Source organism: Amycolatopsis sp. NPDC051045, from assembly GCF_040682955.1.
Lineage (GTDB): Bacteria > Actinomycetota > Actinomycetes > Mycobacteriales > Pseudonocardiaceae > Amycolatopsis.
The window spans coordinates 172873-288215 of record NZ_JBFBCC010000011.1 but is presented as its reverse complement, the minus strand read 5'-3'; the positions used below and the strand labels follow the sequence as shown (position 1 = coordinate 288215).

Sequence of the window (115343 nt, the reverse complement as noted above, 5' to 3'; positions counted from 1 at the left end):
CCGACTGCCCCGCCAGCACGTTCTGCCTGTACCAGATCCACGACCACCAGGACGGCGAGTACCGCTACGCGCCGACCACGACGTGCACCGACCTCGGGTCCGGCATCACCGACAACGCCGATTCCATGAGCAACTACCGCAACCACCAGGTCCGGCTGTGGGATCTCCCCGGCTGCGGCGGCTCCCTCGCCTACACCGCGCAGGCATTCTCCTACGACTCGGACTTCGGCAACAACGGCTTCTCGAACAAGGCCAGTTCCCTCAAACCCATCTGACCGTCGCGGAAAACGCGCGTGCGGCCGGGGGTTCGCTACCGGCGACGCCCCGGATCGTGCTGGCCACCGACATCCACGGCCTCAGCGGCGGATCCGGCGATCCACGGCCAGCCAATTCGTTTCCCACGTCATCCCGCCGTCGGCCGAGAACGCCTGCTCGAACCTCGCCTCGTCCGGACTCGGCCGGGAGATGAGGAACCGCACCTTGATCGGGCGGCCGCCGAGCTGGTCGTCGCCGGAGAACTCGCCCACGCCGTTGCGGAAGCCGCCGTACACCGCCGGGGTGAGCAACCCGTCGCGGATGTTGACGAACGTCAGGCTCCAGCGCTGGGCCTGCGGCTCGTACAGCCGCATGTTGAGCGCGTCGATGCGCCCGTCCGGGCCCGAGACCTCGAACTCGACCACGTTCGCCCGCCCGTCCAGAAGCGGCCGCACCGTGCTGGTCCCCGCGAACTGCAGCCAGGTGTCCGCGGACGCCGACAGCGGCTCGGCGAGCACCCGCACCGTGCTGCGCCAACTGCCGGTCTCCCACGCGAAGTCTTGCCGGCCATCGGAAGTCGCCGTCGACGCGTCGCCCGACGCGGCCGTCGAAATCAGCAGGAGGGCCGAAAGGCCGGCGATCAGGATTCGTTTGTATGGCACGGTCATGGTTCGACTATCCGAGTGGAGCACCGCCGTGGACAAGAAGGCACCTGCAGGTAACCCCGCACGCCCCAACCCGTTGCCCGGCTGTCCGATGGCCGCCGCGTTCGCCGCGATCGGCGGGAAGTGGAAGCTGACCCTGCTCTACTGGCTCGCCCACGGCGAGTGCCACTTCGCCGGTCTCCGCCGCCGAGGCACGCCGATCACGTCCAAGGTGCTGGCCGAACAGCTGCGCGAACTCGAAGCCGACGGACTCGTCGAACGCGTGGTGACCGGACCGGTCCCGGCGCGCGTCATCTACCGGCTCACTCCCTATGGGACAACCCTCCTGCCCGTCGTCGAAGAAGTCAGACTCTGGGGCGAAGCTCACCTTCGGCGCACCCGAGGTGAGGCAGCACCGGACGCGGCGATGAGCTGCACCCACGCGGTCCTTCAGGCCGAGCTCGACCAGTGTGCCGACGGCCACAAACCTGGCGGTTTTAGGTAAGGCTTCCCTTATTGTTCTCGCGTGTCCGTCGTCCCCCACCACGCCGAGAGCGCTGTCCACGCGCGTGAGATCGATGTCGCCTACGGCCAGGACATCGTCGTGCGCGCCGCGTCCATTTCCCTGCACGCGGGCACGGTGACCGCGCTCATCGGCCCCAACGGAAGCGGGAAGTCGACGCTGCTGCGCGCACTGGCGCGGCTGCACCCGCCCCTGGCCGGCTCGGTCACCTTCGCCGACGGCGCCGACCTGCGCGCACTGTCCGGAAAGGACATCGCCAAGCGGATCACGTTGCTGTCCCAGCAGCGAACCGCCCCGGGCGGCGTGAGCGTCCGGGAGCTCGTCGAGTTCGGCAGGCACCCGCACCGCTCCCGCTGGGGCGGCCGCGACCCCGAGGGCCCCGCGGCCGTCGAGCGCGCCCTGGCGCTGACCGGCCTGTCCACCCTCGCCGACCGGCCGGTGCAGGCCCTGTCCGGCGGGCAGGCGCAGCGGGTGTGGCTCGCCGGCTGCCTGGCCCAGGACACCGCGCTGCTGCTGCTCGACGAACCCACGACCTTCCTCGACCTGCGGTACCAGGTGGAGATCCTCGACGTCATCCGCGACCTCGCCGACCAGCACGGCGTCGGGGTCGGCGTGGTGCTGCACGATCTCGACCAGGCCGCGGCGGTCGCCGACCGGGTGCTCCTGCTGGAGGGCGGCCGGGTCACCGAGGCCGGCACCCCCGCCGACGTGCTGACGTCGGCCAACCTCAGCCGCGCGTACGGCATCCGCGTGGACGTCGTGCTCGATCCGGCCGACGGACGGATCCACACCCGCGCCGTCGGCCGCTTCAACGACACGAAAGCGCGCACCGCGTCGGTCTGACCGGTCCGCCGTCATCAAAGAAACAGGAGAACCATGCGCAGCACCCGGACCTTCCTCGGCCTGGCCGCGGCCGCCACGTTCTTCGTGGCCGCCTGCGGCACCACCGAGGAGCCCACGAGCAGCACCCCCGCCGCGGGCGGCGCCGGCCCGATCACGGTCGTCGACTCGCGCGGCAAGGAAGTGAAGCTGCCCCGCCCGGCCAAGCGCGTCGCCGCGACCGAATGGAACGGCGTCGAGCACCTCGTCTCGCTCGGCGTCATGCCGGTCGGGGTGTCCGACATCAAGGGCTACGGCCAGTGGGTGAGCGCCGCGCCGCTCGACGCCACCCCGAAGGACATCGGCACTCGCGGTGAGCCGAGCCTCGACACGCTCGGCTCGCTGGGGCCGGATCTGGTGATCGTCACCGACAGCGTCACCGAAGGCGCGCTCCAGCAGATCGAGGCGAAGGTGCCGGTGATCGTCCTCAACGGCGGCAACGCCAAGGACCCGATCGCCGGGATGTACGCCAACCTGGACACCATCGCGAAGGCCACCGGCACCGAAGCCAAGGCGGCGCAGCTGAAATCCGAGTTCGAGCAGAAGCTCACCACCGGCAAGGCCGAAGCAGAGAAACTCGGCGCCGGCGGGCAGAAGGTCGCCTTCTCCGACGCCTACGTCGCTTCCGGCTCGGTCAGCATCCGGCCCTACACCAAGGGGGCGCTGGTGTCCGCGGTGTTCGGCCGGCTCGGCCTCGAGACGGCCTGGCCGATGGAGGGCGACGCGACCTACGGGCTCGCCCAGGCCGACGTCGAGGGCCTGACCCAGCTGCCCGACGTGCGGTTCTGGTACATCGCCAACAACGCCGACGGCGACCCGTACCAGCAGCAGCTGGCCGGCAACGCGATCTGGAAGAACCTTCCGTTCGTCAAGAGCGGCAAGGTGCACCGCTTCCCGGACTCGCTGTGGATGTTCGGCGGGCCGAAGTCCATGGAGCAGTTCGTCGACGCGGCCCTCGCCGCGCTCAAGGGATAGCACCGGAGTGGAAACCCTGACCGAGCCGCGGCCGCCGGCCGTCACTGTCCGGCGAGGCGGCCGGTTGACGCTGCTGGGCTTCGGGCTCGCCGCCCTGATCCTGCTGGGTTCGGCCGTGCACCTGACGCAAGGCACCGCGAACCTGGACGCCCTCGACGTGCTGCGGCCGGCGTTCGGCACCGGCACCGGCGACACGACCGCGGTGGTCGTCGAGTCGCGGCTCCCGCGATTGCTCGCGGCGCTGGTCGTCGGGGCCGCGCTCGGCGTGGCCGGTGCCGTGCTGCAGTCGGTGTCCCGCAACGTCTTGGCGTCGCCGGACACCCTCGCCGTCAACGCCGGTGCGCACCTGGCGGTCGTCGCGGTCGCGGCGTTCGGTGTCTCGCTGCCCCTGCTCGGCGCCACCGGTGTCGCCTTCGCCGGCGGACTGGGCGCGGCCGTGTTCGTGCTCGCGCTGGCCGGTACCGGGGGCACCGGGATCGTGCGGCTGGTGCTGGCGGGCACCGCGATCGCGCTGGCCCTGATCTCCGTGACCCAGGTCCTGCTGCTGCTCTACGCCCAGGAAACCCGCGGCCTGTTCGCGTGGGGCGAAGGATCGCTGGAGCAGAACGGGCTCGCCGGTGTCCGCACCCTCGGCCCCCTCGTCGGCCTGGCGCTGGCCGCGTTGCTCGGCATGGCCCGGCGACTGGACCTGATCCACGTCGGCGACGACCACGCCCGGACGCTGGGGGTCCACGTCGGACGGCTCCGCTTCGCCGCGATCGCGCTGGCCGTGCTGCTGGCCGCGGCGGCGGTGACCCTGGCGGGCCCGATCGGGTTCGTCGGCCTGGCCGCACCGGCCCTGGCCCGGCTGCTCGCGTCCGTGGTCCCGGGCCTGCACCGGCACGCCGCGCTGCTCCCGTTCTCCGCGGCGCTGGGCGCGGCGCTCCTGCTGGGCGCCGACGTGCTGCTCCGCGCGATCATCAGCCCGCAACGAGCCCTGGAAGTGCCGACGGGAGTCGTGACGACGATCCTCGGCGCGCTCTTCCTCGTGGTACTGGCCCGCACCGCCAGGATCACCTCCGCGACCGCCGAGCCGCCCGCGGCCGGCGCCCGAGCCGGCGTGAGCGCCGTCCGGTACCGGGTGCTCCTGGGCGTGCTGGTGTTCGCGATCGCCGGCGTCGCCGTGGGGGCAGTGCTGCTCGGGGACGCGAAACTGCTGCTGGGCGACGTCGTCAACTGGGTGACCGGCCAAGCGGGCCCGATCGTCACCGGCGTGCTGGACACCCGCGTCCCCCGCGTGGTGGCCGCGCTGCTGGCGGGCGCGGCGCTGGCGCTGGGCGGTGCGCTCACCCAGGCGGTCGCCCGCAACCCGCTGGCCGAACCGGGGATGATCGGGGTCGTCGGCGGCGCGGGCCTCGGCGCGGTCACCGTGCTCACTCTCGGGTCCGGGGTCGGCTTCTGGACCTTGACCGGCTCCGCGGGCCTGGGTGCCGCCCTGGCGATGGCCGTGGTCTTCGCCGTGGCCGCTCGAGGCGGCTTCGCCAGTGAACGCCTGGTGCTGATCGGCTTCGGCGTGCACGCGGCGGCGCAGGCACTGGTGACGCTGCTGATCACCCTGTCCGACCCGTGGAACGAGACCAAGGCGCTGACCTGGCTGGGTGGCTCGACCTACGGCCGGACCTTCACCCACCTCGTGCCGATGGCGCTGGTTCTCCTGCTGGTGGCGCCCGTGCTGATCCGCATGCGGCGCGAGCTCGACCTGCTGGCGCTGGACGACGAGACGCCCCGGGTGCTGGGCGTGCCCGTCGCCCGGTCGCGGTTGCTGCTGCTGTCGTGCGCCGTGCTGCTGACCGGCGCGGCGGTCGCGGGGATCGGGGTGCTCACGTTCGTCGGGCTGGTCGCTCCGCACGCGGCCCGCGCGATCGTGGGCAGCCGGCACTCCCGCCTCCTGCCCGCGGCGGCGCTGCTGGGCGCGATTTTGGTCTGTGCGGCCGACACCGCCGGCCGCACGGTCATCGCCCCCGGCCAGCTCCCGGCCGGCTTGATGACCGCGATCATCGGGGCGCCCTACTTCGTGTGGCTCCTGTACCGGCACCGGAGACGGTGACGGGCGTCAGCGAGCCGGCAGCTCCGGCGGCACGCCGCCCGGGAACTGATCGGCGGTGACGCGCGGCTCCCGCGCGAAGGTGACCCCGCGGAACTCCGCCTTCCTGCGGAACATCGCGTCGCGCAGGCCGAGCGTGCCGTCGAAGACCGCGCCGGAGAAGCTCGCGTCGCGGGTGAAGTCGGCTTCCCGGAAGCTGACCTCGTGCCGGAACGCGGCGCCGGGGAAGTTGGCGTTGCCGGCGAAGGTGGTTCCGACGAACCTCGCGTTGCCGGCGAAGACCGCGCCGCGGAACTCGGCGTCGGCGGCGAAGCGCGCCGAGGCGAAGTCGGCGCCGTGGGCGAAGACGGTCTTGGTGAACCACGCGCGGCGGGCGAACCTCGTCCCGGAAAACCCGGCGTCGGCGGTGAAGGACGTGCCTTCGAACCGGGCGCCGCGCAGGAACTTCGTCTCGGTGAAGTCGGCTCCCCCGGTGAACGTCATGCCGCGGAACAGCGCGCGTCCGGTGAACGCCGCCTGGCCGAAGTGGGCTTCGCCGGTGAAGGTGGTGTGCTCGAAGGCCGCGTCCTCGGTGAAGGTCGTCCCGGTGAAGCGGGCACTGCCGGAGAACGTGACGCCGTCCAGCCGCAGGGCGTGCACTTGACAGCCGCCGAAGTCGGCGTCGAGCAGGACCGCGCCGGTCAGGTCGAGCTCCAGGTCCGGCCAGAACGTGGCCGCCCGGCCCGGGCGCAGGTGGGCGGCGAGGATGCGCTGGGCGGTGAGCCGGACTTCGCGCTCCCGCCGCACGCTCGGGTCGTCGGCCGGGTCGATCGGCATCCGCAGGTAGGCGCACACCACGTTGACGATGGTCTGCCGCTGCCCCGGGTTGTCCTGGGCCAGCCGTTCCAGCGCGTAGAGCCCGCCCAGGCGAACCGGGGCCTCGCCGGCCCCGAGGTGCTCGACGGCCTTGGTGAACAGCTCGGTGATGCGCCGGGCCGCCGCGTCGGCTTCGGTGGCCGCGGCGACGCGCTCCTGCAGGGCGTACGCGCGGGCGACGTCAGCCTGGTCACGCTCCTTCTGGAGCAGGGCGAACTCCGTGGACCGCTGCCGTCGCCACGCCATGTACAGCGCGAACAGGCCGCCGCCGCCCAGACCGAGGCTCAACCCGATCCGGAGCACCTCCAGCCGGGCGGTCACCCGGGCCGGGTCGGCCCCGTCCGTGGCGAGGCCGAGCCAGAGACCGGCACCGCCGCGGCCACGACGAGCACGGTCCCGACGGCCGCGGCCAGCACCGCCCGGCCCGACAACGGGGTCACCACCGGCTTCGACGGCGGGGCGGGCGAGGAGCCTGAAGCGGAATCGATCACGACCCCATCATGACGGGCGCCGTCGTTCCGGCCGTCCCCGGCCGAACGGGGGCGAAGTCTGAGCATCCCACCAGTCTTCGCGCCCGGCGCTGGGCCCGGCCCGCCCGCGCGCGATTCACTGGCCTCCCCGCGCGAGCGGGCGGAGAAGGGGAGAACCAGGCGCGATGCGGATGGCTGAGCTCAGCGCGGATTCGGGTGTTCCGGTCGCGACGATCAAGTACTACCTGCGCGAGGGCCTGCTGCCCGCGGGCCGCCGGATCGGCCCCAACCAGGCGGAGTACACCCCCGAGCACGTCAAGCGGCTGCGGCTCGTCTGCGCCCTGCGCGAGATCGGGGGGCTGTCGCTGGCCGAGGTGGCCGACGTGCTCGCGGCCCTCGACGCCGGCCGCGCGGCGCGGGTCGTGCTCGGCGTGGCGCAGGACGGCCGGGTCACCGTCCGCCCGGTCCCCGCGCCGGCCCGGGCCTGGGCCCTCGGCCGCGTCGCCGAGCTGCTCGGCGAGCCGGCGGACGACACCGGCCCGGCCGTGGCCAACCTGGTCACCGTGCTGGCCGTCTGCCACGGCCTGGGTCATGACGGGATTTCCGGCCGGCTCGCCGAGTACGCCGCCCTCGCCCGCGAGGTCGCCGCGGTCGACGCCGCCCTGATCGACGACATCGGCCCGGCCCGGCGCCCCGCGGAGACCGCGCTCATCACCACCCTGCTCGGCGAACGGCTGTTCGCCGAGCTCCGCCACCTGGCCCTCGTCGACGTCCTGACCGCGGCATCTGCCGAAGCCTGACGCCGGGGCCCGCCGGCCCCGGCGCCGGATTCCGTCAGCGCTTCCGGTTCAGCGGCGCCCGGCCCGCGTACTCCGCCGCCGTCCCCAGGTCCTCCTCGATCCGCAGCAGCTGGTTGTACTTCGCCGTGCGGTCGGCCCGCGACAGCGAACCGGTCTTGATCTGGCCGCAGTCCACGGCGACCGCCAGGTCGGCGATCGTCGTGTCCTCGGTCTCCCCCGACCGGTGCGACAGCACCACGCCGTACCCCGCGCGCGAAGCCACCTCGACCGCGTCGAGCGTCTCGGTGAGCGTGCCGATCTGGTTGACCTTGACCAGGATCGCGTTGGCCACGCCCTGTTCGATGCCCTCCGACAGCAGCGCCACGTTCGTGCAGAAGACGTCGTCGCCGACGAGCTGCACCTGCTCGCCCAGCGCCCGGGTCACCAGCTGCCAGCCGCCGATGTCGTCCTGGGCCATGGCGTCCTCGATCGACGCGATCGGGTACCGGGCGACCAGGTCGCGCAGGTACCCGGCGTGCTCGGACGCCGACCGCTTCACGCCTTCGCCGCGGTAGTGGTAGATCCCGTCCTCGGAGAACTCCGAGGCCGCCAGGTCCAGCATCAGCACCACGTCGTCCCCGGGCACGTACCCGGCCCGCTCGATCGCGCGCACCACGAAGTCCAGCGCCTGGTCGGCCGTGTCGAGCTGGGGCGCGAACCCACCCTCGTCGCCGACGTTCGTGTTGTGCCCGGCGTCGCGGAGGATCCCGCGCAGCGTGTGGAACACCTCGGCGCCGACCCGGACCGCCTCCGCGAAGCTGGACGCGCCGACCGGCGCGATCATGAACTCCTGGAAGTCGATGCCGTTGTCGGCGTGCACGCCGCCGTTGACGATGTTCATCATCGGCGTCGGGAGCAGGTGCGCGTCGTCCCCGCCGAGGTGGCGGTAGAGCGGCAGCACCTGTGCCTGCGCGGCGGCCTTCGCCACCGCCAGCGACACCCCGAGGATGGCGTTCGCGCCCAGGCGCGCCTTGTTCGGCGTGCCGTCCAGCTCGATCATCACGCGGTCCACAGTGGCCTGTGACCGCGAGTCGAGGCCCACGACCGCGCCGGCCAGCTCGCCGTTGACCGCGGCGACGGCCTTCGAGACCCCCTTGCCGAGGAACCGGCGCGGGTCGCCGTCGCGCAGCTCGACGGCTTCGCGCGTGCCCGTCGACGCGCCCGACGGCACCGCCGCCCGCCCGAACGACCCGTCGGCCAGCTCGACGTCGACCTCGACGGTCGGGTTGCCGCGGCTGTCCAGGATCTCCCGGCCGGTGACTTGGGCGATGGCAGTCATTTCTCTCCTCAGCGCACGACCGGGGTCGCACCTCGGGGTTCGGGGAAGGTCCGGCGGGACGAACACGGCACGGGGCGGGACGACGTCGTCACCGGCCACCGGCCGGACCGGTACCACCGTTCTACCGGGCCGGGACTGGGGAAAACCCCAGGATCACCCCGCGCGGGCATTCCCGGCCAGGCGCCGGGGAGCCCGGTACCGCGCGCGTCCGGCCGATGGGCCAGGCTGGGCGCGCCGGCCGGACCCCCGGCCGGCGATCGCGCGCAGACGGGAGAGACGTGGCCGTTCGGAGTGGGGTGCGGGGATCCCGCCGGTCGGAACTGGCGGGCCGGGACTGGGAACTGCGGGTGCTCGCCGAACGCGCCCGCACCACCGCGCTCGGCGAAGGGCAGGCGGTGCTGCTGCGCGGGGCCGCCGGGATCGGGAAGACCAAGCTGCTGTCCGTCGCGCTCGACGAGCTGGCCGGGACCGCCGCCACCGTGCTCGCCGCGACCTGCGCCGACACCGGCGCCGCGGCCTATGAAGCAGTCCGCGCGCTGTTCGGTCCACTGTGGCCGCGCGGGGACGCCGAGGAGGCCGCTCTGCTCACCGGCAGCGCCCGGCTCGCGCTGCCCGCCCTCGCCCCCGAACGCGGCGACGGCTCCGTCGACACCTACTCGGTCATGCACGGCCTCTCCTGGCTGGTGGCCGGCCTCGCGGCCCGGGGTCCCGTCGTCCTGGCGGTCGACGACGCCCAGTGGTGCGACGAGACCTCCCTGCGCTGGCTGGGCTTCCTCCTGCGCCGGGCCGAGGACCTGCCGGTGCTGGTGCTGCTGACCCAGCGCACCGGCCCGGACGAGCCCGGCCCGGAGGCGCTGGCCGAGCTCGGTACGGCCGCGAACTGCCTGGCGGTCGACCTCGCGCCGCTGGCCGCCGCCGCGGTCGCCGACGTCCTGGCCACCGGGTTCGGCGCGACCCCGGACCCGGAGTTCGTCCGCCGCGCCGTCGCCGTCACCGGCGGCAACCCCTTCCTGCTCGACCGCGTGATCGGCGCGCTGCGCGACCGCGTGCCCCCGGACGCCGGGCACGCCGGCGTGCTCGACGAGCTCGGCCGGGAAGCGGTCGTCCGCCCGCTGCTGGACCGGCTGTCCCCCGGCGCCCTGTCCGTCGCGCGCGCGATCGCGGTGCTGGGCGGTGAGGAGCTGGAGACGATCGCCGCGCTCGCCGGCACCCGGCCCGGCCCGGCGGGCCACGCCGTGCAGGCCCTGCGCGACGGCGAGCTGCTCGAACCGGACCGCTTGGTCTACGCCCACGACCTCATCCGCACGGCCGCGCTGAACACCGCGGACCCGGCCGAGCTGGCCCGGCTGCGCGCACGCGCGGCCATGCTGCTCAACGACAGCGGCCGCTCGAGCGAAGAGGTCGCGGTGCACCTGCTGGTGCTCGACGGGCCACCGCAGCCGTGGATGGTCACGGTGCTGCGGGAGGCGGCCGCGGCCGCCGAAAGCCGGGGTGCCCCCGCGGCGGCCGCGCGGTACCTCGCGCAGGTGCTGCGGGCCGGCGAGGACGACGTCCCCGTGCTCGTGCACCTGTCCCGGGTACTCGGGCAGATCGACCCGGCGGCGTCGCTGCGGCACCTCGAACGCGCGCTCCGGCTGGTGGACGACCCGCGCCGGCGGGTGCCGATCGCCATGCAGTACGTCATGGTGTCGCTGAGCGCGCAGAACGCCCAGCGGTCCTACTCGCTGGCGACGGAGGTGTCCGACGCGCTCGAAGCGGTGCTCGGGGCCGACCCCTCCCCCGCCGACCGGGCGCTGCGCATGGTCAGCCAGTCGGCGCTGCTGCTGTCCGGGCTGGACGAGAAGGCCACCGTCGCCCAGGTCGGCGCGAGGTTCCGCGACGTCGTCCCGCCGCCGGGCGACACCGCCGAGGAGCGCGAGCTGCTCGGCATGCTCTCGTCGCTGGGCACCCTGCAGGGCCGCCCCGCCGCCGAAGTCGTCGCCCAGGCCGTCCAGGTGCTGCGCATCGGCGACGTCGCCCCGGGTGGGTGGGCGGTGCTGGGCGCCGTGCTCACCCTCTTCCTCGCCGATCGGCCCGAGCCCGCGCTCGCGGCGATCACCGGCGTGCTCGACCACGCGCAGCGCCGCGGCGAAGCGTGGACCTACGTCCTCGGGGCGACCGTCCGCGCGCTGATCCACCAGTTCTGCGGCAACCTCACCGACGCGCTGGCAGACGCGCAGTACTCCTTCGACGTCATCACCCAGGAGCGCTGGGCGCCCGGCATCGCGATGCCGCAGGCCGTGCTGGGGTCGCTGCTCGTGCGGCAAGGCGACCCGGCCGGCGCGGAGCGGGCGCTGGCCGCGATCGTCCGGCCCCGGCTGGAAGACTTCACGCTCGAGTACCACTGGTACCTGCTCGCGAAGGCCCGCGCGCGGGCCGCCCTGGGCGACGTCGACGGCGCGCTCGCCGTGCTGCGCACCTGCGGGGAAAGCCTGGCCGGCAGCGGGATCGGCAACCCCGTGCTGGCGCCGTGGTGGTACGAGTCGGCCGAGCTGCTGGCCGGGCTCGGCCGGACCACCGAGGGCGAGGCCGTGCTCGACGGCGTCGAGGCCGCGGTCCGTCGCTGGGGCACCCAGCGGGCACTGGGCATGCTCGAGACCTCGCGCGGGGTGCTCGCGACCGGGGACGCGGCGATCGAGCGGCTGCGGCACGCGGCCGAGCTCCTGGCGGATTCGCCGGCGAAGGTGGAGCAGGCGAAGGCCGAGTACCTGCTCGGCAGGCGGCTGCTGGCACGCGGGGACGCCGAAGGCGCGCGAGAACGGCTGCGCCGCTCGATCGACCTTTCCGTGCTCAGCCGGGACAAGCAGCAGCTCGGGCTCGCGCTGCCGGCGCTGGCCGAAGCGGGCGGGCGGATGCGGCACGGCACCGGCTCGCCGTCGGACGCGCTGAGCGGCAGCGAGCGGCGGGTCGCCCAGCGGGCCGCCGAGGGCGCGACCAACCGGGAGATCGCCGAGTCGTTGTTCATCACCCAGCGCACGGTCGAGGTCCACCTGACGAGCGTCTACCGCAAGCTCGGCATCACCGGGCGCGCCGAACTGGCGGCAGCCTTGCGCGACCGCTGAGTCACGGTCGGTCGCGGATTGCCCGGCTGTGCCCGGGAAATCTGGCCGCGCGGGCAGAGCTCCCGCCCCCGGCGCGCGGCCCGGTGCCGCGGCCCGGGCGCCCGCTTAGGCTGCCCTCGGCCCGGGTCGACGTCGACCCGCCGGTGGAGGTGGTCGTTCCGTGCGCGAGTCGCGTCTCGTCGGCCGGGAGCGCGCAGTGAGCGTGCTCGGCGACTTGGTCGCGGGCTTGGCGGACGGCCGCGCGGCCACGGCGGCGATTTCGGGGGCGGCGGGCACGGGCCGGACGGCGCTGCTGGAGTGGGTGCTCGCGGCCGCGCCGGGCGCGCCGGCCTCGTGCGTCCCGGACGGGATCCCGTTCGGCGCGGTGACGCAGCTGGCCGGGGCGCTGCTGCCCCCCTCCGCGTACGCCGACCTGGTGACTGCGTGCCTCGACGACCGCGAGCGCGCGGCCGGCCGGCTGTGCGACGCGTTCGCGAGCCTCGCCGCCGAGGGGCCGCTGGTGCTGGCCGTCGACGACCTGCAGTGGGCGGACGAGTGGTCGCGGTGGTGGTTCGAGGAGATGGCCGCCCGCACCGGCGACGCTCCGGTGTTGCTGCTCGCCACTTCGCACGAGCCGCTGGCGGTGGGTCATGGGATTGCGTTGTCCCCGTTGACGACCGCCGAGACGACGACGCTGGCGCACCGGGTGCTGGGCGAGCTGCCGCGAGAGGTGCTGGCGGCCGCGCTGGACGTGGTCCGCGGGCGACCGGCGGTGCTGGAGGAGTTGGCGGAGCGGTGGAAGGCGGGCTCGGAGGCGGGGGCAGCCGAGCCCTGGTCGGCCGCGCTCGACCTCGCCCGCGACCGGCCGGTGGGCCTGGCGCCGCACCGAGACCCGGCGGCGCCCGCACGGTTCGCGGGTCTGGCCGCGCACCGAGACCCGGCCCAGTTCGCACCCGCAGCGGGTTTGGCCTCGCACTGGAACCCGGCCCGGGTGGCGGCGGCCGGGCGGGCGGTGACATCGGCGCGGGCGGCGCGGGTCCGGCGCGGCCTGCCACCGGACGCGCTGGCCCTGCTGCGGGCGATGGCGGTTTCGGAGCGCCTCGACGTCGTGGCGGCGGTCGGCCTGGCCGGGCTGTCTTCGGCGGCCGCGCCCAAGGCGCTGAGCGCGCTGGAGGCGAGCGGATTGGTGACGGACGGGCGTCTGGCGGAGCCGCACCTGGCGGCGGACGCGCTGGCCGAGCTGGCTGAATCCGAGCGGGACGAGCTGTACCGCCGGGGCGCGGAGCTGGCCCACCGGACCGGAGCGGGTGCCCTGGTCGCGGCCGAGCTGCTGCGCGCGGCGCCCCCGGTCGGCGAGCCGTGGGCGCGGACGGTGCTCGTGGAGGCGGCGGAGCAGTGGTCGGCGCAGGGCAACCCCGTGGCGGCGGCCGAAGCCCTGCGGCGCGCGTTGGCCGAGCCGGCCCGTCCGGCCGATCGGGCGGTCCTGCTGATCCGACTGGCCTCGGCCGTGGTCCGCCGCGAACCCGACCACGCGGACCGGCGGCTGGTCCAGGTGCTGACGGAACCGGACCTGGCCGAGCACCCGGCCGCCGCCACGGCCGCGGACCTCCTCCTGGCCCGCGGCGACGCGGAGACGGTGCACCGGCTGGTGGCGGAGCTGGGTTCCCCGGAACCGGGCCGTTCGTCCACTGTGGATCCGGCGTTGGTGGCGCTGGGTGTGCTGGCACGGGAGGAAGCGGCGGTCGATCCGGAGATGCCGGTGCCCGCACTGCCCGGCCCGGACGTCTTGGACACGGAGGCACCGGCCGGCGAGGCACGCCCGAGCACGCCCGGCGGGGAATCCGCAGCATCCCCCGCAAGGACCCCGGCGCACCCCGGCCACGCCACCTCAAGCCTCCACCGGCCGCCACCCACTGTCCCCCGCGATCCCGCCGCAGCCGGGGTCGCCGCCTTCCGGCTCGCCGTTCGCGGGGAACAGCGCACCACCGTTCTCGCTCTCGCCGATCGGGCGCTCGTCGTGCGGGAAGAGGCGCCGCTCATGCCGCGCCTCGCCGCCTGCCGGGCCTTGCTCTGTGCCGGGGTTGCCGGTGCGGCCGTCGATGCGCTGACCGCCGTCGTCGCGGCCGCCCGGCGACGGGATGCGCGGGCCGCCGCCGCACGGGCGCTCGTCCTGCGGGCCGACGTCGCGCTGCGCGGTGATCGGCCGGACGATGCCCTGCGGGATCTCGCCGCCGCCGATCGGGAACTGCCCGCGCGCTGCTGGCATCCCGCCGCCCTCCCGGCCCGGTCCGCCGTCGAGATCGCCGTTCACCTGCGCCTCGGGCGGCTCGAGCACGCCCGCAACCTCGCCGCCGAGCCGCGGCCGCGCGGGGGTGGCCACTCCGCGGCCGCCGCGTTCCTGCTGCACGCCGAGGCGGAACTCGCCCTGGCCGGGGCCGACCCGGGAACGGCGCTCTCCGCGGCCCTCGAGTGCGGCCGCGTCCTGCGCTCGCGCGGCTGGGTCAACCCGATGCTCACCCCCTGGCGCACCACCGCGAGTCTTGCGCTGCGCCGCCTCGGCCACCGCGAAGCCGCCGCCACCCTGGCGGCCGAAGAACTGAGCCTCGCCGAACGTTGGGGCACCGCCGCGGCCCTCGAGGCCCTGCGCGACCGGGTCGCCGCCGGGCATCGCGCGGTGCCCGCGCCGCGGCGGCCCGCCGATCCGCCGCCCGCGCTGCGGTTCCCGCCCGCGCGGCCCGACGCCCTCTCCCCCGCCGAACGCGAAGTCGCCGAGCTCGCCGCGCGCGGGCTCGCCAACCGGGAGATCGCCCGGGAGCTGTCGATCGCGCTGCGGACCGTCGAACTGCGGCTGACCAAGGTCTACCGCAAGCTCGGTCTCCAAGGCCGGGGAGCGCTCGCGGACCACTGGCCCACCCGGACGCCGGGCGGCTGAGGCGGTGCTGTTCGAACGCGAAACCCAGGACGCCGTCCTGGCCGCAGCGCTGCGGGGTACCGGCGGGGTCGTCGTGGTGCGCGGGGAAGCCGGGACCGGCCGTTCGGCGCTGCTGCGGCAGCTCGGCCGCCTCGCCGTGGGCCGGGGCGCGCGGGTTCTGCGGGCCGGCGGGGCCCCCGCCGAACGGGACTTCCGCTTCGGTGTCGTGCGGCAGCTCGTCCTGCCGCTGCTCGGCGACCCGTGCGAAGCCGCGCTGCCCCCGCTCGCCGGGAAGCTGATCCGGTCGCCGGCCCCGGACGGCGACGACGTCCCGCTGCTCTACGGCCTGCACGTCCTGCTGGCCGCCCTCGCCGAGTCCGGGCCGGTCGTGGCGCTGGTCGACGACCTGCGTTGGGTCGACGCACCTTCGCTGCGCGCCTTGGCTTTCCTCGCCGGACGGCTGCGCGGGACGCGGGTGACCCTCGGCGTCGTGCTGCCCGGCAGCTCCCGTGCGCCGGTGCTGCGGGAGATCGCCCGGACGGCGGAGCACGAGGTCGTGGCCCGGCCGCTGTCCCCCGCCGGCACCCACGAGCTGGTCGCCGCCCGGATCGGGACCAGGCCCGAGCCGGCGTTCGCGGCGGCCTGCCACGACCTCACCGGCGGCCGGCCGAAGGACCTCGACGAACTCCTGTCCCGCGCGTTCGCCCACCGGCTGGGTGGAACGGCCACCGCCTGCGAGCCACTGCGCGAACTCGGCGCCGCCGTGCGGCGGGAGCGGCTGCGGTTGCTGGTCCGGCGGGAACCGGAGGTCGAAGCGTTCGCGCGGGCGGTCGTGACGCTCGGGCGGCACGCGGAACCCGAACTGGTCGCCCGCTTGGCCGGGCTGGACGAAGCGGCGTGCGCCGAAGCGCGCGCCCTGCTCGGCGACGCCTGGCTGAGCACCGCCGTCGACGGACGGCTGGTCCCCGAGCCCGCGCTGGTGCGGGTGGTCGAGGAGACGCGGACCGCCGCCGACACCGCGGCCGCCCACCGGGCCGCGGCGGCTTTGCTGACCGCACAAGGGTTTCCGCCCGAGCACGTCGCCGCGCAGCTGCTGAGCGTCGACACCCTGCGCGGGCGGGAGGAGGTCGCGACCCTGCGGGCGGCGGCCGTCGCGGCGCACCGCCGGGGCGCCCGGGACCTGGCGGCGCGCTACCTGCGGCGGGCCCTGCTGGACGCGCCGCCCGGGCAGCCGGGCCGGGCCCGGCTGCTCACCGAACTGGCCGCCGCCGAACCCGATCCGCAGGCGGCCGTGCGGTACCTCGTGCAAGCCGCGCCGCTGCTGCCCGCGGGCCGCGAACGGGCCGAAGCGGTCGCGCGGATCCCGCTCACCGCCGCCGCGCGCGGACCGCTGGTGACGGAGCTGGTCCGGTCGGTCACCGGCCCGGACGACCCCCGGCACCTACGGGTCCCGGACCGAGCCGGAACCGGCACCCGGACCGCACCCCCACCACCGGCGAGCGAACTCACCCGCACGGTCATCGGCTGGGAAGACCCCCAACCCACCCACCGCAACACCGCACCACCGACGACCGAACTCACCCGCACGACCACCAGCCCGGACGACCCCCAGCCCACCGGAACCCGCGCCCACACCACCGCACCGCCCACGACCGAACTCACCGGCCCGTGCGACCCCGAGCTCGCCCGGCGCCTGGAAGCCCGCGACTGGTTCGCCGCACTCGAGGAGCCGGGCCGGCCGGCCGCGGCCGCCGCCCGGCTGCGGCAGCTTCCCGAGCGGCCGCGGGGCCCCGGCGAGCGGGAACTGCGCGCCGTGCTGTTGCTGGCCGCCACGCTCGGCGGGCGCGTCACCGCCGACGAAGCGGCCCGGCACGCCACCGTCCTGCTGGACCACGAGCCGGCGCGGACCGTCCGGGCCGGGACCGCGCTGCGGATCGTCCCGCTCGTGCTGACCGCCGCGGGCCGCCCGGACGCTGTCACGTCGTGGCTGGCGTCGGCGGGCGGGCCGCGGGCCACCACCGCGACGCGGGTGCTCGTCGACGTCCACCACGCGCTGGCGCTGCTGTCGCGCGGCCGGTTCGCCGAGGCCGGGGAGCCGGCCGAGCGGGCGTTCCGCGCGGCCGAGCCGGGGAGCTACGACGTGCTGGCGTTGCCGGCCACGACCCTCGCCCTGGCCGCGGACGCGGCGCGCCGCCGGGATCTGGCCCGGCAGGTGCTCGACGGCCTCCCCCGCTCCGACGACCTCGCGGTGTTCGCGGTCGGCCGCGGCCTGCGGGGCATGCTGGCCGCCCGTGAAGACCCGGACGCGGCGCTGGCGCAGTTCCTCGACCGCGGCCGCCTGCTGGACCGGGCGGGCTGGCACAACCCCGCGATCTACCCGTGGCGCGGGTCGGCGGCGCTGCTGGCCCTGCGGCTCGGCCGGGCCGAGCAGGCCCGGCAGCTGGCCGGCGAACACCACCGCCTCTCCGTCGCGTGGGGTGCGCCCGCGATCGTCGGGCGGTCGCTGCGGGTGCTCGCCGCACTGGCCGACCGGCGGCACGCGGTCGAGCTGCTGCGGGAAGCGGTGGCACTGCTGGACGACGCGCCGGACGAGCTCGAAGCCGCCAAGGCCTGCGCCGACCTGGGCACCCGCCTGCGCACGACGGAACCGGAGACGGCACGGCGGTTGCTGGCCCGCGCGCGGCAACTGGCCGAAAGCTGCGGCGCGGGCCGGCTCGAAGGGCACGAAGACGGCACCTTCGGCCACGCGGAGCTGCCGCGGCCCACGGCGGAGCTGACCGCGGGCGAGGCGACCGTCGCGCGCCTGGCAGCGAGCGGGCGGACCAACACCGAAATCGCCGACGAGCTGAGCATCAGCCGCCGGGCCGTCGAGAAGCACCTGACCAGCCTGTACCGGAAGCTGAAGATCGACGGCCGCGCCCAGCTGGCCCGGGCGCTCGGCGCACGCTCCACAGTGGACTAGTCACCGGCCCCCAGCTTTTCGTCCAGCAGCGCGAACATCTCGTCGTCGCTGGCCTCGGCGAAGTCGAAGCCGTCGCCGGCCACGTCGTCACGGGCGGTCCAGACGCCGCGCACCTGCTCCAGGCGCGCGGTGATCTCCTCGTGCGCGCCGGGGTCGATCGCCGGGTCCCGCAACGCCTTCTCCAGCCGGGCCAGATCGGCCAGGATCGCCTGCTCCGGTTTCTCGTCCGGGGCGAGCAGCTCCGCGAGGTGCCGGGCGAGGTCGCGCGGGGTCGGCTGGTCGAACGCCAGTGTCGCGGGCAGCGCCAGGCCCGTCACCGCCGTCAGGCGCCGGCGCAGCTCGACCGCCGTCAGCGAGTCGAAGCCCAGCTCCGTGAACGCCTGGTCGGGTCCGACGCTGTCCTGGTCGCCGTGCTCCAGCACCACCGCCACGGCGTCGGCGACCACCTCCAGCAGCAGCTCGGTCCGCTCCGCCGCGCCGAGCCCGGCCAGCCGGGGCGCGAGGTCCGGCCCGGCCGCCGCGGGCCGGGCCGCGGGCCGCCGGGGCGGGACGAGCGTGCGCAGCGCCGGCGGGACGTCGCCGAGGGCGCGCAGCGCGGGCAGATCGAGGTGCACCGGCACCACGACGGGGTCGGCACCCGCGCGGACGGCGTCGAACGCGGCCAGGCCGTCCGCCGGGGCGAGGAGCCCGACACCCGCGCGGGCCAGCCGCCGGATCTCCGCTTCGGGCAGGGCCGCCGTCATGCCGGTTTCGGCCGTCCACGGGCCCCACGCCAGCGACACCGCGGGCAGCCCGCGGCGCTGCCGGTGGACGGCGAGGGCGTCGAGGACCGCGTTCGCCGCCGCGTAGTTCGCCTGGCCCGCACCGCCGAACGTGCCCGCGAGCGACGAGAAGAGCACGAACCCGGCGAGGTCGTGCCCGGCCGTCAGCTCGTGCAGGTGCCGGGCGCCGTCGGCCTTGGGGCGCAGCACGGTGTCGAAGCGCTCCGGCGAAAGCGAGCCGACGACGCCGTCGTCCAGCACGCCCGCCGCGTGCACGACCGCGGTGAGGTCGAGGCCCGCCAGCACGTCCGCGACCGCGGCGCGGTCCCCGACGTCGCAGGCCCGCACCTCCGCCCGGGCGCCCAGCTCCGCGAGCTCGTCGAGGAGCCCGGGCTCGGCGGTGCCGGACCGGCTGACCAGGACCAGGTGCCGGTGCCCACCGGCGGCGAGGTGCCGGGCGACCAGCGCGCCGAGGCCGCCCGTGCCGCCGGTGATGAGCACCGCGCGGTCGCGGTCCCACTCGGTGACGGCGTCCCCGGGCGTGGCCCGTTCGACCCGCGCGGCCGCGACCACGCCGTCCTGGATGGACAGTTCCGGTTCCCCGGACCCGAGGAAGTCGCCCACGGCCAGGGATCCGTCGGAATCGACCAGGACGAACCGGCCCGGGTTCTCCTGCTGCGCGGACCGCACCAGCCCCCAGACGGCGGCCGCCGCGAAGTCCTCGCCGTCGAGCGCACCGGCGGTCCGCACGACCAGCTTCGCGGTTTCGAAGCGCGAGTCGGCGAGCCACGCCTGGACCAGCGCCAGCACCTCGGCCGTGCCGGTGCGGAGGTCGGCGCCCGCGGGAACGGCCACCTCGACGAACTCGGGCACCGCGACCAGTTCGGCCAGGGCCCGCGCCGGATCCGTGAGGGCGTACGCGGGGACCGTGACGACGTCGGCGGACGCGGCGGCGATCGGCGTCCAGCCGAGCCGGTAGAGGTGCGTGGGGCGCAGCTGAGCGGCCTCGCGGACGGTGAGCCCGTCGACCGACGCGACCGGAGCGCCGGAGGCGTCGGCGATCGCGAGGCTGATCGTGTCCGGGCCCGCCGGGGCCAGCCGGACCCGCAGGTCCGCCGCCCCGGGCCGGTGCACGGACACCCCGCGCCAGGTGAACGGCAGCGCGGGCGGGCCGTCGGGCTCGGCGACCAGCGTGGCGTGCAGGACGGCGTCGAGCAGCGCCGGGTGCAGGCCGAAGCCGTCGGCGTCGTCGACGCGGACTTCGGCGAACAGCTCGGCACCGCGCCGCCACAGCGCCTTCAGGCCCTGGAACGCCGGGCCGTAGGCGAACCCGCGGTCGGCCAGGTCCTCGTAGGCGCCGGCCAAGCCGACCGGCACCGCCTCGTCCGGTGGCCATTCCGCGGTGGCGAAGTCCGCCGGCGCCGCATCCGGGGCGACGACGCCGGTCGCGTGCCGGGTCCACGAGCCGTCGTCGCCCGCGGAGTGGATCTCCACCGGGCGGTGCCCGGCCGCGTCGGGCGCGCCGAGGGAAACCTGGACGGTCACGGTCCCGGTCAGGACCAACGGCGTCAGCAGGGTCAGGTCGTCGACGCGCGCGCAGCCCGCTTGGGCGCCGAGGTGCCGCGCCAGCTCCAGCAGCGCCGTGCCGGGCACGAGGGTCGTGCCGAAGACGACGTGGTCGGCGAGCCACGGCTGCGCGGACGTCGACAGGCGTCCGGTGGCGACGACCGTGCCGGTGCCCGCCACTTCGACGGCCGCGCCGAGCACGGGGTGCCCACCGCCGCGCGGAGCGTCGGCCGGGCGGGCCGGCGGCCAGAACCGCCGGTGTTCGAACGGGTAGGCGGGCAGGTCGGCCCGCGGCCCGTCGGTGGCCCAGTCGACGTCGAGCCCGGAGACGTGCAGCCGGGCCAGCGCGCCGAGGAACGTCCGGTCCTCGGCGCGGTCGCGGCGGGCAACCGGGACGACGAGCGCGTCCGGCACGTCGACCAGACCGGACAGCACCGCATCCGGGCCGACCTCGACGAACCGCGTCACGCCGGCCGCGGTGAGCCGCTCGAGCGCGTCGGCGAAGCGCACGGCGTCGCGCACCTGCCGCACCCAGTGCGCCGGGTCGGTGACGTCGCCGGCGGCGATGAGCGGGATCCGGGGTTCGGCGAAGGTCAGGCCGGCGACGACGTCGCCGAACTCCGCCAGCATCGGGTCCATCAGCAGCGAGTGGAACGCGTGCGAGACGCGCAGGCGCCGCTGTTTGCCGAACTGGTCCGCGACGGCACTGACGGCGTCCTCCAGCCCGGACAGCACGACCGACGCGGGCCCGTTGACGGCGGCCAGGTCGACCCCCTCGCCCAGCAACGGGCGAACGTCCGCTTCGGACGCCTGGACGGCGATCATCACGCCGCCTTCGGGCAGCGCGCCCATGAGCCGGGCTCGGGCCGACACCAGCGTGCAGGCGTCGTCGAGGGTCAGCACGCCGGCGACGTGCGCGGCCGCGATCTCCCCGACCGAATGCCCGGTGACGAAGTCCGGGCGCACGCCCCACGACCCGAGCAGCCGCGCCGCGGCGACCTCGAACGCGAACAGCCCCGGCTGGGTGTACTCGGTGCGGTGCACCCGGTCGTCGTCCACCGCGGACCGGAGGGCCGGGTCGAGCCGGTCGAGGACCTCGTCGAACGCGGCCGCGAACACCGGGAAGCGCGCGGCCAGCGCGCGGCCCATGCCCGGCCGCTGCGCGCCCTGGCCGGAGAACAGGAACGCGGCCGGCCCGGCCGTCACCACGCCTTCGACGACGGCGGAAGACTGCTCACCGGCGGCGAACGCGGCCAGCGCGCCGGCGGGCCGGTCGGAGACGACGACGGCCCGGTGCGCGAACTTCGGACGCCGGGCCAGCGCCCGCCCCACGTCGGCCGCGGGCCACTCGTCCACTGCGGACGAAAGGCGGATCGCGTGGGTTCGCAAAGCCGCGGCCGAGCGAGCGGACAGCGGCCAAACCGACGGCCCTTCCGGAACTTCGGCCGGAGCGGGCACCTCGGGTCCTTGCTCGATGATCACGTGGGCGTTGGTGCCGCTGATGCCGAACGACGAGATTCCGGCCCGCCGCGGCCGCGCCACCGACGGCCAGACGCGGGCTTCGCCGACGACCTCCACGGCGCCCGCGGTCCAGTCCACGTGGGACGACGGGGTGCCGGTGTGCAGGCTGGCCGGGACGACGCCGTGGCGCATCGCCTGGATCATCTTGATGATGCCCGCGACGCCGGCCGCGGCCTGCGTGTGGCCGATGTTCGACTTCACCGAGCCGAGCAGCAGCGGGGTTTCCCGGTCCTGGCCGTAGGTCGCCAGCAGCGCCTGCGCCTCGATCGGGTCGCCGAGCATGGTGCCCGTGCCGTGCGCCTCGACGACGTCGACGTCCGAAGTGGACAGTCCGGCGCCGTCGAGCGCCGCGCGGATCACCCGCTGCTGGGACGGGCCGTTCGGCGCGGTGAGGCCGTTGGACGCGCCGTCGGAGTTGACCGCGGAACCCCGGACCACGGCCAGGATCCGGTGGCCGTTGCGGACCGCGTCGGACTGCCGTTCCAGGACCAGCAGGCCGACGCCTTCGGACCAGCCGGTGCCGTCGGCGTCGTCGGAGAACGCCTTGCACCGCCCGTCGGGGGACAGCCCGCGCTGGCGGGCGAACTCGACGAACGTCGCGGGGGTCGCCATCACCGTGACCCCGCCGGCCAGCGCCAGGGAGCACTCCCCCGACCGCAGCGCCTGGCTCGCCCAGTGCAGCGCCACCAGTGACGACGAGCACGCCGTGTCGACCGTGACCGCCGGGCCTTCCAGCCCGAGCGCGTAGGCGACGCGGCCGGACGCGACGCTCGGCGCGCTGCCGTTGCCCTGCTGGCCTTCGTAGTCGCTGCCGGCGAGCAGGCTGCCGTAGTCGCTGTACATCACGCCGGCGAACACCCCGGTCGCGCTGCCGCGCAGGGTCGCCGGGTCGATGCCCGCGTGTTCCAGGGCCTCCCACGAGGTTTCGAGCAGCAGCCGCTGCTGGACGTCGGTCGCGACGGCCTCACGCGGGCTCATGCCGAAGAACGCGGCGTCGAAGCCGGCGGCGCCGTGCAGGAACCCGCCCGCCCGCGCGTAGGTCGTGCCCGGGTGGTCGGGGTCGGGGTCGTAGAGCGCGGCCAGGTCCCAGCCGCGGTCGGCGGGGAACGGGCCGATCGCGTCGCGGCCGGCGGCGACCAGGTCCCAGAACTCGTCCGGCGATCCCGCGCCACCCGGGTAGCGGCAGCCCATGCCGACCACGACGATCGGGTCGTCGTCACGGGCGCGAGCCGGACGGACCTCGGCGACCGGTGCGTCGGCGCCGGTCAGCTCGGCCAGCAGGAACGCCGTGAGCGCCGCGCTGTTCGGGTGGTCGAACACCAGCGTCGTCGGGAGCCGCAGCCCGGTCGCGGCGGCGAGCCGGTTGCGCAGCTCGACGCCGGTGAGCGAGTCGAAGCCCAGCGCGGAGAACGCGCGGGACGGCTCGACGGCCGACCGGCCGGCGTGCCCGAGCACCGCCGCGACCTGCGTGGTGACCAGGTCGGCGACGACGTCGTGGCGCTCGGCTTCCGGCAGGCCGGTCAGCCGCGAGGCGAGTTCCCCCGCGGCGGCGGCCCGCCGCGTGATCGCGCGGACCAGCCCGCGCAGCGGCGCGGCGACCTCGCCGGACGCCGTCGCGGCCAGCCGGACCGGCACCAGCGCCGGTGTCCCGGCGCCGACGGCGGCGTCGAACAGCGCGAGGCCGTCTTCGGCGGTCAGCGCGGCGATCCCGGCCCGCGCCATCCGCGCGACCTCGGCGCCGCTGAGCTCCGCGGTCATGCCGCCGACCCCGGCCCACGGGCCCCAGGCGAGCGAGACCGCGGGCAGGCCGAGCGCGGCGCGGTGCTCGGCGAGCGCGTCGAGGTAGGCGTTGGCGGCGGCGTAGTTGGCCTGTCCCGCGCCGCCGATCGTGCCCGCGATCGACGAGAACAGCACGAATCCGTCGACGTTGCCGGCCAGCTCGTGCAGCAGCCACGCGGCTTCGGCCTTCGGGCGCCAGACGCGGTCGAGCTGCTCGCCGGTCATCGTCTCGACGGTGCCGTCTTCCAGGACACCGGCCGCGTGCACCACCGCGGTCAGGCGGTGGCCTTCGAGGACCGCGGAAAGCGCGGCGCGATCGGTGACGTCACAGGCGGCGACGGTCACCTCGGCCCCGGCGTCGGTCAGCTCGGTGACGTCGGCCCGGCCGCTGCGGCTGAGCAGCAGCAGGCGGCGCATGCCGTGCGCGGTCACCAGGTGCTTCGCCAGCAGGCGGCCGAGCCCGCCGGTGCCGCCGGTGATCAGGACGGTCCCGTCGGGGTCCCAGCCGAGCGGGGCGGGCTCGGCGGGCACCTTCGCGAGCCGCGGGACCTCGGCGACGCCGTCACGCACGCGGACCTGGGGCTCGCCGGTGGCCAGTCCGGCGTCGGCCGGATCGACGCTGTCGACGAGCGCGAACCGGCCCGGGTGCTCGGACTGGGCCGCCCGGACCAGCCCCCACACGGCGGCCGCGTCGAGGTCGGTACCGTCGGTGGCGCCGGTGGTGTGGAAGACGAGTTCCGCGTCGCGGGGTTCGGCGAGCCAGTCGCGGACCAGCTCCAAGGCCCGCGCGGGGCCGTCGGCCGTGACGACGACCCGGTCCCGCGTCTGCTGCCGGGTCGTTTCGGCCGGCACCCAGTCCAGCCGGTACAGCGCGTCGTGGGCGCGGGTGCGGGCGGCGGTCGCGGGCCGGAACGTCACCGCTTCGACGTCCGCGACCGGCTCGCCTTCGGCGTCCACGAAGGACAGGGAGACCGCGTTGTCCCCGGCCGGGGTGATCCGGACGCGCAGGAACGACGCGCCCGTGGCGTGCAGCCGGACGCCGCGCCAGCTGAACGGCACGTGCGGCCGGTCGTGCCCGGCGGTGAGCGCGACGGCGTGCAGGGCGGCGTCGAGCAGCGCCGGGTGCACCCCGAAGGCCGTGGCCGGTTCGTCGCCGAGGCTCAGCTCGGCGAAGACGTCGTCGCCGTGGCGCCAGGCGCGGCGCAGGCACTGGAACGCGGGCCCGTAGCCGAGGCCGAGCGCGGCCAGCCGGTCGTAGGCGTCGCCGAGGTCGAGGAGCTCGGCATCGTCCGGGATGGTCACTCCCCGGTTCGCCACCGGGGTTTCCGCTTCGAGGACGCCGGTCGCGTGGCGGGTCCAGCTCCCGTCGTCGCCCTCGGCGCGCGAGAACACGTCCAGCTCGCGCAGCCCGTCCCCGGCCGGGGCGGTCACGCGGACCTGCAGGTGGACGGCACCGTCCGCCGGGACGACGAGCGGCTCGACGACGGTCAGCTCGCGCACGCCCGCCGTACCGACGCTCAGCGCCAGTTCGGTGAAGGCCGCGCCGGGTAGCACGATCGTGCCCAGGACCGTGTGATCCGCCAGCCAGGGTTGCGCCGCCAGGGAGAGCCGGCCGGTGTGCAGCCGGCCGGCGCCGTCGGCGAGGTCGACCGTGCCGCCGAGCAGCGGGTGGGTGGCCGCGCCGAGCCCGAGCCCGGCGGGGTCGCCGGTGCTCCGGCGGGCCGGAGGCCAGAACCGTTCGTGCTGGAAGGCGTAGCCGGGCAGCGGGACCGCGCGGCCGTCGGCGAGGCCGTCCCACTCCACCGGCAGGCCGGCCGCGAAGAGGCGGGCGAGCGCGGTGCGGAAGGTGCGGGGCTCGTCGCGGTCGCGGCGCAGCACCGGGACGACGACGGCGTCATCGCTCGCCGCGAGTCCGGCGAGGACCGCGTCCGGGCCGACTTCGACGAACTTGTCGACGTGCCACGCCCGCAGCGCGCGCAGGGCGTCGGCGAAGCGGACGGTGTCGCGGACCTGCCGCACCCAGTACGCCGGGTCGGTGACGCTTCCGTTCGCCACCACGGGAATGGCGGGCTCGTGGTAGGTCAGGCTCGCGGCGACCGCGCCGAACTCGGCGAGCATCGGGTCCATCAGCGACGAGTGGAAGGCGTGCGAGACCGCGAGTCGTTTGGCGTCGCCGAAGTGCGCGGCGACGGCGGCGACGGCGGCGTCCGGGCCGGAGATGACGACCGAGCGCGGCCCGTTGACGGCCGCGAGGCCGGCCCCGTCGGCCAGCAGCGGCCGGACGTCGTCTTCGGCGGCCCGGAGGGCGACCATCGCCCCGCCGGGCGGCAGGGCCTGCATGAGCCGGCCCCGGGCGGTGACCAGCCGGGCCGCGTCGGCCAGGGAGAACACCCCGGCGACGTGCGCGGCGGCGAGCTCGCCGATCGAATGGCCGGCGAGGTAGTCCGGGCGGACTCCGCGCGCGGTCAGCGTGTGGAACAGCGCGACTTCGACGGCGAACAACGCTGCCTGGGCGTACTCGGTCCGTTCGAGCGCGGCGGCGTCGTCGCCCCACATGACCTCCCGGACCGCCGGGTCGAGCTCGGCGAGCGCGGTGTCGAGTGCGGCGGCGAAGACCGGGTCCGCGGCCAGCTCGCGGCCCATGCCGAGACGCTGGGAACCCTGGCCGGTGAACAGGAACGCGGTCCGGCCGGGCGCGGGTCCGCCGAGGACGACGTCCGGGTGCTCGGTGCCGTCGGCGAGCGCGGCCAACGCGCTCTCGCCGAACACGACGGCTCGCTCGTCGAAGCGGGCGCGGCCGTTCGCCAGCGTCCACGCGACGTCACGGGCATCGTGTGGTCCGATGTGGACGCTCAAGCGGCGCGCTTGCTCCCGCAGGGCGGCGGGGGTCTTGGCGCTGACCAGCCACGGCACGTCGGGCGGGGCCGGCCGCTCTGGCCCGGGGTGCGGGTGGGGTTGTTCCAGGATGACGTGGGCGTTGGTACCGCTGATGCCGAAGGACGACACACCGGCCCGGCGGGGACGGCCCGCCTCGGGCCACGGTGTCTCCCCGGTGGCCAGCGCGACGGCACCCGCGGTCCAGTCGACGTGCCCGGACGGTTCGGTGACGTGCAGGGTCCGCGGCACCACACCGTGGCGCATCGCCTGCACCACCTTGATGATCCCGGCCACGCCGGAGGCGGCTTGGGTGTGCCCGAGGTTGGATTTCACCGACCCGAGCAGCAGCGGCGTCTCGCGGTCCTGTCCGTAGGTCGCGAGCAGGGCCTGCGCCTCGATCGGGTCGCCCAGTGTCGTGCCGGTGCCGTGCGCTTCGACGACGTCGACGTCCTGAGTGGACAGACCGGCGTTGGCCAGCGCGGCGCGGATCACGCGTTGCTGGGACGGGCCGTTCGGGGCGGTGAGGCCGTTCGAAGCGCCGTCGGAGTTGACCGCGGATCCCTTGACCACGGCGAGGACCTCGTGACCGCGGCGTTCGGCGTCGGACCGCCGTTCCAGGACCAGCATGCCGACGCCCTCGGACCAGCCGACGCCGTCGGCGCTGCCGGAGAAGGGCTTGCAGCGGCCGTCGGGGGCGAGGCCGCGCTGGCGGGAGAACTCGACGAAGGCCGTCGGGGTCGCCATCACCGTGACGCCGCCGGCGAGGGCGAGGTCGCAGTCGCCGGCGCGCAGGGCCTGCGCGGCCCAGTGCAACGCCACCAGCGACGACGAGCACGCCGTGTCCACGGTGACCGCGGGACCTTCGAGACCGAGCACGTAGGCCACCCGGCCGGACGCGACGCTGCCCGCGCTGCCGCTGGTCTGGTAGCCCTCGACGTCTTCGCCGCCGTCGAGCAGCCGGCTGTAGTCGCCGTACATCACGCCGGCGAACACCCCGGTGGCGCTGCCGCGCAGTGACGAGGGGTCGACGCCCGCGCTTTCGACCGCGGCCCAGGACGTCTCGAGCAGGAGGCGCTGCTGGACGTCGGTCGCGACGGCTTCGCGCGGGCTCATGCCGAAGAACCCGGCGTCGAAGCCGGCGGCGTCGTGCAGGAAACCGCCGTGGCGGGTGTAGGACGTGCCGGGGTGGGCCGGGTCGGGGTCGTAGAGCGCGTCGAGGTCCCAGCCGCGGTTCGCCGGGAACCCGGTGATGGCGTCGCCGCCGGTTTCGACCAGCCGCCAGAGGTCTTCGGGCGAGCCGACGCCGCCGGGGTAGCGGCAGGCCATGCCGACGATGACGATCGGATCGCCGTCGACCGCCTTCACCGCGGGGGCCGCTTCGGCCGGGGCCTCGCCGGCGATGTGGTCGACCAGGGCACCGACGGTCGGGTAGTCGAAGACGAGCGTCGCCGTCAGCTTCAGCCCGGTGGCGGCGGCGAGCCGGTTGCGCAGCTCGACGGCGGTGAGCGAGTCGAAGCCGAGCTCGGAGAACGACTTGGCGGGGGTGATCCGCTCGGTGCCGCGGTGGCCGAGGACGTGCGCGACCTCGTTGGCGACCACGGCCCCGGCCTCGGCCCGCCCGCGCGGCCGCCCGGCCACCGCGGCGGTCCGCCGGGCGGGGGCGCGGACCAGACCGCGCAGGGGGTACGGGAGATCATCGCGGCGGCGCAGGACGACCCGGTCCAGCCGGACGGGCAGCACGACGGGCGCGCCGGAACCGAGGGCGGCGTCGAAGAGCGCGGTGCCCTGCTCGACGGTGAGCGGCGGGAACCCGGCGCGCGCGAGCCGTTCGACGCCGGTGTCCCCGAGGTCGGCGGTCATACCGGCGGCCGGGACCCACGGACCCCAGGCGAGGCTCACGGCGGGCAGGCCGCGGGTGTGGCGGTGGGCGGCGAGGGCGTCGAGGAAGGCGTTGGCGGCCCCGTAGTTGCCCTGGCCGGGGAGGCCGAGGGTGCCGGAGACGGAGGAGAAGAGGATCAGGTCGGTGTCGTCGGCGGTGAGTTCGTGCAGCAGCCAGGCGGCCTCGGCCTTCGGGCGTTGGACGGCCGCGAGGCGCTCGGGGGTCAGGTCGGCGAGGAGGGCGTCGTCGAGGACTCCGGCGGCGTGGACGACCGTGGCGATCTCACGGCCGTCGAGCAGCTGCTGGAGCGCCGCTCGCTGGGTGACGTCACACGCGGCGACGGTGACGTCGGCGCCGGCTGCGGTGAGTTCGGCGACGAGGGCGGCGGCCCCGGGGCTGTCGGCACCGCGACGGCTGACGAGCAGCAGGCGGCGGGTGCCGGCGGTGGTGACGAGGTGCCGGGCGATGATCGCGCCGAGGCCGCCGGTGCCGCCGGTGATGAGGACGGTGCCATCGGGGTCCCAGGCACGGGTGGTGCCCGGCGGGGCGGGGGTGAAGCGGGCGGCGAGGAGGGTGCTGTCGCGGACGGCGAGCTGGGGTTCGTCGCTCGCCAGGGCGGAGAGGAGGAGTTCGGCGGCGACCGGCCGCGGCTCGGCGGCCCGCGCCGGCAGGTCCACCAAGCCGAAGCGGCCCGGGTGTTCCGCCTGTGCCGCGCGGATCAAGCCCCACACCGCCGCCGCCGGGAGGTCTGCTCCCTCGGTTGCGCCGCGGGTCAGGAACACCAGCTTGCCCGTCGCCGCCTCGGTGATCCAGCGCTGAGCCAGCTCCAACGCCCGGCAGCTCAAGTCGTGCGCCGAAGCCGGGATGTCCGTTGCGGCTCCGGCCAGGCACGTCACCACCAGTGGCGCACCGGTGAGGTCGTCCACGCTCGGCAGGGCGAGGCCGAACGGATCGTCGCCCCAGAGCACTGCCGCCGAGGCCGGGGCCGGCGTGGGCACGGGGGTCCACCCGAGCGTGAACAGCGCGTCGTTGCGCTGGGTGGCTGGGCGGTGTTCGCGCAGGTCGAGGGCGTCGATTGTCGCCACCGGCGTGCCGTCGGGGGCGAACAGCTCCACCCCGTCCCCGCCGACCTGGACCCGCAGCGCCACCGCACCCGCCGCGTGCAGCGACACCCCCCGCCACGAGAACGGCAGCACCCGCGCCGGCGTGTCCGGGCGCAACGTCAGCGCGTGCAGGGCCGCGTCCAGCAGGGCCGGGTGCAGGCCGAACTCCGCCGCCTCCGCGTGGTGCTGCTCGTCGAGGGCCACCTCGGCGAACACCTCGCCGCCGCGGCGCCAGGCCGCGCGCAGGCCGCGGAAGCGGGGGCCGTATTCGAAGCCGTCCGCCGCGAAGTCCGCGTAGAAGTCATCCAGGGCGATCGGCGAGGCGTCCGCGGGCGGCCACACCTCGGCGTCACCGGCGGGAGAAGGCAACGCCGCACCCAGGGTGCCGGTGGCGTGTTCGGTCCAGCCGTCCTCTTCGGACTGACGCGAGTGGATGGCGATCGGCCGGGTGCCGCGCTCCCCCGGCTCGCCCACCCGCACCTGCACCGAAGCGGGCACCACCAGCGGGACGGCCATGGTCAGCTCATCGATCCGCGGGCAACCGCACTCGTCGCCCGCGCGGATCGCCAGCTCGGCCAGCGCCGTGCCCGGCAGGAGCGTCGCCCCCGCCACGACGTGCTCCGCCAGCCACGGCTGCGCGGCCACCGACAGCCGCCCGGTCAGCACGATCTCGTCCGAGCCGGCCAGGGCGACCGCGTCCTCGAGCAGCGGGTGCGCCACCGTTCCCGCCGCGCGGGCCGGTCGCGGTGCGGGCCAGAAGCGCTCGCGCTGGAACGGGTAGGTAGGCAGGTCCACCCGCCGTCCGCCGGTCAGGGCGGGGCGCCAATCGACGTCCACCCCGGCCACGAACAGCCGCGCCGCGGCCTCGACGAACGCGGCTTCTTCACCGCGGTCGCGCCGCATCAACGGCACCGCGAGCGCCTCCGGCACCAGCGCGGACAGCACGCCGTCCGGCCCGGCTTCGACGAACCGCGTCACCCCGGCCCCGGTCAGCGTCGTCACGGCGTCGGCGAACCGGACCGCCTCCCGCGCGTGCCGCACCCAGTAGCCCGGCGTGGCCGGATCGCCATCCGCGACCACAGTGGACACGAACGGCAAGCGCGGTGCGGCGAACGTCAGTCCACTCAGGACTGCGGCGAATTCCGCGAGCATCGGCTCCATCAACGGCGAGTGGAACGCGTGCGACACCGTGAGCCGCCGCGTCTTCTCGAACCGCGCGGCCACCTCGGCGACCGCCTCCGCCGTTCCGGAAAGGACGATCGAGCGCGGCCCGTTCACCGCGGCGATCGCGACGTCCGGGCCCAGCAGCGGCCGGACCTCGTCCTCGGCGGCCACGACCGCGACCATCGCACCGCCGTCGGGCAGGACCTGCATCAGCGCGCCACGGGCGACGACCAAGCGGCACGCGTCGGCCAGGGAAAACACCCCGGCGGCGTGCGCGGCGGCGATCTCGCCGATCGAGTGCCCGGCGACGAAATCGGGCGTGACACCCCACGATCCGGCCAGCCGCAGCTGCGCGACCTGCAGGGCGAACAACGCGGGCTGCGCGAATTCCGTGCGGTCCAGGCGCGCCTGGTCATCGCCGCGCAAAACGGCCACGACCTCGGGACCGAACTCCGCGAGGACGGCGTCATAGGCTTCGGCGAACACCGGGAACCGCCGCGCCAGTTCACGCCCCATGCCCGCGCGCTGGCCGCCCTGGCCGCTGAACACGAACGCGGTCCGGCCGGGCACGGCGGCACCGGTCACGGCGGCCGGGTGGTCGAGAGCGGCCAAGGCGTCCCGGGTGGTTCCCGGGTCGGTGGCGAGCACGACGGCCCGGTGCGCGAACCGCGACCGGCCGGCGAGGGTGTGCCCGACGTCGAGCGGGTCGCCGGCGAACGCGGCCAGGCTCGCCGCCTGCTCGTGCAGTGCGGTCTCGGACTTGGCCGACAGCGGCCACGGCACGACCGCGGGCACCGGCGCGGCAGGCGCCTCCGGGGTGGCCGGGGGCTGCTCGAGGATCGCGTGGGCGTTCGTGCCGCTGATCCCGAACGACGAAACCGCCGCCCGGCGCGGCCGGCCGCTCTCGGGCCACTCGATCGGCGAGCCGAGCAGCGCGACACCGCCGTCTGCCCAGTCGATGCGCGACGACGGCGGGTCCGCGTGCAGGGTCCGCGGCAGTACGCCGTGGCGCATCGCGAGGACCATTTTGAGCACGCTCGCCACCCCTGCGGCGGCCTGCGTGTGCCCGAGGTTCGACTTGACGGAACCCAGCAGCAGCGGGGTTTCGCGGTCCCGGCCGTAGGTCGCGATGAGCGCCTGCGCCTCGATCGGGTCGCCCAGCGAGGTGCCGGTTCCGTGGCCGTCCACCGCGTCGACGTCCGAAGGGGACAGACCGGCGTTCGCGAGCGCGGCTCGGATGACGCGTTGCTGCGACGGGCCGTTCGGCGCGGTGAGACCGTTGGACGCGCCGTCGGAGTTGAGCGCGCTCCCCCGGACCACGGCCAGGACCGGGTGGCCGTTCCGGCGAGCGTCGGAAAGCCGTTCCAGCAGCAGCATTCCGGCACCTTCGGCCCAGCCGGTGCCGTCCGCGCCGTCGCCGAAGGAGCGGCAGCGGCCGTCCGCGGACAGGCCGCGTTGCCGGGAGAACTCGATGAACGTCGACGGCGTCGCCATCACCGTGACACCCCCGGCGAGGGCGAAGTCGCACTCCCCCGACCGCAAGGCCTGCGCGGCCAGGTGCAGCGAGACGAGCGACGACGAGCACGCCGTGTCCACGGTGACCGCCGGGCCTTCCAGTCCGAGCACGTAGGCCACCCGACCGGACGCGACACTGCCCGCGCTGCCGCTGGTCAGGTAGCCCTCGGCATCTTCGCTGCCGCCGAGCAGCCGGCTGTAGTCGTGGTACATCACCCCGGCGAACACGCCGGTCGCGGTGCCGCGCAGCGCCAGCGGGTCGATGCCCGCGCGCTCGACTGCCTCCCACGACGTTTCGAGCAGCAGCCGCTGCTGGGCGTCGGTGGCGAGGGCTTCGCGCGGGCTCATGCCGAAGAACTCGGCGTCGAATTCCGCCGCGTCGTGCAGGAATCCGCCGTGGCGGGTGGAGGACGTGCCGGGGTGGTCGGGGTCGGGGTCGTAGAGCGCGTCGAGGTCCCAGCCGCGGTCGGCGGGGAACTCCGAGACGGCGTCGCGGCCGTCGCGGACCAGGTTCCAGAGCTGCTCGGGGGTGCGGACACCACCCGGGTAGCGGCAGGCCATGCCGACGATGACGATCGGGTCGTCGGTGGTCGCGGACGCGCGGCGGACCCCGGCGACCGGGGCGGCGGCGTCGAAGAGCTCGGCCAGCAGGTGCGCGGCCAGCGCGGTGACGGTCGGGTGGTCGAACACCAGCGTGCTGGGCAGCCGCAGCCCGGTGGCGGCGGCGAGCCGGTTGCGCAGCTCGACGCCGCTGAGCGAGTCGAAGCCGAGGTCGGAGAACGCGCGGGCGGGATCGACCGCCGCGGCGTCGGCGTGGCCGAGCGCGAGGGCGACGTGCGTGGCGACCAGCCCGGCGAGCGCCTCCGCGCGTTCGGCGGCGGGCAGCGGCGTGAGGGTGCGGACCAGGTCTCCGGCCGGCGCGGACCCGGTGGCGGCGCGGCGGCGGCCGGGCCGGACCAGGCCGCGCAGGACGTGCGGGATCGCCGGCTGCCGTCGCACCGCGGCGAGGTCGAGCGGCAGCGGGAGGAGGGCCGGCTCCCCGGCGCCGCGGGCCGCGTCGAACAGGGCGAGGCCGGCTTCGACGGTGACCGGCGGCATCCCGGCTTCGGCCAGGCGGCGCAGGTCCACCGCGGACAGCGTCGACGTCATGCCGCTGCCGGACTCCCACGGGCCCCAGCCGAGGGACACCGCGTGCGGGCGGTGACGGGCGAGGGCGTCCAGGAACGCGTTCGCCGCGGCGTAGTTCGCCTGCCCAGCACCGCCGAACGTGCCGACGACCGAGGAGAAGAAGAGCAGTTCGGTGCCGGGCGCGGTGAGTTCGTGGAGGTACCACGCGCTGTCGGCCTTGGCGCGCAGGACGTTCTCGAAGCGCTCCGGGGTGAGGGCGGCGAGCATGCCGTCGTCGAGGACGCCGGCGGCGTGGACGACGGTGGTGATCTCACGGCCGTCAAGGAGCTGTTCGAGGGCGGCTCGGTCCCCGACGTCGCAGGCGGCCACCTCGACGCGGGCGCCGAGCGCGGCGAGGTCGTCGAGGAGGGCGGGGGCGGCGTTGCCGGAGCGGCTGACGAGCAGCAGGTCGCGCCGGCCGCGGGCAGCGAGGTGCCGGGCGACCGCGCTGCCGAGGCCACCGGTGCCGCCGGTGATGAGGACGGTGCCGTCACGTTCGGCGGGCTCGGCCGGGGGTGCGGTGACGCGGGCGAGCCGGGCGGCGTAGAGGCGGCCGCCGTCGATCTTGAGGACGGGTTCGCCGCCGGCTTCGGCCGGGTCGAGGGAGCCGTCGGTTTCGACGAGCACGAAGCGGCCCGGGTGTTCCGCCTGGGCGGCGCGGACCAGCCCCGCGGCGGCGGCCGCGACCGGGTCGGCGGCGGGCGTGACGACGACCAGGGTGCGGTCGTGGGTGAGGGTCTCCTGGAGCTTGGCCAGGACCTGGGCGGTGACCTCGCGCAGGGACCGCGGGACGTCGTTCAGGTCGCCGGTGACGGTGAGGAGGTCGCCTCGAAGGGCCTGGGGAGTGACGGGGATCCAGTCGAGACGCAGGAGCGGTTGCGGGGCCTTGGCCGCGCCGGGGCGGCGCAGGACGAGGCGCTCGACCGAGACGACGGGGGTGCCGGCGGGATCGGTGGCGGTGAGCCGGACGCCGCCGTCGGCCGGGGTGAGCCGGACACGGAGGGCGGTGGCGCCGGTGGCGTGCAGGGTGACGCCGTGCCAGGAGAACGGGACGGTGCCGGTGAGGTCCGGGTCGAGGAGGGAGACGAGCCGGAGGGTCGCGTCGAAGAGGGCGGGGTGGAGTCCGTAGGCGGAGGCGCCGGGGCGCTGCGGTTCGGCCAAGGCGACTTCGGCGAAGATGTCGTGGTCCCGGCGCCAGGCGATGGTCGGGCCGGGGAAGGCGGGGCCGTAGCCGAGGCCGTCCGCGGCGAGGCGGTCGGTGAGGCCGGTGAGGTCGAGGGCTTCGGCGCCGGCCGGGGGCCAGGTGCCGGCGAGGCCCGCCGGCTCGGTCGCGGCCGAGCCGAATTGTGTGGCCACACCGGCGGTGGAAGTGTCCGCCGCCGAAGGGAGGCCCTCGGCCGGCGCGCTCTCCGGCGTCAGCCGGCCGGTCGCGTGGCGCTGCCAAGGCTCGTCCGTGCCGTCCACCCGCGAGGACACCGCGACCTCGCGCGCGCCTTCGTCGTCGGCGGCGCCCACCCGCACCTGCAGGTGGCGGTCCACGGTCAGGTCGAGGGGCGCCTCGATCGTCAGCTCGTCCACGCCGAGGTCCACGCCCGCCGCGAGGGCCAGCTCCACGAACGCCGTGCCCGGGAGGACCGGGGTTGCGTGCACCGTGTGGTCGGCCAGCCACGGCTGGGTCGCCGTCGTGAGGAGGCCGGTCAGGACCATGCCGCCGTCGGTCAGGTCCAGGGCCGTGCCCAGCAGCGGATGCCCCGGGGCCGACGGCCAGAAGCGCCGGTGCTGGAACGCGTACGTCGGCAAGTCCGCCACTCGCGCGCCCGAACCGGCGAACCACGCGGGCCAGTCCACAGCGGACCCGGCGACGTGCAAGCGCCCCAAAGCTTCGAGGATCGCGACCGGCTCCGGGCGGTCGCGGCGCAGGACCGGCGTCACCACCGCGGACGGCTCGTCGACCAGCCCGGCCAGCACCGCGTCCGGGCCGACCTCGACGAACGTCGTCACGCCCGCTGCACCCAGCGAGCCGAGCGCGTCGGCGAAGCGGACCGTCGCGCGCACGTGCTGGACCCAGTACTCCGGGGCCGTCACGTCGCCGGCCGCGACCACCGGGATCTCCGGCGGCGCGAACGACAGCTCCGCCACGACCGCGCGGAACTCGTCGAGCATCGGCTCCATCAGGGGCGAGTGGAACGCGTGCGACACCGCGAGCCGCTTGGACTTCCCGAAGCGGGACGCCACCTCCAGCACCGCGTCCTCGACGCCGGAGACCACCACGGACCGCGGTCCGTTCACCGCCGCGAGGTCGGCGCCGTCGACCAGCGCCGCGCGGACGTCCTCTTCGGACGCTTCGATCGCCACCATCGCGCCGCCGCGCGGCAGCGCCTGCATCAGGCGGCCGCGCGCCGACACCAGGGTGCACGCGTCCTCGAGAGTCAGCACGCCGGCCACGTGCGCGGCCGCGATCTCCCCCACCGAGTGCCCGGTGACGAAGTCCGGGCGGACGCCCCACGACGCCAGCAGCCGCGCCAGCGCCACCTCGACCGCGAACAACGCCGGCTGCGCGAAGCCGGTCTCGGCCAGCGCGTCGGCGGCGGAACCCCACACCACCGGACGCAGTGAGGGATCGAACGACGCCAGGACCTCGTCGAAGGCCGCCGCGAACACCGGGTACGCCGCGGCCAGCTCCCGGCCCATCCCGACCCGCTGGGCGCCCTGCCCGGTGAACAGGAACGCCAGCGGACCCGGCGACGCGACGCCCCGGGCGACCTCGCGCACGCCGCCGGCCTCGGCGAGCAGGACCGCGCGGTGGGCGAACCGGGCCCGGGCGGTCGCCAAGGTGTATCCGGCGTCGAGCGGCGCAGGAGAAGCGTCGGTGAGCCGCGTGATCTGCTCGGCCAGTGCCTCCTCGGACCGCGCCGAAACGACCCACGGCACGACCGGACGCTCGGCAACCCGAGCCGGCGCGACCACCGGAGCTTCGATGACGACGTGGGCGTTGGTGCCGCTGATCCCGAACGACGAGACGCCGGCCCGCCGCGGCCGGTCCGCGACCGGCCACTCCCGCGGTTCGGCGAGCAGCTCGACGGCACCGGACTCCCAGTCCACGTGGGACGAGGGCGTGCCGGCCCACAGGGACTTCGGGACCACGCCGTGGCGCATGGCCAGGATCATCTTGATGATCCCGGCGACCCCCGCCGCGGCCTGGGTGTGCCCGATGTTCGACTTCACCGAGCCCAGCAGCAACGGCGTTTCGCGGTCCTGGCCGTAGGTCGCCAGCAGGGCTTGCGCCTCGATCGGGTCACCCAGCGTCGTGCCGGTGCCGTGTGCCTCGACGACGTCGACCTCCGAAGTGGACAGTCCGGCGGCAGCGAGCGCGGAACGGATGACCCGTTGCTGCGACGGACCGTTCGGTGCGGTGAGCCCGTTCGACGCACCATCCTGGTTGACCGCGGAACCCCGCACCACCGCGAGGATCCGGTGACCGTTGCGGACGGCGTCGGACTGCCGCTCCAGCACCACCAGACCGACGCCTTCGGACCACCCGGTGCCGTCCGCTTCGTCCGCAAAGGACTTGCAGCGGCCGTCGCCGGCCAGGCCGCCCTGGCGCGCGAAGTCGAGGAACGTCGCCGGCGTGGACATGACCGTGACCCCGCCGGCCAGCGCCAGCGAGCACTCCCCCGAGCGCAGCGCCTGGGCCGCCCAGTGCAATGCCACCAGCGACGACGAGCACGCCGTGTCCACCGTGACCGCCGGGCCCTCCAGCCCGAGCGCGTACGCGACCCGCCCGGACGCGATGCTGCCCGCGGTGCCGTTGACGTCGAAGCCGCGTGTCTCGGGATCCTGCGCGATCGCCGCGTAGTCGTGGTACATCACCCCGGCGAACACGCCGGTGTCGGAGCCCTTGAGCGACGTCGGATCGATGCCGGCCCGCTCGAACGCCTCCCACGAGACCTCCAGGAGCAGCCGCTGCTGCGGGTCGGCACTGAGCGCGTCGCGGGGTGAGATGCCGAAGAAGTCGGCGTCGAACCCGGTGGCTTCGTGCAGGAAGCCGCCCTCGAAGCCGGCGCCGGGGACGTGCCAGCCGCGGTCGGCGGGGAACGGCGTGATGCCGTCCCGGCCTTCGGTCAGCAGTTCCCAGAAGTCCTCCGGCGACGCCACGCCGCCCGGGTACCGGCAGGCCATGCCGACGATCACCACGGGGTCGTCGTCGCGCGCCACCACCCGCGCCGGGCGGGAGGACGGTGCCTCCCCGGACGCCAGGAACTCCGTGACGGCGTCGGGCGTCGGGTGGTCGAAGACGAGCGTCGCGGGCAGCCGCCGCCCGCTCGCTTCGGCGAGCCGGTTGCGCAGCTCGACCGACGTCAGGGAGTCCAAGCCCAGTTCGCGGAACGTCAGCGACGAGTCGACCGACGCCGCGGACGCGTGCCCGAGGACGTTCGCCACCGTCGACACGACGAGCGCGCCGAAGTCGGCCGCCGCGGCGGCCCGGCGCGGGCGCGGCGGGGCCAGGCGGTGGAACACCGGCGGCACGACGTCCAGGGCGCGCAAGGCGGTCCGGTCGACGTGCGCGGCGACCACCGCGGGTTCGGTCCCGGCGAGTGCCGCGTCGAACCAGGCCAGGCCCTCCTCGACCGAGTGCGTCGGCAGCCCGGCGCGGGCCATCCGCCGGAGGGCGGCCTCGGCCAGCGTGCCGGTCATGCCGCTTTCACGCGCCCACGGGCCCCACGCGATCGCGCGGGCCGGGAGCCCGGCGGCGGCGCGGACGCGGACGAGGTCGTCCAGGGCGGCGTTGGCCGCGGTGTAGGCGCACTGGCCGCCGTTGCCGAGCACGCCGAACACCGACGTGAACACCACGAACGCGGACAGGTCCGGCGCCAGTTCGTGCAGGTGCCAGGCCGCGTCCACCTTCGGGGCGAGGACGCGGGCGAGGCGGTCGGGGGTCAAGGCGTCGAGCACGCCGTCGTCGAGGACGCCGGCGGCGTGCACCACGCCGGTGATGTGGTGGGCGGCGAGCAACCCGGCGACGGCCTCGCGGTCGGAGACGTCGCAGGCGACGAGGGCCACCTCGGCGCCGAGGGCGGTCAGTTCGCCGGCCAGGTCGCGGGCCCCCGGGGCATCGGCACCCCGGCGGCCGGCCAGGACCAGCCGCGGCACGCCGTGGGTGGTCACCAGGTGCCGGGCGAGGTGACCGCCGAGCCCGCCGGTGCCGCCGGTGATCAGGACGGCACCGTCGCCCCAGCCGGCCGTCCCGGGTTCGGCGGCGGGCACCGGGGCGAGGCGCGGCACCTCGACCCGGCCGTCGCGGACGCGGACTTCGGTCTCCCCGGACGTCGGCAACGCGGCCAGCTCGTCGGCCGAAGGCACGCCGGACAGCAGGAAGAACCGGCCCGGCCGTTCCGCCTGGGCCGAGCGCACGAGACCTTCGGCCGCGGCGGCGACCGGGCCACCGCGGGTGACGAACACCAGCCGGGTGTCGTCCTCGAGGTGCCCACGCAGGTGGCTCAGCACGGTCGAGGTCACCAGCCGGACACCGGCCGGGACGGGCAAGCCCACGGGATCCGGGATCGGCACGAGCAGGACGTCGGCCGACGACGGGACCGCGTGGCGGCCGGTCAGCAGCGCGCCGAGACCGTGGTCGTCCGCACCGACGACGGCCCAGGTCAGGTCGGCCGGGGCACCGAGGTCCTTGGGCGTCCACTCGACGCGCAGCAGCGGCGGCGCCACCGGGCTCGCGTCGGCCGGGGGCCGCAGCACCAGGGATCCGACGGTGGCGACCGGGGCGCCCTCGGGGTCGGTCACCGACAGGGTCACGGTGTCCGGGCCGAGGCGGCGGATCCGCAGCCGCAGCGTGGACGCGCCGACCGCGTGCAGGCCGACGTCCGACCAGACGAACGGCAGCCGGGCGCGCGGGCGCGGGTCGAGCCCGAGGAACGGCACCAGGTGCAGGGCGGCGTCGAACAGGGCCGGGTGCAGCAGGTAGCCCGCGGGATCGCCGGCCTCCTGGGGCAGGACGAGGTCCGCGCACAGGTCGTCGCCCTCGTGCCAGGCCGCGCGGACGCCGCGGAAGGCGGGCCCGTAGTCCAGTCCGGCCGCGGCCAGGGTCGGGTACAGCTCGTCGACGTCGAGGGGCTCGCCGCGGCCGGGAGGCTCCGGGAGCACCGGGGCCGGGACGCCCGCCACGAGCCGGCCGGTGGCGTGCTCGGTCCAGGTGCCGTCGGCGGCGCGGGAGTGGACGGTGACCGGGCGGCCGCCGTCGTCGGCGCCGACGCGGACCTGCACGGTGACGCCGTCGCTCGCCAGCGGCAGCGGCGCGGTGAGGGTCAGCTCGGCGAGCGCGCCGCACCCGGCCTCCGCACCGGCGCGCAGCGCGAGTTCGACGAAACCGGTGCCCGGGAACAGGATCCGGTCCTCGACGACGTGGTCGGCGGGCCACGGCAGCGCGTCCGGGGAGACGTGGCCGGTCAGCACGAAGCCGTCTTCGCCGGGCAGCTCGACGGCCGGGCCGAGCAGCGGGTGGTCCGAGCGGTCGAAGGGGCGCGCCGCGGGGCGGGCGGTGGCCCAGAAGCGTTCGTGCTGGAAGGCGTACGTCGGCAGGGCGACCCGGCGGGCGCCGGTGCCCGCGTAGAACGCCGTCCAGTCGAGCTCGGCGCCGAGCACGTGCAGGCGGCCGAGGGCGGTCGCGAACGCGGCCTCTTCGGGGCGGTCCGAGCGCAGCAACGGCACCGGCGACGCGTCCGGCAGCGTGCGCGCGACCAGGCCGGAAAGGGTGCTGTCCGCGCCGATCTCGACGAACGTCCCGATCCCGTCGTTCCGCAACGACTCCAGCGCGTCGGCGAAGCGCACGGTCGCGACGACCTGGCTCACCCAGTAGCCGGGATCGGTCAGCTCGCCGGGCTCGGCGAGACGGCCGGTGACCGTCGAGACGACCGGCAACGAGGGCTCGTGGAACGTCAATCCCTCGGCCACGCGGCGGAAGCCGTCGAGCATCGGTGCCATCAGCGGCGAGTGGAAGGCGTGCGACACCGAGAGCCGCCGGGCTTCCTCGAACGACGCCGCCAGCCGCAGCAGCGCAGCCTCCTCGCCGGAGATGACCAGCGACTCGGGGGCGTTGACGGCGGCGATCGCGACGCCGTCGGTGAGCAGCGGCCGGACCTCGTCCTCGGTGGCCTGCAAAGCGATCATCGCGCCGCCTTCGGGCAGCGCCTCCATCAGGCGGCCGCGCGCGACGACGAGCGCGCACGCGTCCGGCAGGTCGAGCACCCCGGCCACGTGCGCGGCGGCCAGCTCACCGATCGAGTGCCCGGCCACCCGGTCCGCGCGCACGCCGAGCGACTCGGCGAGCCGGAACAGGGCGACCTCGAGGGCGAACAGGGCGGGCTGGGCGACGCCGGTGCGGTCCAGCACGGCCGGGTCTTCGGTGGCGAGGGCCGCCGTGACGTCGGCCGGGAAGTGGGCGCAGACGTCGGCGTACGCGGCCGCGAAAGCGGGGAACCGCGCGGCCAGCTCGCGGCCCATGCCCGGGCGCTGGGTGCCCTGCCCGGCGAACACCGCGGCGACCGCGGGTTCGACCGCGGGCGCGGTGCCGGTCACGATCTCGGCCCCGCCCAGCAGCACGGCCCGGCGGTCGAACGAAGTGCGCGTGGTGACGAGGGAATGGCCGATATCGACCGGATCGGCGTCCACCGTCCGGAGCCGGTCGACGGCCGCGCGCAGAGCCGCTTCGGACTGGGCCGAGACGATCCACGGGACGGCCGTCACGGCGACCTCGCGCGCGGGTGCGGCGACCGCGTCCGCCGGGGCCTGCTCCAGGATCAGGTGGGCGTTCGTGCCGCTGATGCCGAACGACGAGACGGCCGCGCGGCGCGGACGGCCGGCGTCCGGCCAGCCGCGGGCCGCGGTGACCAGGTCGATCGCCCCCGCCGTCCAGTCCACGTGGGACGACGGCGCGTCGGCGTGCAGCGTGCGGGGCACCACCCCGTGCCGCATCGCTTCGATCATCTTGATGACGCCCGCGATGCCGGCCGCGGCCTGCGTGTGCCCGATGTTCGACTTGATCGATCCGAGCAGCAGCGGCGTCGGCCGGTCCGGCCCGTAGACGGCGAGCGCGGCGCGCGCTTCGATCGGGTCGCCGAGCCGGGTGCCGGTGCCGTGCGCTTCGAGGACGTCGACGTCGGCGGGCGTCAGACCCGCGTCACCGAGGGCTTCGCGGATCACGCGCTGCTGCGCCGGGCCGCTGGGCGCGGTGAGGCCGTTGGACGCGCCGTCGGAGTTGACCGCGGAGCCGCGCACGATCGCGAGGACGTCGTGGCCGAGTTCGCGGGCGCGCGAGAGCCGTTCGACGACGACCATGCCGACGCCTTCGGCCCAGCCGGTGCCGTCCGCGCCGTCGCCGAACGCCTTGCAGCGCCCGTCTTCGGACAGGCCGCCCTGCTTCGCGAACTCGACGAAGATGCCGGGCTCGGCCATCACCGTGACGCCGCCGGCGATGGCCAGCGAGGTCTCCCCCGAGCGCACCGACCGCACCGCCAGGTGCAGCGCGACCAGCGACGACGAGCACGCCGTGTCCACGGTGACGGCCGGGCCGCCGGTGCCGAGCACGTAGGCGACCCGGCCGGAGACCAGGCTCGGCGAGGTGCCGGTGAGCACGTACCCCTCGGCGTCGCCGGTGCCTTCGGCCAGCCGCGGGCCGTAGTCCTGCGCGGTGGCGCCGACGAACACGCCGGTCCGGGTGCCGCGCAGCGAGGACGGGGCGATCCCGGCGCGTTCGAGGGTCTCCCACACGACTTCGAGTACCAGCCGCTGCTGCGGCTCCATCGCCTGCGCTTCCCGCGGCGAGATGCCGAACAGGCCGGCGTCGAACCCGGCGACGTCGGCGAGGAACCCGCCGGGCCGCCCGGTGCCGAGCACGGACGCGGGCCAGCCGCGGTCGGCGGGCATCGCGGTGATCGCGTCCACTTCGGACTCGACGAGCCGCCAGAGTTCCTCGGGCGAACCGGCTCCGCCCGGGTAGCGGCAGCCGAGGCCGACGATGACGACCGGATCGGCGTCGCCGGAAGCGGCGATCGCGGGTGCCGTCTTCGGCGCGGCGCCGGCGAGGTGCTCGGCGAGCGCGCGGGCGGTGGGGTGGTCGAACAGCTCCGTCGTGGCCAGGGTGCGGCCGGTGGCGGCGCCCAGCCGGACGGCGAGATCGACGTTCATCGCCGAGTCGAAGCCCAGCTCGCGGAAGGACGTCCCCGGGTCGACCTCGGCCCCGAGGACCGCGGCGGCCTCCGCGCGCACGAGCTTGAGCAGGTCGCGATCGACGGGCGCCGCGGAGGGAGCGAGCTCGGGCGCGTCGAACCAGTGGCGTTCGCGGTCGAAGGCGTAGGTCGGCAGGTCGAGCGGCCGGCCCCCGGCGGTGAGCGCCGTCCAGTCGACGTCGATGCCCCCCACGTACAGCTCGGCCAGCGCGGCGAGGGCACCGACGGCTTCCGGGCGCCGGGACCGCGAAGACCGCACGGTCACCGGGTCGTTCCCCAGGTTGGCACGGACGAGCGAGGTGAGCGTGCCGTCCGGGCCCAGCTCGAGGAACGCCGTGCTGCCCTGCTGGGACAACGTGGTGACGGCGTCGGCGAACCGGACGGTGTCGCGCGCCTGGCGGACCCAGTACTCGGGCGAGCACAGCTGGGCCTGGCGGATGACGCGGCCGGTCACCGTCGACACCATCGGCAGCCGCGGCGGGCGCAGGTCGAGCTGCTCGACGACCCGGCGGTACTCGGCCAGCATCGGGTCCATCAGCGGCGAGTGGAACGCGTGCGAGACGGCCAGGCGCGTCACCTTGCGGCCGTCGGCCGCGAACCGGGCGGCCAGCGCCAGCACCGGCTCTTCGGGGCCGGCGAGCACGACCGAAGCGGGGCCGTTGACCGCGGCGAGCACGACATCGTCGCCCAGCAGGGGTTCGACCTCGGCGGCGGAGGCGCGGACGGAGACCATCGCGCCGCCCGGCGGCAGCGAACCCATCAGCCGGCCGCGGGCGGTGACCAGCACGCAGGCGTCGTCGAGGGAAAGCACGCCGGCGACGTGGGCGGCGGCGATCTCGCCGACCGAGTGCCCGGCGACGTGCTCCGGTTCGATCCCCCACGAGGAGAACAGCCGGTACAGCGCCACTTCGTAGGCGAACAGCGCGGGCTGGGTGTGCCCGGTTTCGGCGAGCACGGCGGCGTCGGCCGAGCCCGGCTCGGCGAACAGCACGTCCCGCAGCGGGCGTTCGGTGTCGCAGCGCGCGCAGATTTCGTCGAGCGCCTCGGCGAACACCGGGAACCGGTCGTATAGCTCGCGGCCCATGCCGGGCCGCTGGGCGCCTTGGCCGGGGAACAGGACCGCCAGCCGGTGTTCGCCCGCCGTGCCGGTGACGACGTCGGCTGACGGCTCGCCGGCCGCGAGCGCGGGCAGGGCGGCGGGGTCGAGCACGACGGCCCGGTGCGGGAACGCGCCGCGGGTGGTGACCAGGGAGTGGGCGACGTCGAGCGGATCGGCGTCGAGGGTGGTCAGGGCCTCGGCCTGGCCACGCAAGCCACCCGGGGTGCGGGCCGAGAGCACCCAGGGCGCGGTTTCGGACGGGGTGTGCTCGGGCGGCTCCGGGACCCGGGGCGCGGCGGAGAGGACGAGGTGGCAGTTCGTGCCGCCCATGCCGAACGACGAGACCCCGGCGTAGGCGTGTCGTCCGGGCCACGGCACGGGGGCGACGGCGACGCGCAGGCGCCAGTCGTCGAACCGGATCGCCGGGTTCGGGTGCTCGTGGTTGCGGCTGGGCGGAACTTCGCCGTGGGACAGCGACAGCGCGACCTTCAGCAGGCCCGCGATCCCGGCGGCACCTTCGAGGTGCCCGATGTTCGTCTTGACCGAACCGACCCACAGCGGGTCCGCCCCTCGGCCGGGCGCGAAGACGGCGCCGAGCGCGGCCGCTTCGAGGGGGTCGCCGACACGGGTGCCGGTGCCGTGCAGCTCGACGTACTTGACGGCGTCGGCGGGGACGTCCGCGCGGCGCAGCGCGGCCCGGATGACCGCTTCTTGGGCGTCGGCGCTCGGCGTCGTGAGGGTCTCGCTGAAGCCGTCGTTGTTGACCGCGCCGCCTTCGATGACGCAGTGGATGCGGTCGCCGTCCCGCAGGGCGGCGGCCAGGGGCTTGAGGACGACGAAGCCGCCGCCCTCGCCGCGGACGTAGCCGTTGGCGCGTTCGTCGAACGTGTAGCAGCGGCCGTCGGGCGAGAGGCCGCCGAACCGGTCGGCGGCGATGGTGCTTTCCGGGGCCAGGTTCAGCTGGACGCCGCCGGCCAGCGCCAGCTCGGCTTCGCCGCTGCGCAGGGCCTCGCAGGCGAGGTGCACGGCGACCAGCGACGACGACTGCCCGGTGTCCACCGACAGGCTCGGCCCGCGCAGGCCGAAGGTGTAGGAGATGCGGTTGGCGACGACCGCACGGCTCTGCCCGGTGAGCGTGTGGTGCCCGATCGCGTTCGCGCCGCCCTGCTTGAGCAGCGTGGCGTAGTCGTCCGCGCTCGCGCCGACGAAGACGCCGGTCGAGGAGCCTTCGAGGCGGGACGGCACGATCCGCGCGTCTTCGAGGGCCTCCCAGCCCAGTTCGAGGGCGAGGCGCTGCTGCGGGTCCATCGTGGCGGCCTCGCGGGCCGGGATGCCGAAGAACGCGGCGTCGAAGGTGTCCACTGCAGACAGGAAACCGCCGCGACGGGTCTCCGGCGGGACCGAGGACCGGCGGTTCTCCGGGACCTCGGTGGTGCCGTCGGCGCCGTCGCGCAACAGGGTCCAGAAGGCGCCGGGCGCGGGCGCCGCGGGCAGGCGGCAGGCCAGGCCCACGATCGCGACGGCACCTTCGCGTGCAACGTGCTCGGCTCGATCCACCGCGGCGCTCCCAGTGATCCGGTTCGGGCGGGCACCCGGTCGCCTCACGACGCCGGAGCCACCGCCGGGGTTCAGGTCGAAGGCGACTATGCCGCCGCCGGCGCCGGTTTTTCCCCAGAGATCGGCGCGCCTCCCCGGCCGAGCGGGCGCGAAGTCTGCGGTTTTCCGTGGTTTCGCGGCGGCATGCTCGTCGCGCCGGATGTCCCGTAAGGAAGGCGAGCCATGTCACGCATCGGAACGGCGTTGAGACGCCCCTGGATCGTCCCGTTCTACTTCCTGGTGTTCGGGTTCCTCGCGTTCCGGCTACCCAGCTACCTGGGTTTCGACCCGAGCAAGTCGACCGCGGCGACCCGCCTCGACCTGCCCTTCTACTACCCCCTGCTGGTGGCGCACATCCTCTTCGGCTCGGTGGCGTTCGTGACGGCGGCGATCCAGGTCTGGCCGTGGCTGCGCAACCGCAACCCGAAGCTGCACCGCATCTCGGGCCGCGTCTACGTCCTCGGCGGTGCGCTGCCGGCGGGCCTGGCGATCCTGACGATCACGCCGTTCCTCACGCACGGAGCGGGTCAGAAGGCGGGCAACGCGCTGCTGGGCCTGCTGTGGCTGATCACGACGATCGTCGGCTTCCGCCGGGCGCGGCAGGGCCGGATCGTCGAGCACCGCGAGTGGATGCTGCGCAGCTTCGCGCTGTGCTTCTCGATCCTGGCGTCCCGCTTCTGGCTGGGCCCGGCGATCCTCTGGCTGGAGCCCGAGGTCTTCACGATGGGCGTCGACGGCCCGCCGGCGGTGCAGGACCAGGTGTCGACGCTGACGTCGTGGATCCCGTGGGTGGTCAACCTGCTGATCGCGGAGTGGTTCAACCACCGGGCCCGTTACCAGGCCCTCGGGCGCCAGGCGGCCAAGCGCACGGCGGCGAAGGTGTCTGTCCCCGCCGCCCCGGTCGAGCCCGCGTTGGCCCCGAACACCAAGACGCCAGCCCTGGAGCGGTCCCCCGACCCCGTCCCCTGAGTCCCGCGGACTGCCTTCCCGCGGCGGAGAACCCCGGCACAACCCCAGGTGCCGGGGTTTTTCGCGCGCCGCCGCATCCTCGGCGACCGGCCGGCTACCTGTGCTGAAGGGAACCTTCGTCACCTCCGAAGCGCTGAAGGGGACTCTCCTCCCGCCACATGCGAGGAAAGCCCCCTTCAGTGCGTCCCCAACTCAGGGGACAGAACACCTAGCCGACCGCGGGCAGCCAGGCCTGGACCGCCGCGACCGCGTCCGCGATGTGCTCCTCGACGATCGTGAAGTGGTTGCCCGGCACGTCCGTCACCGTGTCCGCGTGGGCCCAGGCCGACCGCCAGTCCACGGCCGCCTGGGCCGCGACGATCGGCTCCGACGCCCGGACCAGCAGCGTCGGGCACGGCAGCGGCCCCAGCTCCCAGCCCTCCATCAGGTCGAAGCACCACGCCATCGCCGACAGCCCCGCGCTCGTCACCTCGGTGTACTGCTGGTTGCGCTTGTACAGCCCCTGCATCAGCCCGCCGCCCGCGCTCGCGACGAACTCGCTGTCCACCGCGTACGGGTCCAGCAGCGCGACGCCCGCCGGAGGGGTTCCGCGGCGACACAGCTCGGTCGCGATCGCGTGCACCAGCAGACCGCCGGTGGACACGCCGAGCACGATCGCCGGCTCGCCGCCCGTGTACGCCGAGATCGCGTCGGCCTCCGCCGCGACCAGGGCCTGGCGGTCGGCCGGGAGTGCTTCGCCGTCGGTGAAGCCCGGGATCGGCACCGCCGAGACGTCGTGGCGGCCGCGGCAGGACGCCGCGAACAGCGAGTACTGCTGCACCCCCGCCATCGCCACCAGCGCCGGGACGCAGATCAGGTGCGGGCCGGGCGCCGCGTCCGGGGACCGGCGGGCCAGCCGCAGCGGGCGGATCGGGCGGGTCAGCTCCCCGGACGTGCGGAATTTCGGCCGCAACGTCGCCGCCGCGCGCAGGAACGCGATCGCGTCCGCCTGCTGCCCGGCCTTCAGCGCTTCGGTGAACAAGCCCGCGATCGTCTCCGGGGCCTGCACCGACACCGTCGTGGTGACCTCGCCGGACGCCGGTTCGACGGCGAGTTCAGCGGCGAGGTGGGCGGCCAGCTCTTCCGGTGCCGGGTGGTCGAACACCACCCCGACCTGCAGGATCAGCCCGGTGGCCGCCTGCAGGCGGTTGCGCAGGTCCATCGCGGTCAGCGAGTCGAAGCCCAGCTCCGGGAAGCTGCCGTCGACCGGCACCGCGGCGGCGCTCGGGTGCCCGAGCACCGCGGCGGCCAGGCCGCGGACGAGTTCCAGCACCGCGGCCGGCCGGTCGTCGGCGGGCAGCCGCGCGTACGTCCGGGCGAACGAGCCCGTGTCCTGTTCCACCGTGGCCGCCGAGCGGCGCGACGGCGGCGGCAGCAGGGCGGACATCATCCGCGGGACCTCGCCGGCCGCGCGCATCGCGGCCAGGTCGAGCCGGATGGCGGCGAGCACCGGCTCGGCCGGGCGGGCCAGCGCGGCGTCGAACAACGCCAGGCCCTGCTCGGCCGACAGCGCCAGCGCGCCCCCGCGTTCCTGGCGGCGGCGGCTCGTCTCGTCCAGCTGGGCGGCCATCACGCTGCGGTCGCCGGCCCAGGTGCCCCACGCGATCGACGTGGCCGGCAGGCCGAGGGCACGGCGGTGCCGGGCCAGCGCGTCGAGGAACGCGTTCGCGGCCGCGTAATTGCCCTGCCCCGCGTTGCCCGCCAAACCGGCGAACGACGAGAACAGCACGAACGCCGTCAGTTCGCGGTCGCGGGTCAGCTCGTGCAGGTACCAGGCCGCGTCGAGCTTCGGGGCGAACACGGTGTCGAGCTTCTTCGGGGTCAGCGAGCCGAGGACGCCGTCCTCCAACGCACCGGCGGTGTGCACGATCGCCCGCACCGACGGCTCGGCGTCCAGCAGCCGGGCCAGCGCGTCCCGATCGGACACGTCGCACGCACGGATGTCCACAGTGGCGTCGAGCTCGGCCGCGAACTCCGCCGCTCCCGGCGCGGCCGGGCCACTGCGGCTGACCAGCAGCAGTTCGCGGACACCGTGCTCGGTGACCAGGTGCCGGGCGACCGCTCGCGCCAGCGCCCCGGTTCCGCCCGTGACGAGCACCTTCCCCGCCGCCGTCCAGTCCACCGTGGCTTCCTCACCGCGCACGCGGGTCAGGCGGCCGACGTGCGGGACGCCGTCGCGCAGCACGACCTGTGGCTCACCGGAGGCGAGCAGGCCGGGCAGCAGCGGCAGCAGGTCGCGGATGGACTGGTCGCCTTCGCGTTCGAGGTCGGCCAGCACGATCCGGCCGGGGTTCTCCGTCTGCGCCGAGCGCAGCAGGCCCCACGCGGTCGCGCCGGCCAGGGCGTCCTCGGTGGCGCCGCGGGTGACGAACACCAGCCGCGTGGTGCGCAGCCGGTCCTCCCCGAGGAACGCCTGGACCTCGCCCAGCACCCACTTCGTCAGGTCGCGAGCCGCTTCGCGGTCGTTCTCCGGCCGCACCGGCACCAGCGGCATCAGGATCACCTGCGGCGCGGGCAGGCCGTCGTCCAGGGCCCTGGACAGCGCGCCGATGCCGAGGAACGTCTCGACCGCGCGGCCGAGGGTGTAGACGGCGCCGGTCAGCCCGAACTCGTCGGCCCCGGCGACGACCCAGGTGCCGTCGGCGAGCCGGCCGGGCTCGGGGGCCGGCACCGGCTGCCACTCCCAGCGGAAGAGGCTGTCGCCGTGGGCCGGAGCGGTCTCGATGGCGCCGGCGGCCCGCAGCAGCAACGAGCCGACGGACACGATCGGCGTGCCGGCGGTGTCGGCGAGCTCGACACGGACGCTGTCGGTGCCGGCCGGGCTGATCCGCACGCGGGCCCGGGACGCGCCGACCGCGTACAGCTCGACGTCGGTCCACGAGAACGGCAGCCGGCTGCGGCCCTCGCCGGTGAACGACGCCGCGTGCAGGGCGGCGTCGAGCAGCGCGGGGTGCAGGGCGCACGCGGCCGCTTCGGGGCGGTTGGCTTCCGGCAGCGCGACTTCGGCGTAGACGTCTTCGCCGTGCCGCCACGCCTTTTCGAGACCGCGGAAGAGCGGGCCGTACCCGAAGCCGTTCTCGGCGGCCTGGTCGTAGAAGCCGGTCAGGTCGATCGGTTCGGCACCGGCCGGCGGCCACTCGGCCGGAAACTCCCCCGCCTCGGGCACCTCGCCCGCGCGCAGGACGCCGGTGGCGTGGCAGGTCCACGGCTCGTCACCGGCGTCGGGCCGGGCGTAGACCGACAGGGTGCGCCGCCCGGCCGGGGTCAGCGGGCCGAGCACGACCTGCGTCCGCACGGCCTGGCCGGGCGGGACGACCAGCGGCACGGCCAGGGTCAGTTCGTCGACGACCGGGCAGCCGGCCTCGTCGCCGGCGCGGATGGCCAGCTCGAGGAACGCGGTGCCGGGCAGCAGGACCGCGCCGCCGAAGGTGTGCTCGGCCAGCCACGGGTGGGTCGGGACGGCCAGCCGCGAAGTGAACAGGAAGCCTTCGGTGTCGGGTAACGCCGTCACGGCGCCGAGCAGCGGATGGCCGGCCGAAGCGAGGCCCAGCGCGGTGATGTCGCCGGTCGCCTGCAGCGTCCCGCGCGGCCAGAAGTCCGTGCGCTGGAACGGGTACGTCGGCAGCGCGACGCGCTCCCCCTCGGCGGGGACCACGAGGTGCCAGTCGACGTCGGCGCCGCGCGCGAAGGCGGCACCGAGCGCGGCCAGGAACCGGTCGGGGCCGCCGTGGCCGAGCAGCAGGGTCGCCGACGCCGTCGCCCCGGTGCCCGACTGCTCCAGCAGCGCCTGCAGGCCGAGGCTGAGCACCGGCTGCGGGCTTATTTCGACGAAGTGCCGGGCGCCGCGCTCGAGCGCGGCGAGCACTCCGGCGTCGAACCGCACGGTGCGTTCCAGGTTGCGGTACCAGTACTCGCCGTCCATTTCCGGGCCGTCGAGCCAGCGCTGGTCGGCGGTGGAGAAGAACGGGATCTCCGACGCACCGGGGTGCAGTTCGCCGAGGACGCCGAGGAGTTCGTCGTGCAGCACGCGCACCTGGGGGCTGTGTGCGGCGAAGTCGACGCCTTCGACGCGCCAGCGCATGAGCCCGGCCGCCGACAGGCGTTTTTCCAGCGTGGTCAGTGCTTCCGGCTCGCCGGCGACGGTGACCGTGCGCGGCCCGTTGACCGCGGCGATCGACAGCGTGCCTTCGAAGTCGCCGAGCAGCTCACCGACTTCGGCCTCCGAAGCCATCACCGACAGCAGCCCGCCGTGCCCGGCCAGCCGGTCGCCGATCAGGCGGCTGCGCAGGGTCACGATCCGCGCGGCTTCGGGCAGGGACAGCACCCCGGCGAAGCACGCGGCGGCGATCTCGCCCTGCGAGTGCCCGAGCACCGCGGCGGGCCGGACGCCGTAGGACCGCCACAGGTGCGCCAGCGACACCATGACCGAGAACAGCACCGGCTGCACGACGTCGACCCGATCGACCGGGGGCGCGCCCTCGACGCCGGTCAGGACGTCCGGCAGCGACCAGCCGACGTACGGTTGCAGGGCTTCGGCGCACTCTTCGATGCGGGCGCGGAAGACCGGCTGGGTGGCCAGCAGGGCCCTCGCCATCTCGGGCCACTGCGAACCCTGGCCGGGGAACACGAACACCGGGCCGGGCGCGGCGCTCACCGTGCCGGTGGCCACGGTCGGGGCCGGGACGCCCGCCGCGAGCGCGGACAAGCCTTCGCGGAGGGTGGCGTGCCCGGTCCCGGCGACGACGGCGCGGTGGTCGAACCGGCTGCGGGCCAGCAAGGTGCGGGCGATTCCCGCGAGTGGCTGCGTGGGGTGCTCGTCGAGGTGGGTCAGCAGCCGGGCCGCCTGGGCAGCGAGGGCTTCCGGCGACTTCGCCGACAGCACCCACGGGATCGCCGCCGGTTCCGCCACAGCCGCGGCGGGCTCGGCGGGCGGGGCCTGTTCGAGGACGACGTGCGCGTTGGTCCCGCTGACGCCGAACGACGACACGGCGGCCCGGCGCGGCGCCCCGGTCCGCGGCCACGGGCGCGGTTCGGTCAGCAGCTCGACGTCGCCGGCGGTCCAATCGATCTTCGTCGACGGCTGTTCGGCGTGCAGGGTGCGCGGCAGGACGCCGTTGCGCATGGCGAGGATCATCTTCAGCACCCCGCCGACCCCGGCCGCGGCCTGGGTGTGCCCGATGTTCGACTTCAGCGAGCCGAGCCACAGCGGCCGGCCTTCCGGCCGGTCCTGGCCGTACACCGAAATCAGCGCCTGCGCCTCGATCGGGTCGCCCAGGCTGGTGCCGGTGCCGTGGGCCTCGACGACGTCCACATCGGACGGGGAAAGCTTCGCGTCGGCCAGCGCGGCGCGGATCACCCGCTGCTGCGACGGGCCGTTGGGCGCGGTCAGGCCGTTGGACGCGCCGTCGGAGTTGACGGCCGAACCCCGCAGCACGGCGAGGACCTCGTGGCCGTTGCGGCGGGCGTCGGACAGCTTTTCCAGGGCCAGCAGGCCGACGCCTTCGGACCAGCCGGTGCCGTCGGCGCCCTCGGCGAACGCGCGGGAGCGGCCGGTCGGCGACAGCGCGCCCTGGCGGCTGTACTCGATGAACACCATCGGCGTCGACATGATCGCGACCCCGCCGGCGAGGGCGAGGGAGCATTCACCGCGGCGCAGGGCCTGGGCGGCCAGGTGCAGGGTGACCAGCGACGACGAGCACGCGGTGTCGACGCTGACGGTCGGGCCTTCGAAGCCGAAGGTGTAGGAGATGCGCCCCGAAGCGACGCTGCCGGCGCTGCCGTTGCTCTGGTAGCCCTCCAGGTCCTCGGCGACGCCCTGCAACGCGATCGCGTAGTCGTTGTACATCACGCCGACGAACACGCCGGTGTCGCTGCCGCGCAGGGAAAGCGGGTCGATGCCCGCGCTTTCGCACGCTTCCCACGCGGTTTCCAGCAGCAGCCGCTGCTGCGGGTCGGTGGCCAGCGCCTCGCGCGGGCTCATCCCGAAGAACGCCGGGTCGAAGCCGCCGGCGCCGTGCAGGAAGCCACCCTCGGCGGTCGCCGACGTGCCGGGGCCGCCGACGGCACCGAGCAGGTCGGCCAGGGGCCAGCCGCGGTCGTCCGGGAAGCCGGAGATCGCGTCGGTGCCGTCGTCGACCAGCCGCCACAGGGCTTCGGGGGTGTCGGCGTCGCCGGGGTAGCGGCAGCTCATGCCGATCACGGCGATCGGTTCGTCGCCCGCGGACTCCGCGGCCACCAGGCGCTCGCGGGTGCGTTGCAGGTCGGCGGTCACCCGGCGGAGGTAGTCGAGCAGCTCGGCTTCGGTCGCCACGGGTCACTTCACCCCCAAGTCGTTGTCGATGAACGCGAAGAGCTCGTCGGCGCCGAGCTCGTCGGCGGCCGGGGCTTCGCCCGCGTCGCCGGGCCCGGTCCACTGGACGAGCAGCGCTTGCAGCCGCACGGTGATCGCGGCGCGCGCGTCGTCGTCGGAGGCGACGGCCGACAGCAGGTTTTCCAGCTTTTCGATTTCGGCCAGGGCCGGGCGGGCCGCCGCGCCGTCCCCGAGCGCGGACGCGACGAGGAATCCGGCGACCCGGGTGATCGTCGGGTGGTCGAACACCAGCGTCGCGGGCAGCCGCAGCCCGGTGCGCGCCTCCAGGCGGTTGCGCAGCTCCACCGACGTCAGCGAGTCGAACCCGAGGTCGGTGAAGCTGACGTCGGCGCCGACCGTCCCGTCGTGCCCGAGTACGGCTTCCACCTGCTTGCCGACCAGGCCGACGGTGACCGGGAGCCGTTCCTCGACCGGCAGTGGCGCCAGCCGGGCGGCCAGGTCACCACCGGGTTCGACGGCCGCGGCCCGCTTCGGCGCCGCGGTGACGAGACCGCGCAGGGCGGGCAGCAGCGGATCCTGGCCGCGCAGCACGGCGAGGTCGAGCCGCAGGGCCGCGATCGCCGGGACGTTGCTGCCCAGTGCGGCGTCGAAGAGCGCGATTCCGTCCTCAGTGGACAGTGGGGGCAGGCCGGAGCGGTGCATCCGGGCCAGTTCGGCGTCGGTGAGCGTGCCGGTCATGCCGCTGCCGGAGTTCCAGGCGCCCCAGGCGATCGAGACCGCGGCCTTGCCCTCGGCGGCCCGCTGGTGGGCGAGCGCGTCGAGGAACGCGTTGGCGGCGGCGTAGTTGCCCTGGCCGGCCGCGCCGAGCGTGCCCGCGATCGAGGAGAACAGCACGAACGCGGCGAGGTCGTGGCCGGCGGTCAGCTCGTGCAGGTGCCAGGCCGCGTCGACCTTGGGCGCGAACACGGTGTCCAGGCGCTCCGGGTCCAGGGCTCCGAGGACACCGTCGTCGAGGACACCGGCCGCGTGCACGACCGCGGTCAGCTCGACTGTGTCCAGGACCTTCGCGAGCGCGTCGCGGTCGCTGACGTCGCAGGCGACAACCCGGGCTTGGGCACCCAGTTTCGCCAGCTCGGCGACGAGGTCCGCGGCACCGGGAGCCGCGTCGCCGCGGCGGCCGAGCAACAGCAGGTTCCGCACCCCGCGTCCGGCGAGGTGCCGGGCGAAGGTCGCCCCCAGCCCGCCGGTCCCGCCGGTGATGAGCACGGTCCCGTCCGGATCCCAGGACGCGTCGCTCTCCCGGGAAAGTGCCGGGGTCAGGCGGGCGGTGTGGAGCTTGCCCGCGCGCAGCGCGACCTGGGGTTCGCCTGCGGCCAGGGCACCCGCGATGGCGGTCTCGGGGACCTCGCCGGTGTCCGAGTCGACGAGGACGATCCGGCCCGGGTTCTCCAGCTGGGCCGCGCGCAGCAGGCCCCAGACGGTGGCGTGGGCGAGGTCGACGTGCTCGGTGGGTTCGACGGCGACGCCGTTGCGCGTGAGCACGACGAGTGTCGGCTCTTCGGCGAGGGCACGCTGGACGTCCGCCAGCACCTGGGCCGTCGCAGTGCGGACGGCGGCCGGGACCGGTCCGTCGGCGGGGGGAACGCTGAGCAGCGTCACCGGGGGGACTTCGGCAGGCACCGGGGCTTCGGGCAGCAACGGCCACGTGAGCTGATAGCCAGTCGGTGCCGGAGCGGTCAGCGTGGGCACGGCCCGCAGGGCCAGGGAGCGGACCGCGACGACCGGGGTGCCGTCCGGCGTGGTCGCGGTGACCTCGACCGCGCCGTCGACCGGCGTGAGGCGGACCCGCAGGCTCGTCGCGCCGGAGGCCAGGAACGCGGCGCCGGACCAGCTGAACGGCAGGCCGCCGCCCACGTCCAGCAGCGAAGCCGCGTGCAGCGCGGAATCCAGCAGGGCGGGGTGGACGACGAACTGCGCGGCGGCGTCGTGGTCGTCCTCGGCCAGCGCGACCTCGGCGTAGACGTCGTCGCCGTGCCGCCACGCCCGGGTCAGGCCCTGGAACATCGGGCCGTACCCGAGGCCGCGGTCGGCCATCGTGTCGTAAAAGCCGTTGAGGTCGACGGCTTCCGCACCGGCGGGTGGCCACTCGCCCACAGCGGCGACGGGCTCGTCGATCGCGGGCACGAGCGTGCCGCTCGCGTGCCGCGTCCAGTCCGCGCCCGGCTCGCCGTCGTCGCGGGAGTAGACGCGCAGGGTGCGGGCGCCGTCCTCCCCGGCGGCGCTGACCGCGACCTGGACGACGACCCGGCCGCCGTCCGGGACGACCAGCGGGGCTTCCAGGGTGAGCTCGTCGACGCGCGGGCAGCCGGCCTGGTCGCCGGCGCGCACGGCCAGCTCCAGCAGCGCCGTCCCGGGGACCACCACGGCCCCGCCGACGGTGTGCCCGGCCAGCCACGGCTGCGCGGCGAGCGACAGTCGCCCGGTGAACAGCAGGCCGCCCGAGTCCGGCAGCTCGACCGCAGCGCCGACCAGGGGGTGCCCGGCGGCCCAGAGCCCGGCCGCGGCGACGTCGCCGGCCGGGGCCGGCCCACCGCCCGGCCAGATCCACTGGTGCTGGAAGGCGTAGGTGGGCAGCGGCACGACCCGCGCGACCGGGCCGAACACCGCCGGCCAGTCGAGGGCGACGCCGGACACGTGCAGCCGGCCGAGGGCCTCGGCGACCGCGTCGGTTTCGGCCCGGTCGCGGCGCAGGAACGGAACGGCGACCCGGCCGGTGTCCAGGGATTCCGCGGCCATCGCGGTCACCGTGGCGTCGGGCCCGAGCTCGGCGAACGCCGTGACGCCCAGTTCGGTCAGCCGCCGGACGGCCGGACCGAACAGCACCGGCCGCCAGACCTGCTCCACCCAGTGGTCGGCCGAGGCCAGGGTCTCGGCGGTGACCAGGTCGCCGGTGACCGTCGAGACGATCGGCAACGCCGGCGCCGCGGCGGTGAGCCCGGCCACGACCTTGCGGAAGTCGTCGAGCATCGGGGTCATCAGCGGGGAGTGGAAGGCGTGGCTGACGCGCAGCCGCCGGGTCTTGCGGCCGTCGGCGGCGAAGTGCGCGGCGATCTCCTCGACGCGGCCGGCGGCCCCGGAGACGACGACCGAGGCCGGGCCGTTGACCGCGGCCAGCGCGACTTCGTCCTCGCAGCCGGCCAGCAGCGGCCGGACCTCGTCCTCGGTGGCCTGCACGGCGATCATCGCGCCGCCTTCGGGCAGCTGCTGCATGAGCCGGCCGCGGGCGGCGACCAGCGTGCAGGCGTCGTCGAGGGTGAACACCCCGGCGACGTGCGCGGCGGCGATCTCGCCGATCGAGTGCCCGGCCAGGTACTCCGGCGTCAGGCCCCACGAACGGACCAGGTGGTACAGCGCGACTTCGAAGGCGAACAGCGCGGGCTGCGCGTACTGCGTCTGGTCGAGCGCGGCGGCTTCGTCGGCGAAGAGCAGTTCCCGCAGCGGGCGATCCAGCTCCCGGTCGAGCCGCGCGAGCACGGTGTCGAGGGCCTCGGCGAAGACGGGGAAGCGCGCGTAGAGGTCGCGGCCCATCCCGGCGCGCTGGCTGCCCTGGCCGGCGAAGAGGAACGCGGGCACCTGCTCCCCCGCCGTCCCGGTGACCAGCCCGGCGACGCTGCCGCCGCGGGCCAGCACCTCCAGGCGGGTCTCGAGTTCGGTGCGGGTTTCGCCGGTGACGACCGCGCGTTCGGCGAACTGGGTCCGGGTGATGGCCAGGGCGAACCCGATGTCCGTCGCGCTCGCCCCGCGGTGCCCGGCGAGGTGCGTGAGCAGCCGGGACGCCTGATCCCGCACCGCTTCCGGGGTCCGGCCGGACAGCGGCCAGGCCACCACCGACGGCGCCGGCTCGGGCCGCGGCGGCACCGGGACGACCGGCGGGGCTTCGAGCACGGTGTGGGCGTTGGTGCCGCTGATGCCGAACGACGACACCGCGGCGCGGCGCGGGCGGCCGCGGTCGGGCCAGGCCCGCGGCTCGGTGAGCAGCTCGATCGCGCCGCTCGCCCAGTCGACGTGCGTGGACGGCTCGGTGACGTGCAGGGTGCGCGGCAGCGAGCCGGTCCGCATGGCCTGCACCATCTTGATGATCCCGGCGACGCCGGACGCGGCCTGGGTGTGGCCGAGGTTCGACTTGATCGACCCGAGCAGCAGCGGCTCGCCCTCGGCACGGTCCCGGCCGTAGGTGGCCAGCAGGGCCTGCGCCTCGATCGGGTCACCCAGCGTGGTGCCGGTGCCGTGCGCCTCGACGACGTCGATGTCCGATGTGGACAGTCCGGACGCCGCCAGTGCCTGGCGGATCACGCGTTGCTGAGCCGGGCCGTTGGGGGCGGTGAGGCCGTTGGACGCGCCGTCGGAGTTGACCGCGCTGCCGCGGACGACCGCGAGGATCTCGTGGCCGTTGCGCTTCGCGTCGGACATCCGCTCCAGGACGAGGATTCCGGCGCCTTCGGACCAGCCGACGCCGTCGGCGCTGTCCGAAAAGGACTTGCAGCGGCCGTCGGCGGACAGGCCGCGCTGGCGGCTGAAGCCGATGAACGTGCTCGGCGTCGACATGACCGTGACGCCGCCGGCGAGGGCCAGCGAGCACTCCCCGTTCTGCAGGGCACGGGCCGCGAGGTGCAGGGCGACGAGCGATGACGAACACGCCGTGTCGACGGTCAGGGTGGGGCCTTCCAGGCCGAACGCGTAGGCGACGCGGCCGGAGGCGACGCTCGGCGCGCTGCCGTTTCCCTGGTAACCCTCGGTGTCCGGGCTGCCCTGCAGCAGCATCCCGTAGTCGGAGTACATGACCCCGACGAACACGCCGGTCCGGGAACCGCGCAGCGAACGCGGGTCGACGCCGGTCCGCTCGACGGCTTCCCAGGAGACCTCCAGCAGCAGCCGCTGCTGCGAGTCGGTCGCGAGGGCTTCGCGCGGGCTCATCCCGAAGAACGCCGGGTCGAACTCCCCCGCCTCGTGCAGGAACCCGCCGCTGCGGGTGTAGGACGTGCCCGGGTGGTCGGGGTCCGGGTGGTAGAGACCGTCGACGTCCCAGCCGCGGTTGGCCGGGAAGTCGGTGACGGCGTCGACGCCCCGCTCGACGAGGGTCCAGAGGTCTTCCGGCGAGCCGACGCCGCCCGGGTAGCGGCAGCCCATGCCGACGATGACGACCGGGTCGCCGTCGACGGCGGCGGCCGCGGTGACCTGCTCGGGAACGTCGGCCTCGCCGGCGATCTCGCCCAGCAGGAACGCGGTCAGCTCGGCCGGGGTCGGGTAGTCGAAGGTGAGCGTGGCGGGCAGCCGCAACCCGGTGGCCGCGTCGAGCCGGTTGCGCAGCTCGACCGCGGTGAGCGAGTCGAAGCCCAGCTCGCGGAACGGCCGGTCGGCGGCCACGCCGGCGGTGCCGGAGTGCCCGAGCACGGCGGCGACCTGCGCGCGGACGAGGTCGAGCACGGCACGGGACCGTTCGGCTCCGGTGCGGCCGAGCAGCGGGCCGTCGAGCCGTGGCAGGTTGGCCGCGGTCTGCCGGGCGGGGGTGCGGACCAGGCCGCGCAGCAGGTGCGTGACCTCGGGCTGCGCGCTGAGTGCGGCGAAGTCGAGGCGGACCGGCAACACCGTGTCGAGACCGGCCGCGCAGGCCGCGTCGAACAGGGTCAGGGCGTGGTCCGGTTCGAGCGCGGGCAGGCCGGTGGCAGCCATCCGCCGCAGGTCGGCGTCGGTGAGGGTGGCGGTCATGCCGCCCGCCCGCGACCACGCCCCCCAGCCGAGCGACAGCGCCTTCTGCCCGCGGGCCCGGCGGCGCCGGACGAGAGCGTCGACGGCCGCGTTGGCCGCGGTGTAGTTGGCCTGCCCGGCCGCGCCGAAGGTGCCGGCGACCGAGGAGTAGACGACGAACGCGGCCAGGTCGAGGTCGCGGGTCAGCTCGTCGAGGTGCCAGGCGGCGTCGAACTTGGGCGCCAGCACGGTGTCGAGCCGGTCGGGGGTCAGCGAGCCGAGGATGCCGTCGTCGAGGACGCCGGCGGTGTGCACGACGGCGGACAGCGTGACGCCGCCCAGCACGCGGGCCAGTTCGGCGCGGTCGGCGACGTCCGCCGCGGCGACGTCGACCTCGGCGCCGGCCGCGGTCAGCTCGGCGACCAGTTCGGCCGCGCCGGGGGCATCCGGCCCGCGGCGGCTGACCAGCAGCAGCCGCCGGGCGCCGTGGGTGGTCACCAGGTGGCGGGCCAGCGTGGCGCCGAGGCCGCCGGTGCCGCCGGTGATGAGCACGGTCCCTTCGTCCCACCGCGGCGGAACACTGTCGCCAGGCGAGACTCGGGCGATGCGGGCGACGCTGATTTCGCCGTCTCGCACGATCGCCTGCGGCTCCCCGGAGGCCACCACGGCGGGCAGGGCCGCGATCGACTCCGGGTTGCCGTCCACGTCGGCCAGGAAGAACCGGCCCGGGTGCTCGCGCTGCGCGGAGCGCACGAGACCCCAGACGGCCGCGGCGGCGGGATCGTCCATTCCGTTCGTGACGAAAACCAGCCGGGAGTCCTCGGAGGACTGGAGCACCGCGAGCGCGTCGGCAGTCACGGTACGCACCCCCGCCGGTCCGCCGGCAGGAACGTGGTGGACGGCGAAGTCGGCTTCCTCGGCCGGCCGTGGGACCGCGACCCAGTCCAGCCGGTACAGCGAGTCGACGGGCCGGGTCCGGGCCGGGACCGCGGGGCGCAGCACGAGGGAGCCGACCGTGGCGACCGGGTCACCGGCCGCGTCGCGCAGTTCGATGGCGACGGAGTCCTCGCCGCGCCGGGTCAGCTTGGCCCGCACGACCGCCGCGCCGCCCGCGTGCAGCGTGACGTCGCTCCACGCGAACGGCAGCCGCCCACCGTCCACATCGGTCAGCCCGGCGTGCTCGGCGGCGTGCAGGACCGCGTCCAGCAGCGCCGGGTGCAGCCCGAAGGCCGCCGCGTCCCGCTCGGCCTCCTCGGGCAGCACGACGTCGGCGAACACCGCCTCGGGGGTGCGCCAGACGGCTTTGAGCCCGCGGAACAGCGGCCCGTAGGCGAACCCGCCCGAGGCGAGCCGCTCGTAGAACCCGTCCAGGGCCACGGCCTCGGCCTCAGGCGGCGGCCAGGCGGCCGAGTCGCCCGGCGAAGTGGTGCCGGTGCCGAGGCGGCCGCTGGCGTGCCGGGTCCACGGCTGCTCGCCCCCGCCGTCCGGGCTGGAGTACACGGCCAGGGAGCGGTCGCCCGCGGGACCGGCCGGGCCGACGACGACCTGCAGCCGCACCGCGCCTTCGGCCGGCAGGACCAGGGGCACTTCGAGGGTCAGTTCGTCGACGCGGTCGCAGCCCGCGCGGTCGGCGGCGCGGATCGCGAGGTCGAGGTAGGCGGTGCCGGGCAGCAGGGCCGCGCCGAGCACGAAGTGGTCGGCCAGCCACGGCTGCGTGCGCAGTGAGAGCCGGGCGGTGAACAGGAACCCGCCGGAGTCGGGCAGCTCGACGCCCGCGCCGAGCAGCGGGTGCCGGGCGACGTCGAGACCCACCGAGCCGAGGTCGCCCGGCACCGCGCCGGAGGTGCGCGGCCAGTGGCGTTCCCGCTGGAACGGGTAGGTCGGCAGGTCCGGGCCGGGGCCGCCGGCGGGACCGAAGAACACGGGCCAGCCGACCCGCACCCCGGCCACGTGCAGACGGCCCAGCGCCGTCACGAAGGCGGTCTCCTCAAGCTGGTCGCGGCGCAGCAGCGGGACGCAGGCGACGGCGGAGCCGAGGACTTCGCTCGCGGCGGCGGACAGCGACCCGTCCGGACCCAGTTCGACGACGGCGGCGGCGTCCTGCTCGCCGAGCACGCGCACGGCGTCGGCGAAGCGGACGGGCTCGCGGACGTGCCCGATCCAGTACTCCGGCGTGCGCAGGTCGGCGAGTTCGCCGGTCACGGTCGAGATGATCGGCAGCCGTGCCTCGCCGAACTCCAGGCCCGCCAGCACCGCGGCGAAGTCTTCGAGCATCGGGTCCATCAACGGCGAGTGGAAGGCGTGGCTGACGGCGAGCCGGCGGACGTGGTGCCCGGCTTCGGTGAGCGCGTCGGTGGTCCGGGTGACGGCGGCTTCGGGGCCCGCGACCACGACCGCGGCGGGCCCGTTGACCGCGGCGATCGTCACGCCGTCCACCAAGCACTCACGGACTTGCGTTTCGGGCGCGCGGACCGCGGCCATCGTGCCGCCGGCCGGGAGCGCGGCCATCAGGCGGCCGCGGGCGGCGACCAGCGTGCAGGCGTCCTCCAGGGAGAGGACTCCGGCGACGTGCGCGGCGGCGATCTCGCCGGCCGAGTGCCCGGCGAGCCAGGACGGCGTGACCCCGAACGACTCCAGCAGCCGGTACTGCGCGACGCCGAGGGCGAACGTCGCCGGTTGCGTCCAGTCGGTGCGGTCCAGCAGCGTGCCGTCCTCGGCGAAGACGACCTCCCGCAGCGGCAGGTCCAGCAGCGGGTCCAGGTGGGCGCACACGGCGTCGAAGGCTTCGGCGAACGCGGGGAAGCGCCGGTACAGCTCGGCTCCCATGCCCGGCCCCTGCGCACCCTGCCCGGCGAAGACGAACGCGGTCTTGGCCCGGGTCCGCGCGGGGGTCCCGGTGGGCGTCTCGGCGAGCGCGGCCAGTTCGGCCAAGGGGTCGCCGACGATCGCCGCGCGGTACGGGAAGGCGGTGCGGGTGGTGGCGAGCGCCCGGGCGAGCCCGGCGGGCGCGCGGTCGCTGATCAGCGCGTGCAGTTGCCGGGCCTGGGCGGACAGGGCCTGCGGTGTGCGGGCGGACAGCAGCAGCGGCGCGGTCGCGGGCTCCTCGGCGACGGCGTGCTCGACCGCCGGGGCCTCCTCCAGGATCGCGTGCGCGTTGGTGCCGCTCAGCCCGAACGACGAGACACCGGCGCGCCGCGGGCGCCCGGACTCCGGCCAGGCGCGGTGCTCGGTGAGCACCCGGACCTCGCCCGCGGTCCAGTCGACGCGGCTCGACGGCTCGTCGACGTGCAGGGTCTTCGGCAGTTCGCCGTGGCGCAGCGCGAGGACCATCTTGATGATCCCGGCGACGCCGGCCGCGGCCTGGGTGTGGCCGAGGTTGGACTTGACGGCGCCGAGCCACAGCGGCTCGCCGTCGCGGTCACGGCCGTAGGTGGCCAGCAGGGCCTGGGCTTCGATCGGGTCGCCGAGCACCGTGCCGGTGCCGTGCGCCTCCACCGCGTCGACGTCCGAAGTGGACAATCCGGCGTCGGCGAGCGCCTGGCGGATCACGCGTTGCTGGGCGGGCCCGTTGGGGGCGGTGAGGCCGTTGGACGCGCCGTCGGAGTTGACGGCGGTGCCGCGGACCACGGCGAGCACCGGGTGGCCTTGCTCCCGCGCCGTCGACAGGCGTTCGACGACGAGGATCCCGGCGCCTTCGGACCAGCCGGTGCCGTCGGCGCCGTCGGCGAACGGCTTGCAGCGGCCGTCGGCGGCGAGGCCGCCCTGGCGAGCGAACTCCGCGAAGGAGTTCGGGGTGGCCATGACGGTGACCCCACCGGCCAGCGCGGTCGTGCACTCACCGCGGCGCAGGGCCTGGGCAGCCCAGTGCAGTGCGACCATCGACGACGAGCAGGCGGTGTCGACGGTCACCGACGGGCCTTCCAGCCCGAGCGTGTAGGACAGCCGCCCGGACAGGACGCTCGCGGTGGTGCCGGTGGCCAGGTGGCCCTGGACGTCTTCGCCGGAGGTGGCGAGCAGGTTCGCGTAGTCCTGGCCGTTGGTGCCGACGAACACGCCGGTGTCGCCGCCGTGCAGCGTCGCCGGGTCGATCCCGGCGCGTTCGAGTGCCTCCCAGGACACTTCGAGCAACAGCCGTTGCTGCGGGTCCATCGCCATCGCTTCACGCGGAGAAATGCCGAAGAAGCCGGCGTCGAAGTCAGTGACGCCGTCGAGGAACCCGCCGGTGAGCGCGAACTCGTAACCCGAGGCCAGCGTGGCGAGGTCCCAGCCGCGGTCTTCGGGGAAGCCGGCGATGCCGTCGCCGCCGCCGGCGAGGAGCCGCCAGAAGTCCTCGGGTCCGCGGACGCCGCCGGGGAAGCGGCAGCCGATGCCGACGATGACGATCGGGTCGTCGTCGGCGGCGGCGCGCACCGGCGCGGCGGCTTCGGCGAGGGTCCCGGCCAGCTCGCCCAGCAGGTGGCGGGTGAGGATTTCCGGGGTCGGGTGGTCGAACACCAGCGAGGGCGGCAGGTCGAGCCCGGTCGCCAGGGCGACGACGTTGCGCAGCTCGACAGCGGTGAGCGAGTCGAACCCGAGGTCGCGGAACGCGCGGTCGGGGGCCACTCCCCCGGTGCCGCTGTGGCCGAGGACGAGCGCGACCTGCTCCAGCAGCAGCCCGAGCAGGAAGTCGAACCGGTCGTGCTCGGGGACGGCGGCGAGCCGCGCGCGCAGCTGTTCGTCGCCGCGCGGGGCCTCGGGGCGCGCGGCCGCGGGGATGCCGCTGAGCAGCGGGCTGCGGCGCAGCACCTGCGCGTAGCGGGTCCAGTCGATGTCGGCGACGACGACGGTGGTGTCCGCCTGGGCCCGGTCCAGCGCGGCACCCGCGCGCTCGGGATCGAGGGGGTTGAGGCCGCCTCGGCGGGCGCGGTCGGCGACGGCGGGATCGGCGGCGAGCATGCCGCCGCCCGCCCACGGGCCCCACGCGATCGACGTCGCGGGCAGGCCGAGACCGCGGCGGTGCTCGGCGAGCGCGTCGAGGGTCGCGTTCGCCGCCGCGTAGGCGGCTTGGCCGGCCGAGCCGAAGGTTCCCGCGACGGACGAGAACAGCACGAAGCTCCGCAGGTCGGTGGTCAGCTCGTGGAGGTGGACGGCAGCGGTGACCTTGGCGCGGTACCCGGCCTCGAACCGGTCCGGGGTGAGGGTGTCGAGGACGCCGTCGTCGAGGACGCCGGCGGTGTGCACGACGTCGGTCAGGTCGGGTATCTCGGCGAGCACGGCGGCGAGGGCGTCCCGATCGGTGACGTCGCAGGCGGTGATCGTCACGTCGGCGCCGAGCGCGGTCAGCTCCTCGCGGAGTTCGTCCGCGCCCGGAGCTTCGGGACCACGGCGGCTGAGCAGCACCAGGTGCGCGCGCCCGGCCTTCGCCAGGCGGCGGGCGGTCTCGGCGCCGAGCGCGCCGGTGCCGCCGGTGATGAGGGTGGTTCCGTCGCCGGGTTCGGGGGCGCGGCCCGGGGCCGGGGACGCGGCGACGATCCGGCGGCCGAACAGCCCGGCCGCGCGGATCGCGAGCTGGTCTTCGCCGTCGGCGCCGGTGAGCGCGGCGGCGAGGCGGCGCGGGACCTCGGCGTCCAGCTCGCCGGGCAGGTCGACGAGCCCGCCCCAGCGCTGGGGGAGTTCGAGCGCGGCGGCGCGGCCCAGCCCCCAGACGGCGGCCTGCACGGGTCGGCCGACCGGGTCGCCGGGCGAGACGGCGACGGCTTCGCGGGTCACGGACCACAGCGGGGTGTTCCCGAGGGACTGCAGCAGCGTGGCCGTGGCGGTGAGGCCGGCCGGGACACCCGGGAAGCCGGTTTCGTCCAAGGCCAGCAGGGACAGCACGTGGTCGAAGTCGCGGTCGCGCAGGCGGTCGCCGATCGTGTCGTCGAAGATCAAGGGCTCGCCGTCGAAGTACCCGGCGACGGTGGTGACCCACGGGTCGTCGGCGAGCGCGGCCGGGACGACCACGAGCCAGGACCCGCGGCCCGGGCGGGTCGCGGTGACCGGGACCCAGGTGGCCTTGTACCGCCATCTGTCCACAACGGACTCTTCGTGGCGCGAACGGCGGTAGGACGACAACGCGGGCAGCAGGGCACCCATCGAAGCGTCATCGACGTCGAGCCGCGCGGCCAGTCCCGCGGCGTCACCCCGATCGACGGCGGCCCAGAACTCGGCGTCGGCCGTCTCGCCGGTGGGTGCGGCGGCCGAGGGCCAGAACCACTCGTGCTGGAACGCGTACGTGGGCAACGGAACCCGCCGGGCACCGGTCCCGGCGAAGAAGGCGGACCAGTCGATCCGCACACCGGAAACGTGCAACTGCCCCAGCGCGGCGACCAGAGTGGCGACGTCTTCGCGGCCGCGGCGGGCCACCGGGATGCCGCCGGTCATCGCGGACAGGACCGCGTCCGGGCCGATCTCGACGATCAGGCCGGCTCCGCGCAGCTGCGCGGCGGTGTCAGCGAAACGGACCGGTTCCCGGACGTGCGCGACCCAGCGTTCCGGGTCGGTGACCTCGCCCTCGGCCAGGAACGGCACGGCCGGCGCGGTGAAAGTCACGCCGGCGATGGCGTCCCGGAACGCGGGCAGCATCGGGTCCATCAGCGGCGAGTGGAACGCGTGCGACACGGTCAGCCGCTTGGTCTCTCTGAAGTTCTCCGCGGCGGCGAGCACGGCGGCTTCCACCCCGGACAGCACGACCGCGTCCGGACCGTTGACCGCGGCGAGCGCGACCTCGTCGCTCAGGTAGGGCGCGACTTGTTCCTCGGTGGCACGGACGGCGACCATCGCGCCCCCGGGCTCGAGGTCCTGCATGAGCGACGCGCGGGCGGTCACCAGCGTGCAGGCGTCGTCCAGCGAGAGCACCCCGGCGACGTGCGCGGCGGCGATCTCGCCGACGGAGTGGCCGCCGACGAAGTCCGGCCGGACACCCCACGCCGACAGCAGCCGCACGAGCGCGACCTCGACCGCGAACAACGCGGGCTGCGCGAATCCGGTCTGCGACAATGCTTCGGCGTCTTCGCCCCACAGGACTTCGCGGACCCGCGGGTCGAGGCGGTCGAGCACGGCGTCGAGGGCGGCGGCGAACGCCGGGAAGGCGTCGTAGAGGCCGCGGGTCATGCCGGGCCGCTGGGCACCCTGGCCGGTGAAGACGAACGCGACCTTCGGCGTCGACTTCGCCTCACCCGTGATCACCAGCGGCGACGGCCGTCCTTCGGCGAGCGCGGTGAGCCCTTCGGAGGTGAAGACGACGGCGCGGTGGTCGAACGCCGAGCGCGTGGTGGCCAGGGAGTATCCGAAGTCCGTCAGGTCCGCGGTGACGTCCCGGAGCCGCGCGGCCTGATCACGGAGGGCTTCCGGGGTGCGGCCGCTGAGCACCAGCGGGACGCACGGCAGCCGGCGCTCGGCTTCGTCGCGGGCCGGGATGACGACGGGTGGTTCTTCGATGATCGCGTGGGCGTTCGTGCCGCTGATGCCGAACGACGAAACGCCCGCCCGGCGCCGCCGACCGGCCTCGGCGGGCCACGGCCGGGCGTCGGTGAGCAGCTCGACGTGCCCGGCGGCCCACTCGACGTGGGTCGAGGGTTCGGTGACGTGCAGGGTGCGCGGCAGGGTGCCGTGGCGCATGGCCTGGACGACCTTGATGATCCCGGCGACGCCCGCGGCGGCCTGCGCGTGCCCGATGTTGGACTTGATCGAACCCAGCAGCAGGGGGGTTTCGCGGTCCTGGCCGTAGGTGGCCAGCAGGGCTTGCGCCTCGATCGGGTCGCCCAGCGTCGTGCCGGTGCCGTGCGCCTCGACGACATCGACGTCCGCAGTGGACAGACCGGCGGCGGCGAGGGCCTGGCGGATCACGCGTTGCTGCGACGGGCCGTTCGGCGCGGTCAGGCCGTTCGAAGCGCCGTCGGAGTTGACGGCGGACCCGCGCAGGACGGCGAGGATCTCGTGGCCGTGGCGGCGCGCGTCCGACATCCGTTCCAGGACGAGGATCCCGGCGCCTTCCGACCAGCCGACGCCGTCGGCGGTGTCCGAAAAGGACTTGCAGCGGCCGTCGGCGGCGATGCCGCGCTGACGGCTGGAAGCGACGAACGAACCGGGCGTCGACATGACCGTGACGCCGCCGGCCAGCGCGAGGGAGCACTCCCCCTGCCGCAGGGCCTGGGCGGCCCAGTGCAGCGCGACCAGCGAGGACGAACACGCGGTGTCGACGGTGACGGTCGGGCCTTCGAGGCCCATCGTGTAGGCGATCCGGCCGGACGCGACGCTCGGCGCGCTGCCGTTGCCCTGGTAGGCCTCGGCTTCCGGGCTGCCCTGCAGCAGCATCCCGTAGTCGGAGTACATGACCCCGACGAACACGCCGGTCCGGGAACCGCGCAGCGACACCGGGTCCACCCCCGCGCGTTCCACGGCCTCCCAGGACACTTCGAGCAGCAGCCGCTGCTGCGAGTCCGTGGCGAGGGCTTCGCGCGGGCTCATCCCGAAGAACGCCGGGTCGAACTCCCCCGCGTCGTGCAGGAACCCGCCGTGGCGCGTGTACGACGTGCCCGGGTGGTCCGGGTCCGGGTGGTAGAGGCCCTCGACGTCCCAGCCGCGGTTGACCGGGAAGCCCGACACCGCGTCGACGCCGTTCTCGACCAGGTTCCACAGGTCTTCGGGCGAGCCGACCCCGCCCGGGTAGCGGCAGCCCATGCCGACGATGACGATCGGGTCGTCCGACACCGGGCGCACGGTCACCGAGGCGTCCTCGATGACCGTCCCGGTCAGCTCCCGGCCGAGGTACGCGGCGAGTGCTTCCGGCGTCGGGTAGTCGAAGACGAGCGTGGCGGGCAGGCGAAGCCCGGTCACCGCGTCGAGGCGGTTGCGCAGCTCGACGGCGGTCAGCGAGTCGAAGCCGAGGTCCTTGAACGCGCTGCGGACGTCGACGGTGTCGGTGGCCGCGTAGCCGAGGACGAACCCGGCCTCGGTGCGGACGAGGTCGTCCAGCGCGCGGGCGCGGTCGGCCTCGGCGAGCCCGCCGAGCCGTTCGGCCAGCGCGGTCGCCGGGCCGCGGCTCGTGCTCGGGGCGGCACCACCGGGCACCAGGGCGCGCAGCAGCGCCGGGACACCCGGGCGGCCGCGCAGGGCGCCGACGTCGAGGCGCATCGGCAGCAGAGCGGGTTCGGCTTCGGTCAGGGCGGCGTCGAACAGGGCCAGCCCCTGGGCCGGGTCGAGCGGGGGCAGGCCGGCCGCGGCGAGCCGGCGACGGTCGGCCTGCGACAGCCGGGCCGCCATGCCGGCGTCCCCGGCCCACGCACCCCAGGCCAGGGACTGGCCGGGCAGCCCCTCGGCGCGGCGGCGCTGGGCGAGGGCGTCGAGGAAGGCGTTGGCGGCGGCGTAGCCGGCCTGCCCGGGGCTGCCGAGCACGCCGGCGGCCGAGGAGAACAGGACGAACGCGCCGAGGTCGCGCGTCAGCTCGTGCAGGTTCCAGGCCGCGTCGACCTTCGCGCGGAAGACGGTCGCGACGCGCTCGGGGGTCAGGGTTTCGACGACGCCGTCGTCGAGGACGCCGGCGGCGTGCACGACGGCGCCGATCGGGTGCGCGGCCAGCAGCGCGGCGAGGGCGTCGCGGTCGGCGGCGTCGCAGGCGGCGATGGTGACGTCGGCGCCGAGCGCGGACAGCTCCGCGCGCAGCTCTTCGGCGCCGGGAGCATCCGGGCCGCGGCGGCCGGCGAGCAGCAGGCTCCGGACGCCGTGCGCGGTGACCAGGTGCTTCGCCACCAGGCCGCCGAGCCCGCCGGTGCCCCCGGTGACCAGCACGGTGGCGCCGTCCGGGAAGTGCGCGGCCGGGCCGTCGCCGACCGGGAGCCGGGCCAGCCGCGGCAGGACGATCCCGCCGTCGCGCAGGGCGGCTTGGGGTTCGCCGGAGTCGAGGACGCGCTGCAGCGGCGCGGTGAGGTTGTCCGACGCATCCACGTCGATGAGCACGAAGCGGTCGGGGTGTTCGGCCTGCGCCGAGCGGACCAGGCCCCAGACCGCCGCGGCGGCCGGGTCGGCGGTGTCGCCGTCGGCGGCCGGGACGGCGCCGGAGGTGACGAAGACCAGCCGCGACCGGGCGAAGTCCGGTTCGGCGATCCAGGACTGCAGGAGTTCGAGGGCCCAGGCCGTGGCGGCGTGCGCGGCTTCCGCGTCGCCCGCGCCGGGCGGGACGGGGGCGAGCACGACGGCCGGGACGGCGTCCGCGCTGATCCGGACGGTGGCCAAGTCGGGGAACACGGCGGGGGTGGCGAAGCCCAGCCCGGTGCCGAGGACCACCCAATCGGCGTCGTCGGCCGGCTGCGTCACGGCGACGGCGGGCGCGGGTGTCCACACGGGACGGAAGAGCGATTCGTGCCGGGTCGGTCGCAGGTCGCCGGCGGCGACCGGGCGGAAGGTCAGCGCGTCGGCGGCGAGCACCGGGGTGCCCGCGGGATCGGTGACGGCGAGGGCGACGGCGTTCTCGCCGGTCGGGGTGAGCCGGGCGCGCAGGGTGGTGGCGTGCGCGGGCTGCACGCCGACGCCGCTCCAGGAGAACGGCAGGCCGTCGCGGCCGAGGTGCGCGCAGGCGTGCAGGACCGCGTCCAGCAGGGCCGGGTGCAGGCCGAACGACGCGGCCTCGGTCTCGTGCTCCGGCGGCAGCGCCACCTCGGCGTACACCTCGTCGCCGAGCCGCCAGGCCGCGCGCAGGCCCCGGAACGCCGGGCCGTAACCGAGTCCCTGTTCGGCCAGGCCGTCGTAGAAACCTTCCAGCCCGATCGGCTCGGCGCCGGCGGGCGGCCACTCCCCCGGCAGGACCGCGGCGGGCGCGCCGCCGACGCCGAGGCGGCCGAAGGCGTGCCGGACCCAGCCGTCGTCCTGCTGGGAGTGGATGCTGACCGAGCGGCTGCCGTCCTCGGCGGGCGGACCGGCGACGACCTGCACGCGCACGCCTCCGGACGCGGGCAGCACGAGCGGCGCCGCGAACGTCAGCTCCTCGACGCGGGCGCAGCCGACCTGCGCCCCGGCGCGGCCCGCCAGTTCCAGGAACGCCGTGCCGGGCAGCAGTTTCGTGCCGAGGATCTCGTGCTGGCCGAGCCACGCCTGCCGGCGCACCGACAGCTCACCGGCGAACAGGAAACCGCCGGACTCGGGCAGCTCGACGGCCGCGCCGAGCAACGGGTGCCCGGCCGGGTCCAGGCCGACCTGGCCGAGGTCGCCGCCGGCGCCGCCTTCCAGCCAGTAGGTACGGCGCTGGAAGGCGTAGGTGGGCAGCTCGACGACGCGGGCGCCGGTGCCGTCGTGCCAGGCCGTCCAGTCGAAGGCGCCGCCGCGCACTTGCCAGCGGGCCAGCGCCGAAAGCAGGGTCGTGGTCTCGTCGCGGCCGCGACGGGCGGTGGGGATGCAGTCGGTGTCCGGGCCGGTCAGCTCGGCGGTCATCGCCGACAGCGTGGCGTCCGGACCGACCTCGAGGAACGTCGTGACGCCGCGGGAAACCAGCTCGGTGACGGTGTCGGCGTAGCGGACGGCGTCGCGCACGTGCCGCACCCAGTAGTCCGGTGTGGACACGTCGCCCGCCGCGATCACCGGGATCGACGGTGCGGCGAAGGTCAGCGTTTCCAGCACCGCGCGGAAGTCGCCGAGCATCGGCTCCATCAGCGGCGAGTGGAACGCGTGGCTCACCGCGAGCCGCTTGGTCTTCTCGAAGGGCGCGGCGACGGCGAGCACCGCGTCTTCGGCACCGGAGACGACCACCGCGTCCGGGCCGTTGACGGCCGCGATCGAGACGTCTTCGGTGAGCAGCGGCAGGACGTCGGCTTCGGACGCCTGGATCGCGACCATCGCCCCGCCTGCGGGCAGCGCCTGCATCAGGCGGCCGCGGGCTCGGACGAGCTTGGCCGCGTCATCCAGGGACAGCACCCCGGCGACGTGGGCGGCGGCGATCTCGCCGACGGAGTGCCCGGCGACGAAGTCCGGCCGCACGCCCAGGGATTCCAGCAGGCGGAAGAGCGCGACTTCGAAGGCGAACAGCGCGGGTTGCGCGACCTCCGTGTCGTCCACACTGGACTCACCGGGCAAGTCGAGCAGCGCGAGGATCTCGTTTCGGGCCTCGGTGAACACCGGGAAACTCAGCGTCCGGCCCATGTCGGCGCGCTGGGAACCCTGGCCGGTGAACAGGAACGCCGACGCGCCGGGGTGCAACGCCGAACCGGTGTGCACCCCGGGCGCGGCAGCCGACGTGGCGAGGGCGTGCAGGGCGGTCAGCAGTTCGCCGCGGCCGGTGCCGGTGAGCACGGCCCGGTGCGGGAAGGCGACGCGCGTGGTGGCCAGGGAGTGGGCGACGTCGAGCGGGGTGTGCTCCGGGTGGGCGTCGAGGTGGGCCAGCAGGCGGTCGGCCTGCTCGCGCAGCGCGTCCGGGGTGCGGCCGGACACCGGCCACAGGTAGCCGGGTGGCTCGCTGACCGGGGCCGCTTCGACCGGCTCCGCGACGGGCTGTTCGAGGATCACGTGCGCGTTGGTGCCGCTGATGCCGAACGAGGAAACGGCGGCCCGGCGGGGTTTCCCGGTCTCCGGCCACGGGCGCGGCTCGGTCAGCAGCGAGACCCGGCCGGCCGTCCAGTCCACATGGGACGTCGGGGCGTCGACGTGCAGGGTCCGCGGCAGGACGCCGTGGCGCATGGCCTGGATGGTCTTGATGACCCCGCCGACGCCGGCGGCGGACTGCGTGTGCCCGACGTTCGACTTGAACGAGCCGAGCCACAGCGGGTCGCCCGCGCGCTCGCGGCCGTAGGTGGCCAGCAGCGCCTGGGCTTCGATCGGGTCACCCAGGACGGTGCCGGTGCCGTGGGCCTCGACGGTGTCGATGTCGTCGGTGGTCAGGCCGGCGTTTTCCAGCGCTTGGCGGATCACCCGCTGCTGGGAGGGGCCGTTGGGGGCGGTGAGGCCGTTGGAGGCGCCGTCGGAGTTGACGGCGGAGCCGCGGATGACGGCGAGCACTTCGTGGCCGTTGCGGCGGGCGTCGGACAGCCGTTCGAGCAGGAGGAGCCCGGCGCCTTCGGAGAACCCGGCACCGTCGGCGGCTTCGGCGAAGGACTTGCAGCGGCCGTCGGAGGCCAGGCCGCCCTGACGGTCGAACTCGCCGTAGAGCCCGGGAGTGGCCATCACGGCGACGCCGCCGGCGAGAGCGAAGGAGCACTCCCGCGCCCGCAGCGCCCGAGCCGCCCAGTGCAGCGCGACCAGCGACGACGAGCACGCCGTGTCGACGGTGACGGCGGGGCCTTCGAGGCCGTAGAAGTAGGCGATCCGCCCGGAGATCACCGAGGATTCGGTGCCGGTGACGAGGTAGCCCTCGACGCCGTCGGGCAGCGCGGCGAGACCGCGGCCGTAGCCCATGGACCCGGCGCCGACGAAGACACCGCCGGTGCTGCCTTCGACCTCGCGCGGGTCGATGCCGGCGCGTTCGAAGGCTTCCCAGGCCAGCTCGAGGACGATCCGCTGCTGCGGGTCCATGGCGAGTGCCTCGCGCGGCGAGATGCCGAAGAAGGCGGGGTCGAAGTCCCCGGCGCGGTGCAGGAAGCCGCCCTGGTGCGGGGACTCCGGCCAGCCGCGGCCGTCGGGGAACTCGGTGACGGCGTCGACCCCGTCGTCGACGAGCCGCCACAGGTCCTCGGGCGACTGCACGCCACCCGGGTACCGGCAGCTCATGGCGACGACGGCGACCGGTTCGGCCGCCGCGGCGAGCAGCGTGGTGTTCTGCCGCCGCAGCTGCTTGTTCTCCTGCACGGCGACGCGCAGTGCTTCGACGACTCGATCCGACCCGGCCGGCATAGACATCTCCAGGGTGAGTGTGGTCTTACCCGGGTGACGCCACCGCGACGGCGTTCCTCACGGACCGGCGCCGAGCGAACGTCCACTTGCCGGGGAGTCAACCGCACGCCCAGCCCGGAAACCCCCAGACTTGACCCGCCCCCGGACGCGACGAAGGCGGCACCTTCCCGGGAAGGTGCCGCCTCCGGTCGCCGGGGATCAGTCCTCGTCGCCACCGAGGACGAAGCGGACCAGGTCGTCGGCGTCCATGTCGCCCACGTCGCCGTCGGAGTCCTCGGGGGCGTCCTCCTCCGGCCGGTCGGCCCGGTCGGCCGCCTCGGCCAGCAGGTCCATCAGGCCCAGCGAGCGCAGCTGGTCGAACGAGACCGAAGCCAGGAACTTCCGGACGTGGGCCTCCTCCGCCGACGCCGGCACCTCGGCCTCATCACCGAACAGCTCCCGGTGCAGGTGGGCCGCCACCGCCTGGGACGTCGGGTGGTCGAACACCAGCGTCGACGGCAGCCGCAGGCCGGTGCGCTCGCCCAGGACGTTGCGCACCTCCACCGCCGCCAGGGAGTCCACGCCCATGTCGCGGAACGCCTGGGCCGGCTCGATGTCGCCCGGCTCGCCGTAACCCAGCAGCTCCGCCGCCACCGTGCGGACCAGCTGCAGCAGCGCGTCGCGCCGCTCCGCCGGCTCCAGCCCGGCCAGCTCCTCGTGCAGCGTCGCCTCGGCCACCACCGCGTCGCGCTCCGAGCCCGCCGCCGAAAGGGCCTGACGGACCTCCGGCAGCTCGCTCAGCAGGGCGCTCTCGCGCGGCAGCGTGAACGTCTGCGCGAAACGGTTCCAGTCGAAGTCCGCCGCCAGCACCGAGCCGCGGACGCCGAGCGCGCGGCCGAACGCGACCATCGCCTCTCCCGGCACCAGCGGCACCAGGCCGTGGCGTTGCATGTGCTCGAGCATGTCGCCCTGCAACGCCATGCCGGCTTCGCCCCACACGCCCCAGCCGATCGAGACGCCGGGCAGGCCGCGGCGTTCGCGGTCCTCGGCCAGGGCGTTGAGGTAGGCGTTCGCCGCCGCGTACGCGCCGAGCTTGCCGCTGCCGAGCATGCCGGACACCGACGAGTACAGCACGAAGAAGTCCAGCTCACGGTCGCCGACGAGCTCGTCGAGGTGCCGGGCGCCGGCCACTTTGGCCTTCAGGACGCCTTCGACCTCGTCCAGGTTCAGCGCCACGACGTCGGCGCCGTCCTGGGCCACCCCCGCGGCGTGGACGACGCCGCGCAGCGGGTTCTCCTCGGGGATGGCCGCCAGCACCGCGGCCAGCTGGTCGCGGTCGGAGACATCGCACGCCACGACCGACACCTCGGCGCCGCGTCCGGTCAGCTCCTCGACCAGCTCGGTCGCCCCCGGCGCGTCGGGACCGCGGCGGCTGGTCAGCACGAGCCGCCGGACACCGGCGTCGGCGAGCCAGCGGGCCGTCTCGACGCCGAGCGCGCCCGTGCCGCCGGTGATCAGCACCGTGCCGGGTCCGGCCAGCGCCGGGGTGACCGTGGGGGTCTCGGCCGCCGTGGTGCGCCGCAGCCGGCGGCCCAGCAAGCGGCCGTCGCGCAGCGCGACCTGGTCTTCGCCGTCGAGGCCGCGCAGTACGTGCGGCAGGTGCCGCAGGGCGGTCTCGCCGGGGTCGGCGGGCAGGTCGACCAGCCCACCCCAGGCCGCCGCGCGTTCCAGGGCGACGGTGCGGCCGAAGCCCCAGACCGCGGCCTGGCCGACGGTGTCCGCGGCCGCGGGCCGGTCCTCGACCGCGAGCGCTTCGCGGGTCAGGCACCACAGCTTGGCTTCGACTCCGGCCCGGGCCAGCGCCTGGACCAGCACCGCGGTGAGCACGACCCCAGGGGGCGCGGTCGGTGCCGCGTCGATCGGCCGCGTGCCGAGCGCGAGCAGCGAGACGACGCCGTCGAACGGCCCCGGCAGCTCCCCGATCCGGGCGGCGAGGGCGGCCGGGTCGGGGTCGGCCACCGTGAGGACGGTGACGTCGCCGGGCAGCGCACCGAGTACCCGGGCGCTCCAGCCGTCGCCGGCTTCGGGCACGACGGCCAGCCAGCGGCCCGGCTCGACACTGCCCGCCGGCGGCTTCAGCGGGGTCCAGTCGATGCGGTACCACCAGCGGTCGACGGCGGCTTCGGTGCGCAGTTTCTCCCGCCACGACGTCAGCGCGGGCAGCACCGCGTCCAGCGCGGTCCGGTCGACGTCGAGCGCCGAGGCCAGTACTTCGCCGTCGGTCGCCGCGACCATGCCCCACAGCCGGGCGTCGGCCGCGCTCTCGCCCGCTTCGACCGCGGTGGGCGGTGCTGGTTCCGGCCAGTAGTTCTTGCGCTGGAAGGCGTACGTCGGCAGCGGCACCCGCGCGGTGACGCCGGCGCGCTCGTAGAAGGCGCTCCAGTCGATCGTGACGCCTTGGGCGTGTGCCCCGGCGACCGCGGTCACCATCCGGCGCCAGTCACCCTCGCCGGTGTGCAGGGTTTCCTGGAACACCAGCGGTTCCCCGGTGCGGTCCATGGTCTGTTCGAGGGCCATCTTCAGCACCGGGTTCGGGCTGGGCTCGATGAACGCGCTCGCGCCGCCGGCCACCATCGCGTCGGCCGCTTCGCCGAACAGCACGGTCTGGCGCAGGTTCCGGTACCAGTACCGGGCGTCCAGCTCCGCGGTGTCGAGCAGCCCGCCGGTCACCGACGAGTAGAACGGCACGCTCGAGCTGCGCGGGGTCACCGGCGCGAGGAGCTCCAGCAGGTCGTCCTCCAGCAGTTCGACCTGCGGCGAGTGCGCGGCGAAGTTCACCCCGGCCAGGCGCCAGCGCATCATGCCGGCGGCCGAAAGGCGCTTCTCCAGCTTCGCCATCGCGGTTTCGTCAGCGGAGACGGTGACCAGCTTGGGCCCGTTGATCGCGGCGATCGAGACGTCGTCGCCCGCGAGCGCGCGGACTTCGCCGGCCGGGGCCACCACCGACAGCATGACGCCGGTGCGGGCCAGCTTCTGCCGGATCAGGCGGCTGCGCAGGACGACCACGCGCGCACCGTCCTGAAGGGACAGTCCACCCGCGACGCAGGCGGCGGCGATCTCCCCTTGCGAGTGCCCGGCGACCGCGGCGGGTTCGACGCCGAATTCGCGCCACAGCGCCGCCAGCGACACCATCACCGCCCACAGCGCCGGCTGGACGATGTCGACCTCTTCGAGGGCTTCGGCGTCGTCGAGGACGTCGAGCAGGGACCAGTCGGCGAACTCCGCCAGCGCGGCCGCGCACTCGGCCATCGTCGCGGCGAACACCGGCGACGCGGCCAGGAGGTCCTTGGCCATGCCGGCCCACTGGGACCCCTGGCCCGGGAAGACGAACGCCGGGGTGCGCGTGCCGAACGTCCGCCCGGTGACGACGTCCGGTGCGGCCTCGCCCGCCGCCACCGCCGTGAGCGCGGCGGTGAGCCCGGCCCGGTCCTCGCCGACGAGGACGGCCCGGTGTGCGAACACCGTCCGGCCGGACAGGGCCCGGCCGACTGCGGAGACGTCCTGGTCGGTCAAGTGCGCCAGCAAGCGCCCGGCCTGACCGCGCAGGGCGCCGGCCGTCCGGCCGGAGAGCACCCACGGCACGATCGACGGCGGCCGCCCCGGTTCCGGCGCGGGCACCGGCGCCGGGCCGGCTTCGAGGACGGCGTGCGCGTTGGTGCCGCTGATGCCGAAGGACGACACCGCCGCGCGGCGCACGCGCCCGGTCTCCGGCCACGGCCGGGCCTGCGCGAGCACCTCGACGCCGCTGTCGTCCCAGTCCACGTGGGACGACCGGGTGCCGGCGTGCAGCGACCGCGGGAGGACGCCGTGCCGCATCGCGAGAACCATCTTGATGATCCCGGCGACGCCCGCCGCGGCCTGGGTGTGCCCGATGTTGGACTTGACCGAGCCGATCGGGAGCGGGTTTTCCCGGTCCCGGCCGTAGGTGGCGATGAGGGCCTGCGCCTCGATCGGGTCGCCCAGCGCCGTGCCCGTGCCGTGCGCCTCGACCGCGTCGATGTCCTTGGTGGACAGCCCCGCGGCGGCAAGGGCCTGGCGGATCACGCGTTGCTGCGACGGGCCGTTCGGGGCGGTCAGGCCGTTGGAAGCGCCGTCGGAGTTGACGGCGGAGCCGCGGACCACCGCGAGGATCTCGTGGCCGTTGCGGATCGCGTCGGACTGCCGCTCCAGCACCAGCATGCCGGCGCCTTCGGCGAAGCCCAGGCCGTCGGCGTCGTCGGAAAACGCCTTGCAGCGCCCGTCCGTGGCGAGCCCGCGCTGGCGGCTGAACCCGACGAACGTGCCGGGGGTGGCCATCACGGTCACCCCGCCGGCCAGGGCCAGCTCGCATTCGCCGCTGCGCAGGGCCTGCGCGGCCAGGTGCAGGGTGACCAGCGACGACGAGCACGCCGTGTCGACGGTCAGCGCCGGACCTTCGAAGCCGAAGGTGTAGGCGACGCGGCCCGAGGCGACGCTCGGCGAGCTGCCGTTGCTCTGGTAGCCGTCGGTGTCGGCGAGGTGGTTGAGGGTGAGGCCGTAGTCGTTGTACATCACGCCGACGAACACGCCGGTGCGGCTGCCGCGCAGGCCGGCCGGGTCGATCCCGGCGCGTTCGACGGCTTCCCAGCCGGTTTCCAGGAGCAGGCGCTGCTGGGCGTCGGTGGCGAGGGCTTCGCGCGGGTTCATGCCGAAGAACTCGGGGTCGAATTCGCCGGCGTCGTGCAGGAAGCCGCCTTCGCGGGTGTACGTCGTGCCCGGGTGGTCCGGGTCCGGGTGGTAGAGCGAGGCGATGTCCCAGCCGCGGTTGGCCGGGAACGCGGTGATGGCGTCGCGTTCCTCGGTGAGCAGCTGCCACAGGTCTTCGGGCGAGGAGACGCCGCCCGGGAACCGGCAGCTCATCCCGACGATGACGATGGGATCACCGGCGACCGCGGCGGGCGTCGGCGTTTCGTCGGCGACAGCGCCGGACCCGAGCAGGGCGTCCAGGAGGTGCTCGCCCAGCGCGGCGACGGTCGGGTAGTCGAAGACGGCGGTGGCGCCGAGCCGGACGCCGGTCGCGCCGTCGAGCCGGTTGCGCAGTTCGAGGGCCGTCAGGGAGTCGAAGCCGAGCTGCTGGAAGGTCTGGCCGGCGTCGACGCCGGCGCCGTCGGCGTGCCCGAGTACCTGCGCGACCTGGGTGATCACCAGGTCACGGACGGCCCGGGTGCGCCCGGCGGCGTCGAGCGCGCCGAGCCGCTGGACGAGCCCGACGGCCGCGTCGGCGCCCGCCACGGACCGCTTGAGCGGGACGCGGATGAGGCCGCGCAACACCGGCGGGACGGCACCCATGGCCCGCAGCACCGGCAGGTCGAGCCGGACCGGTGCGACGTCCGGGACCTCCGCGGCGAGGGCGGCGTCGAACAGCGCGGTGCCGAGCTCGGCGGGGATGGCGGGGGTGCCGGCGCGGGCCATGCGCGCGAGGTCGGCTTCGGTCAGGGCGCTGGTCATGCCGGAGCCGGTCGCCCACGGACCCCAGGCCAGCGAGGTGGCGGGCAGGCCGTTGGCTTGGCGAAGCCTCGCCAGTGCGTCGAGGAAGGCGTTGGCGGCCGCGTAGTTGGCCTGGCCGGCGGTGCCGACGGTGCCGGCGACCGAGGAGAAGACGACGAACGACCGCAGGTCGTGGGTCAGTTCGTGGAGGTTCCAGGCGCCGGTGACCTTCGGCGTGAGGACGCGTTCGAGGCTGTCCGGGGTCTGGGAGCCGAGAACGCCGTCGTCGAGGACGCCCGCGCTGTGCACGACGGCGGTCAAGGGGCGCTCGAGTCCGTCGAGAAGGGCCTTGAGGGCGGCCCGGTCGGCGACGTCGCAGGCGGCGGCGGTGGCTTCGGTGCCGTGCGCGGCGAGTTCGGCGACGAGGGTGGCGACCTCGGCGGGGTCTCCCCCGCTGCGGCTGACCAGCAGGAGGCGCCGCATCCCGTGCTCGGCGGCGAGGTGGCGGGCGAAGACCGCGCCGAGGCCGCCGGTGCCGCCGGTGATGAGGACGGTGCCGTCGGGGTCGCCGAAGGTCGCTCGTCCCTGGACCACGACCCGGGCGAGGCGGCCGCCGTGCACGCGCCCGTTCTTGACGGCGACTTGCGGTTCGTCGGCGGCGAGGGCGGCTCCTAGCTGGGTGCCGGTGTCGTCGAGGTCGACGAGCGTGATCCGGCCGGGGTGTTCGGCTTGGGCGGAGCGGATCAGGCCCCACACCGCAGCGGCGACCGGGTTGCCTTCGGTGGCGCCGCGGGTGAGGACGGCCAGGCGGGTCTCGCGGAGACGGTCCTCGGCGAGCCAGCGCTGGAGCAGGTCCAGGACGCGGGTGGTGACGTCGAGGGCGGCGGCCGCGGGGTCGTCGCCGGGCGGGTCGAGGAGGGGAAGGACGACGAGGCCGGGTGCGGCGACGGCGGCGGCTTCGAGATCGGTGAAGGTTGCGGCGTTGGGGAGCAGTTCACTCGATCCAAGGACTCCGACGTCAGTGAGCTCCTCCGCCTCCACAACCAGCGGGGTCCACGTGAGCCGGTACAGGTTCTCCTGGCCCACCGCGCCCGGCCCGACCTCCGTCGGCTGCCGCAACCTCAGTGTCGCCACCTCGGCCACCAGCGCACCCGACGAGTCCGCGATCGCCAGGGAAACCCCCGCTCCGGCCCGGGAAATCCGGACCCGGACGGAAGCCGCGCCGGTGGCGTGCAACTGCACGCCCTCCCACGCGAACGGCAGTCCCGCCTCGCCGCCGAGCAGGCCGATCGCGTGCAGGCACGCGTCGAACAGTGCCGGGTGCAGGCCGAACGCGCCCGCCTCCCCCGCGTCGCCGGTGGGCAGGACCACCTCGGCGAACACCTCGTCGCCCGACTGCCACGCCGCCGTCAAGCCGCGGAACGTGCCGTCGTAGGACAGCCCCGCGCCGGCCAGGCGCTCGTAGTGTCCCGCCAGCTCTACCGGCGCCGCGGCGGGCGGCCAGGGGAAACCGGACACCGGGGTCCGCTGCGGACCGAGCACCCCGGTCGCGTGCCGGACCCACGTGAGGTCGTCGCCGTCCTCGGGACGCGAGTGGACCGTCAACGTCCGGCGCCCGTCCTCGCGCGGCGCGGATACCCGCAGCTGCAGCTGGACCCCACCCCGTTCGGGCAGCACCAGCGGCGCCTCCAAGGTCAGCTCGTCCAGGCACGGCGTCCCGGCTTCGTCCCCGGCCCGCAGCGCCAGCTCCGCGAACACCGTCCCGGGCAGCACCACCGCGCCCCCGACGACGTGGCCGCGCAGCCACGGATGCCCCGCCACCGAAAGGCGGCTGGTCAGCAGCACCTCACCCGACCCGGCCGGGCGCACCACGGCCCCGACCATCGGGTGCCCGCCGACCCCCAGGCCCGCGGCTGTCGCGTCGCCGCGCGGGGTCGCGCCGCCCCGGGGCCAGAACCGCTCGCGCTGGAACGCGTACGTCGGCAGGCCGGTCCGCCGCCCGCCCGGCAGCACGGCGGGCCAGTCGACCCGGGCACCCACCACGTGCAGGCCGGCGAGCCCGGTCAACGCGGCCCGTGGCTCGGGAGTTTCCTTGCGCAGCAGCGGAACCGTGATCGCGTCGGCGAGGGTTCCGGCCGTCATGGCGGAGAGGACCCCGTCCGGGCCGAACTCGGCGAACACGCGCACACCGTGCTCCTGCAACGTCGTCACGCCGTCGGCGAAGCGGACCGTCCGGCGGACGTTGTCCACCCAGTGCTCGGCGGAGAAGTCCGTGACGAGCGTCCCGGTCACGGTCGAAACCACCGGGATCCGCGGCGGCGAGTACGTCAGTCCTTCGGCGATCGCACGGAACTGCGCGAGCATCGGGTCCATCAACGGCGAGTGGAACGCGTGCGACACGGTCAGCCGCTTGGTCTTCTCGAACCGGGAAGCGACCGCGAGCACGGCCTCTTCGGCCCCGGCGAGCACCACGGCGTCCGGGCCGTTGACCGCCGCGATGGCGACGTCGTCGCCCAGCAGCGGCCGGACCTCCTCCTCGGTGGCCCGCACGGACACCATCGCGCCCCCGGCCGGCAGCGCACCCATCAGCTCGGCGCGCGCCCGCACCAGCGTGCCCGCGTCCGCCAGGGACAGGACCCCGGCGACGTGCGCGGCCGCGATCTCCCCGACCGAGTGCCCGAGCAGGTAGTCCGGCCGCACGCCCCACGACTCGAAGAGCCGGTACAGCGCGACTTCCAGCGCGAACAGCGCGGGTTGCGCCGCGGCCGTGCCGGCGAGCCGGCGGGCGTTCTCGCCCCACACGATGCCCGCCCACTCGCCGGGCAGCTGCTCGGCGACGGCGTCCCAGGCCTGCGCGAAGACGGGGTACCGCGCGTAGAGCCGGCGGCCCATGCCCAGCCGCTGGGCGCCTTGACCGGCGAACAGCGCAGCGAGCTTCGCCGATTCGGCGATCCGCCCGGTGACGACGGCCGGGTGCGGTTCGCCGGCGGCGAGGGCGTGCAGGGCCGCCGACAGCTCGGCGCGGTGCTCCGACAAGACCACGGCGCGGTGGTCGAACGCGGTCCGGCCGGTGGCGAGGGTGTACCCCGCATCGACGCGGTTGACGTCGTACCCGGCCAGCCGCGCGGCCTGCTCGCGCAGGGCCGGTTCCGTCGTGGCCGACAGCGGCCACGGGACGACCCCGGCGTCCGGCGGCGCTTCCGCGAGCACCGGCTCCGGGGCCTGTTCGATGATCGTGTGGGCGTTGGTGCCGCTGATGCCGAACGACGACACCGCGGCGCGGCGCACGCGGCCGGTCTCCGGCCACGGCCGGTTCTCGGTGACGACCTCGACGTCCCCGGCCGCCCAGTCGACGTGCGAAGACACCGCACCGGCGTGCAGCGACCGCGGGACGACACCGTGCTGCAACGCGGTGACCACCTTGATCACCCCGGCGACGCCGGCGGCGGCCTGGGTGTGCCCGATGTTCGACTTCACCGAACCCAGCAGCAGCGGCGTCTCGCGCTCTTGGCCGTAGGTCGCCAGCAGCGCCTGCGCCTCGATCGGGTCACCGAGCGTCGTTCCGGTGCCGTGCCCTTCGACGACGTCGACGTCCGAAGTGGACAGGCCGGCGACCGAGAGGGCCTGCCGGATGACGCGTTGCTGCGACGGGCCGTTCGGCGCGGTCAAGCCATTGGACGCGCCGTCGGAGTTGACCGCTGAGCCGCGGACGACGGCCAGGATCGGGTGCCCGTTGCGCTTGGCGTCGGAAACCCGCTCCAGCAGGAGCATTCCGGCGCCCTCGGACCAGCCGACGCCGTCCGCGTCGTCCGAAAAGGACTTGCAGCGGCCGTCGGCGGAAAGCCCGCGCTGGCGCGAGAACCCGACGAACGTGCCCGGCGTCGACATCACCGTGACGCCACCGGCCAGCGCCAGGGAACACTCCCCCGAGCGCAGCGCCTGGGCCGCCCAGTGCAACGCCACCAGCGACGACGAGCACGCCGTGTCCACCGTGACCGCCGGGCCCTCCAGTCCGAGCACATACGCGACGCGCCCGGAAGCGACGCTGCCCGCGCTGCCGTTGCCCTGGTAGGCCTCCAGGTCCGCGCCCGCGACGAGGCTGTTGTAGTCGTTGTACATCACGCCGGCGAACACGCCGGTCCGGCTGCCGCGCAGGCTGCGCGGGTCGATCCCGGCCCGCTCGAACGCCTCCCACGAGACCTCCAGCAGCAGCCGCTGCTGGGTGTCGGTGGCGACGGCCTCACGCGGGCTCATCCCGAAGAACGCGGCGTCGAACTCGGCGGCGTCGTGCAGGAAGCCGCCGTGGCGGGTGTAGGAGGTGCCCGGGTGATCCGGGTCGGGGTCGTAGAGCGCGTCGACGTCCCAGCCGCGGTCGGCCGGGAACTCGGTGATCGCGTCGGTGCCGCCGGTGACCAGCGACCACAGCTGTTCGGGCGTGGTGACGCCGCCCGGGTAGCGGCAGCTCATCGCGACGATGGCGATCGGCTCGTCGGCCACCGCGGCCGTCACCGGCGCGACGTCGACGCGGTCGCCGTCGCCGTCGCCCAGCTGCTCGGCCAGGTGCCGGGCCAGCGCGGTCACGGTCGGGTAGTCGAAGACCGTCGTGGCCGGCAGCGCGACCCCGGAGGCGGCGGTCAGCTTGTTGCGCAGGTCGACCGCGGTGAGCGAGTCGAACCCCAGCTCCTGGAACGTCTTCGTGGCCGGGACGGCCGTGGCGTCGGCGTGCCCGAGCACCAGCGCGACCTGTTCGCGCACCAGTGTCAGCACCGCTTCGGCCCGCTCTTCCGGCGTCAAACCGGCGAGGCGGCGGACCAGCCCGGCGGAACCACGGCCGGCCTGCTTGCGGCCGGTCACGCGCACGAGACCGCGCAGCAGCGGCGGGATCTCCGGCTGCGTGCGGAGCACCGGGAGGTCGAGGCGGACCGGCAGCAGCACCGGGCGGTCGGTGGTGAGCGCCCGGTCGAACAGCCGGATGCTCTGCTCCGGCTGCAGCACGGGCATGCCGAGCCGGGCCATCCGTGCGAAGTCGGCTTCACTGAGCGTCCGGGTCATGCCGGTGGCCGCGGCCCACGGGCCCCAGCCCAGCGACTGCGCCGGAAGACCGCCAGCCGCGCGGTGGAGGGCGAGCGCGTCGAGGAACGCGTTGGCGGCGGCGTAGTTCGCCTGGCCGGCACCGCCGAAGGTACCGGCGACCGACGAGAACGAGACGAACGCCGCCAGGTCGAGGTCGCGGGTCAGCTCGTGGAGGTTCCAGGCTGCGTCGACCTTCGGGCGCAGCACGGCCGCCAGCCGCTGCGGGGTCAGCGAGCCGAGGACGCCGTCGTCGAGCACCCCGGCGGTCTGCACGATCGCCGTCAGCGGGTGCTCGGGCGGGACGTCGTCGAGCAGGGCCCGCAGCGCGTCGCGGTCGGCGATGTCGCAGGCCCGGACGTCGACGTGGGCCCCGGCCGCGGTGAGGTCGGCGGCCAGTGCGGCCGCGCCGTCGGCGGCCGGGCCGCGGCGGCTGACCAGCAGCAGGCGCCGGGCGCCGTGCTCGGTGACCAGGTGCCGGGCCAGCAGCCCGCCGAGCCCGCCGGTGCCGCCGGTGATCAGCACGGTCCCGTCCGGGTTCCAGCCGGGGCTTTCCGCGCCCGGCGCGTCGGCGCGGGCGAGCCGGGCGGCCCGCGGTTCCCCGCCGACCAGCGTGAGCTGCGGTTCCCCGGCACCGAGCACGGCCGGCAGCGCGGCCAGGGACGCCTCGGTGCCGTCGAGGTCGACGAGCGCGATGCGGCCCGGGTGCTCGACCTGGGCGGTGCGGACCAGGCCCCAGACGGCGGCCGCGGGCAGGTCGGCGCCGGTCGTCGCGCCGCGGGTGACGAGCACGAGCCGGGCGGCGGCGAACCGCTCGTCGGCCAGCCAGTCCTGCAGCAAGCCCAGCACGTGCGTGGTCAGCTCGTGCGTCTCCTGGACGACGTCGGCGTTCTCGTCGGCGGCGATCGGCCACAGGACGACGCCCTCGTCGGGTTCCAGGGGGCCGGGAAGCCGGGCGGCGGCCGGGAACACACCGGCCACGCCGAACGGGTCGACGCCGACCACCGCGACCGCGCCGGTTTCGGGCGCCCCGACGGCGATCGGCGTCCAGTCGAGCTGGAACAGCGAGTCGCGGTCGACGGCGAGGGCCGCGGACTGGGGCCGCAGCGTCAGGCTGCGCACCGTCGCGACCGGCTCGCCGTCGAGATCGGCCAGGTGCAGGGACACCGCGTCGTCCCCGGCGGGCGACACGCGCACCAGCACCGCGGTCGCGCCCGAAGCGTGCACACTGACGCCCTCCCACGAGAACGGCAGGGCGCCCGGCCGCACGGCGGAGCTGAACGACGCCGCGTGCAAGCACGCGTCCAGCAGCGCCGGGTGCAGGCCGAACGTCTCGGCGGGTTCGTCCTCGGGCAGCTCGACTTCGGCGTAGACGTCTTCGCCGTGGCGCCAGGCCGCGGTCAGGCCGCGGAAGGCCGGGCCGTACTCGAAACCCTGGTCGGCGAAGCGGTCGTAAAGACCGTCGACGTCGATCTCGGTGGCCTCCGCCGGCCGGGTCACGGGGGCAGCGGGGTCGCCGGTGGGGTGCAGCGTGCCGCCGGCGTGCCGGAGCCACAGCTCGTCGGGGCTGTCCTCGCGGCGCGAGTAGATCGCGACCGCTCGTGCGCCGTCCTCGTCCGGGGCGCCGACAGCGACCTGGACGTGCGTGCCGGTTTCCTCGGCCAGCACCAGCGGTGCTTCGAGGGTCAGCTCGCCGACGGCCGGGCAGCCCGCCTGCTCGCCGGCCGCCGCCGCGAGTTCCAGCAGCCCGGTGCCGGGCAGCAGCACCGCACCGGCGATCCGGTGCCCGGCCAGCCACGGGTGCGTGGCCGGGGAAAGGCGTGCGGTGTAGAGGAAGCCGCCGGACTCGGGCAGCTCGATGCCCCCGCCGATCAGCGGGTGGGCGACGGCGTCGAGGCCGGTGCCGCCGGTCAGCAGCGCCACGCGCGGCCAGAACCGCTCGTGCTGGAACGGGTACGTCGGCAGCGCGACCGGACGACCAGCGTCCAGATAGGACTCCCAGGCGACGTCGACGCCGTGCAGGTGCAGCGCGGTGAGGGCGTCGACGACCGAGTCGCCCTCGTCGCGGTCGCGGCGCAGGCACGCCACGGCGACCGCCTCCGGCGGCAGGGTTTCCGCGGCCAGCGCGCTGAGCACCCCAGCCGGGCCGAGCTCCAGGAACGCCGTGACGCCGTCGGCGAGCAGGGTCGCGATCCCGTCGGCGAACCGGACGGCGGCGCGGACGTGCCGGACCCAGTAGTCCGCCGTGGCCAGTTCTTCGCCCGCGACCGCGCCGGTCAGGTCCGACACCACCGGCAGGTCCGCGGGGGCGTACTCGATCGTCTCCGCGACCGCGCGGAAGTCGTCGAGCATCGGGTCCATCAGCGGCGAGTGGAAGGCGTGGCTGACGTCGAGGCGACGGGTGCGGTACCCGTCCGCGGCGAACGCGGCGGCGATCCGCGTGACGGCGTCTTCGTCGCCCGAGACGACCACCGACCCTGGCCCGTTGACCGCGGCGATGGACACGGTGCCGTCGAGCGCCTCCGCGACCGCGGCTTCCGGCGCGTTGATCGCGACCATCGCGCCGGTGGCCGGCAAGGCGGCCATCAGCCGGCCGCGGGCGGCGACCAGGCGGCAGGCGTCTTCGAGGGAGAAGACCCCGGCGACGTGCGCCGCGGCCAGCTCGCCGATCGAGTGCCCGAGCAGCAGGTCCGGCGTGACGCCCCAGGAGCGCACGAGCCGGAAGAGCGCGACTTCGATCGCGAACAGGGCGGGCTGGGCGACGTCGGTCGGCTCCAGTGACGCTTCGGGGTCGAACATCCGCGCACGCAGGGCCGGATCGAAGTGCGCACAGACCTCGTCGAGCGCGGTGGCGAACACCGGGAACCGCTCGTACAGCGCGCGCCCGGCCCCGGCGCGCTGGGCGCCCTGGCCGGTGAACAGGAACGCCGTGCGTGCGCCGGAGATCGCCTCGCCGACCGCCAGACCCGGTGCTTCGGTGCCCGCCGCGAGGGCAGCGAGCGCGGCCAGGGGGTCACCGGTCAGCACCGCGCGGTGCTCGAACGTGGTGCGGGTCGTGGCCAGCGACCACGCGACATCGCCGGGTTCCTGACCGACCACTGTGGACAGCAGCCGGGTCGCCTGCGCGCGCAGGGCTTCCGGCGTGCGGGCGGACAACAACCACGGTGCGGGCCGCTCGGCGGGCGCGGGCTCGGACTCGGCGGCCGGGGGCTGCTCCAGCACGACGTGGGCGTTGGTGCCGCTGATGCCGAACGACGACACCGCCGCCCGGCGCGGGCGCCCGGTCTCCGGCCAGGGCCGGGTCGCGGTGACCAGCTCGATGTCGCCGGCCGTCCAGTCCACGTGGGACGACGGCGCGTCGACGTGCAGGGTCTTCGGCACGACGCCGGAGCGCAGCGCGTACACGGACTTGATCACGCCGGCCACGCCCGCGGCCGCCTGGGTGTGACCGAGGTTCGACTTGACCGAGCCGAGCAGCAGCGGCCGGAACTCGTCGCGGTCCTGGCCGTAGGTCGCCAGCAGCGCCTGGGCTTCGATCGGGTCGCCGAGCGTGGTGCCGGTGCCGTGCCCCTCGACGACGTCGACGTCCGAGGTGGACAGACCGGCGGCGCTGAGCGCCTGGCGGATGACCCGCTGCTGCGACGGGCCGTTCGGCGCGGTCAGGCCGTTGGACGCGCCGTCGGAGTTGACCGCGCTGCCGCGGACCACGGCGAGCACGGGGTGACCGTTGCGCTTCGCGTCCGACAGCCGTTCCAGGACGAGGACACCGACGCCTTCGGACCAGCCGACGCCGTCGGCGGCGTCGGCGTAGGACTTGCAGCGGCCGTCGGCGGCGAGGCCGCGCTGGCGGCTGAAGTCGATGAACGTGCCCGGTGTCGCCATCACGGTGACGCCGCCGGCCAGGGCGAGCTCGCACTCGCCGCGTTGCAGGGCGGTCGCGGCCATGTGCAGCGCGACCAGCGAGGACGAGCACGCCGTGTCGACGGTGACCGACGGCCCTTCCAGACCGAAGACGTACGACAGGCGCCCGGACAGCACGCTGCCCGCGTTGCCGGTGCCGAGGTAGCCGAGCGAGTCGGCCGGGAACTCGACGTTCGCGCCGAGGTAGTCGTGGTACATGATGCCCGCGTAGACGCCGGTGCGGCTGCCGCGCAGGGTTTCCGGCCGGATCCCGGCGCGCTCCAGGGCTTCCCACGACGTCTCGAGCAGCTGACGCTGCTGCGGGTCCATGGCCAGCGCCTCACGCGGGGAGATGCCGAAGAAGCCGGGGTCGAACCCGGCGACGTCGTCGAGGAAGCCGCCTTCGCGGGTGTAGCTGGTGCCCGCGTGGTCGGGGTCCGGGTGGTAGAGCGCGTCGACCGGCCAGCCGCGGTCGCCCGGGAAGCGGGAGACGCCGTCGCCGTCGCGGAGCACGAAGTCCCACAGCTCGTCGGGTGAGGTGATGCCGCCCGGGTAGCGGCAGCCCATGGACACGATGACGACCGGGTCGGCCTCGACCGGGGTCGTCCGCACCGGGGTGGGTGCGTCGGCCAGCTTGCCGACCAGTTCGTCGTGCAGGTGGCGGGCCAGGGCGAGGACGGTCGGGTAGTCGAAGACGAGCGTCGCGGGCAGCCGCAGCCCGGTCTCGGCTTGGACGGCGTTGCGCAGCTCGACCGCCGACAGCGAGTCGAAGCCGAGGTCGGCGAAGGACTGGCCGGGTTCGACCTGGCCGATCGAGCTGTAGCCGAGCAGGCCGACGACGTGCGTGCGCACGAGGTCGACGAGGGCGCGCTGCCGGTCGGCCGGAGCGAGCCCGGCGAGCCGCGCGGTGAGCCCGGAGTCGGCGCGGGACCGGCGGCGCGCGGTCCCGCGGACCAGGCGGCGCAGCAGCGGCGGCACCTCGGGCGCGGCCGAGAGCGTGTCGAGGTCGAGCCGGACGGGGGCGAGCAGGGCTTGAGCCTCCCTGTCGGCACCGAGGGCGGCGTCGAACAGGCTCAGGCCCTGGTCGAGGGTCAGGGGCGGGGTGCCGGCGCGGGTCATCCGGTCGCGGTCGGCGTCGGTGAGGGTGCCGGCCATGCCGGTTTCCCAGGCGCCCCAGGCGAGGCTCACGGCGGGAAGGCCGTGCGCGCGCCGGTGGGCGGCGAGGGCGTCGAGGAAGGCGTTGCCGGCGGCGTAGTTGCCCTGCCCGGCGGCGCCGAAGACCCCGGCGACGGAGGAGAAGAGGACGAACGTTTCGGCGTGTTCGGCGAGTTCGTGGAGGTGCCAGGCGGCGTCGACCTTCGGGCGCAGGACGGCGTCGAGCCGGTCACCGGTGAGCGCCCCGAAGGTGGCGTCGGCGAGGACGCCGGCGGTGTGCACGACAGCGGTGACGTCGTGTTCGGCGAAGACCCGGCTCAGGGCTTCGCGGTCGGTGACGTCGCAGGCGATGGCGGTGGCATCGACCCCCAGCTCGGCGATCAGCTCGGCGGCCCCCGGGGTGTCGGGGCCGCGACGGCCGAGCAGCAGCAGGCGGCGGGCGCCGTGCTCGGCGACCAGGTGGCGGGCGAGGTGCGAGCCCAGGCCGCCGAGGCCGCCGGTGATGAGGACGGTGCCGTCGAAACGGCCCTCGGCGGCGGGCGCGACGGCGGCCCGGCCGAGCCGCGGGACGTGCAGCCGTCCATCGCGGACGACGACCTTCGGCTCGTCGAGGGCGGCGGCGGCGCCGAGCAGGTCGGAGCCGTCCTCGAGGTCGACGAGCGTGATGCGGCCGGGTTGCTCGGCCTGGGCGGAGCCGAGGAGGCCCCAGATCGGGGCGGTGGTGAGGTCGGTGGAACTGGCGAGGACGACCAGGTGGGAGTCGGTGAACCGGTCGTCTTCGAGCCAGGTCTGGACGGTGTGGAGGACCTCGCGCAGTGTCTCGCGGACGGCTTCGGGGGTGTCACCGGCGGGAACGGCAGGCCGGTAGACCACGTGCGAAGGGCCTGCGGCCCCCAGGGACGCACCGAGCGCGGCCAGGTCGGCGTGCCGCGGCCCCGTGGTGGGGCCGGCTTGCCGCGCCTCGCCGGGCTCGGCCGACGGGCGGCCGGTGCAGATGATCGGCCAGTCCACCGGACCCGCCGCCGCGCTGGCCGGGACCGGGACCCAGTCCACCGTGAACAGCGACTCGTGCCGGGACTTGCGGCCCGCGCCCGTGCCCGCCGCGACCGGGCGCAGCGCCAGCGCCTCCACCGAGGCCACCGGCTCACCCGCCGCGTCCGCGACCTCGATCGCCACCGACACCGGGTCCGCCGCGTCGATCCGGACCCGCAGCGCCGAGGCTCCCGGCGCGTGCAATGTCACGCCCGACCAGGCGAACGGCAGCAGCCGGTCCGCGTCCTCGCCGCGGTCCGCCGCGCCCAGGGCGTGCAGGGCCGCGTCGAGGATGGCCGGGTGGAGGCCGTACGCGTCCGTCGCGCCCGCCTCGGCCGGGCGGGTCACCTCCGCGAACACCTCGGTGCCGCGGCGCCAGACCCGCTCCAGACCCCGGAACGCCGGGCCGTAGCCGAACCCGGCCGACGCCAGGCCGTCGTAAAAGCCGGTGAGGTCGACCTCCTCGGCGTCCGCGGGCGGCCACTCCACCGGCGCCGGGGCCGCACCACCCGGGGCGAGCACCCCGCCCGCGTGCCGCTCCCAGGCCGTGTCCTCGGGCTCGTCCTCGAGTCGCGAGTGGACGGTGAACGCCCGGCGCCCGGCGTGGTCCGGGGCCCCGACCAGCAACTGCAGCCGCACCCCGCCCTGCGACGGCAGGACCAGCGGGGCTTCCAGGGTCAGCTCCGCGACGCGCGGGGAGCCGACGCTGTCGCCCGCCCGCATCGCCAGCTCCAGGAAAGCCGTGCCGGGCAGCAGGATCGCGCCCATGATGACGTGGTCGGCCAGCCACGGCGTCGCCGCCGCGGAGAGCCGGCCGGTGAACAGGTGGCCTTCGCCGTCGGCCAGGCCGGTGGCCGCGCCCAGCAACGGGTGACCGGCCGCGGTCAGGCCGAGGCCGCCCGGGTCGGTCGCCGCCGCGCCCGGCGGGGCCGCCTCCGGCCAGTACCGCTCGTGCTGGAACGCGTACGTCGGCAGGTCGATCAGCCGCGCACCCGTGCCGGCGTAGAACCCGGCCCAATCGACCGGCACCCCCGCCATGTGCAGAGCGGCGACCGCCGAGGCGATGGACTGCTCCTCCGGCCGCCCGGACCGCAGCAGTGGCACACACTTGACGTCGTCACCCACCCCGCTCGCCATCGCGGACAGCACGCCGTCCGGGCCCAGCTCGACGAACCGGGTGACGTCCCGGTCGGCCAGCCACCGCACGCCGTCGCCGAAGCGGACGGCGTCGCGCACGTGCGACACCCAGTACGCCGGGTCCTGCAGCTCCCCCGCCGCCGCGACGCGGCCGGTGCGGTTCGACACGACCGGCATGGTCGCCTCGCCGTAGGAGATCCGGCGCGCGACCGCGGCGAACTCGCCGAGCATCGGCTCCATCAGCGACGAGTGGAAGGCGTGGCTGACCCGCAGCCGCTTGGTCCGCCGGTCCCCCAGCGACGCCGCCAGCGCATCGATCGCCGCCGAGCCGCCGGAGAAGACCACGGAATCCGGCCCGTTGACCGCGGCCAGCGAAACGTCGCTTCCGGCGATCAGCTCGAGGGCCTCGGCTTCGGGAATCCCGGCGGCGAGCATCGCGCCACCGGCCGGCAGCTCCTGCATGAGCCGGCCACGCGCGGAGACCAGCGCGCAGGCGTCTTCCAGCGAAAACACGCCGGCGACGTGCGCCGCGGCCAGCTCGCCGACGGAGTGCCCGAGCAGGTAGTCCGGCTTCAGCCCCCACGACCCGGCGAGCCGGAAGAGCGCGACCTCCAGCGCGAACAGCGCGGCCTGCGCGTGCTTCGTCTCGTCGAGACCGGTGCCCGAGCGCACGACCTCGGTGAGCTCCGGATCGAGGTGGGCGCACGCGGCGTCCCACGCCTCGGCGAACACCGGGAACGCTTCGCGCAGTTCGAGGCCCATCCCGGCGCGTTGCGCGCCCTGCCCGGTGAACAAGAACGCGACGGCGCCGGAGGTGGCGACGCCGGAAGAGCCGCTCCCGTCCGCCAGCGCGGCGAGCCCGGCCCGCAGATCGTCCACAGTGGAGCCGGTCACGACCGCGCGGTGCGGCAGCGCGGCCCGCGAAACCCCCAGCGAGTAGGCCAGATCCACCGGCGAAGGCGCGGAATCCAGGAAGGACAGCAGGCGCGCGGCCTGGCCCCGCAGCCCGGCCGCGTTCTTGCCGGACACCGGCCAGTTCAGCACCCCGGGCACCCGCGGCGACGGCTCGGCGACGGCCTCGACCGCGGGCGCCTGCTCCAGGACGACGTGCGCGTTGGTGCCGCTCAGCCCGAACGACGAAACACCCGCGCGGCGCACCCGGCCGGTCTCCGGCCACGGCCGGGTGCCGGTGACCAGCGCGAGCCCGCTGGTGTCCCAGTCGAGCGCGGACGTCGGCGCGTCGACACCCAGGGTTTCCGGCAGGACGCCGTGCTGCAGCGCGAGCACCATCTTCAGCACGCCGGCCACGCCGGCGGCGGCCTGGGTGTGGCCGAGGTTCGATTTGACCGAGCCCAGCCACAGCGGTTCGCCGTCGCGGTCGCGGCCGTAGGTGGCGGCCAGCGCGCGGGCCTCGATCGGGTCGCCGAGGGTGGTGCCGGTGCCGTGCGCTTCGACGGCGTCGACGTCGGCCGGGGTCAGCCCGGCGCCGGCGAGGGCGGCGCGGATGACGCGTTCCTGCGCCGGGCCGCTCGGGGCGGTCAGGCCGTTGGACGCGCCGTCCTGGTTGACCGCGCTGCCCCGCAGGACGGCGAGGATCCGGTGGCCGTTGCGCTCGGCGTCGGACAGCCGTTCCAGCACGAGCACGCCCGCGCCTTCACCCCAGCCGGTGCCCGCCGCGCCCTCGGCGAACGACCGGCAGCGGCCGTCCGGGGCGAGGCCGCGCTGGCGGCTGAAGGCGATGAACAACGTCGGGGTGGCCATCACGGTCGCGCCGCCGGCCAGGGCCAGCGAGCAGTCGCCGCGGCGCAGCGCGTGCGCGGCCAGGTGCATCGCGACCAGCGACGCCGAGCACGCCGTGTCGACGGTGATCGCGGGTCCCTCCAAGCCGAGCGCGTAGGCGACCCGGCCGGAAAGGACGCTGGAGGCGTTGGCCGTGGACAGGTAGTCCTCGGCGCCTTCGGCCGCGCTCGCGGCGAGGTGGATGTAGTCCTGGAAGTTCGTGCCGGTGAACACGCCGGTGGCCGAGCCGCGCAGCGACGCCGGGTCGATGCCCGCGCGCTCGACGGCCTCCCACGAGATTTCCAGCATCAGCCGCTGCTGCGGGTCCATGACCAGCGCTTCGCGCGGCGAGATCCCGAAGAACGCGGGGTCGAAGTCGCCGGCGTCGTGCAGGAAGCCACCGTGGCGCACGGAGGACGTGCCGCGGGCGGCGCCGTCCGGGTCGTGCAGCCGGTCGACGTCCCAGCCGCGGTCCCCGGGGAACTCCGTGACCGCGTCCCGCCCGGCGGACAGCATGTCCCACAACGCTTCGGGGCTCGACGCCCCGCCCGGGAAGCGGCAGCCGAGGCCGACGATCGCGATCGGCTCCTGGTCGGCCGTCTCGGCCTCCCGCAGCTTCGCGCGCGTCTCCTGCAGCTCCACGGTGACGCGCTTGAGGAAGTGCCGGAGCTTTTCTTCGTTGTCCATCAGCGCTCGTCCATCCTGCGTGCTCACGAGATCCCGAACTCCTTGCCGAGCAGGTCGAACATTTCGTCGTCCGAAGCCGCGAGGACGACTTCGCCGTCCGCGCGGTCCGGCCGCAGCCCGTCGAGCAGCCGGTGCAGCCGGCGGGCCACGTCGTCTCTGCGGGTGTCGTCGAGGGCACCGGCCGCCACGGCCCGTTCCAGGCCGGCCAGCTCGGTGTCCAGGGGGTCGGCCACGGGCCGGGCCGCCGGCACCAGCTCGGCCCGCAGGTACTCCGCGAGCGCGAGCGGGGTCGGGTGGTCGAAGACCAGGCCCTGCGGCAGGTTCAGCCCGGTGCGCCGGGCCAGGAGGTTGCGGAACTCGACCGCGCTCAGCGAGTCGAAGCCGAGCAGGCCGAACTTCGCCTCGGGCTCGATCGCGTCGCCGGACGCGTGCCCGAGGATCATCGCGGCCGCCGTCCGCACCGCCTTCGCCAGCGTGCTGACGCGCTCCGGCTCGGACATCCCGGCGAGCTGCCGGGCGAGCGGTTCCTCGGCGGTTTCCGGCGCGCGGTGGGCGGCCTCGATGGCCGTGCGGGCGCTGGGGATGCCGTCGAGCAGGTGCGTGGTCCGCATCAGGGCCATGCCGGGTGCGTACCGGGTCCAGTCGATATCGGCGACGGTCACCGAGGTGTCCCCCCGCCGCAACGCTTCCCCGAGGGCCAGCAGCGCCCGGCGCGGAGCGAGAGCGGCGGCGCCGCTGCGGCGCATGCGTTCCCGGATCGCCGGGTCGGCCGCCATGCCGACCTCGCCCCAGGCACCCCACGCGACCGACAACGCGGGCAGCCCGGCGGCGGCTCGCTGTTCGGCGAGGGCGTCGAGCACGGCGTTCGCGGCCGCGTAACTGCCCTGTCCGGGGCCGCCGACGGTGCCGGCGATCGAAGCGAACAGCACGAACATGCCGAGATCGAGCCCGGCGGTCAGTTCGTGCAGGTGCACCGCGGCCGCGGTTTTGGGCCGCAGCACGGTTTCGAGCCGGCCCGGGTCGACGGCGTCGACCACGCAGTCGTCGAGCACCCCGGCGGCGTGCACGACCCCGCGGAGGGGGAACTCGTCGGGCAGTCCGGCGATCAGCTCGGCCACGGCGTCCCGGTCGGCGACGTCGCACGCGGCGACGGTGACCCGGGCTCCGGCGGCGGTCAGCTCGTCGGCGAGCTGCCGGGCACCCGGAGCGTCGAGGCCGCGGCGGCTGGTGAGCACGATGTGCCCGGCGCCGGCGTCGGCGAGCCAGTGCGCGAGCTTCCCGCCCAGCGCGCCGGTGCCGCCGGTGACGAGCACGGTGCCGTCGGTGGGTACGGCTCCGGCGCGTTCGGTGGCCGGTCCGGCCGGGTCGGGCACGAGCCGCCGGACCAGCGCGCCGTTGGCGCGCAGCGCGATCTGGTCCTCTTCGCCCGCCGCCGCGAGGGTTCCCGGCAGCCGGGTCAGGGCGCGGGGTTCGAAGTCCGCCGGGACGTCGATCAACCCGCCCCAGCGGCCGGGGTACTCCATCGCCGCCACCCGGCCCAGGCCCCAGACGGCGGCCTGCGCGAGGCGGCCCGCCGCGTCACCCGGCCCGGCCCGCACAGCGCCGGTCGTCAGGCACCACAGGGGGGCGTCGACCCCGGCGTCACCGAGCGCCTGCACCAGTGCCGCGGTCGTGGCGAGGCCGCTCGGCACCGACGGCGTCCCGGGAGCCGGCGTCTCGTCCAGGGCCAGCAGGGACAGCACTCCCGCCGGGCTCGGGAACGTCTCGAGCAGGGCCGTGATCCGGTCGGCCAGCGCCGGGCGGTCCGGGCCGTCGACGACCAGCCGGACCGTGTCCGCGCCGAGCACGTCGACCAGCACCTCGACGCGCTCGTCGCCGTCCAGCGCGGCCGGGACCGCGATCAGCCAGTCCTCGCGACGCGGGGCGGCCGTGCCCGCCAGGGGTTGCCAGCCGACGCGGTAGCGCCAGCCGTCGGTCGTGGTCCGGTCGAGGTGTCCCCTGCGGTGCGCCGAAAGCGCGGGCAGGACCCGCGCCAGTTCCCCGGCGTCGGCCCCCAGCTCGGCCGCCAGCGCCGAGACGTCGGTGCCTTCGAGCGCGGCCCAGAAACCGTCGGCGGGCTCGGCGGGCACGGCGGCGGCGGGTTCCGGCCAGAACCGCTCGCCCTCGAACGGATAGGTCGGCAGCCGGAGCCCGCGCGCGTCGGCCCCGGCGAAGAACCGGTCCCAGGCGATCGGGAGGCCGTCGACGTGCAACCGGCCCAGCGCGGTGACGATCGTGGTTTCCTCGTCGCGGCCCGCCCGCAGCAGCGGCACGAAAGTGGCGTCGACGGTCTCGGCGGCCATGCCGGAGAGCACGGCGTCCGGGCCGACCTCGACGAACCGCGTGACCCCACGGGCGGCCAGGTCCGCGACGACGTCGCCGAAGCGGACGGTCCGGCGGACGTGGTCGACCCAGTACCCGGCGGTGGCGAACAGCTCGTGTTCGGGCTGCCCGGTGACCGCGGACAGCAGCGACCGCCGCGGCACCCGCAGGTCGAGCCCGGCGACCACCTTGGCGAAGTCCTCCAGCATCGGCTCCATCAACGGCGAGTGGAACGCGTGGCTGACGGTGAGCCGGCGGGCCTTCTCGAACCGCTCCGCCACGGCGAGCGTGGCCGCTTCGGCCCCGGCGATGACGACCGACTCGGGCCCGTTGACGGCGGCGAGCGCGACGTCCGGGCCGAGCAGCGGCTCGACGTCGGCGGCGCTGGCGCGCAGGGCCACCATCGCGCCGCCCTCGGGCAGCTCCTGCATCAACCGGGCACGGGCGCCGACGAGCGTGCACGCGTCGGCCAGCGACAGCACCCCGGCGGCGTGGGCGGCGGCGATTTCGCCGATCGAGTGCCCGGCGAGGTGATCGGCCCGGACGCCCCACGCGTCGAGCAGCCGCAGCAGCGCGACCTCGACGGCGAAGAGGGCGGGCTGGGCCCAGCCGGTGGTGTCGAGCGAGGCGGCGTCGTCCCCGAAGACGACGTCGCGCAGGTCGTCGCCGAACTCGGCACAAACCTCGTCGAAGGCGGCGCGGAACTCGGGGAACCGGTCGTACAGCCCGCGGCCCATGCCGAGCCGCTGCGAACCCTGGCCGGTGAACAGCAGCGCCGTGCCACCGTCACGGGCGGTGCCCTCGACGAGGTCGCCGGCGGCCAGCGCCGAGCGCAGCGTCTCCGGATCGGCTCCGACGACGACCGCGCGGTGCTCCAGCGCGGCCCGGCGGGTCGCCAGGGCCAGCCCGGTCGCGGCGAGGGACGTCGGTGCGGCATCCGCCAGGCGGGCGGCTTGGGCGCGCAGCGCGGTCCGGCTGCGGGCCGAGAGCACCCACGGCACCACGGCGGCCGGGGGTTCCGGGGCCGGCGCGGGACCTTCGGGAGCCTGTTCCAGCACGACGTGGGCGTTGGTCCCGCTGACGCCGAACGCGGACACCCCGGCGCGGCGCGGCCGGTCCACCTCGGGCCACGGGGTCGCTTCGGTGACCAGGTCGATCGACCCGGCCGTCCAGTCCACCTGGGACGAAGGCGCGTCGACGTGCAGCGTCGGCGGCACGACGCCGTGCCGCATCGCTTGCACCACCTTGATCACCCCGCCGACCCCGGCGGCGGCTTGGGTGTGGCCGATGTTGGACTTGAACGAACCCAGCAGCAACGGCGTCTCGCGGTCTTGGCCATAGGTGGCGAGCAGCGCCTGGGCTTCGATCGGGTCACCCAGCGTCGTGCCGGTGCCGTGCGCCTCGACGACGTCGACGTCCGCAGTGGACAGACCGGCGTCGGCCAGCGCGGCCCGGATCACCCGGCGCTGCGACGGGCCGTTGGGGGCGGTGATGCCGTTGGACGCGCCATCGGAGTTGACCGCGGAACCGCGCACGACGGCGAGGACCTCGTGGCCGCGGCGGCGGGCGTCGGACAGCCGTTCCACGACGAGCATCCCGGCGCCCTCGGCCCAGCCGGTGCCGTCGGCCGCGTCCGCGAACGCCTTGCAGCGCCCGTCCGGGGCGAGGCCGCCCTGCTGGCTGGTGCCGAGGAAGTAGTTGGGGCTGGACATCACGAGCACCCCGCCGACCAGCGCGAGCTCGCACTCCCCCGCCCGCAGCGCCTGCGCGGCCAGGTGCAGCGCCACCAGTGACGACGAGCACGCCGTGTCGACCGTCATCGACGGACCTTCGAGCCCGAGCACGTAGGACACCCGGCCGGACACCGCGCTGGCGGCGTTGCCGAGCCCGGCGTGCGCGCCGACGTCGGCGTCGCTGCCGGCGAGCACGCTCGCGTAGTCCTGGCCGTTGGTGCCGACGAACACCCCGGTCGGGGTGGCGCGCAGGCCGAGCGGGTCGATCCCGGCGTCTTCCAGGGCCTCCCACGCGGTTTCCAGAACCTGCCGCTGCTGCGGGTCCATCGCCAGGGCTTCCCGCGGGGAGATGCCGAAGAACGCGGCGTCGAAGCGGTCGATGCCGTCGAGGAAACCGCCGTAGGTGGTCGCGGACGCGCCCGCGGCGAGGGTCGCCAGGTCCCAGCCGCGATCGGCCGGGAACGGGCCGACGGCGTCGTGACCACCGGAGACCATGGTCCAGAGGTCGTCCGGCGAGCGGACCCCGCCCGGGTAGCGGCAGCTCATCCCGACGATCACCACGGGGTCGTCGGTGCGGGCCCGGCCGCGGCGGACCGGCCCGGTGCGCTCGTCTTCGCCGAAGAGCCCGGCCAGCAGCAGCCGGGCGACGGCGGCCGGGGTCGGGTGGTCGAACACGAGCGTGGCCGGCAGCTCGAGGGCGGTGGCCGCGGTGAGCCGGTTGCGCAGCTCGACCGAGAGCATGGAGTCGAACCCGAGGTCGGTGAACGGGTCGGCGGTACCGACCGCGCCGCTGTCGCCGTGACCGAGCACGGCGGCGACCGTGGTGCGCACGAGGTCTTCGGCCGCGCGGACGCGGTCGGCCTCGCCGAGCGCGGCCCAGCCCCCGGCCACCGGGCTCGCCGGGACGCGCACCGGCGTCACGGGTGTGACATGCGTGACGGCGCCGGGCGTGACGGCGCCGGCGAACTCGACCTCGCCGGCGAGCAGCACCGGCCGGTCCGCGGAGTCGAGCAGCGCGAGGCTGACCGTGGTGCCGCCGAGCGGGGCGACCCGCAGCCGGAGCGTGGACAGTCCCCGTGCGTGCAGCGAAACCCCGCGCCAGGCCACGGCGTCCGAGCCGCACGCCTGGAGGGCTTCGGCGAGCAGAAGCGGATGGAGGTCGAACGCGCCCGGGTCGCCGGTGAGCGTGACGTCGGTCAGGTACGCGCCTTCGGCCAGCACGGCGGGTGCCGGACCGGCGGCCGCCGCGAGGCTGCCGGTGGCGTGGTGCGTCCACTCGGGAGTCTCCTCGGAGGCGGGCGCGGAGTGGACGTCGACCGCACGACGACCGTCGGCGCCGGGCGGGCCGACCCGCACCTGCAGCGCGACGACGTCCTTCGGGGCCAGGGCGAGCGGCGTGGTGAGGGTGAGCTCGGCGATCTCCGGGCAGCCGAGGTTGCGGGCCGCGCGCAGGGCCAGTTCGAGGAATCCCGTGCCGGGGAAGGTGTCCCGGCCGGTCAGCCACGGCTGGGTGGCCGGGGACACCGTGCCGGTGAGCACGGTTTCGGTGGTCGCGGCGACGTCGAGGGCGGCGCCGAGCAGCGGGTGCCGCACCGGGGTGAGGCCGAGTCCGGCCGCGTCGCCGGTGCGCGGGGTGAGCGTCGGCCAGTACCGCTCGCGCTGAAAGGCGTAGGTCGGGAGGTCGACCGGGCGGGCGCCGGTGTGCACGGCCGCCCAGTCGACGGTGCCGCCCGCGACGTGCAGCGCGGCCAGCCCGGCGATCAGGGCGGTGGCTTCGTCCTGGTCGCGGCGGGCCAGGGGAATCGCCCCTTCGACGAGTCCGGAAAGGACGGCGGCCGGGCCCAGCTCGGCGAACCGCGTCACCCCGGCTTCGGTGAGCCGGCCGAGGGCGTCGCCGAAGCGGACGGTGTCGCGGACCTGCCGGACCCAGTACTCCGGATCGGTGACGTCGCCACCCGCGACGATCGGGATCTCCGGCTCGGCGAACGACAGTTCCGCGACCACGGACCGGAAGTCGTCGAGCATCGGGTCCATCAGGCGGGAGTGGAACGCGTGGGACACCTTGAGCCGCCGGGCCCCGGGGAACCGTGCGGCGACGGCGGTGACCGCGTCCTCGGGACCGGAGAGCACGACCGCATCCGGGCCGTTCACGGCGGCGAGGTCGACGTCTTCGGCGCGAACGTCCTCTTCGGACGCTCGGATCGCGATCATCGCGCCGCCTTCGGGCAGCGCGCCCATGAGCTGCGCGCGAGCCGCGACGAGCGCACAGGCGTCCTCCAGGGACAGCACTCCGGCGACGTGTGCCGCGGCGATCTCGCCGACCGAGTGCCCGGCCAGGAACGCCGGACGCACGCCCCACGACTCGAGAAGGCGGAAGAGCGCGACCTCGTAGGCGAACAGCGCGGGCTGCGCGTGCTCGGTCCGGTCGAGCCGGTCGTCGGTGGCCACTCCGCCCAGGCGTCCGGCGATTTCCCCGAACGCTTCGGCGAAGACGGGGTACACCGCGGCGAGCCGGGTCCCCATCCCGGCCCGCTGTGCGCCCTGCCCGGAGAAGAGGAACGCGGTCTCGCCGCGCGTGGCGGTCCCGGTGGTGACGTTCGCGGCGACACCCCGGTCGAGCCAGGCACGCAAGCCTTCGCGCAAGGTCGGGGTGCCGGGACCGGTGACCGCGAGGCGGTGGTCGAACGCCGTCCGGGTCACCGCGGTCGACCACGCGAGGTCGGCCGCGTCCGCGTCGTCGGTGGTGGCCGCCAGCAGCGCTTCCGCTTGGGCCCGCAGCGCGGGTGCGGAGCGCGCGGAGACGAACCACGACACCGGTCCGGTCGCCCGGGGGCCGCGGTCGGCCGGTTCCGGCTCGGGGGCCTGTTCGACGATCGTGTGGGCGTTGGTGCCGCTGACGCCGAAGGAGGACACGGCCGCGCGGCGCGGGCGGCCGGTCTCCGGCCACGGCTGCGCCGCGGTCACCGGCCGGACGGCCCCGGCGCTCCAGTCCACTTCGGACGAGAGCGGCTCGGCGTGGAGGGTGCGCGGCACCTCGCCGTGGCGGATGGCCAGCACGGCCTTGATGATCCCGGCGACCCCGGCCGCGGCCTGGGTGTGCCCGAAGTTCGACTTGACCGAGCCGATCAGCAGCTCGTGCTCGCGGTCCCGGCCGTAGGTGGCCAGCAGGGCCTGGGCTTCGATCGGGTCGCCGAGCCGGGTGCCGGTGCCGTGCGCCTCGACGACGTCGATGTCCGAAGTGGACAGATCAGAGGCGGCGAGCGCCTGCTGGATCACCCGTTTCTGCGACGGTCCGTTCGGGACGGTCAGGCCGCTGCTCGCGCCGTCGGAGTTGACGGCGGTTCCGCGGAGCACCGCGAGGACGGGGTGGCCGTGGCGCCGGGCGTCGGAAAGCCGTTCCAGGACCAGGATCCCGGCGCCTTCGGCCCAGCCGACGCCGTCCGCGCCGTCGGCGAACGCCTTGCAGCGCCCGTCCGGCGCGAGCCCGCCCTGCTTGCTGAACTCGGCGAACGCTTCGGGGGTCGCCATCACCGTGACACCACCGGCGAGCGCCAGCGTGCACTCGCCGGAGCGCAGTGCCTGGGTGGCCCAGTGCGCGGCGACCAACGAGGACGAACACGCCGTGTCGACGGTGGCCGACGGGCCTTCGAACCCGAAGGAGTAGGCGACCCGGCCGGAGAGGACGGCCGCGGTGGTGCCGGTGCCGGCGTGCCCTTCGACGGTCTCGCCGGACGCGGCGAGCAGCTTGCCGTAGCTCTGGCCGTTGGTGCCGACGAACACGCCGGTGCGGCTGCCGCGCAGGCTCGCGGGCACGATCCGGGCGCGCTCGAGGGCTTCCCAGGTGACTTCGAGCAGCAGCCGCTGCTGCGGGTCCATGGCGAGGGCCTCGCGCGGGGAGACGCGGAAGAACCCGGCGTCGAACCGGTCCGGTGCCTCGACGAACCCGCCGCGCCACGCGTCGACGTCGCCCAGGCTGATCGTGCTGCGGTCCACCCCGGCCAGCAACGCCGACCAGCCGCGGTCGGCCGGCAGCGGGCCGATCGCGTCGGTGCCCGCCGCGAGCAGGTCCCACAGCTGCCCGGGCGTCTCGACCCCGCCGGGGAAGCGGCAGCCGATGCCGACGATCGCGATCGGCTCCGCGGCGGCGTCCTCCATCTCACGCACGCGCCGGCGCGACCGGTGCAGGTCGGCGGTGACGCGCTTGAGGTAGTCACGCAGCTGGCTCTCGCTAGCCATCCTGGCCTCTCGGTGTCGTCCGGTCGGGACTCGCGGCACCGCGGTCCGGGTTCCGCATCGCGTGAGTCAACCGCGTCCGGCGCCCGCAAACCCTTAGTCTTCGCCCCGGCCGGCCGCCCGGTGACCGCCGGCGGAATGTAGGTGATTCCCGGAAACGCCGTTGTTACGGTCGCGGCGGCCGTGTGCTCCCGTCCGAGGAAAGGTGTTTCCCCATGAGCCGACAACGGCGTCCGATCCTGTTCGTCAGCTCACCGGACAGCGGGCTGGTCAACTCCCTGCTGGTGCTGGCGGCGGAGCTGTCCCGGCGTGGAGTACCGGATCTCTGGTTCGCCACCTTCGACAACCGCCGCGCCGAGGTCGAGGCGATCGGCGCCGACGGCACCGGCAGCCGCGTGCGGTTCCGGTCGCTCGGCGCGCCGATCCCCGAGCTGTCCTCGGGCTCGTGGGACGACGAGACCTACCGCGCGGTCACGCAGGAGTCCCGCTGGAAAGCGCACAAGGCGCTGATGCGGCACACCTTCGACACGCGCTTCCGCGACCCGTCCTACCGCGCGCTCGCCGAGATCGTGCGCGAGGTCGAGCCGGCCGCGATGGTGATCGATTCGCTGCTGCACGCCGGCTTCGAGCTGGCCGTGACCCAGCGGATCCCGCACGTGGTGAGCGTGCCGTTCTCGGTGAGCAACCACCTGACGAAGCTGCCCAAGGGCTTCCCCGTCCCCCACTCCGGCCTGCCGCTGGAGATGACGGCCCAGCAGCGCCGGGCGAACGCGCTGTTCGGGTTCCGCCGCAAGACGCTGTACCTCACCGATTCCCTGCTGCGCAAGCGAGTCGTCGAATATGTCAAGTCCAACAAGGAGCTCGGCGTCTCGCGGCTGGCCGCGAAGTACACGTCGCGGATCGACGAAGCGGCGCTGGTGCTCGTCTACTCACTCGCCGAGCTGGAGTACCCGGTCGACATCCCCGGGCACTTCCGGATGCTCGGCGCGATCGTGCCGCCGCTGCCCGAGCTGCCGGACGAGCAGGACGTCAAGGGCTGGCTCGACCGGCACGAATCGGTCGTCTACATCGGCTTCGGCACGGTGGTGCGGATGAGCGAGGCCGAGATCGAGGGCCTGGTCGAGGTCGCGCGGCGGCTGGAGGGCCGGCACGCGGTGCTCTGGCGGCTGCCGGCCCAGTCGTGGCACCTGCTGCCGCCGGCCGACCGGCTGCCGTCGAACCTGCGGGCCGAGAAGTGGCTTCCATCGCAGCTGGACGTCCTCGCCCACCCGCACGTGCGCGCGCACTTCACCCACGGCGGCGGCAACGGCTACATCGAGAGCCTGTACTTCGGCAAGCCCCTGCTGCTGCGCCCGTTGTTCGTCGACGGCCACGACCAGGCGGTGCGCGCCCGCGACACCGGGGTCGGCCTGGTCGTCGAGTCCTCGCACGGCATCGACGCCGACGACGTCACCGCGAAGCTGACCGAGGTGCTCGAGAACCCGTCCTTCACCACCCGGGCGCGGGAAATGGCCCGGCTGCAGCACGAGCCGGGCCGCGGCCGGGAGGGCGCGGCCGACGCGCTGCTCGCGCTGGTCGCCGACGAGAAGGCCGGGTCCGAGCCGGCCCGGTCGGCCCGGTGATCGAGGCCGCGGGCCTGGCCCGCACCTTCGTCGCCGACGGCCGCGAGGTCGCCGCGGTCCGCGGGGTCGACCTGCGGGTCGAAGCCGGGGAGATCGTGGCGTTCCTCGGCCCGAACGGCGCCGGCAAGACCACGACCATGCGGATGCTCACGACCCTGCTGCGGCCGACTTCCGGGCAGGCCCGGATCGCGGGCGCCGACCTGCTGACCGAGCAGGGGCGGGTGCGCCGGCACCTCGGCTACGTCGCCCAGGGCGGCGGCACGCTCGACGAGCGCAAGGTCCGCGAGGAACTCATGCTGCAGGCCCGGCTGTACGGGCTGAACAAGACCGACGCCGCCGAGCGCGTCCGGGAGGTTTCGGGTCAGCTGGGTCTCGGCGGCCTGGAGGACCGCCTGACGGCGTCGCTGTCCGGCGGGCAGCGGCGGCGGCTCGACCTGGCCCTGGGCATGGTGCACCTGCCGGTGGTGCTGTTCCTCGACGAGCCGACCACCGGGCTGGACCCGCAGAGCCGGGCCCACCTGTGGAGCCACATCCGGCGCCTGCGCGACGAGCAGGGGGTCACGGTGTTCCTGTCCACCCATTACCTCGACGAGGCGGACGCGCTGGCCGACCGGATCCAGGTCATCGACGACGGCGTGATCGTCGCCGAGGACACCCCGGAGGCGCTGAAGTCCCGCCTGCTCGGCGACGGCGTCGAGGTGACGGTGCCGCCCGAGCGTGCGGACCACGCGGAACTGCTGGTGGCCGGGCTGCCGGGGGTGCGCGGCCTGCGCCGCGAGGAAGAGACGCTGCGGTTCCAGGTCGCGCACAGCGAAGAGGTGCTGTCGCCGCTGGTGCGGGCCCTCGATCAGCAGGACATCCCGCTGGTGGCGCTGCGCGTGCGCCGCCCGACCCTCGACGACGTGTTCTTCACCCTGACCGGCCGGGGCCTGCGCGAGCAGCAGACCGAAGGAGTGACCGATGCTGCGTGAAGCGATCCTGGTCTACCGGGCCGAGCTGGCGGTGACGCTGCGGAACAAGCCGTACCTGGTGCTGGGCATGATCCAGCCGGTGCTGTACCTGGTGCTGTGCGGGCCGCTGCTGGCGGTGCTGGTCAGCAAGACGCCGGGCGTGCCGGCCCAGACGTCCTGGGTGGACCTGACCCCGGCGCTGATCATCCAGATCGCGGCGACCAACGGTGTCTACTGTGGATTCGTCCTGCTGGCGGGCATCCGCGCGGGCGCGGTCGACCGGCTGCGGGTGACCCCGGTGAGCCGGACGGCGCTGAGCCTCGGCCAGGCGCTGCCGTCGGTGACGTTGTCGCTGGTGCAGGGCGTGATCATCCTGCTGCTGGCGAGCCTGGTGTTCGGCGTCGCGCTGAGCGTGGTGGGGGTGGCGCTGGTCCTGGTGATCACGGCACTGACGGCGTTGACGATCGCCTGCTGCGCGGACGCGATCGTGCTGAAGCTGCGCAAGGAGGACACGTTCACGTCGATCGTGAACATCGTGATCCTGCCGCTGACGCTGCTGTCGGGGATCCTGCTGCCGATCACGCCGGACCGGGCGCCGATGTGGCTGTACGTGCTGTCGCGGTTCAACCCGCTGGCCTACGTGGTGGACATCAGCCGGGCGAGCTTCCGCGAGACGCTGCCGCTGGTACCGACGCTGCTGGGGGCGGCGGTGATCATCACGTTGACCGGGCTGGCGGTGCGCTGGAACTCGCGGACATTCCAGGCCGTCGCCGCCTGACCTCTCTCACCGACCGGGCCGGGGACCTCTCCCCGGCCCGGTTTTCCGTGCCCAAAGCCGTGAATGCCACCTTGCGGGACCAAGTGTCCCTGAAGATGGCATTCACGGCTTCGGTCAGTCGGTGCCCAGCTCCGAGTCGATCAGCCGGAACAGCTCACCGTCGCTCGCGGTGTCCAGGGACTCGAGGAAGTCGCTGTCGCCGCCGAGGCGGTCCAGCAACGAGCGCAAGCGGGTGGTCACGAAGCCGACCGTCTCGGGGGTCAGGGCCGGGTCCGCCACCAGCTGCTCGAAGCGGCCCAGCTCGTCCAGCACCCGCGACGACGGATCCCCCGGCTCCGGGCTCAAGAGCGAGAGCAGGTGCGCGCTCAGCACCCGCGGATTCGGGTGGTCGAACAGGACCGTCGCCGGCAGGGGCAGGCCCGTCGCGTAACCCAGGCGGTTGCGCAGCTCCACCACCGTCAGGGAGTCGAAGCCGATCTCCGTGAAGCCCGTGTCCGGGTCGATCGCCGCCGGGGAGCCGTGGCCCAGGACGCTCGCCGCCAGTTCGCGGACCAGGTTCAGCAGCTCGCGGCTCTGTGCGTCGGGCGCCAGTTCGCCCAGCTGCGGGACGAACGAGCGGACGCCGTCGGCGTCGATGCGGGCCGTGCGGCGGGTCTTCGGGACCAGGTCGCCCAGCACCGGCGGGACGATGTGCCCGCGCAGCACCGCCAGGTTCAGCCCCACCGGGACCACCATGGCGGCCGGGGAACCGAGCGCCGTGTCGAACAGCGCCAAGCCCTCTTCCGGGGTGAACCGGCGCATGCCGGACTTCGCCAGCCGCTGCGCGTCGACGTCGGCGAGCGTGCCCGCCATGCCGTCCTCCTGCGCCCACGGGCCCCACGCCAGCGACACCGCCGGCAAGCCCTCCGCACGCCTCGAAGCCGCCAGGGCGTCCAGGAACGAGTTCGCCGCCGCGTAGTTGCCCTGGCCGACGCCGCCGAGCAGGCCGCTCGCCGACGAGTACAGGACGAACGCGGTCAGGTCGAGATCGCGGGTCAGTTCGTGCAGGTGCCAGGCGCCGTCCACCTTCGGGCGCAGCACCTTCTTCAGCCGCGCTCGCGTCAGCGACCCCACGACGCCGTCGTCGAGGACGCCGGCCGCGTGCACGACCGCCGTCAGCGGGTGGCCTTCGGGGACGGCCGAAAGCAGGTCGGCGACGTCCTCGCGGTCGGCGGTGTCGCACGCCGCGACGCGCACGTCCGCGCCCAGGCCCTTCAGCTCGTTCACCAGCTCGGCGGCGCCCGCGGAGCCGAGGCCCCGGCGGCCGGCCAGCAGCAGGTGCCGGACGCCGTGGTGGGTCACGAGGTGGCGGGCCAGCAACCGGCCCAGCCCGCCCGTGCCGCCGGTGACGAGCACCGTGCCGGACGGGTGCCCGAAGCCGGGTTCCGGCCGGTCCGCCGCGGGCGCCCGGACCAGCCGGGCGCGGTGCGGGACGCCGTCGAGCACCGAGATCTGCGGTTCGCCGGACGCCAGTGCGGCATCGACCGCCTCGGAGGCGTCGACCAGCACGAACCGGCCCGGGTTCTCCGACTGCGCCGCCCGGACGAGGCCCTGCACCGCCGCGGCCGCGGGGCCGACGCCGGTGCGGAACACCACCTGGACGTCGTCGACGGCCAGGAAGAACTGCAGCTGGTCCAGCACCAGCGCGGTCGCGCGGTGGGTCGCGGCGACCGGGTCTCCGCTCGTGTCCACCGGGACGACGGCCACGGCGCCGTCCTTCGCCGCGGCCACCAGGCCGGCCAGGTCGTCCGCGTCCTCCCCCAGCACGACGAGCCGCCGGCCCGTCGGCGTGACCTCCGGCAGCGGCGTCCACTCGAGGTGGAACAGCGAGTCGTGCCCCTGCTGCCGCGGAGTGGGGGTTTCCCCGAACGCCACGGCTTCCGCGGACGCGACCGGCGCACCGGCGGAGTCGGTCAGGACGAGGGTGATCGTGTCGCCGGTCCGGCGGAGGTGGACCCGCGCGGCCGCCGCGCCACCGGCGTGGAGCGCGAACCGCGTCCAGCCCGTCGCCGGGCGGAGCGGGGCGTCCAGCAGCGTCACGGCCTGCAAGGCCGCGTCCAGCAGTGCCGGGTGCAGCCCGAACGCGGCGGCGTCGTCCTGCCGCGACGCGGGCAGCGCCACCTCCGCGAAGACGTCGTCGCCCGACCGCCACGCCGACCGCAGGCCGCGGAACGCCGCACCGACCTCGGGGTGATCCTCGTAGAAGCCGTCGAGGACCAGCTCCCCCGCGGACGGCGGCCAGGCCGGGTCGACCGCCGGTTCCGGGGTGCCGGGGGCGAGCCGGCCGGCCGCGGTCCGCGTCCACACCTGCTCACCGGCGCCTTCGGGCCGGGTCCAGACGGTCAGTTCCCGTGTCCCCGCGGCCCCTTCCGGCCCGACGACGACCTGCGCGTGCACCCCGCCGACCGGCGGCAGCGTGAGCGGGACCTCGACGGTCAGTTCCTCGATGAGGTCGCAGCCGACCTCGTCGCCGGCGCGCACGGCCAGCTCGACGAACCCGGCTTCCGGGAACACGATCACGCCGTCCACGGTGTGGTCGGCCAGCCACGGCTGCAGCTGCGGCGACAGCGCGCCGGTGAACAGGAACCCGCCGGACTCCGGCAGCGCGACCCCGGCGCCGAGCAACGGGTGCCCCGCGGAGTGCAGGCCGGACAGGCGCAGGTCGCCGCCCGCGCCGTGGAAGCCTTCGGGCCAGTAGCGGTCCGGGCTGAACGGGTACGTCGGCAGCGCGACCGGGCGGCCGCCGCCGAAGAACTTCGCCCAGTCGAAGGAGACGCGCGCGTGGTGGAGGCGGGTGAGCGCGGTGACCAGCGACCGGGGTTCGTCCTCGGCCCGCACGGCCGCGACGGCCTCGCCGGCGGTCAGGCTTTCGGCCGCCATCGCGGCGGCGACCCCGTCCGGGCCGACGTCGAGGAACGTCGTCACGCCCGCTTCGGCCAAAATCGTGACGGCGTCGGCGAAGCGCACGGCTTCCCGCGCCTGCCGCACCCAGTACTCCGGCGAGCTGAAGTCGGCGGGGCCGGCGACGGTCGAGACGATCGGGATCGACGGCGCCGCCAGGTCCAGCCCGGCCACGACCCGGCCGAACTCCTCGAGCGCGGGTTCGATGAGCGGCGAATGGAAGGCGTGCGAGACGGCGAGCCGTTTCGTCTTGGCGAAATGCTCCCCCACCGCGAGCACGGCGGCTTCGGTGCCGGAGACGACGATCGACCGTGGGCCGTTGACGGCGGCGATCACGACGTCGTCGCCGAGCAGCGGGAGGACTTCTTCCTCGCTCGCCACCACCGACAGCATCGCGCCGCCCGGCGGCAGCGCCTGCATGAGCCGCCCGCGCGCGGCGACCAAACGGCACGCGCCGGCCAGGCTGAACACCCCGGCGACGTGCGCGGCCGCGATCTCGCCGACCGAGTGCCCGGCCAGCTGATCGGCGGTGACGCCCCACGACTCCAGGAGCCGGAACAGCGCGACTTCGAACGCGAAGATCGCCGCCTGCGCGTACTGGGTCCGGTTGAGCAGTTCGGCGTCGTCGCCGTGCATGACCTCGAGCAGCGGACGGTCGAGTTCGACGTCGAGGTGGGCGAGGACGGCGTCGAGCGCGTCGGCGAACACCGGGTGGGTGGCGGCCAGCTCGCGGCCCATGCCGAGGCGCTGGCTGCCCTGTCCGGCGAACAGGACGGCGAGCTTGCCCTCCGGTCCGGCGAGGGTCGGCCCGTCGAGTCCGCGCAGCCCGGCCAGGAGCTCGTCCCGATCGGTGGCGACCACCGCGGCGCGGTGGTCGAAGGGCGTGCGGGTCGTGGCCAGCGCCGCCGCGAGGTCGGTGAGATCCGGCTCGGTAGCGAGGAAGTCCGCGAGCTGCGCGGCCTGGGCAGCGAGCCGCTCCGGGGTGCGAGCGGAAAGGACCACCGGCACCGGGCCCCGCACCGCGGCGGGAGTCACTTCCCTGTCCTCGGCCTGTTCCAGGATCACGTGCGCGTTGGTGCCGCTGACCCCGAACGACGACACCGCGCCGCGCCGCGGACGGCCGGTTTCGGGCCATGAGCGTTGCTCGGTAAGCAGCGAGATCGACCCCGACGTCCAGTCCACTTGGGACGTCGGTTCGTCGAGGTGCAGGGTCTTCGGCAGCACGCCGTGGCGGATCGCTTCGACCATCTTGATCACGCCCGCGACGCCCGCGGCCGACTGCGCGTGCCCGAGGTTCGACTTGATCGACCCCAGCAGCAGCGGCTCCGATCGGTCCCGGCCGTAGGTGGCCAGCAGTGCCTGGGCTTCGATCGGGTCGCCGAGAGAGGTGCCGGTGCCGTGCGCTTCGACGGCGTCGACGTCCGAAGTGGACAGTCCCGCGTTGGCGAGAGCCTGCCGGATCACGCGTTGCTGCGAGGGGCCGTTGGGGGCGGTGAGGCCGTTGGACGCGCCGTCGGAGTTGACGGCGGTGCCGCGCAGCACCGCAAGCGGCGTGTGGCCGTTGCGGCGCGCGTCGGACAGCCGCTCCAGCAGGAGCAGGCCGGTGCCCTCGGCCCAGCCGGTGCCGCCCGCGGTCTCGGCGAACGACCGGCAGCGGCCGTCCGGGGCGAGGCCGCCCTGGTAGCTGAACTCGACGAACGCGCTGGGCGTGGCCATCACGGTGACCCCGCCCGCGACGGCCAGAGAGCACTCGCCCGACGCCAGGGCGCGCGCGGCCAGGTGCAGCGCGACCAGCGAAGACGAGCACGCGGTGTCGACGGTGACCGACGGGCCTTCCAGCCCGAACAGGTAGGAGATCCGGCCGGACAGGACGCTGGTGGCGGCGCCGGTGAGCAGGTGCCCGGCCAGTTCCGGGGGCGGCGAGTAGCCGTTGCCGGAGCCGCCGACGTAGACGCCGGTGGTGCTGCCCCGCAGCCCTTCGGGATCGACGCCGGCGCGTTCGAACAGCTCCCACGCCACCTCCAGGAGCTGGCGCTGCTGCGGGTCCATCGCGAGGGCCTCGCGCGGGGAGATGCCGAAGAAGCCGGCGTCGAAGTTCGCGACGCCGTCCACGAAGCCGCCTTCGTGGACGTAGGACGCGCCGTCGCGGAGGCCGAGCAGGTCCCAGCCGCGGTCGCCGGGAAACTCCGTGATCGCGTCGGTGCCGTCGGCGACCAGCCGCCACAGGTCCTCGGGCGAGCGGACGCCACCCGGGTAGCGGCAGCTCATGCCGACCACGACGATCGGGTCGCCGTCCACCACCCCGGCGGCGGCGGGCGCGGCCACCTGGTCGTCGTCGCCGAGCAGTTCGGCGGCGAGCAGACGCGCGACGGCGTCCGGGCGCGGGTGGTCGAAGACCAGCGTGGACGGCAACGTCAGGCCGGTGGCGGCGTTGATCCGGTTGCGCAGTTCGACCGAGGTCAGCGAGTCGAAGCCCAGCTCCTTGAACGGGCGGCGGGGTTCGACCGCGGCCGCGCCCGCGTAGCCGAGGAGGCCGGCGACCTGCTCGCGGACCAGGTTCAGCAGCAGGCTTTCCCGCTCCCGCGAGCCGGCTTCGCGCAGGCGGGCCAGCAGGGCCGAGGTCGAGGTGACGTCGGCCCCGGGCGCCACGTCGAGCGCGCGGACCTCGGGCAGCTCGTCGAGCAGGGTGCCGTCGCGACGCGAGGTCAGGGCCGGGACGAACCGGTCCCACTGCACGTCGGCGAGCACGACGGCGGTGTCGTCGTGGGCGACGGCCTGGCCGAGTGCGAGCAGCGCCTGCTCGACCGGCAGCGGTGGAAGGCCGCGGGCCCGCAGGAACCCGGCGGTTTCCGCGTCCTCGGCGACGCCGGTGTCCGCCCAGGCGCTCCACGCCACGGCGGTGGCGGTCCGGCCGCGGTCGCGGCGGTGCCGGGCGAGCGCTTCGAGGCCGGTGTCGACGGCAGCGCGGTCACGCTGGCCTTCGGCCCCCCACACCGCGCTCACCGAGGTGAACAGCACGAACGCTTCGAGGTCGGTGTCGGCGAGGACGTCGTCGAGCAGGACGGCAGTGGCCCACGCGTCGGGGTCGCCGGTCATCCCGGCGGTGTGCAGCACGGCGGTCAGCGGCCGGTCCTCGGGCACGTCGGCCAGGCCGGTCACGACGTGCGCGCCGGACTCGGCGACCCATTCGGCAACGCGAGCGCCGAAGCCTTCCTCGGCGCCGGTGACCAGCACCGTGCCGTGCGGGCGCCACGGTTCGGCGGCACCGGCCGCGGCGTGCACGAGCCGGCGGCCGAAAAGGCCGGACGCGCGCACGGCGACCTGGTCCTCCGGGCCGCCGACGGCGGCGGCGAAGCGGGCGGCGGCGCGCTCGTCGAGGGTTTCGGGCAGGTCGATCAGGCCGCCCCAGGCCCGCGGGTACTCCAGGGCCAGGACGCGGCCGGCACCCCAGAGCGCGGCGCGGGCGGGGTCGGCGGGTGGGTCGGAGCGGCCGACGGACACCGCGCCGCGGGTGACGGCCCACAGCGGCCGCACCGGGTCGGCCTCCGCCAAGACTTCGACCAGCGCGGCGGTCGTGCTGAACGTCGTTCCGTCCAGCTCCAGGAACGAGACGACGCCCGCGTACTCGCCGCCGAATCCCGCACGCAGGACCTCGACGGGGTCGGCATCCGTGGCCACCACGAGCCGATCGGCGTCGAGGGGGATGTCCAGGCCCTCGGGCACCAGCGCGAGCCAGCGGCCGGCCGCGGAAGTACCGGTGGGCAGGGGCTTCCACGTGACGCGGTACCGCCAACCGTCCACAACGGACTGCTCGCCGCGGCGGCGGCGCCACGACGACAGCGCGGGCAGGACCCGGGTGAGGGCGTCCTCTTCGACGTCGAGGGTGCTGCTGAGCGCGGTGAAGTCGGCGTCGTCGACCGCGGCCCAGAACTCGGCTTCCGCCGGGTCCACGGTGTTCGCCGGAGCGGGCTCGGGCCAGTAGTTCTCGTGCTGGAAGGCGTACGTCGGCAGCGGGACGACCTTCGCGCCCTCGGCGAGGAAGCTCCCCCAGTCGGGGCTGACGCCGCGGACGTGGGCCTTCGCGACCGCCGTCAGGAACCGGTCGAGGCCGCCGTCGGTGCGGCGCAGCGTCCCGGTGACGACCGCGCGGGCGCCGGCGTCCTCGGCGATCTCCTGCAGCGGCACGTTGAGCACCGGGTGCGAGCTGATCTCCAGGAACGCCTGGTACTGCAGCGAGAGCAGCTCCCGGATGGCTTCTTCGAACCGGACGCGCTGCCGCAGGTTGCGGTACCAGTAGCCGGCGTCCAGCCGGGTCGTGTCGAGCCAGTCGCCGTCCACGGTGGAGAAGAACGGGATGTCCGACTGCCGCGGCTCCAGCCCGGCCAGCGCGGTCGCCAGCTCGTCTTCGATCAGCTCGACGTGCGCGGAGTGCGAGGCGTAGTCGACGTCGATGCGGCGGGCGCGCAGGCCCGCCTCGGCCAGCTCGGCCAGGAGCTCCTCCCCCGCCGCCGGGTCGCCGGCGACGACGACGGACGACGGGCTGTTGGCCACCGCGACCGACAGCCGGCCCTCGAACCGGGCGAGCCGGGCTTCGACGTCGGCGGCGGGCACCGACACCGACAGCATGATCCCCGCGCCGGCCAGCCGGCGGGCGATGGCCTGGCTGCGCAGGGCGACGACGCGGGCGGCGTCGGCGAGGTCGAGCGCACCGGACACGCAGGCCGCGGCGATCTCGCCCTGGGAGTGCCCGACGACGGCGTCCGGGGTGATCCCGTGGGCCTGCCACAGCGCGGCGAGCGCGACCATCACGGCGAAGGACGCGGGCTGCACGACGTCGACGCGATCGAACCCGGGTGCGCCTTCGACGCCACGCAGGACGTCGGTCAGCGACCAGCCGACGTGCGCGGACAGCGCGGCTTCGCACTCGGCGATGCGGGCGGCGAACACCGGCGACTCGTCGAGCAGCCGGGCGCCCATGCCCGCCCACTGCGCGCCCTGGCCGGGGAAGACGAACACGACCCGGCCGTCGATGTCGGCGACGCCGGTGGTGACCGCCGGGCCCGGGGTGCCGGCGGCCAGCGCGGCGAGGCCGTCGCGCGGGTCCTCGGCGACGATGACGGCGCGGTGTTCGAGCGCGGCTCGCGATTTCGCCAGGGACCACGCCAAGTCCGCCGCGGAGGTGTCGTGGGAGTCGAGGTGGTCGCGCAGGCGGGCGGCCTGGGCGGCGAGCGCGGCCTCGGTGCGCCCGGCCACGGCGAACGCGCGGACACCGGGTCGCGCTTCGGTGGCCGGTTGCTCGACCGGTTCGGGCTGTTCGAGGATGACGTGGGCGTTGGTGCCACTGATGCCGAACGACGACACGGCCGAGCGCCGCAGACGCCCGGTCTCGGGCCACGGCCGGTTCTCGGTGACGACCTCGACGGCGCCCGCGGCCCAGTCCACGTGGGACGACGGCTCGTCGAAGTGCGCCGACTTCGGCACGACGCCGTGGCGCATGGCGTGGACCATCTTGATCACACCGGCGACGCCCGCGGCGGCCTGGGTGTGCCCGATGTTGGACTTCACCGATCCCAGCAGCAGCGGCGTTTCCCGGCCCCGGCCGTACGTCGCCAGGAGGCTCTGCGCCTCGATCGGGTCGCCCAGCGGGGTGCCGGTGCCGTGCCCCTCGACGACGTCCACATCGGACACGGTGAGCCCGGCGCCGGTGAGCGCCTGACGGATCACCCGCTGCTGCGAGGGACCGTTCGGCGCGGTGAGACCGTTGGACGCGCCGTCCTGGTTGACCGCCGAACCACGCAGCACGGCGAGGACCTCGTGCCCGTGGCGACGCGCGTCCGAGAGCCGTTCCAGCAGGACGAGACCGATTCCTTCGGCCCAGCCCACGCCGTCGGCGGACTCGGCGTAGGACTTGCACCGCCCGTCCCGCGCGAGCCCGCCCTGGGCCGAAAAGTCCACGAAGGACCCGGGCGTGGCCATGATCGTGACGCCGCCGGCGATCGCCAGCTCGCAGTCCCCCGCCCGCAGCGCCTGGGCCGCCCAGTGCATCGCCACCAGCGACGACGAGCACGCCGTGTCGATCGTGACGGCCGGGCCTTCGAGGCCGAGGGTGTAGGAGACGCGCCCGGACAGCACGCTGCCCGCGGTGCCGACGCCGAGGAAGCCGAGGGCCTCCTCGGGGAACTGCGCGCCCTGGCCGTAATCGTGGTACATCACCCCGGCGAACACACCCGTCTTGCTGCCGCGCAGCGAAAGCGGGTCGAGGCCGGCGCGTTCGATCACTTCCCAGGAGACCTCGAGGAGGTGGCGCTGCTGCGGGTCCATGGCCAGCGCTTCGCGCGGGGAGATGCCGAAGAGGCCAGGATCGAACCGGCCCGCACGGTCGAGAAAACCGCCTTCACGAACGTACGAACGTCCTCTTTCATCACCGAACAGACCTCCCAGGTCCCAGCCCCGGTCTTCGGGGAATCCACCGATGCCGTCGCCGCCGTCGAGCACGAGGTCCCACAGCCCTTCGGGCGAAGTGACCCCGCCCGGGTAGCGGCAGGCCATCGAGACGATCGCCACGGGTTCCGGTTCCGCCGTTTCGAGCTCTTCGACGCGCTTGCGCGTCTTGGCCAGGTCGGCGGTGACCCACTTCAGGTACTCGACGAGCTTCTTGTCCTCGGTCATGACGGCCTCAGCCCTCCCGCTCGAGTCCGGACCCGTCGCCGAGCCGGCCCAGTTCGTGGTCGATGAAGGCGAACACCTCGTCCGTGCTGGCCGCGTCGAGCCGCTCGGAGACGTCTTCGCCGGCGGGCTCCGCGTCGGCGATCTTCGCCAGGAGCCGGCGCAGCCGGGCCGCGACGTCCGCCTCCGCGAACCCGCCCGCCGCGGCGACCAGCTCTTCGAGCCGGTCGAGCTCGGCCGGCAGCGAGGTCGCGGCGGCCGGGGCCGGCGCCAGTTCCGCCCGCAGGTGCCCGGCGAGCCCGGCCGGGGTCGGGTAGTCGAAGACGAGCGTCGCCGACAGGGTCAGCCCGGTCGCCGCGGTGAGCCGGTTGCGGAACTCGACCGCGGTCAGCGAATCGAAGCCCAGCTCACGGAACTCGAGCCCGGCCCCGACCTGGTCGACCGGGTGCCCGAGCACCGCCGAAACCTGGGTGCGCACCAGGGACAGCAGCGTCCGTTCCTGCTCGCTCTCCCGCATCCCGGCCAGCTGCACCCGCAGGTCCGCCGCGGCCGCCCGGTTCGGCCCGGCGGCCGCACTGCGGCGTCCGGGACGGCCCACCGGGCGAAGCAGCCACGGCAGCTCGCCGCGCGTGCGCAGGGCCGGCAGGTCGACGCGCACCGGGACGAGATTCGCGACGTCACCGGCCACCGCGCGGTCGAACAGCTCCGTGCCCTGCTCGGCGGCCAGCGGGGGCATGCCGCCGCGGACCATCCGTTCGCGGTCGGCGTCGGCCAGGTCGCCGGTCATGCCGGTGTCCCAAGCGCCCCACGCCAGCGACAGCCCGGCCAGCCCCCGCCCGCGGCGGAGCTCGGCGAGGGCGTCGAGGAAGGCGTTGGCCGCGGCGTAGTTGGCCTGGCCCGGGGTGCCGATGGTGCCGGCGACCGAGGAGAACAGCACGAACCCCGCGAGCGGCCGGTCCGCGGTGAGTTCGTGCAGGTGCCAGGCCGCGTCGAGCTTCGGCGCGAAGACCGTCTCCAGCCGCCGCGGCGACTGCGACGCGAGCACCCCGTCGTCGACGACACCGGCGGTGTGGACGACAGCGGTCAGGTCGGGCACTCCGGCCAGCACGGTGGCGAGCGCGTCCCGGTCGCTGACGTCGCAGGCTTCGACCCGGACGTCCGCCCCGGCTTCTTCCAGCTCGGCGACCAGCGCGTCGACGCCGTCGGCGGCCGGGCCACGACGGCTCAGCAGCAGCAACCGGCGGGCGCCCCCGGCCACGAGGTGCCGGGCGAAGACCCGCCCCAGGCCACCGGTCCCGCCGGTGATGAGCACCGTGCCGTCGGGGTCCCAAGCGGCACTTTCCCGGGGAAGGGCCGCTCGGGTCAGGCGGGCGACGCTCAGGGTGCCGTTGCGCAGGAGCAGCTGCGGTTCGCCGGTGGCCAGGGCCGCGCGGATGCTGTCGCCGTCGGGCTCGTCGACGTCCAGCAGCACGAACCGGCCCGGCTCCTCCGACTGCGCCGAGCGCACCAGGCCCCAGACGGCGGCCGCGGGCAGGTCGGCCCCGGTCGTGGCGCCGCGGGTGACGAACACCAGCCGCGGGGCCGGGCTCTGCAGGTGCTCCAGCACTTCCGCGGTGAGCGCGTGGGCCGAAGCCGCCGCGTCCGGGGCGCCGGTGACCGGGATGGCGACGACGTCGGCGCCGGACGCCAGCGCGGTCGCCAGGTCCGGGTGCGCCTCGCAGCCGAGGACTCCGGCGAGGCCGTCGCCGACGACCGCCCAGGTCTCTTCGCCCGGCTCGGGCACCGGGACCGGGGTCCAGGTGAGCCGGAACAGCGCGTCGGCCTCGGCGGGGGCTTCGGCCGCGCGGAGGGTGACGCCGGTGGCGGTCAGGACCGGCTTCCCGGCGTCGTCGGCCAGCGCCAGGG

General features: G+C 75.1%; 24 protein-coding genes (2 of these 24 only partly in view). 13 read left to right on the top strand and 11 right to left on the bottom strand.

Features of this window, described 5'->3' with window-relative positions:
- Positions 1-275: the 3' portion of a peptidase inhibitor family I36 protein gene (locus tag AB0M80_RS25865; RefSeq protein WP_364569775.1), read on the top strand. 52 nt of this gene lie to the left of the window's left edge; only the last 275 of its 327 coding nucleotides appear in the window; the start codon falls outside the window, past its left edge; the stop codon is at positions 273-275.
- Positions 276-356: 81 nt separating this feature from the next.
- Here AB0M80_RS25865 and AB0M80_RS25860 read toward each other — a convergent pair whose 3' ends face one another.
- Positions 357-923 (bottom strand): hypothetical protein, encoded by a 567-nt coding sequence (locus AB0M80_RS25860; RefSeq protein WP_364569772.1) that lies wholly within the window; start codon positions 921-923, stop codon positions 357-359.
- An 88-nt stretch (positions 924-1011) separates the two neighbouring features.
- On the opposite strand from AB0M80_RS25860, the gene AB0M80_RS25855 reads away from it, so the two are divergent.
- From AB0M80_RS25855 to AB0M80_RS25840, 4 genes are read left to right on the top strand one after another with little or no spacing between them, the layout of a single operon-like run.
- Positions 1012-1404 (top strand): helix-turn-helix domain-containing protein, encoded by a 393-nt coding sequence (locus tag AB0M80_RS25855; protein WP_364569770.1) that lies wholly within the window; start codon positions 1012-1014, stop codon positions 1402-1404.
- A 21-nt stretch (positions 1405-1425) separates the two neighbouring features.
- Positions 1426-2265 (top strand): ABC transporter ATP-binding protein, encoded by an 840-nt coding sequence (locus tag AB0M80_RS25850; protein ID WP_364569767.1) that lies wholly within the window; start codon positions 1426-1428, stop codon positions 2263-2265.
- Between the two features lie 33 nt (positions 2266-2298).
- Entirely contained in the window at positions 2299-3276 is a 978-nt protein-coding gene (locus AB0M80_RS25845) for an iron-siderophore ABC transporter substrate-binding protein (RefSeq protein ID WP_364569764.1), read from the top strand.
- A gap of 7 nt (positions 3277-3283) precedes the next feature.
- Positions 3284-5362 (top strand): iron ABC transporter permease, encoded by a 2079-nt coding sequence (locus AB0M80_RS25840; RefSeq protein ID WP_364569761.1) that lies wholly within the window; start codon positions 3284-3286, stop codon positions 5360-5362.
- A gap of 6 nt (positions 5363-5368) precedes the next feature.
- Here the strand turns inward: AB0M80_RS25840 and AB0M80_RS25835 are convergent, their stop codons facing one another.
- The gene (locus AB0M80_RS25835) at positions 5369-6535 is read right to left on the bottom strand and encodes a pentapeptide repeat-containing protein (RefSeq protein ID WP_364569759.1); all 1167 of its coding nucleotides are present in this window, start codon (positions 6533-6535) and stop codon (positions 5369-5371) included.
- A complete protein-coding gene (locus AB0M80_RS25830) occupies positions 6532-6705 on the bottom strand; it encodes a hypothetical protein (protein ID WP_364569756.1) in 174 nt (57 codons plus the stop codon). Before AB0M80_RS25830 ends, AB0M80_RS25835 begins: the two co-directional genes overlap by 4 nt.
- 170 nt (positions 6706-6875) lie before the next feature.
- On the opposite strand from AB0M80_RS25830, the gene AB0M80_RS25825 reads away from it, so the two are divergent.
- The gene (locus AB0M80_RS25825; protein ID WP_364569753.1) at positions 6876-7484 is read left to right on the top strand and encodes a MerR family transcriptional regulator; all 609 of its coding nucleotides are present in this window, start codon (positions 6876-6878) and stop codon (positions 7482-7484) included.
- Positions 7485-7518: 34 nt separating this feature from the next.
- Here AB0M80_RS25825 and eno read toward each other — a convergent pair whose 3' ends face one another.
- Complete coding sequence (eno, locus tag AB0M80_RS25820; protein ID WP_364569750.1) at positions 7519-8802, bottom strand: phosphopyruvate hydratase; 1284 nt, start codon at positions 8800-8802, stop codon at positions 7519-7521.
- Positions 8803-9080: 278 nt separating this feature from the next.
- Here eno and AB0M80_RS25815 point away from each other — a divergent pair, with 278 nt between their 5' ends.
- From AB0M80_RS25815 to AB0M80_RS25805, 3 genes are all read left to right on the top strand, one after another.
- Positions 9081-11903, top strand: a complete 2823-nt coding sequence (locus tag AB0M80_RS25815) for an AAA family ATPase (protein ID WP_364569747.1) — start codon at positions 9081-9083, stop codon at positions 11901-11903.
- A 160-nt stretch (positions 11904-12063) separates the two neighbouring features.
- Positions 12064-14814 carry an AAA family ATPase gene (locus tag AB0M80_RS25810; protein ID WP_364569744.1) on the top strand — a complete coding sequence of 917 codons (2751 nt, stop codon included), beginning with the start codon at positions 12064-12066 and terminating at the stop codon, positions 14812-14814.
- Between the two features lie 4 nt (positions 14815-14818).
- Positions 14819-17755, top strand: a complete 2937-nt coding sequence (locus tag AB0M80_RS25805) for an AAA family ATPase (protein ID WP_364569741.1) — start codon at positions 14819-14821, stop codon at positions 17753-17755.
- Here AB0M80_RS25805 and AB0M80_RS25800 read toward each other — a convergent pair.
- A complete protein-coding gene (locus tag AB0M80_RS25800) occupies positions 17752-44979 on the bottom strand; it encodes an SDR family NAD(P)-dependent oxidoreductase (RefSeq protein ID WP_364569738.1) in 27228 nt (9075 codons plus the stop codon). The two genes, AB0M80_RS25805 and AB0M80_RS25800, sit on opposite strands and share 4 nt — an antisense overlap.
- 222 nt (positions 44980-45201) lie before the next feature.
- On the opposite strand from AB0M80_RS25800, the gene AB0M80_RS25795 reads away from it, so the two are divergent.
- Complete coding sequence (locus tag AB0M80_RS25795) at positions 45202-45987, top strand: DUF2306 domain-containing protein (protein ID WP_364569735.1); 786 nt, start codon at positions 45202-45204, stop codon at positions 45985-45987.
- A gap of 208 nt (positions 45988-46195) precedes the next feature.
- Here the strand turns inward: AB0M80_RS25795 and AB0M80_RS25790 are convergent, their stop codons facing one another.
- From AB0M80_RS25790 to AB0M80_RS25775, 4 genes are all read right to left on the bottom strand, one after another.
- Positions 46196-52336 carry a type I polyketide synthase gene (locus AB0M80_RS25790; protein WP_364569732.1) on the bottom strand — a complete coding sequence of 2047 codons (6141 nt, stop codon included), beginning with the start codon at positions 52334-52336 and terminating at the stop codon, positions 46196-46198.
- 3 nt (positions 52337-52339) lie between these two features.
- On the bottom strand, positions 52340-71911 hold the full coding sequence (locus AB0M80_RS25785; RefSeq protein WP_364569730.1) for a type I polyketide synthase: 19572 nt from the start codon (positions 71909-71911) through the stop codon (positions 52340-52342).
- A gap of 198 nt (positions 71912-72109) precedes the next feature.
- Positions 72110-92155, bottom strand: coding sequence for a type I polyketide synthase (locus tag AB0M80_RS25780; RefSeq protein WP_364569840.1), 20046 nt, complete (start codon positions 92153-92155; stop codon positions 72110-72112).
- Between the two features lie 23 nt (positions 92156-92178).
- Positions 92179-100485, bottom strand: coding sequence for a type I polyketide synthase (locus AB0M80_RS25775; protein WP_364569728.1), 8307 nt, complete (start codon positions 100483-100485; stop codon positions 92179-92181).
- Positions 100486-100697: 212 nt separating this feature from the next.
- Between AB0M80_RS25775 and AB0M80_RS25770 the strand changes: the two genes are divergently transcribed.
- The 3 genes from AB0M80_RS25770 to AB0M80_RS25760 are packed head-to-tail and all read left to right on the top strand — an operon-like array spanning position 100698 to position 103832.
- Positions 100698-102104, top strand: a complete 1407-nt coding sequence (locus tag AB0M80_RS25770) for a glycosyltransferase (protein ID WP_364569725.1) — start codon at positions 100698-100700, stop codon at positions 102102-102104.
- On the top strand, positions 102101-103075 hold the full coding sequence (locus AB0M80_RS25765) for an ATP-binding cassette domain-containing protein (protein ID WP_364569722.1): 975 nt from the start codon (positions 102101-102103) through the stop codon (positions 103073-103075). The genes AB0M80_RS25770 and AB0M80_RS25765 overlap by 4 nt, the downstream gene beginning before the upstream one ends.
- Positions 103065-103832 carry an ABC transporter permease gene (locus AB0M80_RS25760; protein ID WP_364569719.1) on the top strand — a complete coding sequence of 256 codons (768 nt, stop codon included), beginning with the start codon at positions 103065-103067 and terminating at the stop codon, positions 103830-103832. Before AB0M80_RS25765 ends, AB0M80_RS25760 begins: the two co-directional genes overlap by 11 nt.
- Before the next feature lie 114 nt (positions 103833-103946).
- Here the strand turns inward: AB0M80_RS25760 and AB0M80_RS25755 are convergent, their stop codons facing one another.
- Positions 103947-113441 carry an SDR family NAD(P)-dependent oxidoreductase gene (locus AB0M80_RS25755; protein WP_364569716.1) on the bottom strand — a complete coding sequence of 3165 codons (9495 nt, stop codon included), beginning with the start codon at positions 113439-113441 and terminating at the stop codon, positions 103947-103949.
- A gap of 7 nt (positions 113442-113448) precedes the next feature.
- Positions 113449-115343, bottom strand: partial view of a type I polyketide synthase gene (locus AB0M80_RS25750; protein WP_364569714.1) — the 3' portion only. The gene runs 23395 nt beyond the window's last position; 1895 of the gene's 25290 nt are visible here — the last part of the coding sequence; its start codon lies beyond the right edge, outside the window; it ends in the stop codon at positions 113449-113451.

Bases quoted from the DNA above. Each gene is read 5' to 3' on its own strand.
- AB0M80_RS25780 (WP_364569840.1), bottom strand. From the start codon at position 92,155: ATGGACAACGAAGAAAAGCTCCGGCACTTCCTCAAGCGCGTCACCGTG.
- AB0M80_RS25825 (WP_364569753.1), top strand. From the start codon at position 6,876: ATGGCTGAGCTCAGCGCGGATTCGGGTGTTCCGGTCGCGACGATCAAG.
- AB0M80_RS25770 (WP_364569725.1), top strand. From the start codon at position 100,698: ATGAGCCGACAACGGCGTCCGATCCTGTTCGTCAGCTCACCGGACAGC.
- AB0M80_RS25785 (WP_364569730.1), bottom strand. From the start codon at position 71,911: ATGCCGGCCGGGTCGGATCGAGTCGTCGAAGCACTGCGCGTCGCCGTG.
- eno (WP_364569750.1), bottom strand. From the start codon at position 8,802: ATGACTGCCATCGCCCAAGTCACCGGCCGGGAGATCCTGGACAGCCGC.
- AB0M80_RS25795 (WP_364569735.1), top strand. From the start codon at position 45,202: ATGTCACGCATCGGAACGGCGTTGAGACGCCCCTGGATCGTCCCGTTC.
- AB0M80_RS25845 (WP_364569764.1), top strand. From the start codon at position 2,299: ATGCGCAGCACCCGGACCTTCCTCGGCCTGGCCGCGGCCGCCACGTTC.
- AB0M80_RS25860 (WP_364569772.1), bottom strand. From the start codon at position 923: ATGACCGTGCCATACAAACGAATCCTGATCGCCGGCCTTTCGGCCCTC.
- AB0M80_RS25755 (WP_364569716.1), bottom strand. From the start codon at position 113,441: ATGACCGAGGACAAGAAGCTCGTCGAGTACCTGAAGTGGGTCACCGCC.
- AB0M80_RS25855 (WP_364569770.1), top strand. From the start codon at position 1,012: ATGGCCGCCGCGTTCGCCGCGATCGGCGGGAAGTGGAAGCTGACCCTG.
- AB0M80_RS25760 (WP_364569719.1), top strand. From the start codon at position 103,065: ATGCTGCGTGAAGCGATCCTGGTCTACCGGGCCGAGCTGGCGGTGACG.
- AB0M80_RS25775 (WP_364569728.1), bottom strand. From the start codon at position 100,485: ATGGCTAGCGAGAGCCAGCTGCGTGACTACCTCAAGCGCGTCACCGCC.